Source organism: Acidocella sp. (genome assembly GCF_035535915.1).
Classification (GTDB): Bacteria; Pseudomonadota; Alphaproteobacteria; order Acetobacterales; family Acetobacteraceae; genus Acidocella.
The window spans coordinates 1-115343 of sequence record NZ_DATLPB010000123.1 but is presented as its reverse complement, the minus strand read 5'-3'; the positions used below and the strand labels follow the sequence as shown (position 1 = coordinate 115343).

At 62.9% G+C, this 115343-nt stretch carries 95 protein-coding genes and 1 tRNA gene (1 of these 96 running past the window's edge); 41 read left to right on the top strand and 55 right to left on the bottom strand.

The window, feature by feature from the left end; genetic code table 11:
* Positions 1–382 carry the final stretch of a DeoR/GlpR family DNA-binding transcription regulator gene (locus tag VNC39_RS16835; RefSeq protein WP_325400811.1) on the top strand. 395 nt of this gene lie to the left of the window's left edge, so only the last 382 of its 777 coding nucleotides appear in the window; its start codon lies beyond the left edge, outside the window; it ends in the stop codon at positions 380–382.
* A 7-nt stretch (positions 383–389) separates the two neighbouring features.
* On the opposite strand, the gene VNC39_RS16830 is transcribed toward VNC39_RS16835, so the two are convergent.
* Complete coding sequence (locus VNC39_RS16830) at positions 390–983, bottom strand: TetR/AcrR family transcriptional regulator (protein WP_325400810.1); 594 nt, start codon at positions 981–983, stop codon at positions 390–392.
* Between the two features lie 238 nt (positions 984–1221).
* On the opposite strand from VNC39_RS16830, the gene VNC39_RS16825 reads away from it, so the two are divergent.
* Positions 1222–2262, top strand: coding sequence for a sensor domain-containing diguanylate cyclase (locus VNC39_RS16825; RefSeq protein ID WP_325400809.1), 1041 nt, complete (start codon positions 1222–1224; stop codon positions 2260–2262).
* A 100-nt stretch (positions 2263–2362) separates the two neighbouring features.
* Here the strand turns inward: VNC39_RS16825 and VNC39_RS16820 are convergent, their stop codons facing one another.
* From VNC39_RS16820 to VNC39_RS16755, 14 genes are all read right to left on the bottom strand, one after another.
* On the bottom strand, positions 2363–3262 hold the full coding sequence (locus VNC39_RS16820; protein ID WP_325400808.1) for an ABC transporter ATP-binding protein: 900 nt from the start codon (positions 3260–3262) through the stop codon (positions 2363–2365).
* 21 nt (positions 3263–3283) lie between these two features.
* On the bottom strand, positions 3284–4255 hold the full coding sequence (locus tag VNC39_RS16815) for an ABC transporter permease (RefSeq protein WP_408840923.1): 972 nt from the start codon (positions 4253–4255) through the stop codon (positions 3284–3286).
* 45 nt (positions 4256–4300) lie between these two features.
* Positions 4301–5299, bottom strand: coding sequence for an ABC transporter substrate-binding protein (locus tag VNC39_RS16810; protein ID WP_325400807.1), 999 nt, complete (start codon positions 5297–5299; stop codon positions 4301–4303).
* A gap of 75 nt (positions 5300–5374) precedes the next feature.
* Complete coding sequence (locus VNC39_RS16805; RefSeq protein ID WP_325400806.1) at positions 5375–6688, bottom strand: NtaA/DmoA family FMN-dependent monooxygenase; 1314 nt, start codon at positions 6686–6688, stop codon at positions 5375–5377.
* A 540-nt stretch (positions 6689–7228) separates the two neighbouring features.
* Complete coding sequence (gene atzF, locus VNC39_RS16800; protein WP_325400805.1) at positions 7229–9010, bottom strand: allophanate hydrolase; 1782 nt, start codon at positions 9008–9010, stop codon at positions 7229–7231.
* Positions 9007–12477, bottom strand: a complete 3471-nt coding sequence (locus VNC39_RS16795) for a 5-oxoprolinase/urea amidolyase family protein (RefSeq protein WP_325400804.1) — start codon at positions 12475–12477, stop codon at positions 9007–9009. The genes atzF and VNC39_RS16795 overlap by 4 nt, the downstream gene beginning before the upstream one ends.
* Positions 12477–13094 (bottom strand): urea amidolyase associated protein UAAP2, encoded by a 618-nt coding sequence (locus VNC39_RS16790; protein WP_325400803.1) that lies wholly within the window; start codon positions 13092–13094, stop codon positions 12477–12479. Before VNC39_RS16790 ends, VNC39_RS16795 begins: the two co-directional genes overlap by 1 nt.
* Entirely contained in the window at positions 13091–13885 is a 795-nt protein-coding gene (locus VNC39_RS16785) for a DUF1989 domain-containing protein (protein WP_325400802.1), read from the bottom strand. Before VNC39_RS16785 ends, VNC39_RS16790 begins: the two co-directional genes overlap by 4 nt.
* A gap of 220 nt (positions 13886–14105) precedes the next feature.
* Positions 14106–15050: an agmatinase gene (gene speB / locus VNC39_RS16780; RefSeq protein ID WP_325400801.1), complete on the bottom strand. Its 945-nt coding sequence runs from the start codon at positions 15048–15050 to the stop codon at positions 14106–14108.
* A complete protein-coding gene (locus VNC39_RS16775) occupies positions 15047–15247 on the bottom strand; it encodes a hypothetical protein (RefSeq protein WP_325400800.1) in 201 nt (66 codons plus the stop codon). Before VNC39_RS16775 ends, speB begins: the two co-directional genes overlap by 4 nt.
* Positions 15244–16422, bottom strand: coding sequence for an aromatic ring-hydroxylating oxygenase subunit alpha (locus tag VNC39_RS16770; protein WP_325400799.1), 1179 nt, complete (start codon positions 16420–16422; stop codon positions 15244–15246). The genes VNC39_RS16775 and VNC39_RS16770 overlap by 4 nt, the downstream gene beginning before the upstream one ends.
* Positions 16419–17192, bottom strand: coding sequence for a creatininase (locus VNC39_RS16765; protein ID WP_325400798.1), 774 nt, complete (start codon positions 17190–17192; stop codon positions 16419–16421). The genes VNC39_RS16770 and VNC39_RS16765 overlap by 4 nt, the downstream gene beginning before the upstream one ends.
* Positions 17193–17202: 10 nt before the next feature.
* Positions 17203–17898, bottom strand: a complete 696-nt coding sequence (locus VNC39_RS16760) for an SDR family NAD(P)-dependent oxidoreductase (RefSeq protein ID WP_325400797.1) — start codon at positions 17896–17898, stop codon at positions 17203–17205.
* Positions 17892–18707 carry a hypothetical protein gene (locus tag VNC39_RS16755; RefSeq protein WP_325400796.1) on the bottom strand — a complete coding sequence of 272 codons (816 nt, stop codon included), beginning with the start codon at positions 18705–18707 and terminating at the stop codon, positions 17892–17894. Before VNC39_RS16755 ends, VNC39_RS16760 begins: the two co-directional genes overlap by 7 nt.
* Positions 18708–18780: 73 nt before the next feature.
* Here VNC39_RS16755 and VNC39_RS16750 point away from each other — a divergent pair, with 73 nt between their 5' ends.
* The 3 genes from VNC39_RS16750 to VNC39_RS16740 all read left to right on the top strand — a co-directional run bounded on the left by VNC39_RS16750 (position 18781) and on the right by VNC39_RS16740 (position 22366).
* Positions 18781–19728 (top strand): LysR family transcriptional regulator, encoded by a 948-nt coding sequence (locus tag VNC39_RS16750; RefSeq protein WP_325400795.1) that lies wholly within the window; start codon positions 18781–18783, stop codon positions 19726–19728.
* A gap of 191 nt (positions 19729–19919) precedes the next feature.
* Entirely contained in the window at positions 19920–21128 is a 1209-nt protein-coding gene (locus tag VNC39_RS16745; RefSeq protein WP_325400794.1) for an allantoate amidohydrolase, read from the top strand.
* 5 nt (positions 21129–21133) lie between these two features.
* Positions 21134–22366, top strand: coding sequence for an ArgE/DapE family deacylase (locus VNC39_RS16740; RefSeq protein WP_325400793.1), 1233 nt, complete (start codon positions 21134–21136; stop codon positions 22364–22366).
* 7 nt (positions 22367–22373) lie between these two features.
* Here the strand turns inward: VNC39_RS16740 and VNC39_RS16735 are convergent, their stop codons facing one another.
* Entirely contained in the window at positions 22374–23240 is an 867-nt protein-coding gene (locus VNC39_RS16735; protein WP_325400792.1) for an ABC transporter ATP-binding protein, read from the bottom strand.
* The gene (locus tag VNC39_RS16730) at positions 23237–24241 is read right to left on the bottom strand and encodes an ABC transporter ATP-binding protein (protein ID WP_325400791.1); all 1005 of its coding nucleotides are present in this window, start codon (positions 24239–24241) and stop codon (positions 23237–23239) included. Before VNC39_RS16730 ends, VNC39_RS16735 begins: the two co-directional genes overlap by 4 nt.
* 126 nt (positions 24242–24367) lie before the next feature.
* Between VNC39_RS16730 and VNC39_RS16725 the strand changes: the two genes are divergently transcribed.
* The 3 genes from VNC39_RS16725 to VNC39_RS16715 are packed head-to-tail and all read left to right on the top strand — an operon-like array spanning position 24368 to position 27712.
* Positions 24368–25897, top strand: a complete 1530-nt coding sequence (locus VNC39_RS16725; RefSeq protein ID WP_325400790.1) for an ABC transporter substrate-binding protein — start codon at positions 24368–24370, stop codon at positions 25895–25897.
* A gap of 10 nt (positions 25898–25907) precedes the next feature.
* The gene (locus VNC39_RS16720) at positions 25908–26855 is read left to right on the top strand and encodes an ABC transporter permease (RefSeq protein ID WP_325400789.1); all 948 of its coding nucleotides are present in this window, start codon (positions 25908–25910) and stop codon (positions 26853–26855) included.
* Positions 26852–27712: an ABC transporter permease gene (locus VNC39_RS16715; protein ID WP_325400788.1), complete on the top strand. Its 861-nt coding sequence runs from the start codon at positions 26852–26854 to the stop codon at positions 27710–27712. The genes VNC39_RS16720 and VNC39_RS16715 overlap by 4 nt, the downstream gene beginning before the upstream one ends.
* Positions 27713–28120: 408 nt before the next feature.
* On the opposite strand, the gene VNC39_RS16710 is transcribed toward VNC39_RS16715, so the two are convergent.
* From VNC39_RS16710 to VNC39_RS16695, 4 genes are all read right to left on the bottom strand, one after another.
* On the bottom strand, positions 28121–29593 hold the full coding sequence (locus tag VNC39_RS16710) for a sodium:solute symporter family protein (RefSeq protein WP_325400787.1): 1473 nt from the start codon (positions 29591–29593) through the stop codon (positions 28121–28123).
* A complete protein-coding gene (locus VNC39_RS16705; protein ID WP_325400786.1) occupies positions 29590–29796 on the bottom strand; it encodes a DUF3311 domain-containing protein in 207 nt (68 codons plus the stop codon). The genes VNC39_RS16710 and VNC39_RS16705 overlap by 4 nt, the downstream gene beginning before the upstream one ends.
* 194 nt (positions 29797–29990) lie before the next feature.
* Positions 29991–31529, bottom strand: a complete 1539-nt coding sequence (locus VNC39_RS16700) for an amidase (RefSeq protein WP_325400785.1) — start codon at positions 31527–31529, stop codon at positions 29991–29993.
* Between the two features lie 48 nt (positions 31530–31577).
* Positions 31578–32930: an amidase gene (locus VNC39_RS16695; RefSeq protein WP_325400784.1), complete on the bottom strand. Its 1353-nt coding sequence runs from the start codon at positions 32928–32930 to the stop codon at positions 31578–31580.
* 324 nt (positions 32931–33254) lie between these two features.
* Between VNC39_RS16695 and VNC39_RS16690 the strand changes: the two genes are divergently transcribed.
* A complete protein-coding gene (locus tag VNC39_RS16690) occupies positions 33255–34871 on the top strand; it encodes a purine-cytosine permease family protein (RefSeq protein ID WP_325400783.1) in 1617 nt (538 codons plus the stop codon).
* A 115-nt stretch (positions 34872–34986) separates the two neighbouring features.
* Here the strand turns inward: VNC39_RS16690 and VNC39_RS16685 are convergent, their stop codons facing one another.
* Positions 34987–36483 carry a PLP-dependent aminotransferase family protein gene (locus VNC39_RS16685; protein WP_325400782.1) on the bottom strand — a complete coding sequence of 499 codons (1497 nt, stop codon included), beginning with the start codon at positions 36481–36483 and terminating at the stop codon, positions 34987–34989.
* Between the two features lie 166 nt (positions 36484–36649).
* Between VNC39_RS16685 and gabT the strand changes: the two genes are divergently transcribed.
* A complete protein-coding gene (gabT, locus tag VNC39_RS16680; protein WP_325400781.1) occupies positions 36650–37972 on the top strand; it encodes a 4-aminobutyrate--2-oxoglutarate transaminase in 1323 nt (440 codons plus the stop codon).
* 238 nt (positions 37973–38210) lie between these two features.
* On the opposite strand, the gene qhpR is transcribed toward gabT, so the two are convergent.
* The 5 genes from qhpR to VNC39_RS16655 all read right to left on the bottom strand — a co-directional run bounded on the left by qhpR (position 38211) and on the right by VNC39_RS16655 (position 43108).
* Positions 38211–39221, bottom strand: coding sequence for an AraC-like transcriptional regulator QhpR (gene qhpR / locus VNC39_RS16675; RefSeq protein ID WP_325400780.1), 1011 nt, complete (start codon positions 39219–39221; stop codon positions 38211–38213).
* A gap of 71 nt (positions 39222–39292) precedes the next feature.
* Positions 39293–40078: an ABC transporter permease gene (locus VNC39_RS16670; protein ID WP_325400779.1), complete on the bottom strand. Its 786-nt coding sequence runs from the start codon at positions 40076–40078 to the stop codon at positions 39293–39295.
* Entirely contained in the window at positions 40068–40964 is an 897-nt protein-coding gene (locus VNC39_RS16665; RefSeq protein ID WP_325400778.1) for an ABC transporter permease, read from the bottom strand. The genes VNC39_RS16670 and VNC39_RS16665 overlap by 11 nt, the downstream gene beginning before the upstream one ends.
* Positions 40943–42091 carry an ABC transporter substrate-binding protein gene (locus VNC39_RS16660; RefSeq protein WP_325400777.1) on the bottom strand — a complete coding sequence of 383 codons (1149 nt, stop codon included), beginning with the start codon at positions 42089–42091 and terminating at the stop codon, positions 40943–40945. The genes VNC39_RS16665 and VNC39_RS16660 overlap by 22 nt, the downstream gene beginning before the upstream one ends.
* A 12-nt stretch (positions 42092–42103) precedes the next feature.
* Positions 42104–43108: an ABC transporter ATP-binding protein gene (locus tag VNC39_RS16655; RefSeq protein ID WP_325400776.1), complete on the bottom strand. Its 1005-nt coding sequence runs from the start codon at positions 43106–43108 to the stop codon at positions 42104–42106.
* A gap of 147 nt (positions 43109–43255) precedes the next feature.
* Between VNC39_RS16655 and VNC39_RS16650 the strand changes: the two genes are divergently transcribed.
* Positions 43256–44683 (top strand): aldehyde dehydrogenase family protein, encoded by a 1428-nt coding sequence (locus VNC39_RS16650; protein ID WP_325400775.1) that lies wholly within the window; start codon positions 43256–43258, stop codon positions 44681–44683.
* 1033 nt (positions 44684–45716) lie between these two features.
* On the opposite strand, the gene VNC39_RS16645 is transcribed toward VNC39_RS16650, so the two are convergent.
* Positions 45717–47102, bottom strand: a complete 1386-nt coding sequence (locus tag VNC39_RS16645; RefSeq protein WP_325400774.1) for an ATP-binding protein — start codon at positions 47100–47102, stop codon at positions 45717–45719.
* Positions 47103–47109: 7 nt separating this feature from the next.
* Positions 47110–47766 carry a response regulator transcription factor gene (locus VNC39_RS16640; protein WP_325400773.1) on the bottom strand — a complete coding sequence of 219 codons (657 nt, stop codon included), beginning with the start codon at positions 47764–47766 and terminating at the stop codon, positions 47110–47112.
* Between the two features lie 235 nt (positions 47767–48001).
* Between VNC39_RS16640 and VNC39_RS16635 the strand changes: the two genes are divergently transcribed.
* From VNC39_RS16635 to VNC39_RS16595, 9 genes are all read left to right on the top strand, one after another.
* Positions 48002–49249 carry an efflux RND transporter periplasmic adaptor subunit gene (locus tag VNC39_RS16635; protein ID WP_325400772.1) on the top strand — a complete coding sequence of 416 codons (1248 nt, stop codon included), beginning with the start codon at positions 48002–48004 and terminating at the stop codon, positions 49247–49249.
* A 170-nt stretch (positions 49250–49419) separates the two neighbouring features.
* On the top strand, positions 49420–52527 hold the full coding sequence (locus VNC39_RS16630; protein ID WP_325400771.1) for an efflux RND transporter permease subunit: 3108 nt from the start codon (positions 49420–49422) through the stop codon (positions 52525–52527).
* 5 nt (positions 52528–52532) lie between these two features.
* Positions 52533–54023: an efflux transporter outer membrane subunit gene (locus tag VNC39_RS16625; RefSeq protein ID WP_325400770.1), complete on the top strand. Its 1491-nt coding sequence runs from the start codon at positions 52533–52535 to the stop codon at positions 54021–54023.
* A 91-nt stretch (positions 54024–54114) separates the two neighbouring features.
* The gene (locus VNC39_RS16620; RefSeq protein WP_325400769.1) at positions 54115–54552 is read left to right on the top strand and encodes a nuclear transport factor 2 family protein; all 438 of its coding nucleotides are present in this window, start codon (positions 54115–54117) and stop codon (positions 54550–54552) included.
* A gap of 150 nt (positions 54553–54702) precedes the next feature.
* Entirely contained in the window at positions 54703–55665 is a 963-nt protein-coding gene (locus VNC39_RS16615; protein ID WP_325400768.1) for an MBL fold metallo-hydrolase, read from the top strand.
* A gap of 227 nt (positions 55666–55892) precedes the next feature.
* Complete coding sequence (locus VNC39_RS16610) at positions 55893–56813, top strand: cytochrome ubiquinol oxidase subunit II (protein ID WP_325400767.1); 921 nt, start codon at positions 55893–55895, stop codon at positions 56811–56813.
* 22 nt (positions 56814–56835) lie between these two features.
* The gene (locus VNC39_RS16605; protein ID WP_413788799.1) at positions 56836–58899 is read left to right on the top strand and encodes a cbb3-type cytochrome c oxidase subunit I; all 2064 of its coding nucleotides are present in this window, start codon (positions 56836–56838) and stop codon (positions 58897–58899) included.
* On the top strand, positions 58884–59522 hold the full coding sequence (locus VNC39_RS16600) for a cytochrome c oxidase subunit 3 (RefSeq protein ID WP_325400765.1): 639 nt from the start codon (positions 58884–58886) through the stop codon (positions 59520–59522). The genes VNC39_RS16605 and VNC39_RS16600 overlap by 16 nt, the downstream gene beginning before the upstream one ends.
* Complete coding sequence (locus tag VNC39_RS16595; protein WP_325400764.1) at positions 59519–59830, top strand: cytochrome o ubiquinol oxidase subunit IV; 312 nt, start codon at positions 59519–59521, stop codon at positions 59828–59830. The genes VNC39_RS16600 and VNC39_RS16595 overlap by 4 nt, the downstream gene beginning before the upstream one ends.
* A 24-nt stretch (positions 59831–59854) precedes the next feature.
* Here VNC39_RS16595 and VNC39_RS16590 read toward each other — a convergent pair whose 3' ends face one another.
* The 4 genes from VNC39_RS16590 to VNC39_RS16575 form a co-directional block, all read right to left on the bottom strand.
* On the bottom strand, positions 59855–62053 hold the full coding sequence (locus VNC39_RS16590; protein ID WP_325400763.1) for a xanthine dehydrogenase family protein molybdopterin-binding subunit: 2199 nt from the start codon (positions 62051–62053) through the stop codon (positions 59855–59857).
* A gap of 106 nt (positions 62054–62159) precedes the next feature.
* Complete coding sequence (locus VNC39_RS16585; protein WP_325400762.1) at positions 62160–63104, bottom strand: FAD binding domain-containing protein; 945 nt, start codon at positions 63102–63104, stop codon at positions 62160–62162.
* Positions 63101–63619, bottom strand: a complete 519-nt coding sequence (locus VNC39_RS16580) for a 2Fe-2S iron-sulfur cluster-binding protein (protein WP_325400761.1) — start codon at positions 63617–63619, stop codon at positions 63101–63103. The genes VNC39_RS16585 and VNC39_RS16580 overlap by 4 nt, the downstream gene beginning before the upstream one ends.
* A gap of 108 nt (positions 63620–63727) precedes the next feature.
* Entirely contained in the window at positions 63728–64033 is a 306-nt protein-coding gene (locus VNC39_RS16575) for a plasmid stabilization protein (protein WP_325400760.1), read from the bottom strand.
* Positions 64034–64323: 290 nt separating this feature from the next.
* Here VNC39_RS16575 and VNC39_RS16570 point away from each other — a divergent pair, with 290 nt between their 5' ends.
* On the top strand, positions 64324–64890 hold the full coding sequence (locus VNC39_RS16570) for a type 1 glutamine amidotransferase domain-containing protein (RefSeq protein ID WP_325400759.1): 567 nt from the start codon (positions 64324–64326) through the stop codon (positions 64888–64890).
* A 31-nt stretch (positions 64891–64921) separates the two neighbouring features.
* A complete protein-coding gene (locus VNC39_RS16565) occupies positions 64922–66013 on the top strand; it encodes an enolase C-terminal domain-like protein (protein ID WP_325400758.1) in 1092 nt (363 codons plus the stop codon).
* Positions 66014–66026: 13 nt separating this feature from the next.
* Here VNC39_RS16565 and VNC39_RS16560 read toward each other — a convergent pair whose 3' ends face one another.
* The 6 genes from VNC39_RS16560 to VNC39_RS16535 form a co-directional block, all read right to left on the bottom strand.
* Positions 66027–67661: a GMC family oxidoreductase gene (locus tag VNC39_RS16560; protein ID WP_325400757.1), complete on the bottom strand. Its 1635-nt coding sequence runs from the start codon at positions 67659–67661 to the stop codon at positions 66027–66029.
* The gene (locus VNC39_RS16555) at positions 67651–68292 is read right to left on the bottom strand and encodes a gluconate 2-dehydrogenase subunit 3 family protein (protein ID WP_325400756.1); all 642 of its coding nucleotides are present in this window, start codon (positions 68290–68292) and stop codon (positions 67651–67653) included. Before VNC39_RS16555 ends, VNC39_RS16560 begins: the two co-directional genes overlap by 11 nt.
* Before the next feature lie 4 nt (positions 68293–68296).
* Positions 68297–70081: a thiamine pyrophosphate-requiring protein gene (locus tag VNC39_RS16550; RefSeq protein WP_325400755.1), complete on the bottom strand. Its 1785-nt coding sequence runs from the start codon at positions 70079–70081 to the stop codon at positions 68297–68299.
* 14 nt (positions 70082–70095) lie between these two features.
* Entirely contained in the window at positions 70096–70989 is an 894-nt protein-coding gene (locus VNC39_RS16545) for a hypothetical protein (RefSeq protein WP_325400754.1), read from the bottom strand.
* Complete coding sequence (locus VNC39_RS16540) at positions 70973–73315, bottom strand: FdhF/YdeP family oxidoreductase (protein ID WP_325400753.1); 2343 nt, start codon at positions 73313–73315, stop codon at positions 70973–70975. The genes VNC39_RS16545 and VNC39_RS16540 overlap by 17 nt, the downstream gene beginning before the upstream one ends.
* A 180-nt stretch (positions 73316–73495) precedes the next feature.
* Entirely contained in the window at positions 73496–74515 is a 1020-nt protein-coding gene (locus VNC39_RS16535; RefSeq protein ID WP_325400752.1) for an SDR family oxidoreductase, read from the bottom strand.
* A gap of 213 nt (positions 74516–74728) precedes the next feature.
* Between VNC39_RS16535 and VNC39_RS16530 the strand changes: the two genes are divergently transcribed.
* Positions 74729–76507 (top strand): glycoside hydrolase family 15 protein, encoded by a 1779-nt coding sequence (locus VNC39_RS16530; protein WP_325400751.1) that lies wholly within the window; start codon positions 74729–74731, stop codon positions 76505–76507.
* 375 nt (positions 76508–76882) lie between these two features.
* Here the strand turns inward: VNC39_RS16530 and VNC39_RS16525 are convergent, their stop codons facing one another.
* Positions 76883–77269 (bottom strand): PRC-barrel domain-containing protein, encoded by a 387-nt coding sequence (locus VNC39_RS16525; RefSeq protein WP_325400750.1) that lies wholly within the window; start codon positions 77267–77269, stop codon positions 76883–76885.
* Between the two features lie 259 nt (positions 77270–77528).
* Between VNC39_RS16525 and VNC39_RS16520 the strand changes: the two genes are divergently transcribed.
* From VNC39_RS16520 to VNC39_RS16510, 3 genes are all read left to right on the top strand, one after another.
* Positions 77529–77951 carry a hypothetical protein gene (locus VNC39_RS16520; protein ID WP_325400749.1) on the top strand — a complete coding sequence of 141 codons (423 nt, stop codon included), beginning with the start codon at positions 77529–77531 and terminating at the stop codon, positions 77949–77951.
* Positions 77952–78170: 219 nt separating this feature from the next.
* Complete coding sequence (locus tag VNC39_RS16515) at positions 78171–79079, top strand: hypothetical protein (RefSeq protein ID WP_325400748.1); 909 nt, start codon at positions 78171–78173, stop codon at positions 79077–79079.
* Positions 79080–79335: 256 nt separating this feature from the next.
* Complete coding sequence (locus VNC39_RS16510) at positions 79336–81315, top strand: hybrid sensor histidine kinase/response regulator (protein ID WP_325400747.1); 1980 nt, start codon at positions 79336–79338, stop codon at positions 81313–81315.
* A 91-nt stretch (positions 81316–81406) separates the two neighbouring features.
* Here VNC39_RS16510 and VNC39_RS16505 read toward each other — a convergent pair whose 3' ends face one another.
* The gene (locus tag VNC39_RS16505; protein ID WP_325400746.1) at positions 81407–82315 is read right to left on the bottom strand and encodes a LysR family transcriptional regulator; all 909 of its coding nucleotides are present in this window, start codon (positions 82313–82315) and stop codon (positions 81407–81409) included.
* A gap of 97 nt (positions 82316–82412) precedes the next feature.
* Between VNC39_RS16505 and VNC39_RS16500 the strand changes: the two genes are divergently transcribed.
* The 4 genes from VNC39_RS16500 to VNC39_RS16485 are packed head-to-tail and all read left to right on the top strand — an operon-like array spanning position 82413 to position 86474.
* Positions 82413–83093, top strand: coding sequence for an RraA family protein (locus tag VNC39_RS16500; RefSeq protein ID WP_325400745.1), 681 nt, complete (start codon positions 82413–82415; stop codon positions 83091–83093).
* 28 nt (positions 83094–83121) lie between these two features.
* Positions 83122–84444 carry an MFS transporter gene (locus VNC39_RS16495; RefSeq protein WP_325400744.1) on the top strand — a complete coding sequence of 441 codons (1323 nt, stop codon included), beginning with the start codon at positions 83122–83124 and terminating at the stop codon, positions 84442–84444.
* 27 nt (positions 84445–84471) lie between these two features.
* Complete coding sequence (locus VNC39_RS16490) at positions 84472–85494, top strand: amidohydrolase family protein (protein WP_325400743.1); 1023 nt, start codon at positions 84472–84474, stop codon at positions 85492–85494.
* An 11-nt stretch (positions 85495–85505) separates the two neighbouring features.
* The gene (locus VNC39_RS16485) at positions 85506–86474 is read left to right on the top strand and encodes a D-2-hydroxyacid dehydrogenase family protein (protein WP_325400742.1); all 969 of its coding nucleotides are present in this window, start codon (positions 85506–85508) and stop codon (positions 86472–86474) included.
* A gap of 105 nt (positions 86475–86579) precedes the next feature.
* On the opposite strand, the gene VNC39_RS16480 is transcribed toward VNC39_RS16485, so the two are convergent.
* Both VNC39_RS16480 and VNC39_RS16475 read right to left on the bottom strand, forming a co-directional pair.
* On the bottom strand, positions 86580–88679 hold the full coding sequence (locus tag VNC39_RS16480; RefSeq protein WP_325400741.1) for a protein-disulfide reductase DsbD family protein: 2100 nt from the start codon (positions 88677–88679) through the stop codon (positions 86580–86582).
* Positions 88680–88686: 7 nt separating this feature from the next.
* Complete coding sequence (locus tag VNC39_RS16475) at positions 88687–89400, bottom strand: DUF1223 domain-containing protein (protein WP_325400740.1); 714 nt, start codon at positions 89398–89400, stop codon at positions 88687–88689.
* Positions 89401–89763: 363 nt separating this feature from the next.
* On the opposite strand from VNC39_RS16475, the gene VNC39_RS16470 reads away from it, so the two are divergent.
* Both VNC39_RS16470 and ppsA read left to right on the top strand, forming a co-directional pair.
* A complete protein-coding gene (locus tag VNC39_RS16470; RefSeq protein ID WP_325400739.1) occupies positions 89764–90729 on the top strand; it encodes a 1-phosphofructokinase family hexose kinase in 966 nt (321 codons plus the stop codon).
* A 133-nt stretch (positions 90730–90862) separates the two neighbouring features.
* Positions 90863–93289, top strand: coding sequence for a phosphoenolpyruvate synthase (gene ppsA / locus VNC39_RS16465; RefSeq protein WP_325400738.1), 2427 nt, complete (start codon positions 90863–90865; stop codon positions 93287–93289).
* Between the two features lie 76 nt (positions 93290–93365).
* Here ppsA and VNC39_RS16460 read toward each other — a convergent pair whose 3' ends face one another.
* Positions 93366–93584 carry a DUF7673 family protein gene (locus VNC39_RS16460; RefSeq protein WP_325400737.1) on the bottom strand — a complete coding sequence of 73 codons (219 nt, stop codon included), beginning with the start codon at positions 93582–93584 and terminating at the stop codon, positions 93366–93368.
* Positions 93585–93634: 50 nt separating this feature from the next.
* Here VNC39_RS16460 and VNC39_RS16455 point away from each other — a divergent pair, with 50 nt between their 5' ends.
* Positions 93635–93940, top strand: coding sequence for a hypothetical protein (locus VNC39_RS16455; protein WP_325400736.1), 306 nt, complete (start codon positions 93635–93637; stop codon positions 93938–93940).
* A 181-nt stretch (positions 93941–94121) separates the two neighbouring features.
* On the top strand, positions 94122–94745 hold the full coding sequence (locus VNC39_RS16450) for a Spy/CpxP family protein refolding chaperone (RefSeq protein WP_325400735.1): 624 nt from the start codon (positions 94122–94124) through the stop codon (positions 94743–94745).
* Positions 94746–94867: 122 nt separating this feature from the next.
* On the opposite strand, the gene VNC39_RS16445 is transcribed toward VNC39_RS16450, so the two are convergent.
* The 10 genes from VNC39_RS16445 to VNC39_RS16400 form a co-directional block, all read right to left on the bottom strand.
* Complete coding sequence (locus VNC39_RS16445) at positions 94868–95848, bottom strand: Ldh family oxidoreductase (protein ID WP_325400734.1); 981 nt, start codon at positions 95846–95848, stop codon at positions 94868–94870.
* 54 nt (positions 95849–95902) lie between these two features.
* Positions 95903–96724 carry a phosphodiesterase gene (locus tag VNC39_RS16440; RefSeq protein ID WP_325400733.1) on the bottom strand — a complete coding sequence of 274 codons (822 nt, stop codon included), beginning with the start codon at positions 96722–96724 and terminating at the stop codon, positions 95903–95905.
* Positions 96721–97758, bottom strand: a complete 1038-nt coding sequence (locus VNC39_RS16435) for an ABC transporter ATP-binding protein (RefSeq protein WP_325400732.1) — start codon at positions 97756–97758, stop codon at positions 96721–96723. Before VNC39_RS16435 ends, VNC39_RS16440 begins: the two co-directional genes overlap by 4 nt.
* The gene (locus tag VNC39_RS16430) at positions 97755–98555 is read right to left on the bottom strand and encodes an ABC transporter permease (protein WP_325400731.1); all 801 of its coding nucleotides are present in this window, start codon (positions 98553–98555) and stop codon (positions 97755–97757) included. The genes VNC39_RS16435 and VNC39_RS16430 overlap by 4 nt, the downstream gene beginning before the upstream one ends.
* A 5-nt stretch (positions 98556–98560) precedes the next feature.
* Positions 98561–99346 (bottom strand): ABC transporter permease, encoded by a 786-nt coding sequence (locus tag VNC39_RS16425; protein WP_325400730.1) that lies wholly within the window; start codon positions 99344–99346, stop codon positions 98561–98563.
* Positions 99347–99388: 42 nt separating this feature from the next.
* Entirely contained in the window at positions 99389–100402 is a 1014-nt protein-coding gene (locus VNC39_RS16420) for an extracellular solute-binding protein (protein ID WP_325400729.1), read from the bottom strand.
* Between the two features lie 16 nt (positions 100403–100418).
* A complete protein-coding gene (locus VNC39_RS16415) occupies positions 100419–101432 on the bottom strand; it encodes a LacI family DNA-binding transcriptional regulator (protein ID WP_325400728.1) in 1014 nt (337 codons plus the stop codon).
* A gap of 187 nt (positions 101433–101619) precedes the next feature.
* Positions 101620–102456, bottom strand: coding sequence for a helix-turn-helix transcriptional regulator (locus VNC39_RS16410; protein ID WP_325400727.1), 837 nt, complete (start codon positions 102454–102456; stop codon positions 101620–101622).
* An 83-nt stretch (positions 102457–102539) separates the two neighbouring features.
* Positions 102540–103085 carry a carboxymuconolactone decarboxylase family protein gene (locus VNC39_RS16405; protein ID WP_325400726.1) on the bottom strand — a complete coding sequence of 182 codons (546 nt, stop codon included), beginning with the start codon at positions 103083–103085 and terminating at the stop codon, positions 102540–102542.
* A gap of 252 nt (positions 103086–103337) precedes the next feature.
* Positions 103338–104234 carry a LysR family transcriptional regulator gene (locus tag VNC39_RS16400; RefSeq protein ID WP_325400725.1) on the bottom strand — a complete coding sequence of 299 codons (897 nt, stop codon included), beginning with the start codon at positions 104232–104234 and terminating at the stop codon, positions 103338–103340.
* A gap of 288 nt (positions 104235–104522) precedes the next feature.
* On the opposite strand from VNC39_RS16400, the gene VNC39_RS16395 reads away from it, so the two are divergent.
* The 7 genes from VNC39_RS16395 to VNC39_RS16365 all read left to right on the top strand — a co-directional run bounded on the left by VNC39_RS16395 (position 104523) and on the right by VNC39_RS16365 (position 115026).
* A complete protein-coding gene (locus VNC39_RS16395; protein WP_325400724.1) occupies positions 104523–105257 on the top strand; it encodes an SDR family NAD(P)-dependent oxidoreductase in 735 nt (244 codons plus the stop codon).
* 171 nt (positions 105258–105428) lie between these two features.
* Positions 105429–106031 (top strand): NADPH-dependent F420 reductase, encoded by a 603-nt coding sequence (locus VNC39_RS16390; protein ID WP_408840921.1) that lies wholly within the window; start codon positions 105429–105431, stop codon positions 106029–106031.
* 452 nt (positions 106032–106483) lie between these two features.
* Positions 106484–107758, top strand: a complete 1275-nt coding sequence (locus VNC39_RS16385) for an MFS transporter (protein WP_325400723.1) — start codon at positions 106484–106486, stop codon at positions 107756–107758.
* Positions 107758–109386: an NAD(P)-binding protein gene (locus VNC39_RS16380; protein ID WP_325400722.1), complete on the top strand. Its 1629-nt coding sequence runs from the start codon at positions 107758–107760 to the stop codon at positions 109384–109386. The genes VNC39_RS16385 and VNC39_RS16380 overlap by 1 nt, the downstream gene beginning before the upstream one ends.
* Positions 109387–109402: 16 nt before the next feature.
* The gene (nifJ, locus tag VNC39_RS16375) at positions 109403–112984 is read left to right on the top strand and encodes a pyruvate:ferredoxin (flavodoxin) oxidoreductase (protein ID WP_325400721.1); all 3582 of its coding nucleotides are present in this window, start codon (positions 109403–109405) and stop codon (positions 112982–112984) included.
* A 15-nt stretch (positions 112985–112999) separates the two neighbouring features.
* Positions 113000–113986 (top strand): 2-hydroxyacid dehydrogenase, encoded by a 987-nt coding sequence (locus VNC39_RS16370; protein WP_325400720.1) that lies wholly within the window; start codon positions 113000–113002, stop codon positions 113984–113986.
* 38 nt (positions 113987–114024) lie between these two features.
* A complete protein-coding gene (locus tag VNC39_RS16365) occupies positions 114025–115026 on the top strand; it encodes a dihydroorotate dehydrogenase-like protein (protein WP_325400719.1) in 1002 nt (333 codons plus the stop codon).
* 176 nt (positions 115027–115202) lie between these two features.
* Here the strand turns inward: VNC39_RS16365 and VNC39_RS16360 are convergent.
* Positions 115203–115279 (bottom strand) — tRNA-Met (locus VNC39_RS16360).
* Between the last annotated feature and the right edge of the window lie 64 nt (positions 115280–115343).

Below are 115343 nucleotides of genomic sequence, written 5' to 3'. Positions count from 1 at the left end.
CATCCTCAGCGAAAATCCGGCCATCTCCATCGTGATGGCCGGCGGCAAGGTGCGCAACCGCGACGGCGCCGTCACCGGCCAACCCACCGTGCGCATGCTCGAGCAATACCGCGCCGATATCGGCATCGTCGGCATCTCCGGCATCGATCTGGACGGCGGTCTGTTCGATTTCGACCTCGACGAGGTGCTGTGCGCCCAGGCCATCATCCGCAACTCACGCCGCGTGTTTCTCGTCACCGATCATTCGAAATTCGGCCGCCCGGCCTTGGTGAAGGTGGGCCATATCACCGACATTTCGGCCCTCTACACCGATGCGCCGCCGCCCGCGCCCATCGCTTCCATGCTGCACGCGACCGGCGTGCCCGTGGTGCTGCCGGACTGAGGAACGCCTACGCCACGACGCCCCCCAGCAAGGCGCGAAACATGTCCCGGTAGCGGTCGCGTATGGTCGTGGCCGGCTGGGGCGGCAGAGCCTGGTTCACGCCGCGCGCCGCATCCGAGAAATGCTGCGCCAGTTGCGCTGCCGTGTAATCCTCGCGCCAGCGTACCAGCCCGGCTTCCTGCAGATCCGCCAATATGTCCGCCAGCCGTTGCTGGCCGGCGCGCGCCGCGTCGATCATGATGTCGCGGCACCGCCGGAACGCCTGGTCGTTGATTTCCAACGCATGGGGCGAGGCGCTCAGCTCACGGCGTGTCTCGCCATAGCGCGCATCGGCGTAGGCGACCAGAATCTCCAGCGCGTCCGCCCCCGCTTCCTTGGCTTCGGCGGCAGCTGCCTGGCCGAACGAGATGTCGCGGGCGTTGCTCCAATGGACGCAGGCGCGGAACGCCTCTTCCTTGCTGGAGAAGTAATTGTAGAGAGACCGGCGCGATATGTCCGCCGCCTTGGCCAGGCCGATCATGGTGAGTTGCTCGTAACCATGCGCAAAGAAGGCCAGCTGCAGCTTGCGCAGCATGGCATCATGCGGATTCAGAGGGTTCATCACTACCATTCAGCAATCTTTATCCTAAATGTGCCCCTGGCCGCTTCTCATTTTCACAGAAACTGCGCAATGCCTGCTTGCACATAACAAACGAACATGCGCAAAATGGCTCACCGAGCAGACTGATTCGTGGGGTGGGATAGGGACCAGCACAGCAGGCTGTGTAAAAGAATGGGTCCTAGCGATGCAGAATGCGTGTCCTCCCTCTCGGAATGAAAGCGAGCAATGGCAGGCGGCGGTGCAGGCGACCACCAAGCTGTTGCAGATCTGTTCCTTCCCTGAATTTTTCAATGCCGCGGCGCAGACTCTGGCGGGGCTTTTGAACGCCGACGGCGCGGCCCTGATCGTCACGGACGGTCCAACCCGCCTCAGATACAGGCTGTTCTACGGGCTTGACCACGTCGACCAGACGCCCATCGTGAAATTCAGTTTTCCGGACGATCAGGGAACGGTCGGGCGAGTGCTAACCACTGGTCAATTTCTCTTCACGCCGGACTATCCGGGCAGCGCCAGCGCGATGCCGGAATTCGTCAGCGCCGGCCTGCGCGCCAATCTGGTCTTGCCCCTGCCGGGCCCCAGCGGCTTTGTGGGGGCCATCGCCATCGCCTGGCTGCGCGAAGACCCCCTGGCCCTGACCCCTGCCATGCTTGCCATTGCCGAACTCTTCGCGGCCATGATCGGCTCGGCCCTGTACCGCGAAGGACTGGAGCGCCAGCTTCATGATCATTCCCTGACCGACCCTTTGACCGAGCTGCCCAACCGCCGAATGCTCGCGCTCAGGCTGGCGGCGGCACAGGAGCAAGCATGCCGTAATCAGACGATGATGGCGCTCGCGGTGCTCGACCTCGACGGCTTCAAGACGATCAACGACCGCTTTGGCCACTCGGCCGGAGACCAATTTCTGCGTCTCACCGCCGACGCCATCCGCGGCGTGATCCGGGAAAATGATTTGGCGGCCCGGATGGGGGGCGACGAGTTCGTCATCATTCTTGAGGATTTACGGTCTACCCATGACGCCGCCAGCGTGCTCGGGCTGATCGTGGAGGCTGTCGCCAAACATGGCCGGAACGGCCCTCACGGCCAGACGGTCACGGCAAGCCTGGGCGCCACGATCTACCCGCTGGATCTTGCGGGACCAGAGGCATTACTCAAGAACGCCGACCAGGCGATGTACATTGCCAAGCGCGCCGGCGGCAACCAGTTTCATGTGCGGGCATCGACGCCGGCCGGAGACCTGGCCAGGCGCCCCTCTTCGCGGCTCATGCCACAAAATTTTTAGCGTAACCTCTTGGCGGCCAAACAGGGCGCCCCGCGCCGGGAAACACGCAACTCACCGAATGGGCGCAGCCCCGGCATGATGGTGGCGGGATGTTCGCGCTTTATTCGACCTCGTCGCGCACGTCGGTCAAAAGCGGCACCGACGGATAAGCCTCCTCATCATCGCCGTGCTGGGAAGGGGGATGGATCAAAGCTTCCAGGCGCGCTTTTGTGGCGGCGAATTCCGCGGCGGAGAAATGCTCTGCTTTGCGCGGGCGCACGATGGGCACTTCGATCAACTCCTGCATCCGGCCAGGATGGGCGGAAAGCACCAGAATCCGGTCCGCCAGGAAAATCGCTTCATCCAGATCGTGCGTGATGAACACGACCGTGATGTCCACCTTCTTCCAGATTTCCAGAAGATAGGACTGCATCCGCGCGCGCGTCTGGGCATCGAGGGCCGAGAAGGGCTCATCCATCAGCAGGATGCGCGGCCGGTTGACGAGGGCGCGGATGATGGCAACGCGCTGCTTCATGCCGCCCGAAAGCTGGTGCGGGTAAGCGTCTGCGAACTTCTCCAGGCCGATCAAGCTGAGCCATTCATCGGCCTGTTTCTTCGCCTCGGCGCGGGCAACATTGTTCATCAGCAGGCCAAACATCACGTTCCCGCGCACGGTGAGCCAGGGGAACAAAGTGTAGCCCTGAAACACCATGCCGCGCTCGCGCCCCGGCCCTTTCACGGGATGACCATCGAGCAGCACCTGCCCGCCGCTGGCCAGCTCCAACCCCGCCAGAATCCGCACCAGCGTGGATTTGCCGCAGCCCGAGGGGCCGACGATGCACAGGAATTCGCGCCGGTGGGTCTTGAAGGAGATGTTATCCAGCGCCACGACATCGCTTTTGCCGGTGCGGAATTTCTTGGTCAGACCGGCGACCTCAAGAATGACCTCGCGCGCCTTCATCCTGTCCAGGCGGTCTTTCACCGCCTGGGGCTGGTCGAGATAGGAGATGGTATCGAACATTCAGGCTGATCCTTTCGGAACTTATCGGGCGGCGCGGTCCCAAGGAAAGAGCTTACGGCCAAGTGCTGCGAGGACGAGATCGGTCCCCAACCCGAGAATGCCGATCATGGCGATGGCGGCGTAGACATTCGCGTAATGCTGATAGCGCGATTGCTGCGTGATGAAGAGCGAAATACCTGCAGTGGCGCCGACGAGCTCCGCGACGATGAGATATGTCCAGGCCCAGCCGAGCAAAATCCTCTGGTCCCGATAAAGGTCCGGCAGCACGCTGGGGATGACAACCCTCGTGAGCAGGCGGAGATTCTTCGTGCCTAGCGTGAGCGCCGCCTCCACCAATGAAAAATCGGCCTTGCGCGTGGTATTGGCGATGATGAGAATCTGCTGGAACAGCGTGCCGATGACGATGATGGCGATTTTCGGCCCGGCATAAATGCCGAGCACCGCCACGGCCAACGTGCCGAAGGCCGGCGCCGGCAGATAACGGAAGAATTCCACGATCGGCTCCACCAGCCGCGCCGCGCCGTTATGGGCTCCACACAGGATGCCGAGCGGCACGCCGATGAGCGAGGAGATCACGAAGCCCCAGAAAATGGTCTGGATGCTTTGCCACAGACTCTGATGCAGCCACAGGCCATCCTGATCGGCCGGGGGCGTGGTGAAAGAGGTATAGAAGGCGACCACAACGGCACCGGGAGACGGCAGATAGACCGGGTTGCACAGCGTACCCTGCGGTGGCGCCGTGTGGTTGACCTTGGCGTTTTCGAGCTCTTTCGCAAAGGTGGCTTTGTCGACCCGCATGCCGGGCAGGAAATAATCCACATCGCCGGGATCGGAAACCAGAATGTCGGGGTGCCAGATGGCAGGCACGTAACTGACCGCCGACCAGAGGCCGAGCGGCAGCAAAAACGAGCAAATGGCGAGGATCACGCGCAACCGGCGAGAAAGCGGCGCGCGTACCCGGAACCATTGCCCGGGTACGGCGTCTCCAGTCACGACCTCGGAGGCCAAAGATGACGTGGCTTCCGAAGCAGACGACACTCAGCTGCCTCCCTTATATGCATCGGTCAGGGACGGGTCAATATATTCGCTGACATCCTGGTGGGTTTTATAAACACCGTTGCGCACATTGAAAGCATCCGCATTCTCATCCGAGCCGTAGATCGAGGCCAACGCATCGGACTTCACGAACGCCGCCTTGGCTTCCGTGAGGCTGAGCAGATGCGTGCCCTTAACGTAGCGGCGATAGATTTGCGGCGTCACGCCATCGCGCGCGGCCATGATCTTCAGCGCGTCGGCATGCGTTTTCGGGTCGTTCACATAGGCGAGCACGCGATACCAGATCTTGATCACCTTGGCCCAATCCGCCGGGCGCTCCGCCAGGCTCTGCGGCGAGACCGCCAGACCATCGAAGATCAACCCCGGCGCCTGTGCCGAGGTGTAGATGGCACGCGATCCGGGCAGAGCGATGCGCGCCTGGTCGGCAATGGGCTGCCACGCGCCGATCGCCGCCACCGAGCCGGAGCCCATGACCTGCGGCGTATTGTTGGTGACCGTGTTCACCAAGGTGACGGAGCTGAGCGACATGCCGTTGGCCTGCAGCGCATGTTCGAGCAGCAGATGCTCGACGACCCCGACCTCGATGCCGATCTTTTGCCCTGCCAGTTGTTTGACGCTGGTAATGCCCGGTTTGGCGATGATCTGGTCGTTACCGCTGGAATAGTCGGTCAGCATGATCAGCACGTTTTTGCTGCCATTGGCGCCATTGGACAGGCCGTCGCCATTGGCGATCATGTCGCCATCCAGCTTGCCCGCCGCAAAGGCATTCAACGAGGCCGAATAGTCGAACCACTGCATGTCGACATCAACGCCGGCCTGCTTGAACCAGCCTTTGTCGATGGCGATCTGCCACGGGGTCCAACCGGGCCAGTCGGAAAAGCCGATTTTGAGCGGCGTGTCCGCCTTCGCCGCGGTCAAGGCAGAGCCGAGCATCAGGGCCGCGGCGGTGAAGAGGGTGGTAAACTTGTACGCCCGTTTCATGAAGACCTCGCAATTAAAGGCTGTTTTTAAGACGAACATTGTTTGCGGCGCCGTGGAACGGAGCCGGTAGCCACGTTAGAATTCCTGCAAATTGTCGCGCAGCAGCTTATGCTTGTATTCCGTACGCGTGAGGCCGAGCCGTTGCAGTTCCGGCACCAGCCCATCCGCCACTTCCACCAGATAGCGCCTTCCGACTCGCAGAATCGGCGTGGTGATGAGGAAACCGTCGCCGCCGACTTCCTCCATCACCTCGCCCATCCGCGCGGCGACCGTTTGCGGTGTGCCGATGAGCTCGACCGAAGACACAATGCCGCCCGCGCCGTCCACGACGAGCTGGCGCAATGTCTTACCGCTGCCCCATTGCTGGAATTTATCGAGCGTTCCCTGCTCGCCATTGGTGACAAGGCGCTCCGGCAAAGGCTCGTCGAGATCGAATTTGGCGAAATCAATGTCCGTGATCGCGGAAACGGAGGCCAGAATGTCGGCGATGAAGTGCGGCGTGTTGAGCATGCGGTCGTGCTTTTCCCGCGCTTCTGCCTCGGTCTCTCCCAAAGTGGGGGTGATGCAGAAGAGCACCTTGATCGTATCCGGATCGCGGCCGGCCGCCGCAGCGCGGCCGCGGATATCGTCACGGAAGGCTTTCATGTCGGCGACGCCGCTGGCGACGGACACGATGGAATCCGCATAGCGCGCCGCGAAGTCGCGCCCACGCGGCGAAGCGCCGGCCTGGACATAGACCGGACGCCCCTGCGGCGAGCGCACGGTATTCAGCGGCCCGCGCACCTTGAAGAACTTGCCCCGGTGATCGATGGGATGGACCTTCGTGTGATCGGCGTAAATGCCGGCCTCACGGTCCAGGCGCACCGCGCCTTCCTCCCAGCTGTCGAACAGCTTGCCGACGACGTCCATATATTCTTCGGCCATTTCGTAGCGCAATTCGCGTGGGGGAAGCTGATCCAGGCCGAAATTTTGCGCCGCGAGATTTTCCGCGCTGGTCACCACATTCCACCCGAATCGACCCTTGGTCAGGCTGTCGACCGTGGAACAGAGCCGCGCCAGCAGGAAGGGCGGATAGGCGAGCGTGGACATGGTCGCGACAACGCCGAGATGTTTCGTGGCCATGCCCATAGCGACCGCGAGCGGCACGGGGTCGTGCTTGGGCACCATCACGCCGCTGCGCAAGCCGAGTTCCCGCGAGCCGCCATAGGTCTCGGAGACCATCAGCTTGTCTTCGATCATGATGTAGTCGAAGCAGGCGCGCTCCAGCGTCTGTGCCATCTCGACATAAAACTGACCGTCCCACGGGGAGCCGCCCTGACCGAATGGCGCACGCCATTCATCAGGCGTGAAATTCATAAACCAGCCGAGATGGAACTTCTTCTGCGCCAAGTCGCTAACCCTTCGCAAAACCGGAGCTTCGCGCTCCGTCACAACGCACGATCTTCTCACGCATCCAGGAAACAAACCAGAACATCTTTATTAAACGATGGTTCATTTACGCCCGTCAAGACAACTCGATATCAAAATATTCCTGTGTTTTTCGTGAATGTTTCTAATCTGATCACGATGAGATATATTTGTGCATGATTGTGCAAATAAACTGAGCAGAGCGGAATTTCCGATTGACCGCGATGTTACGACCTCCGATCGCTACGAAACCCGTTGCGCGCATTTGGTCGAAATATTGTTACAAAATAAGAAGCGATCGCACGATGGCAAGCCAAGGCGCCGACAGGACGCTGCCATATTCAGCGATGTTGAAAGCTTGATCCCGGCAGGGACCGATTGCCCATCCGGCTGATCGGCCACGTGACGATCATCGTCCGCGCCCGGAAAGCCAAGAGGCCAGTCCGGGATTTTCCCGCGGGAGTGCGGACTCTCGCGAAGCCAAGCATGGTTGCGGCAAGCGCAGCGCTTGCCGCAACCATGCTACCCTACGGCAGCGCGGTAAGCGCGCCAGCCGCCATAAGCGGTGATATCGACGGCATTTTCCAGAACGCAAGCTTCGCACAAAAACCCCGGATGCACGCTGCCATCCGCCAAAGTTACCTTGCCGATGCCCATCGGCTCCGGCAAAGAAGCTACGAATTTGCCGAAAGCTTCTGGCGTCAACGACCAGATTTCTACATCGATACCCCCGCCGGCAAAACTCGGCGCGCGGGCGAGGCCGGGCTTGGGCGGAGTCGTGGCGAGCGCGAACAGCTTGTAGCCGGGCGCAGTTTTAGCAGCGGCGACAAACCGCGCGCCCAAAGCCGTCAACTCATGATTCAGCGCCATGCCGGAAAGATGCGCGCCGGCTACGACGAGGGTCACGTCCTCCGGCTTCGGTGCGGCCAAGCGGGTGGAGGGGATGATTTTACCGGCGCCCGAACCCGCGCCGAGCGCCACATGCAGCGCATCCGCATAGCCGCTGAGCGAAACTTCCGAGAAGGCGGGACCGATGAGTGAGACGCCGAAAGGCAAACCGCTCGGCGTGAATCCGGCCGGCAACGCAATGGCGGCGAGATCGAGAATGTTCACGAAATTCGTGTACAGCCCGAGCGTGGCATTGGCCTTGAGCGGCTCCGCCCGCAACTGCGCGACCGTGAAGATCGTGGGCGCGGTCGGCAGCAACAGCATATCCAGATTTTCTAACGCGCCCTGTGCTGCGCGGCGCAGCGCCTGGATGCGGTAGATCTCGGCGAAAAGATCGGCCGCGGTGAATTTCTGCGCGCCGGCGATGATGCTCCGCACCGTGGGATCGAAAGACTCCGGCGAGGTCTCGAAAAACGCCCGTACCGCCGCCAGGCGCTCCGCAACAAAGGGGCCACCATACAAGGCGGCGGCGATGTCCTTGAACGGCGCGTAATCGAAGGCCTGAACATGCCAGCCCAAAGATTGCGCCTTGGCGACGGCGGCATCGTACAAGGCGGCGCTGGCGGTATCACCCGCAAAATCACGCGCGGCGGGGGCAAGAACGCCCACGCGCGGCGTGGCGGGGAGTATTTTCGCTGCCGGCGGGCGGGAATAGGCATCGCCCTCATCCACCCCTTCCGCCGCCGTGAGCACGCGCATGGCATCCGCGGCGCTGTTGGCGAACACGCTGACGCAGTCGAGCGTCTTGCACGCGGGCACCACGCCGGTGGCGGGGATGCGGCCAATGGTGGGCTTCAGGCCGATGAGATTATTGAACATGGCGGGAACACGGCCGGACCCCGCGGTATCCGTGCCCAGCGAAAACACCGCCAGCCCCGCGCCGACGGCCACCGCGGAACCGGAGGAGGAACCACCTGACACATAATCCGCATTGAACACCGAGCGCGGCGCGCCATAAGGCGAGCGTGTGCCGTTCAGTCCGGTGGCGAACTGGTCGAGATTCGCCTTGCCGAGCAGAATCGCCCCGGCGGCGCGCAATCGCGCCACGATTGCCGCATCCTTGTCGGGCGTAAACGCGAAGTCCGGGCAGGCTGCCGTGGTCGGCACGCCGGCGACATCGATATTGTCCTTCACCACGAAGGGAATGCCGAACAATGGCATCCGCGCCATCGCCGCCATATCCAGCGCATCCGCCGCTTCCAGCACATCCCGCGCGGGAAGGCGCGTGATGAACACGGCCTTGTCCGGATAAGCCTCGATCCGGCGGAGCAATTCCTCCACCAGCACACGCGGCGTGAGCGTGCCGGCGCGATAGGCGGTATGGATGGTCTCGATTTCCAGCAAAACGGGGGTCATAGGGCGACGACTCCAAGGCGCTGGCCGGCGCGGACCGCTTGGCCCGGCTCGGCGGTGATGGATTGGATGGTGCCGGAGGCGGCGGCGACCACGCGCACCTCCATTTTCATGGATTCCAGCAGCATCAGCGTGTCGCCGGCTTGCACCTGGTCTCCGGGTTTCACGAGAATCTGCCACACGCTGCCGGGAACGGGTGCCCCGACGGCGCGGGCGCCGGCGCCAAGCGGCGTCTCCTCGGGCGGAGGTGCTACCTCCTTCTCCTCGAAGCTGTTCAGGCCCTTGGCCGCCCAGTCCGCCCGTTCCGCCGCGAAGGCGGCGCGCTGCACCTGCTGGAACGCGGCGATAGATTCGGCGTTCTCGGCACAAAAAGCCTTGTAGGCGCCGAGGGAGAATTCCGTCTCCTCGATCCTGATCTCATATTTGCCGTGCAGGAACTGCTCGCGCGCCAGCGCCAGCTCTTCGGTGGAAACTTCAAAGAACCTGATCTGGTCGAAATGGCGCAGCAGCCAGGGATGACCCGGCGCGAACGGCGGCGTTTCGCGATGCGTGTTCCAGACCTGGATCGTGCGCCCGAACAGCTGATAACCGCCCGGCCCCTCCATGCCGTAGATGCACATATAGGCGCCGCCGATGCCGACAGCGTTTTGCGGCGTCCAGGGCCGGGCAGGATTGTATTTGGTCGTCACCAGGCGGTGGCGCGGGTCGTAAGGTGTTGCCACCGGCGCGCCGAGATAGACATCGCCCAATCCCATAACGACATAGGAGGCATCGAAGACGATGCGCTTCACGTCATCGAGGCTTGCCAGCCCGTTAATACGGCGGATGAACTCGATATTGTCCGGGCACCAGGGCGCGTCGGGCCGCGTGGTCTCCTGATATTTCCGCATGGCAAGCTGAATCTGCGGGTCGTTCCAGGACAGAGGCAAATGCAGAATGCGGCTTTTCAGCACCATCTCGCCCGGCGCCGGCAGCGTGGGGAGGATGCGCTCCACCGCCGCCATCACCGCCGCGCGCGAGGTGTGCGCAATGTCGAAATGGATTTGCAGACTGCGAATGCCGGGCGTCAGATCGACGATTCCGGGAATGGCTTCCCGCGCCAGCGCATCGCGTAGCGCCTGGGCGCGCAGGCGCAACTCGAAATCCAGCATCATCTCACCGAATTCGATGAGAATGTCTTCATCCCCCGCCTGGCGGATGACCACATCGCCCTGCGTGGCGATGACGGCGGGAGAGACATCCGCCGCCACGAAGCGTACCTTGTCGCCGGGCTTCAACTGGCCGAGCTTCCAGAGATCTTCCTTGGTCACGACAGCGGGGCACACGAACCCGCCGAGTGAAGGTCCGTCCGGTCCCAGCAGGATCGGCATGTCGCCGGTGAAATCGATGGCGCCGACGGCATAGGCGTTGTCGTGAATGTTGGAAGGATGCAGCCCGGCTTCCCCGCCATCCGCGCGGGCCCATTTCGGCTTGGGGCCGATCAGGCGGATGCCGGTGCGAGCCGAATTGTGGTGCACCTCGTAGCTTGATGAAAACAGGGTTTCGATATCGGACGGCTTGAAGAAATCCGGCGCCTGATGCGGGCCGTTCCGCACCTGCAATTCCCATTCATGGGTCAGCACGGCAAGCTCCGGCGTGGTGGAAACCACTGCCGCATCCGGCGCCTTCAACCGCAACGTGTCACCTGCGCGCAGGGCCGCGCCCGAATGCCCGCCGAAACCGCCAAGCGTGAACGTGGCGGTGGAGCCGAGATATTCCGGCGCCGCGAAGCCACCCGCGACGGCGAGATAGGCACGCTGGCCAGGCCCGGCGATGGAACCGAGGGCAAGCACCTGCCCCGCGCGCACCTGCACCGGCCGGTTATACGGGACGGCAACATTGTCGAGCGACACTTCCATCACGGCGCCGGTCAATGCGATCGTCACGGCATGCGCGAATTTCAGCGTCGGGCCGATGAGGGTGAGTTCAAGGGCCGTCTCGCCCGGCGCGTTGCCGAGCAGCAGATTGGCGGCGACAAAACTCTTATCGTCCATCGGTCCGCTGGGCGGAATGCCGACTTCCCAAAAGCCGAGGCGCCCCGGCAGGCTCTGCAAAGACGATTGCGCGCCGCCATCGAGCACCGAGATCGTCTTCGGCACATATTCGAAGCGACTCAGCGTGCGGGTCGTCATTTCCCCCGTCGAAAATTCGGGCAAAGCCAGAATTTCGCGGCAATAATCGGCATTCGTCTCGATGCCGCTAATCTCCGCTTCCGCGAGGCCGGCCCGCAGAGCCGCAATCGCCTCCGCGCGCGTGGCGCCGGTGGCGATGAATTTGGCCAGCATCGGGTCGTAGTAAGACGAAATTTCTGTGCCGGTTTCCACCCAGCCATCCACGCGCAACCCTTGCGGCGGCGTGTACTGGATGATCGTGCCGGAGGCCGGGCGGAAATTTTCGGACGGGATTTCCGCATAAATCCGCGCTTCCACCGCGGCACCCTTTGCCACGAGGTCTTCCTGCGCCGGGAGCGCAAATTCACCCGCCGCCTGGCGCACCATCCACTCGACGAGATCGACGCCGTAAACCGCCTCGGTTACGCCATGCTCCACCTGCAGGCGCGTATTCACCTCAAGGAAGTAGAATTGCCTTGTCTCGGCATCATACACGAACTCCACCGTGCCGGCGGATTCGTAGGAAACGGATTTTGCCAGCGCCACCGCGGCGGCTTCCAACGCTTGCAGCGTCGGCAACGGAATCCCCGGTGCCGGCGTTTCCTCGATCACCTTCTGATTGCGGCGCTGAAGCGAGCAGTCCCGCGTGCCGAGGGAGACCACATTGCCCTTGCCGTCGCCGAAAATCTGCACTTCGACATGGCGCGCCCGGGCCACGTATTTTTCCAAAAACAACGCGGCATTGCCGAAATTATTGACAGCAAGGCGGGCAACGGAGGCGAATTTCGCCGCCAGTTCCGCCGCGTCGTTGCACAGCACCATGCCGATGCCGCCGCCGCCCGCGGAGCTTTTCAGCATCACCGGGTAAGTGATCCGCTCCGCCTCCCGCAGCGCTGCCGCGACATCCGGCAGCAGGCCGGAGCCGGGCAGCATCGGTACGCCGGCTTCGGCCGCCAAGGCGCGCGCCGTGTGCTTCAACCCGAAATCACGCAAATGCGCAGGCGCGGGGCCGATGAATTTGAGTCCCGCCGCCGCCAGCCGCTCTGCGAACTCGACCCGCTCGGAGAGAAACCCATAGCCCGGATGCACCGCCTGCGCACCGGTCTTCTGACAGGCGGCGATGATGGCATCGATGTTGAGATAGCTTTCCGCCGCCGGCGCGGGGCCGATGGCAACGGCCTCCGGCGCCGCCAGAACGGCGGGCGCGAATTTGTCGGCTTCCGAATAGACCGCCACGGCGGCAACGCCCATCCTGTCCAGCGTGCGGCAGACGCGCCGCAGGATCTCGCCGCGATTGGCGATCAGGACCTTCGAAAACATCAGCTTTCCGAGACGATGATGCGGATCGGGGTGGGGCGGAACCCGTTGCACGGATTGTTCACCTGCGGACAGTTGGAGATGAGCACCAGCACATCCATTTCCGCGCGCAGTTCCACATAGCCGCCGGGCTTGGAAACGCCGTCATCCACCGTCAGCTCGCCGTTTGGACGGATGGGCACGTTCATGAAGAAATTGACGTTGGAGACCAGGTCGCGCTTGCCGAGTCCGTATTTTGAAAGCTCCGTGAGGAAATTTTCCCGGCACGCATGCATGAAGCGCGTCTCATGGCCGAAGCGCACACTGTTGCTCTCGCAGGAGCACGCGCCCGCACAGCTATCGTGGAATCCGCACGTGTCGGCAATGATGCGCACCAGCGCATTGCCTTCGTTGGAGAGCAGAACGGAGCCGGTCTCCAGATAGAACTTGCCGCCCTGTGTTGCCTGGGCAGCCAGCGTATCCTGAACCGAATAACGCTCGGACAAATCATGCGCGTTGTAGAACAGCGCATCCACCGCCTGCTGGCTTTCCAGGTCGATGATCTTCATCATTTGTCCCTTTTTCAGGGTCGCCGAATAAGGCGCGCGGGCGGGAACGACCATGTCGGAGACGATATTCACCGCGCGAACTCCTGATCCGTATTCTCGAAGCCGCGCACGGCTTCCTCCGTGAAATGCCGGCACAGATCGTCCGCCGCCGGGGCCTGCCGGCCGATCTCGATCTCGATCGCCCCGGAACTCTCCTGCACCGGGCTCAAGGCATGCGGCGTGTTGGACAAGGCGATCAGCAAATTCTGCTCGGCGCGCAGTTCCACCATGGCGCCCTTCGGCGGCGGCCCGGCATAATGGAACCTTCCGTCCGCGTCCGTGGTGATCTTGGAAAACAGGCTGATCGCCGGGCCGACATCGCGGCGCGTCATCCCGAACTTCGCCGCGCCAAGGCGCAGATTGTCGCGCCCGTTGGGCGCCCCCTTGGCTTGCGCCGGGCCGTTGGGGCCGACGATGCTGTCATGCCCGGCACCTGTGTCAGCAATGATGGCGGCAAGCACGCGCCCCATGTCGGAGAACAGAACGCGCCCGGTGGTCAGCACGGTGGTCCATTGCAGCTTGACCGTATCGCCCGCGTTATAGCGCTCGGACACATCGTCAGCGTTCCACAGAAACAGCGCAGCGCCCGGCGTGCCTTCCGGGTTGCGGATGCGGATCACATCGAACCGCTTCAGCCGCTGCACAATATATTTGCCCGGCGGGATGGTTTCGGTCTTCCAGACGCAAGGCAGCGCACCCGCCGCCGCCAATGCCGCCGGCGCCGCCGCCCGGGCGCGGGCCTTGGCCTGCAGCGCCTCGTAACGGGCCCGGTATTGCTCCGGCGTCAGCCTGTCCAGGTTGGATAATTCCGGCTCAAGGCTCATGCGCGCAGCTCCTGCCCGGCGGCCAAAGCGCAAACAGAGCAGCCAAAGGCACGAAGCCCAGAGCCATCTTCAGCCGACCAGAAATGAAAAGAAAATTCCATGACGCGGCAACTCCTTACGAATAAGTTGTCGCCAGGCCGTCCCGGACTTTGAAACCCATATGGGCGAGGACGTGGCCTCTGCCCTTTTATCTTAGCAAATGGCGGACGGTGTCAATATGTTATCGGCACGCGAAAATCCGGCCGATGAGATTCAGCAGCAATTGCGCCGCCAGAATGGACGTGACGCCGGCCGGGTCATAGTCCGGCGCGGTCTCCACGAGGTCGACCCCGACGATGGCGCCGCGCGCCGCCAATCCCGCCAGCAGCTCCAGCACCTCATAATACTGGAACCCGCCATGGCTCGGCGTGCCGGTGCCGGGCGCAATGGAGGGATCGAACGCATCGATGTCGATCGACAGATAATAACGCGCATGCTCCGGCATGCGGGCGAGCACCGCCGCCGTTCCCAGGGCGCGCACCTGGCGGACAGAGAGAATATCCGAGCCGAAGGCCCGCGCCGCCTCGTAACCGTCGCGGGCCGTGGAAGAGACGTTGCGGATGCCGAGCTGCGTCAGCCCGGTCACGTGCTTTTGCTCGGCGGCGCGGCGCATCGGGTTGCCATGCCCGTGACGGACGCCATGGCGCTCGTCCACGAAATCGAGGTGTGCGTCGATCTGCACAAGGTGGATCGGCGGCTCGTGCGAGAACGCACGGATGCAGGGAATGTTGATGGAGTGATCGCCCCCCAGCACCACGGGCAGCGCACCGGCGGCCAAAATCCTGCGCACGCCGAGCTCGATATTGGCGTGGCTCAGCTCAGTGTTCGTGTGCACGATATCGGCGTCGCCGATGTCAACGATTCCGACATCGGCAAGGTATGTCGCATCATCCTCATGGTCGTAGGCGCCGGCATGGCCGAAGGCGAACAAAGTCGAGGCTTCCCGGATCGCGCGCGGCCCGAAACGCGCGCCGGCGCGCCATTGGGTGCCGCCGTCGAACGGCGCGCCGAGAATGGCGACATCGCCGGTGATTTTATCCCAATCGAGCTGGATGGGATATTTGCCGAAGCTGCAAATGCCGACAAAGGGCAGGTTCAGCCGCCCGGTTTCGTAGCCGTGCTTCATGCGCGCCGTCCCGCCGCAATGGCGCAAAACAGCTCGAACATCGGGGAAGCGCCGGTCAGGGCGGTGAGGCCGGAAGGGTCGAACGGGGGCGCGACCTCCCACAAAGACGGGTCATCCAGCCCGGGCAGGCGCATGACGCTAGGAACGCCTGCGAAGCGCAGAACTAACGCGGCGTCGGTCGGCTCAAACTGGGTCATGCTGCGCCCAGCCATGCGGCGAGCTGGCGATGGAACTGCCAGACCGGCTCCTCCAAATGGCTGAGGCGCCCGCGCACCGCGTGGGAAGACCGTAGCCCGCGCTGCACCGCCTCATTCACCGCCATGTCCTCGACATGGAAGTCGCGCAGCATCTTGGTCTCCGCCGCCAGAACCGAGTCATAATTGGGCATCGCCAAGCTCTCGCGCGAAACCAGCATGGTGGTCGTGAGCCGGCAATGGTCCGGGGAGAGAGGTTGCAGCCGGTACCAGATGGCGCGGTCCCGGGCGAGCAGCAGCATGAAACAAGGGAAACCGACAAACAAATGCCAGTCCTCCTGCTGTTGCAGGCTCAAGCCGGGCACGGGCAGAAACCCCTCGCCCACCGCGCCGTTTTCAATCGTCTCCCGGATTGGCGCCGCGTCGCGCCCGGTGAGCGGCAGATGCGCATGGATGAAGGCCGGGTTGGGCGGCTCCGACCAGGTATCCTGCGCGGGCATGAAGGGGTTCAACGTGTTCGTGTGCGGGCCGAGATGGTGGTAGCTCTCGATCCAGTTTTCCACCATCACTTTCCAGTTGAAGCGGCATTCCCATTCCAGGGACACGACAAGTTCCATCTCCTGCAGCGCCCAGGGCGCGATTGTGACGCCGAACGCCGCATAGAATTGTTCCAGCGGGGGCGCCGCGCCATCGAGATTCACGAAAATGAAGCCGTGCCAAATGGCGCTGCGGATCGGCGCCAGCCGCCAATCCTCCCGGTTGAAGCCTTCGGCCTTCTGCATCTGCGGGGTACCCCGCAGCCTGCCGTCGAGGCCGAAAGTCCAGCGGTGATAGGGGCATATGATGACGCTGCCCGCCACGTCGCAGCCCGTATGCTCACCTTCCAGCAGAACATCCGCCCCCCGGTGCGGGCAGACGCGCGAGAGGGCGCGTATGTCGCCATCCTTGTCGCGCACCAGCAGCACCGGCTCACCGAGAAGATCAATCGGCAGGAACGCGCCGGGGCCCTTGATCTGCGACACATGCCCGGCGCACAGCCAGCCGGCCTTCAGCACGCGCCGCGTCTCCAGCGCGAAATAATCCGGGTCGGTATAGGCGGCAGCCGTGAGCGTGCGGGCTTGCGCCAACGGCAGGGCAGCGGCCTCCTGAAGGTCACGCATGATGGCGACGATGCTCACAGACCGAACTCCTTCATGATCGCCGCCGTGATCAACGCCACATGGTCGTCCATCAGCCATTGGCCGATTTCGGCGCGCGCGCCGCGCGCGTCGGCCAATACGCCCGTGCCCCGCAAATAGCCGGGCGGCGCGGGGAAAATATCATAGGGCGGGAAGTTCGCACGGCCCTCCTGGGGAATCTTGTCCTGCGCCACCAGGTCCGGGCGCAGCAGCAGCATCAGCGAGGTTTCGATCAGGCTCGCATGCTCGAGCTCGGTGCCGGGAAACCCTTCGGGGAAGATCCGGTCCAGCGTTTCGCGCCGGACGAAATCCCAATATTCCAGGCGCATCGCCGTCACGTCCGTGATATTCTCCTGGCGCAACGCACGCAGGCCGAGATCCAGCCCTTCCACGGAAGGCCAGGCATTCTCGAAATGGCCATTCACCACGACGAAGCGGCGGGCGCCGTGCGCGCCCATGTCGCGGATCACGTCGCGCAGCGTATGGGCGAAGGTCTGGGCATCCAGGCTGGTGGTGCCTGGGAAGGTCTGGCCGCCACCGGACCGGGGCATGGATTTATAGCCGTATTGCAGCGTCGGCGCGACCAGCCCGCCGACCTTGCGCGCCACGCGTTCGCACACCGCGGTCGGCAGGATCACATCCACATTGAGCGGCAGATGCGGGCCGTGCTGTTCCGTCGCGCCGAGCGGAATGAAAATGATGGCGCCGTGCGCGATTTTCTCCTGCCATTCCGGCCAGGACAATTCCGCCATGAACACGCTCTCGACCATCGTTCGCTCCTTAATGCATGGCCGCGCCGCCATCGACGCTATAACACTGCCCGGTGATGAAACTTGCCGCGGGACTCGCGAGGAACAGGATCACCGAAGCCACCTCCTCCGGCTGGCCGATGCGCCCCATCGGGTTTCCTGTCTCGGCTTTTTGCAGCGCCGCGCTCATGCCTTCATAATTGAGCAAAGGCGTGTCGATGGGGCCGGGCGCCACGGCGTTCACCCGGATCTTCGGCCCCAGCTCGCGCGCCCAGGAGCGGGTGAGCGACAAGATCCCGCCTTTGGTCGCGCAATAACCGGAAGCCCCGGCGCGGCCGAGATAGGCCAGTTCTGACGCCAGATTGATGATGCACCCGCCCGGCGCGATGAAGGGCAGCGCCGCGCGCGCCACCAGGATCGGCCCGCGCAGATTGACGGCGAACATGCGATCCAGCGCCGCGACATCGAGACCAGCCAGCGGCGAATCATGTTCCACGCCGGCGCAATTCACCAGGCAATCGAGGCCGCCGAGCCGCGCGCAGGCCTGGGCGACGCCTTTGCCGACCGCATCCGTATCGGCGACATCGACGGCCAGCCCCGGAACGTCCTCCGGAAGATCCGCCACATCGAGCCCCAGCACCAGCGCGCCGGCTTTGATGAAGGCCCGCGCCGTGGCCAGGCCGATGCCGCTGGCGGCGCCCGTTACAATCACACGCTGCGCTACCACGGCTTAGCCCCCGAGATTTTGGCGGGGTCCGCCTCAAAAAAGGTCGAACCCATTCCTTCTTCTTCGGCAATCTCCCAAACGCGCTGCAGGACCCGGCCATTTTCATCCAGATCGCACAGCGCGAGGTGACTTTCCCCCGCCGGGCACACGGCAAGGAGGGCGCCAACTCTATAGGGCAGGCTCGAGCGGGCGATCTTCCAGCCTCGCACGCCGACGCGCCCGAGCGAGATTTCACAATCGACGAGCATCTGCATCCTTCGCAACGAGTCAGCACCTTGAACCAGGCGCTCCAAACTCTCCCCGGCGATCGCCTCGCGCCGCCCGCGCACATAGGCAAACCAGTCTCCCACGCGCAGCAGACAACCGGAAACGCCCTGCACGGCGTCGCGCAGCCACAAGCCGGCGACAGGCTGGTCCGAAACAGCCTCGTCCGGGTGCCAATGTTCCGTGTAGGCGCTCTCCACGCCCTCTTCGACCAGGATCCGGTCGCGCCAGAACAGGCGGCCGATGTCCCGCGTGGGCTGCGGCGGCTGATAATCAACACGCCTGACCCACTCATAGGCGCCGTCCCGCGCCTCGAAACGGCCCGAGAATCCGTGCTGAGCGGCGAGTGCCAGGCAATCCTCGGCTGTCAGTTCGTCGCGGCAGGCGGCGGCGGAGAGCCGTGCGGCGAGGTCCGGCGCCTGGCGCAGATCGGCAAACAGCCCTTCCCCCTGCAGCCAGGCAACCTGCGTGGTCACGTCACGCCTTCCGTCCGGCCAGGCGATGAGCGAGCGGGTCCACAGGCCGCGAAATTCCTCAACATGCATGATGGCGCGAAAATGCCCAATCGAAACATGGAAAGCGACTAAAATTTCTCATGGTTTACATTGAAAAACGTCGATGTATGTTTCATCCATGCGGCGCCTGGACAATATCGATCTCCGCTTGCTGCGGGTCTTCGTCGCCTTGGCGGAGGCCGGCAGTTTCAGCGGCGCGCAGATTGCGCTCAACCTTTCGCAATCCACGCTCAGCACGCACATCAAGTCGCTGGAACGGCTCCTGAACGGCGCACTCTGCCTGCGCGGGCGGCGCGGCTTCAAGCTCACCCCGTTCGGTGAGACGACCTTGCAGGCGGCGCGGGACCTGTTCCAGGACATCGACAAGTTCCAGCAGCACGTCGCCCATGCGGGAGACCGACTGGTCGGGCGCTTGAGCATCGGCATCGTCGACAGCATCATCACCAACCCGGCGCTCGCCTTGCAGGAGCCGCTCCGGCGCTTCACCGCCGCCGCGCCGGACAGTTATGTCGATCTGCGTCTCGGCACGCCACATGAGCTCGAACAATGGGTGGCGGAGGGCGCGCGCGACATCGTTATCGGCCCGTTCGCCAAGCAGGGACCGGGGGTCGCCTATGTGCCGCTGCATCAGGAGGTCCATGCACTTTATTGCGGGCGCGGACACGCGCTTTTCACGAAAAAGACCGTGACCGTCGCGGACATCGAGGCCACGCGGTTTTCCGTGCGCGCCTACCGGCAGCTCGACGATCTGTACCGGGTGAACCATCCACGCGCGAGCGCCAGCGTGGTGCAGATGGAGGCCCAGGCGATGCTGATCCTTTCCGGGCAATATATCGGCTTCCTGCCCCGCCATGTCGGCGAGTCCTACGTCGCGGCCGGGCTCATGCGGGCGCTGCGGCCCCAGACCTATCAGTTCCTGTCGTCGCATTACGCGGCCTATCGCCGGGCCGACAAGGGCCAGCCTCTCATCAGGCTCTTTCTGCAGGAGTTGCGCGCGCAGCCGCACGGCCGGGCCGATGACCGGCCGACCGGATCGGACGCCGACGCGTAGTCGTTTCCCACTCTAACCTGTCGTCTGCGGATTCCACGGCGGCCGCATCCCTCGCGAAATCGTTTTCTTCATAGGCCGGATGGCACCGCCATTGCATACAACAACTTGTATACAAGCCTGGTAGGCACATTGAATGATGGGAGCCAAATGCCACCTTCGATTGACCATGTTTCTTTGGCATATGGAGATTCATGTCTGACAGCTTGATGCAACGCCTGGCCGACCTTGCCACCGCCAGTGACTCGCCGGATGGCCTGACGCGGCTTTTCCTCTCGCCCGCGCATGGCAAAGCGATGGCCATGATTGAGCGCTGGATGCGTATGGCGGGGCTGACCACGCATCGCGATGCGATCGGCAATCTGGTCGGGCGCACCGACACTCCCGGCCCGGTCCTGATGCTGGGTTCGCATATCGATACCGTGCGGGATGCGGGGTGGTATGACGGCACGTTCGGCGTGCTCGCCGCGATCGCGGCACTTGAGCAGTTGCGGGCGGAAGGTGAGACATTGCCGTACGGCGTTGAAGTGATCGCCTTCGGCGATGAGGAAGGCGTGCGGTTTCCACAGACGCTGTCCGGCGCCAGAGCGATTGCCGGAACCTTCGACCCGGCGGCGCTTGCCGGGGTGGACGAGCACGGGATCAGCATGGCTGAGGCTCTGTCGGCGTTCGGCGGCGATCCTGCAAACATCGCCCAGGTCGCGCGCCAGCGCGGCAATGTGCTCGGCTATGTCGAGCTGCACATCGAGCAGGGGCCGGTGTTGGAAGCCCATGATCTGCCGGTCGGGATCGTCACGGCGATCAACGGCGCCAGCCGCTTCAGCGTCACGGTAACCGGCGAGGCCGGCCATGCGGGCACAGTACCCATGAAAATGCGCCACGACGCACTGGCGGCAGCCAGCGCCATGGTGCTGGCCATTGAATCGATCGGGCGCGCCACGCCCGATCTCGTCGCGACGGTCGGCGCCCTGCGCGTGCATCCCGGTGCGCCCAACAGCATTGCGGGGCGTGTCACCTTTAGCATCGACATCCGCGCGCCGGCGGATGCGTTGCGCGCCAAAGCGGTCGCCGCGGTCGTGACCGCCTTGCGCGAGATTACCGATGCGCGCGGTGTTACTGTCGAAATTCTCCAGACGCACGACGCGCCGGCGACCGAATGTGCGCTGCCTCTTCAGGCGCAGCTTGCGCGCGCCGTCGCGGCGTGCGGCATCGCGCCGCTGCATTTGCCGAGCGGCGCGGGGCATGACGCGATGGCCGTCGCCGCGCTCTGTCCGGTCGCGATGCTGTTCGTGCGCTGCAAGGGCGGAATCAGCCACGCGCCGGAGGAGTTTCTCGCCGCAGCGGACGCGCAGACCGCGGTATCCGTTCTGGTCGAATTTTTACGCAATTTTCAAACGATATGAGCATCATGACTGACAGGATTATTCGGGAAGAAATCACGCGCAGCGCCGAGGCGGCGCAGCGATTTTTAGGCGAACTGGTCCGGGTGCCGTCCGACAATCCCGCCGGGGATTGCGCGCCTCACGCCGAACATACCGCACGACTGCTGGAGGCTTTTGGCTTCAAGGTGGAACGCCACGTGGTGCCGGCGGAGACCGTGCGCGCCCATGGCATGGTCAGCGCCACCAACCTCATCGTCCGCCATCGCTTCGGGCCCGGCCCGACCATCGCATTGAACGCGCATGGAGATGTCGTGCCGCCCGGCACCGGGTGGAGCGTGGACCCGTACGGCGCCGTGATCAAAAATGGCTGGATGTATGGCCGCGGCGTCGCGGTTTCGAAATCGGACATCGCCACCTACGCCTTTGCGCTTGCCGCGTTGCGCGACAGCAAGGCGGCGCTTAACGGCACGGTCGAATTGCATATTACCTATGACGAGGAAACCGGCGGAGAAATCGGGCCGGGCTGGCTGCTGGCGCAGAACCTGACGAAGCCGGATCTGGCGATCGGCGCCGGTTTTTCCTACGCCGTCGTCAACGCGCATAATGGCTGTTTGCACCTGGAAGTGACCGTGAGCGGCAAATCCGCCCACGCCGCGATGCCCGCCACGGGCGCCGATGCGCTTGAGGCGACCAATGCGATCCTGACCGCTTTGTACCAATCCCGCGCCGCTTTGTCGCAAACCATCTCGGCGATTCCGGGCATCGGCACGCCGCAAATCACCGTGGGGCTGATCACAGGCGGCATCAACACCAATGTCGTTCCGGACCGCATCGTCTTCCGGCTGGACCGGCGGGTGATTCCGGATGAGGCCACCGGCGATGTCGAGACCAATTTGATCCGCGACATCCAACAGGCAGCGGCGCATTTCCCCGGCATCACGGTCGAGGCCAGGCGCATTCTGGCGGCTGACCCTCTGGTGCCGTCCCCGGGTGCGGCGCGCCTGACGGAACTTCTTTGCGCCCGGGCCAGCGAAATATTCGGTGAGCCCATCATTGTGAAAGGCGTGCCGCTTTACACCGATGCGCGCCATTACGCGGCCGCCGGCGTGCCCATCATCCTTTACGGCGCCGGCCCGCGCACGATCGAACTGGCCAACGCACACCGCGCGGACGAACGTTTGGAGCTTGCGGATCTGCGGCGCGCCACCGAAGTGATTGCGCTGACGATCTTCGACCTGTTGGCGCGGCAGGCGCCCTGAGAGGCTGCTAAGCTGCCTCGCTTTGTTGCGCGGGCCGCGCGGCGGCGAGCAGGTTCAGGCGGCGCCGGATGGAGGGGCCGATCGCGGTGGTCGGCATCGCCTCGATGAGGCGGCGTGTGTAGGCCTCGGCGGGAGACGTGAACAAATTCTCCGTCTCCGCGAGTTCCACGATGCGGCCTTGGCGCATGACCGCGACCCGGTCGGCGATGTGGCGCACGACCGCGAGATCGTGGGTGATGAACAGATAGGAAATGCCGAGCCGTTTCTGGAGGTCGCCGAGCAGGTTCAACACCTGCGCCTGGATCGAGACGTCGAGCGCCGAGACCGGCTCATCGCAGACAATGAGGTCCGGCTCTGCGGCCAGCGCCCGGGCGATGCCGATGCGCTGGCGCTGCCCGCCTGAGAATTCGTGCGGATAGCGCGCGGCATGCGCTTCCGTAAGGCCGACGAGGGAGAGGATCTCGGCGACGCGCTCCTTGCGTTCCGCCGCGCTGCCGGGGCGATGCAGCAGCAGCGGTTCCGCCACGATGGCGCCGACGGTCTGGCGCGGATTGAGCGAGGCGAAGGGATCCTGGAAGACGATCTGCATCCGGCGGCGGAACCGGCGGAGCGAGGCGCCGTCGAGCGTGGTGATGTCGACGCCGTCGAAGCGGATGGTGCCGGACGACGCATCGAGCAGGCGCAAGACCAGGCGCGCGGTGGTCGATTTGCCGCTGCCGGATTCGCCGACCAGGCCAAGCGTTTCGCCGCGTGCGAGCGTGAAGGAGACACCGTCGACCGCCTGGAGATGGCCGACCGTGCGGGGCATGAACAGGCCGCGCCGGATGGCAAAGCGACGGGACAGATTTTCGACCTCAAGGAGCGGTACGGTCATAGCGCGGCCTCCCGCTCGCCCAAAGAAAGCGCATCGAGCGGCGCTCGCCAGCAGGCGGCGGCATGATCTGCGCCAAAATCGCGGAAGGGTGGGCTATCGGCGACGCATCGCGCCTCGGCGAGCGCGCAACGCGGATGGAAGCGGCAGCCTTGCGGCATGGCGGCGGGGCTTGGCACGGTACCCTCGATCGCGAGCAGGCGCGCCCGGCGTGCGGTGAAACTCGGCGCGCTGCCCATCAGGCCGAGCGTATAAGGATGTTGCGCATCGGAAAATAACGTGGTTGCCGCGGCAAGTTCAACGACCCGGCCGGCATACATCACGGCCACTTTGTCCGCCATGCCGGCGACGAGGCCGAGATCGTGGCTGATGAGCAGCAGCGCCATGCCGGTTTCCGCTTGGAGTTCCCGCAGCAGGCCGAGGATTTCGTCCTGCACGGTCACGTCGAGCGCGGTGGTGGGTTCGTCCGCGATCAGGAGGTCGGGTTTGCAGGCCAATGCCATGGCGATCATCACGCGCTGGCGCTGGCCGCCGGAGAGCTGGTGCGGATAATCGTCGAACCGCCGGGCGGGATCGGGAAGCCGCACCCGCTCCAGCATGGCGACGGCTCGGGCGCGCTGGTCGCGGGCCGCCATGTGCGGCTCGTGGGCCGCCATCGCCTCGACGATTTGCGCGCCGATCGTATGCGCCGGGTTGAGGCTGGTCATCGGCTCCTGGAAGATCATGGCAATGCGCCGCCCCCGCAAGGCGCGCATCGCCGCCGGGGGGAGTTGCAGAAGATCCTGGCCGTCGAACATGATGGCGCCGCTGGCAACCCTGCCCGGCGGCGGAATGAGGCGCATGATCGAGAGGGAGAGCGCGGATTTGCCGGAGCCGGACTCTCCGACGATGGCGAGGGTGCGGCCACGCTCGATGGCGAGATCGATGCCGGCGACCGCCGCGAACTCGCCGGATGGCGTTGCAAACACAGTGCGGAGGCCTTCGATCCGGAGCAGCTCATTCATGACAACATCAGAAGGGGAAATGCAACTTTGGTCAAGCAGAGTTATTATATCGCTTGCGGTGCTATCAGCCCTCACTTACTGTGCCGTCACAGCGACAACAATTCACGTGACGGGACTGGATTCAATATGCGCCTTGCATCTCTAACGTTTGGTTTGCTTTCTGGACTTGCCGCTTCCGTCACCGCCCCCGCCGCCGCTTTCGCCGACCCGCCGAAGGTTCTGCATATCAGCTTGATCCAAGACCCCGACATTCTCGACCCCACGCTGAGCGGCAGCTATGTCGGGCGCATCGTGTTCGCCGGCATGTGCGACAAATTGTTCGATTTCGATCCCAGTCTGAACATCGTGCCGCAGCTCGCCATCGGCTATACTTATAAAGACCCAACCCACCTCATCATCAATCTACGGCCGGGCGTGCTGTTCCAGGATGGCGAGAAGCTCGATGCCAATGCGGTGAAATACACGTTGGAGCGCTATCTGACGATGCCGGGCAGCCTGCGGCGCGGCGAGATCAGCGTCGTGCAGTCCGTTGAGGTGATCGATCCGCTCACGGTCGAACTGGTACTGAAGGCGCCCGACTCGGCGCTTTTGGCGCAGCTTGCCGACCGCGCCGGCATCATCATCGCGCCGAAAGCCGCCGCGGCGGAAGGTGCGAAGTTCGGGTTGCACCCGGTCTGCGCCGGGCCGTTCAGCTTCGTTGAGCGGGTTCCCGAACAGAAGATCGTCCTGAAGAAATTTCCCGGCTACTGGGATGCGAAAGACATCCATTTCGACGAAGTCGATTATGTGCCGTTCGTCAATTCCGAAGTCGGCGTCGCCAATCTGCAGACCGGCCAGCTCGACATGCTGACCGGGATGCTGCCGAACGATGTCGCGACCATCAAGCGCGACCCGAAGCTGCGCGTGGAGAGCCAGACCTCGCTGGCCAATGTCGGCATCACCTTCAACGTGGCCAACGGGCCCGCGAGCCAATCGCCGATCGGGCAGAATGCGTCGCTGCGCCATGCCTTCGAGCTGGCGCTCGACCGCACGGCGCTGATCAATGTCGTGTATAATGGCCTCTATGCGCCGATCGCACAGGCCAATTCGCCGTCCTCACGCTTCTACGTGCCCTCGATCGTGCCGCCGGCAATGGATCTGGCGGCGGCGCAGAAACTCGTGGCGCAAAGCGGGGTCAAGACGCCGATCCCCGTGACGCTGCTGGTGCCGAACAGCCCGGACTTCCTGCAGGCCGCGCAAGTGATCCAGGCGATGGAGCAGCCCGCCGGCTTCGACGTGAAGATCCAGGCGATGGAATTCGCCTCCTCGCTCGCCACCGCGCGAGCCGGGAATTTCCAGGCCTATCTGATCCTGTGGTCCGGCCGCGCGGATGCGGACGGCAACATGTATTCCTTCCTGCATGACGGCTACGGCTTCAATTACGGACATTATGATAACCAGCAGGTGGATTCGCTGCTCGACCAGGCGCGGGTCGCGCAATCGGTCACGGACCGCACCGCGCTCTATGCCAAGGTTTGGGGCATCGAGCGCCAGGATCTCCCGATCCTGTATCTCTGGTCGCCCACCAACATCGTCGGCCTGAAGAAAACCTTGCTCGGCTTCCATCCGGTTCCGGACGGCATCGTTCGCCTCCAAGGCATGCACTTCGCCAGCTGAGACCGGCGCGATGCAAAGCTCGCTCGGAGCCAGGCTTCTGCAGATCATCCCGACGATGCTGCTGGTCAGTGTGATCGTGTTCGCCTTGCAGCATCTGCTGCCGGGCGATCCCGCCGTGATGCTCGCGGGGGATTCCGCGGGCGATCCGCATGTGGTGGCCCAGATCCGCGACCAGTTGCTGCTGAACCGCCCCATCGGAGACCAGTATCTGCATTGGCTCGTCGGCGTGCTGCACGGCAATCTCGGCTATAGCTGGGAACTCTCCGCCCCGGTGACCACGCTGCTTTTGCAAAAGCTCCCGGTCACGCTACAGCTTTCCGCGATGGCGTTCGTCATCGCGCTGGCCACCGGCATTCCGCTGGGCGTCATCTCCGCGGTCAAGAAAGGCACGCCTTTGGACTGGCTCGCCACCTCGGTGGGATTGTTCGGCCTGTCAGTGCCGAGCTTCTGGCTGGGCATCGTGCTGATCCTGCTGGTGTCGGTCGATCTCGGCTGGCTGCCGCCGTCCGGTTACGTGCCGCTGTCGCAGGACCCGCTGCAATCGCTCCGCACGACCATCATGCCGGCCTTCGTGCTCGGCAATGCGGTCGCGGCGATCATCATGCGCCATACACGAAGCGCGATGCTCGCGGCACTGCACCAGGATTATGTGCGCACCGCGCGGGCCAAGGGGCTGTCGGAAAGAGTTGTGGTATGGCGCCACGCGTTGCGCAACGCGCTGATCCCGGTGGTCACATTGGCCGGGCTGCAGCTTGGCACCTTGCTGTCCGGCGCCGTGTTGACCGAGCAGGTGTTCGATATTCCCGGCGTCGGAAAATTGGTGGTCGATGCGGTCTTCAACCGCGACTATCCGGTAATTCAGGGCGTGGTGCTCGTGACAGGCCTGCTCTATGTGCTGATCAACCTCATCACCGATATTCTCTATGCGGTGATCAACCCGAAGCTGCGCGGCGGATGACCGCGCTCGTGGCAGGCGCCAAGATGGCGCGCTTCAAATGGAAACGCCTGGCGCGGCATGGCTCCGGCCTGGCCGGCGCTGCACTGGTGGCGGCGTTTGTTCTCGCCGCGATCGGCGCACCGCTGATCGCGCCCTATGGCCCCGACATCACCAACTGGGCGGCGATCCGCAAGGCGCCTAGCATCGCGCACTGGTTCGGCACCGACGAAATCGGCCGCGACGAACTGTCGCGAATCATCTGGGGCGCGCGTGCGAGCCTGGAGGCGGGCGTGATCTCGGTGCTGATCGCCGGCGCCATCGGCGTGCCGGCGGGGCTGCTCGCGGGGTTTGCCCGCGGCTGGACCGATGCGATCTTGAGCCGGATCGTCGATGCCATGCTGGCGATCCCGTTCCTGATCCTCGCCATCGCGCTTGCCGCCTTCCTCGGCCCCAATTTGCGCGATGCGATGATCGCGATCGGCGTGAGCACGGCGCCGATGTTCATGCGCGTGGCCCGCGCTGCAACATTGGATATCATGACGCGCGACTATATCGAGGCGGCGCGGGCGGTCGGCAACCCGCCCTGGCGCATCGCGCTCCGGCACGTGGCGCCGAACATCGCGGCGCCGGTTCTGGTCCAGGCCAATCTCTCGATCGCCACCGCCATCATCGCCGAGGCCTCGCTGTCCTTTCTCGGACTCGGCGAGCAGCCGCCCACACCCTCCTGGGGCTCGATGCTGAACGCCGCGCAGCAATTTCTGACCCAGGCGCCGTGGCTCGCGATCTTTCCGGGGCTTGCGATCATCGCGGTCGTTCTCGCCTTCAACCTCACCGGCGATGCCTTGCACGACGCGCTGGATACGCGCCGCGGGAAGTAACCGTCCGGTCCAGCCTCCCCCTGCTGAGGGTTGTCGAATCTGAAGCGCAGGCCTCGCGGCAACGATTTGAACAGTGCCTTGAAAGATCGGCATTTTTTCGATCATTGCATTTTCGGCGTCTTTTCCCTGTTCCGTCAAGGGGTTTTACCCGGCTTCGCCGGCGCTTCGCGCCCTTGACGGAACAGGGAAAAGACGCAGACGCTCGGGATCGGAATAATGGCTGCGCGTATGCAGATCTCGGACTAGCGTTAATCATAGGCCAGAGCGAAAAGATCCTTCTCACACCGCGAACTCCGTGAATGTTCGACGGTACGGCCGATGATTCGAGGGTGAAAGCCCGATTCGAAACAGCTCGGCCCACGCGCATTCGCCGCGCGTGGGCCGAGCCTCGGAGCTACTCTTCCGTCGTTACTTCGTTGGCTGGCTCGCGAGCGGAAGGCGGCGTCCCGCCGTCACCGCGCTCACCACCACAAGCACCACCAAATTGACAAGCAACGCAACAATGCCGACGTTGAAATCCTTCACCACGTCCGGCAGGCCCGGCAGCAGCGTGCCGATTGTCTCATGCGTCAGCACGAGAAAAACGACGGTGCCGACGCCCGCGAGAATGCCGGCGAACGCGCCTTCCTTGGTGGCCGGATTCCGTGGCAGCAGGCTCGCGATCAGCGCCGGGAAAAGCTGCGTGACGAAATTATAGCCCATCAGCAACAAGGCGACGATGGTGCTGCTGCCCGAGATCGCGAAATAGCAGCCGATGACGGCAACCACCGGCACCAGAAATTTCGCCAGAAGCACCGTGGTCTCATCGCTCTGCCCGCCGCGCAACGGGGCGACGAAATTGCGCGCGAAGAGCGTGGCCGCGGACATCATGATCAGCGAACCCGGCACCAGAGCGGTGAGCACGCCGGCCGCACCGACAATGCCGACCACCCAGGGCGGAAACGCGGCGACGACGATCTTCAGCAGCGATATATTCGTCGCCGCCCCCTTCAGCCCCGGCACCACCAAAGCCGCGGTGAAACCGACGAAGAAGATCAGCAGCATCACCAGCTGGTAGAGCGGCAACACGATGGCGTTTTTGCGGAACACCGCTTCGTTGCGGGCAGTGTAACAGGCGCCGAACGTGTGCGGCCACATGAAGAAGCCAAGCGCCGTGAGCAAGGTGGTGGACACGAACCAAGAAAGGCTCTGCCCGTGCGCGGCAAAAGCCAGGAAACCGGGTTTCGCGACGTTCACCGCCGCAAACATGTTGCCGATGCCGCCATAGTAGTGAATCGGCAAATAAAAGCCGAGGAAGGCGGCGACGGAGATGATCATGATGTCCTTCGCCACCGCCGTCCAGGCCGAACCACGGATGCCGGAGATGACCACATAGAGTGTGACGACAACCGCGCCGATGATCATGGAGAGCGATTTCGACACCGCGCCGTAGCTCGCCGCCTGAACGATCACGCCAAGACCAGTGAACTGCAGCACGAGATAGGGCACCAGCGCGATGACGCCGACCAGCGCCACCAGCACGCCGAGCGCCGGGCTGTCATATTTACGCGCGAAAAAATCCGGCTGCGAGACCAGCTTGTGGCTGCGCGCATAGGTCCAGACTTTCGGCAGCATGAAATAGGAAATCACATAAGCGAGCGTGCCATAGGCGAGAATGTAATAAGCCGGCGCGCCAAGCCCGTACGCATAGCCGGAGGCACCGAGAAAGGTGAAGGTGGTGTAGATTTCGCCGGCGAGCAGCAGGAAGACCAGCAGCGCGCCGAAACGGCGGCCGCCCACCGTCCATTGCTCCAGGCTCATCTCGTGCCGAGAACGTGCCACGATGCCCAGCACCAGAGCGAAAACCGTCGCAATCGCGATCAGGACCAAGGCAATGTTCATCTTGCATCCTCCTTGTCGGTGAGCCGCACCGGATCGAACCAATAAAGCACAGCCATGATCGCCGAGGTGAGGAACACCCAGATCGTAATCCAGCCGAGAATGAACGGCATACCGAGAATGAACGGCGTGACGCTGTTGTGCAGGATGGGACCGGCAAACATGCCGATGAAGGGGATGATCGCGAGCCAACTGGTCGGTTTCATGACATCTCTCCGCACTGCCGGCGGTGCGCCGTGAGGACGGCACCGGCAGTCATTGCGGAAACATGGCACATCGCGTGACCGGAGCAAGCACAAAAGAGGCATTATTCTCATCGCCGCGACGTGACGAGCTTAAAAAAACGTCATACGGCGACAAATTTTTCATTTTGTGATCGCGAATAGGCCCGCCGGCGCATTTACGCCGATAAAGCGGGCGCCATACGATGATTTGTCGCCTGTTCATAGTCATAGGCCAGAGCGAGCAGATCCGCCTCGTCCCATAATTTCCCAACGAACACGAGGTTGAACGGCGCGCCGGAGGCGTAATAACCCGCTGGAACCGTCACCACCGGCACGCCGGCGATGTTGATCTCGCTCACGGTGGTTTCGTGGATGACGCCATGGCTGTTCAGCAATGGAAGCTCGTTACGCATCTGCGGGAACACCAGCCCGTCGAGCCGATGCCGGGCGAACACCGCCTCGATGATGTCGAGATACGCCTCCCGCGCGCCCAAAAACGCCGTCAGCGGCGGCGGCACGGTCGGATGCTGCCTGGAAAACGCGGTTTCCGGCAGATAGTTCATATAGGCCAGCACACCGGCAGGACCGTAGGGATCCTCGGACTTCGTGATTTCCGCAAGGGCTTTATAATCCTTGACCGCAGCGGAAGGCCCCAGGCGCCGCAGATACAGCTCCATGTCATAGGGGCAGCATTCCATGCCGCGCGCATCGTAATAATGTGTGTCGGAATACGGCTTGCTGATCGCCGCAAAATTGCTGCCCGCGAACGGGTCTTCCAGCAGCGTGGCGCCGCGCGCCGCGATCTCATTTTGCGCGCGTTCATAGAGGGCGGCGCATTCCGCGGAGAGCGCGCGGTTGCGCCAGCCCGAGCCATAAAGCCCAAGCCTCTTGCCCTGGAGCGCCGTGGCGCTGAGCTTGGCGGCATATCCACCCTTCGGACGCTTGCCGATGCCGGCCACGGTTTTCGGATCTTCCGCGCTGTAGCCGGCAAGAACATCCAGCGTCAGGGCCGCGTCGCGCACGCAACGGGCGATGGGCCCGACCACATCGCGCGTGGAGCCGGCCAAAGGCACCACGCCGGCATTGGGCACCAGGGCGAAAGTCGGCTTGATGCCGACCAGCGCCTGCGCGGAAGCGGGGTTCTGGATGGAGCCGCCCGTTTCTTCCGCCAGGCCCAGCACGGCCATGCTGGCCGCCACCGCGGTGGCGGTGCCCGCCGTGCTGCCGCCGGGCATGCGGTCCGGCGCGGCGGCGTTCAGCGTCGGCCCGGCCCAGCTATTGCTGGCATGGGTGCCGGTGGCGCTGAGGATGGGGACGTTGGTCTTGCCGAGAATGACACAGCCCGCCGCCTTCATGCGCGCCACCACGGGCGAGTCCGTCTCCGGGATCAGATCCACCCCGCCCGCCTTGGCGGACAGGAAATGCCAGCCCGCCGTGGTGGGCAGGCCCGCCATATCCATCGTGTCCTTGATCACCACCGGCACGCCGGCCAGCGGCCCCAGCGCCTCGCCGGCGGCGCGGCTTCGGTCGATCGCGCGCGCCTCGTCCAGAGCGGCCGGGTTCATGGTGATGATGGCGTTATAGCGCGGATTATAGGCGGCGATGCGCTTCAGGAAGGCTTGCGTGAGTTCCTCCGCGGTCACGCCGCGCGCGAACGCCGCTTCGGCCCCCTCCAAAGTCATTTCGACGAGATCGGACTCGGTGAGCACTGCCATGATCTGCTTGCCTTTTTCGGTGTTACGAGAGGGTCGCGCGGCGCGCGTTCAGGCGAAAATCTTTTCCACCGCGGCGCCCAGACTCATCAGATGCTGGTCGCGCCCGGGGGAGGCCGCCAGCATCAGCCCCACCGGGGCCTCGCCGCGCCGGTGGATCGGCAATGACAAACCGCACCCGTCCATCAAATTCACCACCGCGTTGTTGCGCAGCGCCAGAAGGTTGAGGCGGGTGAAATCCTCGTCGCGCGCGACCTCCGCGAGACGCGGCGCGAGGATCGGCGAAGTCGGCATCAGCAGCGCGTCGAACGCCGCCATGCGAAGCTGCATTTTTTCGATGAAGCCGGCGCGCGCCTGCAACAGGCGGATATAGTCGGCCGCGCTCTGTTCCGCGCCGCGCATGATTCGCGCCAGCACGCGCGGGTCGTAATCCTTGGCCCCCGTGGCGATGAAGCCTTCATGCCAGGCATAGGCCTCGGCGGCCGAGAAGCCGCCTTTATGCGCCAGCGCCGTCAGCGCCTCGGCGAATTCCGGCACGGCGATTTCCTGCACCCGCGCCCCGGCGGCGGAGAGGCGCGACAGCGCCGCCTCGAACGCGGCGGCCACTTGCGCCTCCATCCCGTCGCGCACCAGCCGGTCCGGCACGGCGAAATTCCGTCCGGCCACGCCCTCCGGCGCCAGGCGCGGCGGCGCACTTTGCGCCAGAACAGCATCGAGGATCGCGCAGCAGGAGACCGAGCGCGCCAGTGGGCCGATCGAATCCAAATTCGAGGAGAGCGGCACCGCCCCCTGCAGCGGCACGCGCCTTGCCGTCGGCTTGTAACCGACCAGCCCGTTGAACGCCGCCGGAATGCGGCAGGAGCCGCCGGTATCGGTGCCGATCGCGCCATGCGCCATGCCGTCCGCGACCGAGACCGCGGCGCCGGAGGACGATCCGCCCGGCACGCGGCCGCTCTCCCGGTCCCAGGCCGAGAGCGGCGTGCCGTAATGCGGGTTCAGGCCGAGACCGGAAAACGCGAACTCGCTCATATTGGTGCGGCCGATCAGCACGAAGCCCGCCCGGCGCAGCCGCGCCATCGAAGGCGCATCCGCCGCCGCCGGCGGCCTGCCCACGAAAATTTTCGAGCCGGCCGTCGTGACCTCGCCTTCGAGGTCGAACAGATCCTTCACTGAGATCGGAATGCCGGCATAGGGCGACGGCGCCGCATTGGCCTTGCGCAACCGGTCCTGCGCTTCGGCCGCCGCTAACGCCTTGTCAGGATCGACCGCGATGAACGCGCGATGCCCCTGCCCGGCCGGATCGGCGATCCGGCCTAAGCACTCTTCCGTCAACTGTCGGCTGGTCATGCGCCCGGCGGCAAGGCCGGCGGCGAGCTCATCGAGCGTGGGGAAATTCATGTCCATGGACGAGCTCCGCATCATTGCCCCGGCAACTCACCGCAATTTTCCGCGCGGCGCAATGCATGCGGCTCGGCTACCCGGCGAATTGGAAATATTTTATTCAGAACCTTCCGCGTTCCCGCAGAAAATAAGGATATTTTTTCATCATTGATTCAATTTTTGCTCTGTTATTTAGCATGTATCGTCTGATAGTGCGATATTTACCATCATTTATCGTTGATGATCCGGCACTTCGTTGGCACGCTGGCCGCCGACTGGACATCGTTGCCATCGGACCCGCCCGTTCACATCCCTCGTGGCGTCGGCCGCCAACCTGGAGCGCTCTATATGTCGCTGACAACCGCCAAACCGGAAAACTGGTATTCGCGCCTGATCAAGAACGAGCAGGTGGAAGATTATTCGCTGCGCTACGCCCCCGCCGCGTTCCGGCGCTGGTCGCCGGCCATCGTCGCCTCGGCCGGGCTTGGCGCCTCCGCGGCTTTGTTTCCCTTCGCCATCAGCGCCGTGCTCACCAACGCCTCGGGCAGCGCCAATGCTCTGATCGGCAACCTGATCGCCGTGTTTTTCTGCGTGGTCACCGGCATCCCCATTGCCCGCGACATCGCCAAATACAATCTCGACATGGACCTGCTGACGCGCGGCGCGGGGTTCGGCTATCTCGGCTCGACGATCACCTCGCTGATCTACGCCACCTTCACCTTCATCTATTTCGCCTTTGAAGGCTCGATCATGGGCCAGGGCCTGAGCGGTACGTTCGGCATTCCGCTCTGGTTCTCCTACGCCATCGTCGCCGTCGTCATCATCCCGATGGTCACGTTCGGCATGTCCTTCCTGGCAAAGTTCCAGGCCTGGAGCTGGCCGATCTGGGCGGCACTGCTGGCACTTCCCGCCGCCTATGTCGCCGGCCTTGGGCATCACAGCACTGCCGCCTGGTTCGGCTATGGCGGCCTCTCCGGCAAACCCTCCGCCGGCGGGCTGATCAACATCTCCTCCATCGGCCTGGCCGCGGCGGCACTGATGTCGCTGCTGGCGCAGATCGGCGAGCAGGCAGATTATGTTCGCTTCATGCCGGACGGCAGCGCCGCGCCGCGCGGCGCGCTGAAATTCTGGACCTTCATGTCGGGCCCTGGCTGGGCGCTGGTGTTTCTCGTCACCTTCACGCTCGGCTCCTACCTCGCCTCCTATGCTGCGCCGCATATCGGCGCCGCCAGCAACGAGCCGTTCCAGACCTTCGTGTATATCTACGATCGCTTCCTGCCGCATTGGCTCGGCCTGACCTGCGCGTTCTTCCTGGTCGTGGTGGCGCAGGCGAAGATCAACGTCACCAACGCCTATTCCGGCTCGCTCTCCTGGTCGAATTTCTTCTCGCGCATCCTGCACCGCCATTATGGGCGCTTCACCTGGCTGCTGCTGCAGATCGGCATCGGCCTGGTGCTGATGGAGGCGAGCGTGTTCAAGGAGATGGCGGCGCTGCTTGGCTTCTATTCCAATGTCGCGGTCGCCTGGATCACCGCGGTGTTCGCCGATCTCACCATCAACCGGAAACTTCTGAAAATCGGCCCGTCCTGGATCGAGTTCCGCCGCGGCTATTTGTATGATTTCAACCCGGTCGGCTTCGGCTCGATGATCATCGCCTCGGCATTGTCCATCGCCGCCTATTTCGGCGCGTTCGGGCCGCTGCTCGCCGCGTATTCCCCCTTCGTCTCGGTGCTGGTCGCGCTGATCGCCACGCCGGCCATCGCGATCCTCACCAAGGGCAAATATTATCTCAAGCGCACGCCGGAACAGAACGTCGCCAGCACCAGCCGCGGCACGCTCACCTGCAGCGTCTGCGCCAGCGACTTCGAAGCCTTCGACAGCGTGCATTGCCCCTTCCATAAAGGCAGCGTGTGCTCGCTCTGCTGCACCATCGAATCGAGTTGCGGCGACCTGTGCAAGGCCTAGCGCGCAGCGGGTTATTTTCAGGGCGGATCGACCGGTGGCGCGGCAAAGCCCGCCACCATCCGGCCAGAAAGGCCGCCTCGGGAAACGTGTGGTTACTTAACGCGCCGCGTCGGCTTCACGCGCCATGCTGCCGCAAGACCCGGGCAAGCCTGGCGAACGAAGATGCGATTTCTGCCTCCGTGACGCAGCCATAGCCCAGCAGCAGGCCGCGTTGCGGGTCCGCGTCATGGCCATAATACCGGCTGAGCGGCCGCACCACGATTCCGGCCGCCAATGCCGTGCGGGCGACGGCCATGTCGTCGATGTCCGCGGGCAGGCGCAGCACCAGATGCAGGCCCGCATTGTCGCCCAGGATTTCGAGCTGGTCGCCGAATTCTTGCGCCACCGCGCCGAGCAGACAATGCCGCCGCCGCGCGTAGAGACCGCGCATGCGCCTTATATGCGCGCTCAAATGCCCCTCGGCGATGAAGTCGGCCAGGATCGCCTGTTGCTGAAGCTGGCCCTCCCGGTAAAGCTCTGCGGACCCCCGGGCGAAGGCCTCGGCAAGCCCCGGCGGGGCCACGATGAAACCGAGCCGCAGGCCGGGAAAGAGCGTCTTGCTGAAACTGCCGACATAGACCACGAGCCCATCGCCATCGAGTCCCTGCAGGCAGGGAATGGGCCGCGTGCCGTAACGGAATTCGCTGTCGTAATCGTCCTCGATGATCCAGCTACGGTTCTGCCGGCAATATTCCAACAATGCCTGCCGACGTGCCAGGCTCATGACCATGCCCAGAGGATATTGGTGCGACGGGGTCGCGATCACCAGCTTGGGCACGGGCAAGGCGGCGCCCGCCGACCAGTTCAGGCCCTCCGTGTCTACGGGGGCGGCATGCAGCGCCAACCCCAGCGATTGCAACGAGCTGCGCAGCCCCCAATAGCAAGGCTGTTCGAGCCACACATTGTCGCCCGGGTCCGCGAGCAGGCGGGCGGTGAGATCCATGGATTGATGGGTGCCGGTGGTGACGATGATCTGCTCCGGCTCGCACCGCACGGAACGCGCCGCGCGCAAATGCGCCGCCAGCGCCACGCGCAAGGCAGGCAAACCGCCGGCCGGCGCATAACTCAGCCGCTCGGCGATCGGCCGGCGCCAATGGCGGTTGTGCAGCCGGGTCCAGATCTGCGCGGGAAATTCGGTCACGTCCGGGACGCCGGGCATGAAGGCGCCCCATTGGACCGACGAAAAGCGCGCACCGCGGACCAAGGCCTGGCCGCGCCGGGACAGTTCAGGCGCTTTGCGGCCAGGCGGCGGATGAGGGGGACGAGTGTCGTCATCGGCACCGGGCGGCTCGACCATGAGATCGACCGACAGATCGGCCACGAAGGTGCCGCTGCCATGCCGGCCTTCCAGACAGCCCTGGGCGCGTAGATTCTCGTAAACCTCGATCACGGTGTTCCGCGCGACCCCCAGCTCCTTTGCCAGCAGGCGGCTCGACGGAAGCTTAGCGCCGGCCGGCAGATGGCCCTGCAGAACCGCGCCGAGCAGAAGGCTATGAAGCTGGCGATAAAGCGGCGGCCCACGATCGCGGTCCAGACGTTCGAGCAACCAGTCAGAGAGGGCAATCGTGGTCATCGCAGCGCGTCCCAACTTGATCGGTATCGATACGCATAGTGGTACCATTATTTTTATTCAGGTGGATCTGTTTTGTTGGTCCACATTGTTCGATTCTGAGGCACCCGGACTCGCGTGACTTCATTCCCATGCACGATGTCACCGTGCGCTTGCGAAAGAGAAAAACATGCTGCCGAGCGCCACTGCCTCCCAGGCACCGTCCGACCAGGAATTCTTCAGCGGCACCAACGCGGCATGGGAGGCACGCCGACAGGCCGCCACCCCGCGCGGCGTGAGCGTGCTCGAGAGCTTCTATCCGGCCCGCGCCGCGAACGCCGAGATCTGGGACATCGAAGGACGCCGCTACATCGACTTCGCCAGCGGCATCGCGGTGCTCAATACCGGCCATTGCCACCCGCGCATCATCGCCGCCGTCACGGCACAGCTCGCGCGCTTCACCCACACCGCCTACCAGGTGGTGCCCTATGCCTCCTATGTAGCGCTTGCGGAGAAGATCAATCGCCGGTCACCGGGCGGCTGGGCCAAGAAAACAATTTTCCTCAGCACCGGCGCCGAAGCCGTGGAAAACGCCATCAAGATCGCCCGAGCGGCCACGGGGCGGCCCGGTGTGATCGCGTTCGACGGCGGCTTCCACGGACGCACTTTCTTCAGCATGGCGCTGACCGGCAAGGTCGTACCCTATAAAACGGGGTTCGGCCCCTTTCCCGGCGACGTGTTCCACGCGCCGTTCCCCAACGAGATCCATGGGGTCGGCGTCGAGGATGGCCTGAACCACATCCGCCGGCTGTTCAGGACCGATATCGATCCCAAGCGGGTCGCAGCCTTCATCTTCGAGCCGGTTCAGGGCGAAGGCGGATTCTACCCGATGCCCGAGGCGTTCGTCCGCGGGCTGCGCACGATTGCCGATGAGCATGGCATTCTGCTCATCGCCGACGAGATCCAGGCGGGGTTCGCCCGTACCGGCAAGCTGTTCGCATCTTCCCATCACGATGTCCCCATCGATCTGATGACGTTCGCCAAGAGCGTCGCCGCCGGCCTGCCGCTGGCCGGGGTGGTCGGCCGCGCCGAGATCATGGATGAAGCCGCGCCGGGCGGGCTGGGCGGCACCTATGCCGGCAATCCGCTCGCCATCGCGGCGGCTCACGCGGTTCTGGACGTCATCGACGACGAGCGGCTGGAGGCGCGCGCCATCACGCTGGGCGACCGGCTGAAGGATCGCCTCAACGCGCTGCGGGCGTGGATCCCCGTCCTTGCCGACGTGCGTGGCCCGGGCAGCATGGTCGGCGCCGAATTCATCGACCCCGCCACCGGCGAGCCGTTGCCGGCCTTCGCCAAACAGGTTCAGTCCCTGGCCCTGGAGCGCGGGCTGATTCTCCTGACCTGCGGCGTCTACGGCAATGTCATTCGCTTTCTCTATCCGCTCACCATACCGGACGCGGTTTTCGACGAGGCGCTCGGCAGTCTCGAAGAGGCCTTGCTGAAGGCGTGAGCCGCGTGGCGCGGGGCAATTTTCGAGGCTCTAGACCATGACTTTGCTCGGTTCGCCCCGACATTGATGGATCATCATTCTTTCGATCATTGCATTTTCCGCGCGTTTTCTGCGTTCAGTCAAGGGCGCGAAGCGCCGCCGAAGGCGGTAAACCCTTGACTGAACGCAGAAAACGCGAAGATGCTCAGGATCGAAACAATGACGAATTGTATGACGATCGGGGACGACCTGGCGAGGATTAAAACCCCGTGGCGCGCATCTGCTCCGGCGAGGCGCCGAACCATCTTTTGCAGGCGCGGCTGAACGGGCTGAGTTCGGCATAGCCCAGAAGCTGAGCGATGCAGGAAATGCTCAAATGCGGCTGGCGGAGATAGCTCTCGGCCAGACAACGCCGCACCTCCTGGACCGCGCCGGCATAGGTCAGCCCGGTCTCGCCCAGACGGCGTTGCAGCGTCCAGCGCGCCACCCCCAGCGATGCGGCGACATCCTCGATCGGCGGCGCGCCTTCGGGCAGGCGGGAGCGGATTTCCGCCCGCACGCGGTCGGGCAGCGGCGCCACGCCGTGCGGCGAACGGCGCAGAAACGCCTCCGCCAGCCGGCGGGAAAAGGCGGCCGCATCCGCGCCCGGCATCGGCCGGCGCAAATCGCCGGGGCGGAAGATCAGCGCGTTCGTGCGCTGGCCGAAAAACACCGGGGCATTGAAGGTGGCCGCATGCGCCGCCCGTTCGCCCGGTTCGGGATGTTCAAAATGCACTTCCTCAAGCGCAAAGCCCGGCCCGTAGGCCTGGCGCAGCAGGTTCTGGAACATCGCCAGGCTCAATTCCGCATCCTGCCGCCGGTCGAAAATCCGCCAGTCGAGAATCCGGTATTCCAGCCGCAGCAGCCCGGTTTCGGCCACCAGCCTCACCTCGCTCGCTCCCTGATGCAGCGGGAACAGATCGGCGAATTGGCGCAGCGCCATGCCGATGCTGGGGGCGGCCAGCGCGATATTCCCGACCAGCCCATGGCAGGAGGCCGGAAATTGGCGCCCATAGCGGAGGCCGAAATCGTCCTGGCCGGAAACCAAAGCGGCGCGTTGCATCATCTCGACATAGGCGGCGAGCGAAATGCTGCCCTCGGTAGCTTCATCCAGCTGCCCGGCATCGATCCCCGCCGGACCCATGATACGGTCCGCATCGGCTCCCGCTTGCGCGAGGAACGGCAATAACCCGGCGGTGGCCACCCGGGCCACCCTTGCCGTTTGGCTCATTGCTAAAAACTCCACCTCGTTTTGCGGTGTGAGTCGTTTTTCCCTGTAAATAATGTCTAGGCGGTGCCGGACTAGCGCGCAACCCTGCCGGACTCGCCGATCAGCTTCTGCGACAGCAGCACAGGGATCGCGGTGAACACGATGATCGCGAACACGACCACATTCACCTCCGGCAATTTCTGCCCCAGGCGGATGGCCCCGAAGATCCAGAGCGGCAGCGTGTTCTGCGCCCCGGCGGTGAACGTGGTCACGATCACCTCATCGAAGGAGAGGGCGAAGGCGAGCAGCGCCCCGGCGCCGATCGCGCTCGCCATCAGCGGCATCTGCACCCGACGGAAGGTGAGGAAGGCATCCGCGCCGAGGTCGGCCGAAGCCTCGGTCAGCGAGCGCGGCATGCGCCGCAGCCGGGCGATGACGTTGTTGTACACGATCACGACGCAAAAGGTCGCGTGCCCGGCCACGATCGTCCAATAAGAGAGATTCACGCCCCAGAAGGCGAAATACGCCGCCAGCGCCATGCCGGTGAGAATGCCGGGCAAGGCGATCGGCAGCACGGCGATGAAGCTCACCACCTCGCGGCTGGCCGATTTCATGCGCGCCACCGCCATTGCCGCCAGCGTGCCGAGCACGATGGCGAGGATGGTCGCCACCCCCGCAACCTCCACCGAGAGCAAAAGCGCGGCGCGCACTTCTTCGTCGTTCCAGGTATCGGCAAACCAATGTACGGCAAAGCCGGTGATCGGCCAGGACGGGATGGGGGCCGCCGAAAACGCATAGACGATGATGATCGCGACGGGGATGAACAGGAACGCCAATGTGGCCGCCACGGCGGCCCAGATCAGGGACCTAGAGTGCATCGAACGCCCCCAGTTTGCGGGCCAGCAGCAGAAACATCGCCATCACGCCCAGCGGCAGCACGGCATAAGCCGCGGCGAATGGAATGTTATTGGTCACGCCGACATTGGCGTACACGACATTGCCGATGAAATCCGAGCCTTCGCCGCCCACCAGCATCGGCGTCACATAATCGCCGAGGGTCAGCGAGAACGTGAAGATCGCCCCGGCCACCATGCCGGGCAGAGCCATGGGCAGAATCACGCGGCGGAAGGTGACCAGCCCGTGCGCGCCGAGATCGGCCGAGGCTTCGAGCAGGCTCGGCGGAATGCGCTCCACCGACGCCGCGACGGGGAGAATCATGAAAGGCAGCCATAGATACGAGAACACGATCCACATGGCCCAATTGCTGTAGCCGATATGCAGGCCGGGCAGCCCGATTTCCGTCAGCGCCCAGTTCAGCACGCCGTCATGCGCGAGAATCAGGCGCCATGCGTAAACACGGGCCAGATAGCTCGACCAGAGCGGCACCAGCACCGCCGCCATCAGCGCCGCGCGCAGCTTCGGGCCGGCCAGGCGCACCATCGCATAAGCCATCGGCCAGGCGAGCACGACATCGGTCAGCGTTACGGAAGCGGCGATGCCGATCGTTCGCAACCCGATCTTGGTATAGACGGGGGCCGACAAAAGCTGCTGGAAATTGGTGAAAGAGAAGCCCGGAATCAGATTGCCGCTGAGGCTGTCCACCGTCCAGAAGGCGGTGACGAGAAGCGCCCCGATCGCGGCCAGATACAAACACGCGAACCAGATGCCCGGCAGGCCGAGCAGGGCGGCATTCGCCGCCCCCTCATGCCGCCAGCCGAAGGCCGAGAGAAAACGCTGCATCCTCAGCCCTTGACGTTCTGCCATTCGCGCTGCCAGGCGGAATAGTCGAGGCAGTCATTCTTGCCGTTGTCGCACGTGGTGAGCGGGGTCTTCCAGAACTTGATGCGGTCGAAATACGAGGCCGGCGCATTGGCGTGATATTGCGCGCAGGCGCCGGGCTGCTGAGCGTCCATTTCCCGGCAGGCCAGGGTGTTGGCCGGCGTCTCGCCGAAATAGATCGCCTGCTGAGCCTGCACTTTCGGCGTCGTCACCCAGTTGATCCACTCATAGGCGCAGTTCACATGCTTGGCCTTCGCCGCGATCATCCAGGTATCGGCCCAGCCCGTCGCCCCCTCGGCGGGGATGGTGTCGGCCACCGCCACTTTCGCGGCCTGCAGCGTGTTGGTCTGGTACGGCCAGGCCGCGCCCACCACCGCGTCGCCGGAGGTGAAGAGCTGGATCTCATCCGAGGCCAGCGCCCAGTATTTCTTGATCAGCTTGGCCTGCGACTTCAGCAGCGTCACCACCGCATTCATCTGCGTCTGGTTCAGCTCATACGGGTCGGTGATGCCGAGCGTCGGCTGGGTCTTCGAGAGATACAAAGCCGCGTCCGCGATCTGGATCGGGTTGTCCGGCACGGTGATCGCGCCTTTGTATTGCGGGTTATAGATCACGGACCACGAGGTCGGCGCGCTGGGGAAAGTCTTGGTGCTGTAAAGCAGCGTGTTCGGGCCCCATTCATAGGAGACGCCGTAATGCACCCCGTGCACGGTGTTGAAAGCCGGGCTCTTCAACTGCGGAATGAAATTCTTCCAGGCCGGGATCAGCGCCATGTTGATGGGCTGCACGTTATGCCCGTAGATCAGGCGTAGCGTCGCGTCGCCGGAGGCCGAGACCACGTCGTACTGGCTGCCGCCGCCCGAGCGCATCAGCGCCACCATTTCGTCCGAGGAGCCGGCATATTTCGCGTTCACCTGACAACCCGTGGCGGCCTCGAACGGCTTCACCCAGTCATCCTGGGCGTAGCCCTCCCAGGCGACGACGTTGAGCACGCCTTCGCCCTTGCCGATCGCCTGCAACGGCTGGAGCGCCGCCGCGCCCTGCATGAACGGCAGCGAGATGGACAGGCCGAGGACGGCCCGCGCCAGGTTCTTTTTCAAAACATTTCTCATATTGCTCTCCCTTTATTTTTCGATATCTCTTGCCGCCGCACGCGGCCATGCCGCCAGCACGGCATCCCCCACGCCCAAGCGCAGGCGTTCGCCCACGGGCAGCCTATTGCTTTCCATCACCGACAGCACGGTCCCCGCGGCCAACGCCACATGATAACGCGTGACCGCGCCCAGATAGATGGCCTCGCGCACGATCCCGTTACGTGTCTCATACCCGTCGGGGGCTGTGGCGCCGGGGGCGAGGAGCGTGATTTTTTCCGGCCGCAGCAGCCTGTTCCCACCCAGCAAGTTGGAGCTGCCGACGAAATCCGCGACAAAGGCCGAAGCCGGGCGTTCATAAAGGTCGAACGCGGTGCCGATCTGCTCGATCTTTCCCTGCGAGAACACGGCGATGCGGTCGCTCATGGACAGCGCCTCATCCTGGTCATGCGTCACGTAGATGAAGGTGATGCCGGTGTCATGCTGCAGGCGCTTCAGTTCGGCCTGCATCTGATGGCGCAATTTGAGGTCCAGCGCGCCGAGCGGCTCATCGAGCAGCAGCACGCGCGGCTTGTTCACCATCGCCCGCGCCAGAGCCACGCGCTGGCGCTGGCCGCCGGAAAGCTGGGCCGGCTTGCGCCCGCCGAATTCCGCCAACCGCACGGCGGCCAGGGCCTTCTCCGCCTCGCCATGGGCGGCGGCTTTGGCCATTTTCTTGGCGCGCAGTCCGTAGGCGACATTCTCGATCAACGTGAGGTGCGGGAACAGCGCGTAATCCTGGAACACGGTGTTCACGGCGCGGGCGAAAGGCGGAAGAGCCGCCACATCCGCGCCATCCAGGAGAATCCGCCCCTGGTCCGGCCGCTCGAAGCCTGCGATCAGGCGCAACGTCGTCGTCTTGCCCGAGCCGGACGGCCCAAGCAGGGTAAAAAACTCCCCCGCATTCACGGTCAGGTCGAGCTGCGCCAGGGCGACAGCGCCGCCATAGGATTTCGCGACGCTCTCAAGCTGCACGATGGGCTGATTACCGGTAGCCAAGCCAATCCCCCTCCAATGTCTCCGATTACGCTGGCACGGTTTGGCACGATGCTGGTTGACCGTGGAACACAAGCCGCGTTGTGTTCCACGGTCAACCGCGCCGTACAGCAAAAAGCGGATAACCATGCCTCATCCGGAGGAGTGACCATGTTGAACAACCTGAAATTCTATATTGACGGTGCCTGGGTGGATCCGGTGGTGCCGAACACGATCCAAGTCATCGACCCGTCCACCGAGGAAGCTTTCACGGAAATCTCCGGCGGGTCGGCCGCCGATGTCGACAAGGCCGTGGCCGCCGCCAAGGCGGCCTTCAAGACCTTCTCAAAAACCAGCAAGCAATACCGGCTGGAGCTGCTGAAGCGGTGCCTGGAAATCTATAACCGCCGTTACGACTACATCGCCGAGGCCTGCACCCGCGAAATGGGTGCCCCCATCGGCTTCTCCAAGGAGGTCCAGGTGTTCGTCGGCCAGGGGCATTTCCAGGCGCTGATCGACAAGCTGGAAACCTTCGAATTCTTCGAAACCCGCGGGACCACCCGCGTCGTTCTGGAGCCGATCGGCGTTTGCGGCCTCATCACCCCCTGGAACTGGCCGCTGAACCAGATCGTCTGCAAGGTCGCCCCGGCGCTCGCCGCCGGTTGCACGATGGTCCTGAAGCCGTCCGAGATCGCGCCACTGAATGCGCTCATCTTCGCCGAGATCATGCATGAGGCCGGGGTGCCGAAAGGCGTGTTCAACCTGGTCAACGGCACCGGCCCGGAGGTCGGGCAAAAGCTGGCCGAGCACCGCGACATCGACATGATGTCCTTCACCGGTTCAACACGCGCCGGCATCATCGTCGCCAAGGCGGCGGCGGATACCGTGAAGCGCGTGGCACAGGAGCTGGGCGGAAAATCCGCGAACATCCTGCTTCCCGATGTCGACCTGGACGAGGCGGTGCGCAAAGGCATCGGCGCCTGCTTCATCAATTCCGGCCAGTCTTGCGACGCCGCGACCCGCATGCTGGTGCCGCGCGATCTGCACGACCAGGCCGTGGCGATCGCCGCCGACGAAGCCGCCGCCCAAGTCACCGGCGATCCCTGGGCCGAAGGCACGAATCTCGGCCCGCTGGTCAGCCAGATGCAATGGGACAAGGTGCAGCGCCTGATCAAGGCGGGCATCGACGAAGGCGCCACGCTGGCCTGCGGCGGGCTCGGCCGGCCCGCCGGGCTGAACAAGGGCTATTATGCCCAGCCGACCGTGTTCGGGAACGTGAAGCCGGGCATGACCATCGAGCGCGAGGAAATCTTCGGGCCGGTGCTCTCGATCATCCCCTATGACAGCGTGGCGCAGGCGATCGAGATCGCCAACGATACGGTCTACGGCCTCGCCGCCTATGTTCAGAGCCGGGATCTACTCCAGGCCCGCGCGGTGGCGGCCGAGATGCGCGCGGGCAGCGTGTACGTGAACTACCCGGATATCGACTTCACCGCCCCGTTCGGCGGCTACAAGCAATCCGGCAACGGGCGCGAATATGCCGATTTCGCGCTGCACGATTTCTTGGAGATCAAGGGCATCGTCGGCTACGGCAACTGAATCGTCCGCCGAAAGGAAACCGCGCCGGGGAAACCCCGGCGCGTCTCCTGACTGCCAGCCCATGGCCTGGGCGCGCAAAGCAGTTAGCTGATTTGCGAGCACAGTGCTGAGAATTTTAAAATCGAGAAAATCTGTCGCATAGGCCGAGGCGCGCCCCGAAAAACGGGCAAGCATGGCCGTGTGTCAACGACCACTCCGTTAGGGGGTGTTATTTAAGGCTGTCACGGTGCGCCTCTTGGCACGGCCATGTGCCCGGCCTGTGATGCGGCATCGTTGTGCACCGCGCATCGTTTCACCTGATTTCGACGCGAGCACGCCTCTCATGACGAGGTTTTTCCAACCTGTCGCTTTGTCAGTTTCACGTCAGCCTACCCGGCTATGTATCGCGGAGATTTAAATTGTTTCTCCGGAGTTAAAGTGCCCATCATCGATCGATGTCGTGAAATCACTCCCCTGTTCCCGGGTCAAAGCGTGGAGTTTGGGAACAATCGGAAATGTTAGCCTCAAAAATTCGTATGATCTTTGGATTGGCGCCTGTCGTTTCGCTTCTCAGTGGCTGCGCGGCACCGGGTCCGGCTGGCGTCAGCGCAACAGCCCCAAGCCGCAGTGCTGCCGTCGTCGTCACAGGTTCCATGCCGGGATATACAGATCGAGACCTGGCGCGGATGGTAAGTTCGTGCGTCGCTTCACCGACCTTATCGAGAACCACGGACAAGCAGGATCGCCCAAACTGGCAAATCCGGATTCACTTCGAAAGTGTCTACACGCCCTATGCCAACATACTGGTGACGGCCGAATTGCTTAATGGCCGCCGATTCGACGCTGTCCGGTGGAACCAAACGCGCGGCCTCGCTTCTGCGCCGCCGGTTGAAACTTGCCAGATCGTGTCTAACCTGACGCAACAACTGTGGAAAGATTCGTCAAGAAGTTCTTAGGCGAAATCAACGACAATTTCAATTCCGACGGCGCTGTACCACGGGCGTCCGCACCCGGTTGCGGGGCCGAAAATGGCCCTGCAATCCGTTGCAAACATCTATCCGGCGTTAGCCGGCACCGTTGCGCCTGCGGCGCCAATGATCTGTGTGGCGCGTGCCGAAAAAACCAGCCGCACCTCAAACCCGTCGACGCGCCCTGCGGCGGGCGACGCCAGTTCCAGCGTGCCGCCCAACTGCATCATGATCTTCTCCACGATCGCCAAGCCCAGCCCGCCGCCCGCGCCTTGCATGGTGCCCCGTTGAAATGGCTGTTTCAGCGTGAGCAGCACATCGCGAGGCACCACCTCGCTCCCGTTGCTGACTCGCAAACAATTGTGCTCATCGTCAAGACAGACCTCGATCGGCGCATCCGCGGCGCCGTAGCGCACCGCATTCTCCAGCAAGTTGCGCACAGCGATGCCCAGCATGTCGAGATCCGCCAGCACCATGAAGGATCCCTGCCCGGGCCAGCTGAGTGCCAGCCGCTTGTCGACCCCCTCCAGGCGGCGGAAATCGTCCATCAGAATGTCCAGCAGCTGCACGACGTCGACGCGCTCGCGGCTTAGCGCCAGCCCAGCCTCGGCGCGGGAAAATTGCAGCAGCTTTTCCGCCAGATTGCTGAGCGCCTTGATCTGGGCGACGATGCGCTGCGCCCGATCGGCATGGGCGGTCGAGGATAGTTGCGCCGCCAGCACCTGCATCTGCGCCTGCACCGCGGCGAGCGGGGTGCGCAATTCGTGCGCGCTGTTGGCCGCGAACTGCCGCTCATTCACCAAAGCCCGCTGCAGCCGGTCCAACAAACGGTTCACCGCGGTATGGATCGGCACCAGCTCCGAGGGCATCGGCAATTCGGGAATACAGGTCAGGTTGGAACCATCGCGCTGGCCAATCTCCCTCTGCAGACGGATCAAAGAGCGCATGCTGCGTTTCACTGCCCAGCGGATCATCAGCCAGGAAAGCGGCAGAAACAGCAGCAACGGCAACACGGCCAGGCCGATCGCCCGGCGCAATGCTTCGCTCCGGTGCATCTGCGGCTCCGCCACCTCAATGAGATAGCCGCCCGCTGCCGCCGGCTGCGTGTAGACGCGCCAGTGCCGCACGTCCCTGAATCCCCTCTGCAACACCGGCGGCGTGAACGGCACCGCGGGGGCGTTGCTCGAGCGCAGCGCGACCCACCCGTTCGGGGCCATGATCTGATAAGCCAGGGCCTTCGGATTCAGGGTCGCGACCAGTTGCTGCGCCCTGGCATCCATCACTTGCGGCGCGGACAGCGCATCCTCGGTGGCCGGCAGCAAGCGCTGCGCGACCTCGACCAGCGCATTGTCGAGCCGCTCGTTCACCTCAAACACGGTCAACATGCCGGCGGTTACACTGCCCAGCAGCCACAACACCGCCATGGCCGAAGCCAATAGCCAGATCAGCCGCGAAACCAGGCTATAACCCATGATCGTCTCAACTCCTGATCCGGTATCCGAGGCCGCGCGCAGTGCGCACGAAGTCGCGCCCGAGCTTGCGCCGGATCCGGCTGATATACACCTCGATCGCGTTGCTCTCGATCTCCTGTTCAAAGGCGTAAAGGGCGTCCTCGATCTGTTCACGCGACACGATGGCGTTGGGCCGCCGCGCCAGCACCTCCAGAACCGCCCATTCGCGCGCCGTCAACTCCACTTCGGCCCCATCCAACCGCGCCAGCCGCGCCTCGAGCTCGATTTCCACCGGCCCGAACTGCTGCGCCGTGGAGGTGGTGCCGAAATAGCGGCGCGCCACGGCATTCAGCCGGGCAATCAACTCATCGAGATCGAACGGCTTCACCAGGTAATCATCGGCCCCGGCGCTCAAGCCCGCGATCCGGTCGCTGATCTGGTCGCGCGCGGTGAGGATCACCACCGGAATGGCATCCCGCCGCGCCCGCAGGCCGCGCAAAAAATCCAGGCCCCTGCCATCCGGCAGGAGCAGGTCCAACAGCAGCGCGTCATAGGAAATGGTGCTCATCGCGGCATCGGCCAGCTTCAAGCGCTGGAACCAATCCACCGCGTGCCCCGCCTGACGCACATGCTCCTCCACGGCGGCGCCGAGGTCAGGTTCGTCCTCAACCAGCAGAATTCTCATGAGTTAAGCCTGGAATCTAAAAACATGAAACCTCGTATCCACGATCGTCCTGACGCCAAGCTGACGCTGAATGCTGGTGCGCGGGCCGGAGTCAGTTTCGCGTCAGTTAACGCCGTTATATCGCCAGTTACATATCTACCCGCCGGAGTTTGCCCATGCGTTTTTTTCTGAGGTCCGCCATGAAGCCGGCGGAGGGGGCGTTTGCGACCGCCTCGATCGGCCTGGGAGCAAAGCTATGACCCAGCGCCAACTGCTGCTCTCCGGCGGCGCGCTGATCGCCGCCGCCCTGATCGGCTTTTATGCCGGCCACGGCGCCCATGCCAAGGCTGGCACGGCCGCCGACCAGTCCGCCGACGCGGACGCCAATCCGGCGCTGCCGTCCACTTTCACCGTCTCTGCCGGCGCGCTGCCGAACATGCAGTTGCACTACGCCGATGCGGCGCTGCGCCCGCTGATCCGCGACGTGCCGGCCACCGGCATCGTCACCTATGACGCGCTGCGCCTGGCGCGCATCGTGCCGCCCGCACGCGGCCGCGTCGAGTCCATCGACGCCGTCGTCGGCGAGCAGGTGCAGGCCGGGCAGCGCCTGGCCGTGCTCGATAATTTCGAGCTCAGCGCCGCCCGCAGCACTGTCGCCAGCGCTAAAGCCGCCGTGACACAGGCACAATCGCAGCTCGCCGCTGCCACGGCTGCCCTGCGGCGCGCCGAGGACCTGGTCCGTTCCGGCGGCATGGCGCAGAGCGAGTTGGACACGCGCCGCGCCGCCGCCGCCGCCGCCGAGGCGAACCTGCGCACGCAGCAGGCCACGCTGCAGCAAGGTCAGGACCAACTGGCGCAATTGATGCCGATTGAGCCGGGCAGCGCTCCTGCCACGCCCGGCCTCCCCGATCCGCGCGATTCCGCCGGCGCGATCATCGCCCCGTTCGCCGGCGTTGTCGATTCCGTCGCCCTTTCCGCCGGGCAACTGGTCGACCCGTCCCAGCCCGCCTTCACCGTCGCCGATCTCTCCAGCGTCTGGGTGCCGCTGCAAGTGCCGGAAGATCAGATCGGCGCGGTGCATATCGGCGACCCGGTCGCCATCACCACCGACGCCTATCCCGGCCGCGTCTTCACAGGCAAGGTCTCTTATATTGCCGACAGCGTCGACCCGAACACCGGCACCATCATGGTCCGCTGCATCGTGCCGAACCAGGATGGCGCGCTGCGCGTCGACATGTTCGCAAACGGCACCATCGAATCCGCCCTCGGCCGTCAGGGCGTGCTGGTGCCATCCTCCGCGCTGCAGGACATCAATGGCCAGAAATTGGTGTTTTCGCCGGCCGGCAACGGGCGGTTCACCTGGCATGCAGTGCAGCCCGGCCTCAGCACCGGCGGCGATACGCAGATTTTAAGCGGTGTCGCTGCCGGCACGCCTGTCGTCACCGATGGCAGCTACTGGCTGAAAGCGACATTGATGCAGTCTACGATTCCTGATGAAGGGTAGGAAGGAAGTGGCCGCTTTTTTGAAAAAAAGCGGCGCAAAAAACTTTTGTTATGCTGGGCCGGCGGCGTTGAAACCAGCACGGCCCAAAGTTAGCAAAGTTTTTTTGCTACTTTTTGTTCACAAAAAGTAGCGCTTCCTTTCCTCCCTGCGCCAACCTGAAAGGTTCCTCCGTGATTACGAAGATCATTGACGCGGCGCTCGGCAACCGGGCGGTTGTGATGATGCTGGTCGCCGTGCTGATCGGCCTCGGCGTGATGAGCATGAACCTGCTGCCCTTCGATGCCGACCCCGACATCTCGCCGGTGCAGGTGCTCATCACCACCCAGGCGCCGGGCCTCGCCCCGCTGGACGTGGAACGCCAGATCACCAAGCCGGTGGAACTCGCGTTGCAGGGCCTGCCCGGCATGCAAAGCCTGCGCTCAGTGTCGCGCTACGGCGTTTCGGTGCTGTATGTCCGTTTCGCCGACGGCAGCAACATCCTCACCGACCGCGACATGATCAGCCAGCGCCTCGCCACATTGGCGCTGCCGCCCGGCACCAGCACGCCGCAAATGGGTCCGCTTTCCGACGGGCTGAGCGAAATCTATCAATTCCAGGTCGTGGGCAAAGCCCAGTCTCTGATGCAACTGCGCACGTTGCTCGACTGGCAGATCGCGCCGCAGCTCAAGCAGGTGCCCGGCGTCGTGGACGTCAATGTCAATGGCGGTGAGCTGAAAACCTATACGGTGCAGGTTTCCGACGCGGCGCTGACCCGCTTCGGCCTTTCTGTCGCCGATGTCGAATCCGCCATCACGGCCAATAACGGCGATGTCGGCGGCGCCACGCTCGACAATAATGACCAGGAGGCGATCATCCGCGGCGAAGGCCTGCTGCAGAGCCGCGCGGATATCGGCAATATCGTGCTGCGCACGTCGGCCGGCGGGGCGCCGCTTTATGTGCGCGATGTCGCGAAAGTGGTGCTGGCGCCAATGCCCCGGCTCGGCGGCGTGACCGTTGACGGTAAAGGCGAGGGCGTGATCGGCGTGGTGCTGATGGGCCTGCACCAGAACTCCCGCGTAGTGGCCGGCCGTGTCACCGCGGCGGTGGCCGCGATCAACAAAACCTTGCCACCCGGCGTGAAAATCGTGCCCTATTACATCCGCGCCAATCTGATCGACCGCGTGCTCGGCACAATCGCCCATAACCTCGCCGAAGGCGCGATCCTGGTCATCCTGATTTTGTTCCTGCTGCTGGGCAATCTGCGCGCCGGCCTCATCGTCGCCTGCGCCATCCCGCTCTCCATGCTCGCCGCCGCCATTGCCATGTATTGCGCCGGCCTCTCGGGCAATTTGATGAGCCTCGGCGCCATCGATTTCGGCCTGCTGGTCGACGGCGCTGTGGTGATGATCGAGAATGTGGTGCGCCGCCGCGCCGAGGCTCCCGACCGGCCGGCGCCGCAGGTGGTGCGCGAGGCAGCGCTCGAGGTCGCCCGCCCCGTCACCTTTGCGGTAATCATCATCACCGCCGTTTACATGCCGATCCTCAGCCTGCAGAGCCTGGAAGGCAAAATGTTCAGGCCGATGGCACTGACCGTGATTTTCGCGCTGCTCGCCTCGCTGGTGCTCAGCCTGACGCTGATGCCGGTGCTCGCCAGCTTCCTGCTCAAAGGCAAGACCGCCGATCGCGAGAGCAAAATCGTGCACGGCGCGCGGCGCCTCTACGGCCCGGCGCTGGCCAAGACCCAGGCGCATCCCGCCCTCACCATCGGCGCCGCGCTGGCTTTGCTCGTGGTCGCCATTCTCGCCGGCTCCAATCTCGGCACCGAATTCCTGCCCAGGCTGGATGAAGGCGCGCTCACCGTCACCACCACCAAACTGCCCGGCATCTCGCTGCCGGCAGCGTTGCAGACGCAGGAAATGGTCGAGCGCACGCTGATGCGCTTCCCCGAGGTACAAACCGCCGTATCGCTTGGCGGCACCTCGGAAATTCCCACCGACCCGATGGGCGTCGAACAAAGCGACACGTTCATCATCCTGAAGCCGCATTCGCAGTGGAAGACGGCGCAGACGCAGGCCGGGCTGGTCGCCGCCTATTCCGCCGCGCTGGCCGCTGACGTGCCGGGCATCACGCAGGACTGGGCACAGCCGATCGAAATGCGCATGGACGACATGCTGCAGGGCGTGCAGGCCGATGTCGCGATCATGATCCACGGCAGCGACCTGAACACGCTGCACGATACCGCCGAACAGGTGGCGCGCGTCGTCGCCGCCGTGCCGGGTGCGGCGGATGTCGAGGCCGAACAGACCATCGGCCAGCCTTATCTGCACATCGAAGTCGACCGCGCCGCGGTGGCCCGCTACGGGCTGAACGCGCGCGACGTGCTGGACGTGGTGCAGGCCCTGGGCGGCACCAATGTCGGCGAAATCGAGGACGGCGTTGGTACTTTCGACATCCGCGTCCGCTTCACGCCGGACGAGCGGGACAATATCCCCGCGCTCAGCCAACTTCGCGTTAGCAATGGCGCGGGCATTTCCGTGCCGCTCAGCGAGGTCGCGAAAATCACCTGGGCGCCTGGCCCGTCGGAGATCAGCCATGAGGACGGGCAGCGCGTGATCATGGTGCAGGCGAATGTACGCGGCCGCGCTTTGGGCAGCTTCGTGGCCGCCGCGCAACAGGCGGTGGCTACCCAGGTGCATCTGCCCCCCGGCTACAGCATTAGCTGGGCCGGCAGCTTCCAGAACATGCAGGAGGCGATGGCACGGCTCTCCCTTGTCGTGCCGGTTTCGCTCGCGGTAATTTTCGCGCTGCTCTATGTCATGTTCAACAACGCGCGGCTGGCGGCGCTGATTTTCTGCAACGTGCCGTTTGCAGCGGTCGGCGGCGTGTTTGCCCTCACCGCGCGCGGGCTACCTTTCAGCATCTCCGCGGCAATCGGCTTCATCGCGCTGTTCGGCATCGCCATCCTCAACGGCGTGGTGATGGTCAGCTATATCGAGGACCGGCGCAAATCCGGCTTAGGCGCGCATGCCGCGGCACGCGAGGCGGCCATGACAAGGCTGCGCCCCGTGCTCACCACCGCCACGGTGGCAAGCCTCGGCTTCCTGCCGATGGCGCTCTCCACCAGCTCCGGCGCCGAGGTGCAACGGCCGCTCGCCACCGTCGTCATTGGCGGGCTGATCACCGCCACGGCCCTGACCCTGCTGGTGATCCCCGCAATCTACCCCTGGTTCGCCGGACAGCGCGCGACCGCGCGCCAGCCCCTGCGCGCCCATTCCCAACACACCCAGCCGGCGGAGTGAATTTCATGCCTCGCCTTTCGATGAAGCCTCTGCTCAAACACGCGACCCTCCCGGCCCTGGTGCTGCTCACCGGCTGCGCCGTCGGGCCCAATTTCCACCAGCCTGCGGCCCCCGCCGGCGCCGGCTACACGCCGACGCGGCTCACCGGTACGCACAAAGCCGCCGGCCCGCTCGGGGCAGCGCAAACATTCGTGCCGGCGCAAGACATTCCCGGCCAGTGGTGGACGCTGTTCCACTCGCCGGACTTGAATCAGCTGATCAAACAAGCCCTGCAGGCGAACCCCTCGATCGCCGCTGCCCAGGCCGCGCTCCGGGTCTCCCAGGAAGATTTGCTGGCGCAGGATGGCAGCTTCTTCCCGCAAATCGGCGCGAGCATCGGTGCCAGCAAGAACCTGACCTCAACCGCCAGCCTCGCCCCCGTTGGCGCTTTTAACAAAGCGTTTTATTCGCTCTACACGGCGCAGCTCTCCATCTCCTATTCCCCGGATGTCTTCGGCCTGAACCGGCGCATGGTGGAATCGCTGGCCGCACAGGCCGAGAATAAGCGGGACGAGTTGGAGGCCGCCGATCTCAGCCTCAGCGCCAATGTGGTGACGGCGGCGTTCCAGGAAGCGGGCCTGCGCGCCGCGATCGCCGCGCAGCAGCAGACGATCAAAGCCGACCAGGACCTCGAGACCATCATCGCCCGGCAATATGCCGACGGCGAGGTCGCGCAATCCGTGCTATTGCAGCAGCAGACGGCGCTGGCCCAGGCGCAGCAATTGCTCCCGCCGCTGCAACGCCAGTTGGACATGCAGGAAAATGCGCTGATTGCCCTCTCCGGCGGCTATCCGAACGAAATGCTGCCGGAAACCTTCGATCTCTCCCAGTTGCACTTGCCGCAGACCCTTCCGGTCAGCCTGCCCTCGCAGTTGGTGGCGCAGCGGCCGGACATTCTGGCGGCGGCCGCGAACATGCATGCGGCGAGTGCGGAGATCGGCGTGGCCATCGCCAACCGCCTGCCGCAACTCCCGCTGACGGCGCAACTCGGCACCTCCCCTGCAGCCATCGCCAATGCCTTCACGCCCTACAACCAGTTCTATACGCTGGCCGCCGGGCTGACCGGTCCATTGTTCAATGGCGGCGCGCTGGTACACAAGCAGCGCGCCGCTGTGGCCCAGTTCGACGAGGCCGCCGCGATGTACAAGCAGACCGTGATCAACGCGTTCCAGAATGTCTCCGACACGCTGCGCGCGTTGCAGACCGATGCCGACCAGTTGCAGGCGGCGCAGACCGCGGACAATGACGCGCGGCAGAGCCTGGCGATCGCCCGTACCCAGTTCCAGGACGGCACCATCGCCTATGTCACGGTGCTGAACGCCGAGCAGATGTACCAGGCAGCGCAGCTCGCTCTGGTGCAGGCGGAAGTGATGCGCCTCACCGACACCGCGGCTCTGTTCCAGGCACTCGGCGGCGGCTGGTGGAATCGCGACGGCCCGGCCGCCGCAAACATCTAATTGCCATTCCTGTCTTCTTCCTTGAAGAAAGCTTCCAATCTATATTCGGCTTTCCTTTATAAGCATTTGCGCAATGCATGGAGAGCCGAGGATGCCGGATCCGACATACGCTGCCTACGAGGCCGCCACCCCTTACTTCGACCTGGTTCGCGGCGCGCTGGGCGGCCTCGTTGATGGCGCGCATTTCTTCGACATTGTCGCCGACGAAATCGTCTATGAAGTGCTCTACGACTTCCCCGGCTGGCCTCGCATGATCCAAGGGCGCGCCGGCCTGATGGCGCAGTTCAAGGGTTACGTCGACAACATCAGGCTTCACTCCGCTGATCAATTGATCAACCACAAGATCGACAACGGCCGGGGGGCCGTTATCGAATATGAAGTCCACGGGACCATCCTTGCGACCGGTGCGAAATACCACAATCGGTTTTGTTCGATTATCAGGGTCGAAAACCGAAAAATTGCGCATTGGCGAGACTACATGGACTCGCTCGCGGCCTGGAACGCATTGACGGCACAGAGCGAGAGGTGACGACTCCTGGCGTTTGACGTGAGTCCGGGAGAGGCGGACTCGGCGCCCCAATCGCGTCACCCGCCTCCGGCTTCCCTTTGTCGCGGCGTTGGGAAGGACAATAAGTGACCGATGTGTTAGCGTCAGCCATGCCCACTTAACGAGGAACCCATGACCCAAATGACCCGTCGCGCTTTGTTGGCCGGTTCCGCGGCCCTCGCCGCAAGCCCGGCGCTGGCGAGCGCACCGATCGTCGACACGCAAGCCCCGGGATTCTATCGCTACAAAGTCGGCGATTATGAGCTGACCCAGCTCTCGGACGGCGCGGCGACGTTCCCGATGCCCGACAATTTCGTCACCAATGTCAGCGAGGACCGCGCGATCGCCGAGGCGGCGCGGTTATATCTGGCCCCACGCGGCGAGGTCACCGTGCCGTTCAATCCGGTGCTGATCAATACCGGCAACAAGCTGATCCTCATTGACACCGGCTATGGCCCGAATGTCAGCCCGTTCGTCGGCCATCTGCCCGCAAGCCTCGCGGCGGCGGGGATGTCGCCCGAGCAAATCGACACGGTGATCATCTCCCACATCCACCCCGACCACACCAACGGCCTGCACACCAAGGAGGGCGCTTTGGCGTTCCCGAACGCCGAGATCCTCATGCCGGAGAAGGATTGGGCCTTCTGGATGAGCGCAGAGAACGCCGCGAAGGCCGACGACCCGGTCTCCAAAGCCTATTTCGCCAACGCGCGGAAGACGCTGACGGACCTGGTCGACCATGTCGGCACCTATGGCTGGGACAAGGAGGTCGCCCCGGGTGTGATGTCGATCGCAACTCCGGGCCACACGCCAGGGCACACGTCATTCGCCGTGGCATCGGGCAAGGACCGCATCTTCGTGCAGTCAGACGTCACCAACATCCCCGCCTTCTTCCTGCGCCACCCCGATTGGCACGTGATGTACGACCACGACCCCGAATTGGCGCAGCGCACGCGCCACCGCTTCTATGATATGGCGGCGGTCGAGAAGGCGCTGGTGGTGGGCTACCATTTTCCGTTCCCCAGCCTTGGCCATGTGGAGAAGAATAACACGGGCTACCGGCTCGTGCCGGCGAACTGGAGCACGACGGTTTAACCGCCGCCGGTTAAACATACGCGAGACGCGCGCCGGACGTTCCGGGCAGACACCATAGTGGGCTCTCGCTTGGGTATGGCGCTAACGCTCCCGCTCCTGCCCCACAACAAGGTCTCGCCGCCGGCAGCATAACTCTGCCCGCCGCCCTGGAATGTTGCGGACCAAATCCCCAAATGGCGCTTCGGTTCGACCAGAATCCTTGAACGCTCTTCCAGGGGAGACGTGCCATGCCTGAGGTATCGGCGCGCGTATGGAACAAGCGAAGGTTGCGGCGATGGTTGGCATTTGGCGCGCCGCTGGCTTCAGCCGCTTCGCTCTTCGGCTGTTCAACTTTGTCCCGCGGCTTCCTCGCGCCCGCCGGGCCGATCGCCGCTGCGGAACGCCATGAATTGTTCGTGGTCAGTGCCATCATGCTCCTGGTGATCGGGCCGGTGTTCCTGCTGACACCGCTGATCGCCTGGCGTTATCGGCTGTCGAACACCAAGAGCACGTATCGGCCCCAATGGGGATTTTCCTGGATTCTTGAGGGGTTGATCTGGATCCCCCCCACCATCATCGTCATCGTTCTCGCGGTCTTCCTGTGGGAAAACAGCGAACAGCTCGATCCCTACCGGCCGCTTTCCTCACCGTTCCAACCCCTGCAGATCCAGGCCGTCTCCTTGGATTGGAAGTGGCTGTTCATCTATCCGGACCAGCACATCGCCATCGTCGACCAATTGATCCTGCCGGTCGGCCGCCCCGTGCATTTCAGCCTCACCAGCGGCACGGTGATGCAGTCCCTCCTGTTGCCAAGATTGGCCGGACAGATCTTTACCATGGCGGGGATGACGACGCAGCTCAACATCGCCGTGTCTGCGCCCGGGACCTATTGGGGGGAGAACGCGCAATTCAACGGAACGGGCTTCCAAAAGCAGAAATTCCGGATCATTGGCGTGAGCCCAGAAGATTTCCGCCAATGGGTGACAACTCTGCAAAAGAAACCGAATCTTTTGGATAACAAAGCTTACCAGATCCTGTCGCGCCAATCGCTTTTGCCGCATCCAATCATTTTCGGAAACGTCCAGCCCAATTTGTTTTCCGAAATCGTCAATCAGGCAATCACACCCGGCTATGTCCTTCAGCATGAGGGCACCAGTTCGCATGAATAATGCAATGGGTTTCTGGCACATCCTGTTCGGACGGCTGACCTGGGAGTCGCTGCCCTTTGTCAAGGCTTGGCTCGACCCGACGGTCAGCGAAATCATCGCCGCCGGCGCGGGGGGGATCGTTGTGCTCGGCGCGATCGCAACCTTCGGGCTGATCACTCTTTTCGGCAAATGGCGTTATATTTGGACGGAATGGATGACGAGCCTCGATCATAAAAAGATCGGGATCATGTACATGATCCTGGCCGTCATCATGCTGAGCCGCGCGCTCATCGAAGCGGTGCTGATGCGGGTACAGCAGGCGGTTGCCATCAACAACCCGGGCCTGCTCTCGCCCGACCATTTTGGGCAGCTGTTTACGACCCACGGCACGATCATGATCTTCTTTGTCGGCATGCCGCTGCTCACGGGCCTCATCAACTTCGCGATGCCGCTGCAGATCGGCGCGCGCGACGTCGCCTTCCCGTACATGAACTCGATCAGCCTCTGGATGACCGTCGGCGGCGGCATCCTCTTAATGGCCTCTCTGGTCTTCGGAGAATTCTCGACGGGCGGCTGGAGCGGCTATCCCCCCTATACGGAGCTTGCCTTCAATGGCGGCGTCGGCCCGGATTATTGGATCTGGGCGGTCACGCTCAGTTCGCTCGGCGCGATGATGACAGGCATCAACTTTGCCGTGACGGTCTATAAACTCCGGTCCCCGGGCATGCGGTGGATGCGCCTGCCGCTATTTACCTGGACCGCATTCTGTACCGCAATTCTCATGATTTTCGCGGTGCCGCCTCTGACAATTGCGACTCTACTCCTGGCCGCAGACCGATATCTTGGGATGCATTTTTTCACGAATGCGCTCGGCGGTAATATGATGAACTTCGTCAATTTGTTCTGGCTCTTCGGCCACCCCGAAGTGTACATCCTGATCCTTCCCGCCTTCGGCATATTTTCCGAGGTCGTGTCGACCTTCTCGGCCAAGGTGCTGTACGGGTATACATCGCTGGTGATCGCCACCATGGCGATCGCCCTCCTCTCCTTCACGGTCTGGCTGCACCATTTCTTCACCATGGGGCAAAGCGCGCCCGTTAACGCGGTCTTCGGCATCGCGACAATGGCGATCGGCATTCCCACCGGCGTCAAGATCTATAATTGGATTTGGACAATGTTCCGGGGCGAGGTGCGGTTTACCACGCCGATGCTCTTTTCGCTCGCCTTCATGGTCACTTTCGTAATCGGCGGGATGAGCGGCATCATCCTGGCCACGCCGCCGGTCGATTTCATGGTGCATAATACGCTTTTCCTCGTTGCGCATTTCCACAACATGTTGATTCCGGGGATGTTGTACGGGATGATCGCCGGATATTATTATTGGTTTCCAAAGGCATTTGGTTTTCGGCTGTCGGAGACCTGGGGGCGCATCGCCTTCGTCTGCTGGGTTGTCGGCTTCTACCTTGCGTTCACGCCACTTTATGTGCTCGGCTTGGCAGGGGCACCGCGCCGCACGCAGGAATTTTTCGACCCGTCGTTCCGGCCGTGGCTGATCATCGCGCTTCTCGGCGCTCTCCTGATCGCCGCCGGTCTGGCGGCCCTTTTCATCCAACTCTGGGTCAGCATCAAGCAGCGCGACACCACCCGCGTTCCGGTCGGCGACCCGTGGGACGCGCGGGGGCTCGAATGGTCCATTCCCGCGCCGCCGCCCGACTATAATTTCGCGGTCCTGCCCCAGGTCGGCCGCCGTGACGCGTTTTATTGGCGCAAGCAGAACAATGGCGCCTACAAGCCCGCCGACCATTACCGTGACATAGAGGTGCCGAAGAACAGCATGTGCGGCGTACTGGTTGGCCTTGCCGCCGCAGCGTGCTTCTTCGGCCTGGTCTGGCATATCTGGTGGCTGGCTTTTTGCGGCTCCGCTCTGACCATCGGGACGATCATCACGCGCAGCTTCATGCGGGACGTGGTCCGGACCATCCCCGCCGCCGAGGTGGAGGCCCTTGACCGGCGCTGGCTCGAGACAGCCGCGGCCGCCCTGCCCGTGCCACGGCAGCTGGAATTGACGCCTGAGAATGAAGGGCTCGCCAGATGTCAGCCGAAATAACCGACCCGGAACTGCTGCAGGCGGGCCTGAACGTTGCCGCCGAACCGCGCGAGGTCCGTGAGCATGCCGAAAGCGACGTGCTCGGCTTCTGGGTTTTCCTGATGAGCGATGCCGTGATCTTCGCATTGCTCTTCTCGATCTACGGCACGATGGGCAATGCAACCGCCGGCGGACCGGTCCCTCAACATGAGTTCAAATTCCATTCGGCCTTTTGGGAAACGGCGCTGCTCCTCACCAGCAGCTTCTCCTATGGCATGGTGTCGCTCTCCTTGAAGCATACGCGCCACCGCATCTGGCCCGCCTTGTGGCTGGGCGTGACGTTCTGCCTTGGCGCCGGCTTCCTGATCATGGAAGTCCGCGATTTTTTGACCCTGTTCCATGACGGTGCAACCCCGGAGCGAAGCGGCTATTTCTCATCCTTCTTCGTCCTGGTCGGAACACACGGGTGCCATGTGTTCAGCGGCCTGATCTGGATCGTGCTGATGGGCATTCAGATCGCTATGTTCGGTCTAGACCAGCGCACCCGGCTTAATCTCATCCGCCTCGGATTATTCTGGCATTTTCTCGATATCATTTGGGTCGTGATCTTCTCGGTCGTCTATCTCGGGGCCCTCATCAAATGAAAATATCCTCACCCCTGACGCGCGATTTCGCGCCCTACTTCATCGGCTACCTGCTCGCCATCGTTCTAACGGGCTGTGCTTTTTCCTGTGTCTATTTCCGCCTTCTGCCGCCGGGTCTGACCTTCACGATCGTCCTGGGCCTCGCTCTCATTCAGGTCATCGTTCATATGCTCTGCTTCCTGCACGTCTCGCTGCAACGCTCGGCACGGGCCAATTTGCAACTGCTCATTTTCTCCGCGGTGATCATCATGCTGATGGTCGGCGGTACCCTGGTGATTCTGTTCAATGAGCGTGCGCGTATGATGTGATATCCGCGCGGGCGAGGGACGATTTTATCCACCGTCCAGCCCCGCCATAATTTTATCCAAGGTCAGCGGATAATCGCGGATGCGCACGCCGCAGGCATTATAGACGGCGTTGGCCACCGCCGCACCGGCGCCGGAAATGCCGAGTTCGCCCACGCCCTTGGCCTTGAGCGGATTCGCTTTATCGTCGAGTTCCGGCAAATAGACGGCGTCAATGTCCGGCACGTCGGCATGCACGGGTACATGATATTCCGCCAGATCATGGTTGACGAAGTAACCGTAGCGCGTATCGACGACGAGATCCTCGGTCAATGCTGCACCGATCCCGAACACCATGCCGCCGATCGCCTGGCTGCGCGCGGTTTTCGCGTTGAGGATTCGGCCTGCCGCGAACACGCCGAGCATGCGGCGGACCCGGGTCTCGCCGGTGTCGGCGTCCACGGCCACCTCGCAGAAATGCGCCCCGTATCCGGCTTGAGTATAAGCCTTCTCGGTTTTTCCGGGCTTTATCTCGCCTGTGGCGGACAGGCCTGAGGCGCCCACCAGGTCAGCCAGGCTCTTTGAGCGATTGCCGCTGCGGATCAATCCCTCCTCGAAGCGTGCATCCGCCCCCATGCCGGCCAGCGCTGCCAGTTTCTGGCGCAAGGCTTCACAAGCATAATACACGGACGACCCGCTGCTGGCCGCGCCCCAGGAGCCTCCCGACCCCGGCCCTGCAGGGAAATCCGTGTCGCCGAGTTGAATGTCGATCTGCTCCGGGTTCAGGCCGAGCATTTCGGCTGCGATTTGCGTGAGGATCGTATAGGTGCCGGTGCCGATATCGGTCATCGAGCTCTTCACCACGAGCCGCCCCTCTGGGGTGAGCATGATTTCGCTTTTCGCCGGCATCAGCAAATTGCCGCGCGCCGCCGCCGCCATGCCATGGCCGATCAGCAGCCGGCCCTCGCGGCGCTGGCCGGGCTTCTTGTTGCGTTTCTCCCACCCGAACAAGGCCGCCCCGTGGCGCAGGCACTCGGCCAGCTTGCGGGCGGAAAACGGCGTGTCGTCCTCCGGATTTTGCGCCGGCTCGTTGATAATGCGCAGCTCCACCGGGTCCGTCCCAAGCTTCTCCGCCAGCTCATCCATCGCACATTCCAGCGCCAGCATGCCCACGGCCTCGCCGGGCGCCCGCATGGAAGCGCTTTCCGGCAAATCCAACTCCACCATGTGGTGCGTGGTCCGCCGATGGGCGCCGCCATAAAGGAACGTGGTCGCCAGCGCCACCGGCTCGAAAAAATGATGTCCCGGCAGGTTGGCCACCACATTCTCATGCGCGATCGCGAGCAGTTTTCCATCCTTCCGGGCGCCGAGGCGGACCCGCTGGATCGTCGGGCTGCGATGCGTGGTATGATTGAATATCTGCGACCGCGTGAGCTCGATCTTCACCGGTCGGCGCAGCGCCTGCGCTGCCAGCGCCGCCAGGATCGCGTCCCCAAACACATGCAGTTTCGAGCCGAACCCGCCGCCGATATAATGCGCGACGACACGGACATTTTCCGGCGCGATCTGCAGCGTCGCGGCGATGGTGTTCTGCGTCCAGTTCGCCATTTGCGTTGCGGTGTACACCGTCAGCCGATCGTCCTCCCATACTGCCAGAGTCGCTTGCGGCTCCATCATGGCATGGCTCTGATTGGGCGTGGTGTAAGTGACATCGAGCTGCACCGGGGCGGTTGGAAAATGCGCCTCGAAATCTCCCGCCTGGGTCTCAGGTTTGAACATGCCTTCCGGCGGAACAATGCCCGTGCCTTTCAGGGCAGAGAAATTATAGGCGCCGTCGGCAGTTTCATATTGGATGGCGATGGCCAGCGCCGCCGCCCGCGCTTGCTCGAAACTTTCCGCGACGACCAGCGCGACGGCTTCACCGTTATGCATGACATCCATGCTGTGCAGTTGCGGCACAGTATTGGGCATCGTCGGATCGGCCTGTTTCGGCGCGTTCTTCCAGGTCCAGACCAGCAGCACGCCCGGCATCGCCTCGGCTGAAGCGGTTTCGATAAACGCCGCTTTGCCTTTGCCGCTACCGGCGGTGACGATGAAGCCGTAAGCGGTCCGGTCGCCGACATGATGCTCGTAGGCATAAGTGGCTTTGCCGTGGACCTTGAGCGGGCCATCCACACGGTCCAGCGGCTTGCCGACGAGGCGCTCCTGGTCGATCAATGTTTGAGCGATGGGGGTGTCATATTCCATGGTGCGTTCTTTCCCAACCAAGCAAGGAAGCGGCATAAAAACCGTTGTTTACGCCGAGCCTGAGACGGCGAAACCGGCACGGGCCAAAGTGACCGAAGTCCCTTCCCTATCCTTTGATATCGCGCAGCACCGCTCTGATGACCCGGCGCGCAAGCGGAATTTTGAAATCATTGGCACCGTAGCCAGCCGCGCCCTGCAGCACATGATCGGCAATCGCGTCCGGATCCGTCTGTTGGTCGGCTGCTTCAACGCGCCAGGGCTTGGGTGCCAGCCCGCCAAAGGCCATGCGCGACCGGCCGGATTGATCGATAATGGCCGCCACAGAAACCAGCGCAAAGGCATAGGAGGCCCGATCGCGGACCTTGCGATAGATTTGCCGCCCCGGAGGGGGAGGCGGCAATGTAACGGAGGTAATCAGTTCGTCCCGCGCCAGCACCGTCTCCTGGTCCGGCGTATCGCCGGGCAATTTGTGCAGCGTGGCGATGGGAATCGTCCGCGTGCTGCCGTCTGCCTTTACGGTTTCCACGGTCGCATCCAAAAGCCGCATCGCCACCGCCATATCCGACGGATGCGTCGCGATACAGTGCTCGCTGGCGCCCAATATCGCATGGATGCGGTTGAAGCCGCCCAGCGCCGCACAGCCGGACCCCGGGCTGCGCTTGTTGCAGGGTTTTGTCGTATCGTAAAAATAATAGCATCGCGTGCGTTGCAGCAAATTTCCACCCGTCGTTGCCTTGTTGCGCAGCTGCGCGGAGGCGCCGGACAGAAGCGCACGGCTCAGCGCCTCGTATCTTGTCCGGACGCGCAAATCCGTTGCGAGGGCGGCGTTGCGTACCATTGCACCGATTTTCAATCCTCCTTCCGGCGTCTCCTCGATTTTATCGAGGCCGATCCGATTGATATCCACCAGTTGCTCCGGCATCTCCACCTGCAATTTCATCAGATCCAGGAGGTTGGTGCCTCCGGCGATGAATTTTGTCGTCTTGCCATCGGCTGCGGCATTGGTTGCCTGCGCGCTGTCGCGGGCGCGGGTGTAAATGAACGCTTTCACGGCACGGCTCCCGCGGCCTGCATGATGGCGCGCACGATGTTGGGATAGGCCGCGCAACGGCAGATATTGCCACTCATCCGTTCGCGAACTTCCGCGTCGGTGATCTGGATGGTCTCTTCGCCGAGCAATTTCGTGACGTGGCTCGGAACGCCGCGCCTGATCTCATCGAGCATGCCGGCTGCCGAGCAAATCTGCCCGGGGGTACAATAGCCGCATTGAAATCCGTCATGCTCGATAAACGCGTCCTGTAACGCGGCAATGATGGCGCTGTCCTCCGTCTCGATCGTGGCGATGTCATCCCCCTCATGCATCACCGCCAGGCTGAGGCAGGAATTGATGCGTTGCCCGTTCACCAAAACCGTGCAGGCGCCGCACTGGCCATGATCGCATCCCTTCTTCACACCGGTGAGGCGCAGATGCTCACGCAGCGCGTCGAGCAACGTCGTCCGCGGGTCGAGATCGAGCTCCGGGTGCTGCCCATTCGCGGAAAAACGAACCTTGATGATTTGTTCCATTGGCCTGTCTCGCTCTTGAGGTCGCTGTGGCTTTTAAGCTGCGGATTTCATCCCTTGAGAAGGGATGAAATCGACTCCATTCTAGATGCCCCCCTTCCAACCCGGTCTCTAGGATGGATGTCTCGACCGCGTATCGGTGGCTTTTTTGGGCGAGGCAGAGCGGCTCGCGGCCGGGCGGGCCGCTGAGGCTTCGCCGCCTAATTTTCCGCCTTTATGAGCGGCCGGATGGCCTGTGCGTTTATCCCGTCCGGATCCGCCGGGCCGCTTTCCACCTCCATCATCCTTGTTCACGGTAGCCCAAGCGCGTCGTTCGGCCTCCTGTTCCGGGACACCGCGGTTTTCATAGCTTTCCTCAATATGTTCAGCCTTGCGCTGCTGCTTGTCTGTATATTTTCTTTTGTCACCTCTGGGCATATTTTCCTCCCACCCGGGACGAAGGGCAGCCTATCATCAGCGGGCCGTTTCAACCTTCGTTTTATATTTGACCAAAATCTCCTGACCATGTGTCATTATTATTCATGACAATTTAGAAAATTATTTTTATCATTAAAATATCCAAGTCAGCCTCATCCGATCGTCTTGATTGCGAACGACGTCTTATAAATCCGCGCGTGACATCGGCATGATGATATGTTCACAAAGGTTGCGACGCCTCCGAGGCTTACCAAGCTCTCGCACATACGTCGTTGTAAACGGAGGGTGCAATGTCCGGTACGAAATCATGCAAAGTGGCTGTCCTTGCAACCGATGGGTTTGAACTCGCGGAACTCATTGAACCCGTCAAAGCATTGCGCGCCGCGGGCGCAACGGTGAAAGTCGTCTCACCGCATGGCGGTGAAATCCAAGGCATGAACCATCATCAAAAAGGCGAAAAAATCGCGGTTGATCTCGAATTATCTCGAGCCGATCCGAAAGATTTTGACGCGCTTGTCCTGCCCGGCGGCGTCGTCAATCCGGATGAGCTGCGAACCGATCATCACGCCATTTCGTTCGTCAAAGATTTCGCCGACGCGAACAAGCCAATCGCGGCCATCTGCCATGGTCCATGGACATTGATTGAAGCCGGGGCCGTGCGCGGCAAGATGATGACGTCATGGCCATCTCTCCAGACCGATCTGCGCAATGCCGGCGCCATCTGGGTCGACCAGGAGGTGGTGATCGATGGGCAACTCGTTACCTCGCGTAAGCCGGGCGATCTATACGCCTTCAACCATGAATTCCTAAAACTTTTAATGGGAATAGGGCAGGCCTCATCGCTCAGGGCCTCATAGAACGCAGGCCCATGGCACCGGGAGACAACCCGTGAATGCGAGGATCACGAGCGTCGGTGCTCAGGCGTTCGTCATCCCCACCGCCGGACCGGAAGCCGACGGCACGCTGTCATGGGACAAAACCGGCCTCGTGACGGCGCAGATTTTTTCCGGGTCTCAGACCGGTTTTGGATATAGCTACAGCGACGGCTCCGCGGCGATCCTCATCAAAGACAAACTCGCGGAAATTCTTGTCGGAAGAGACGCGTTTGACATTCAGGGCCTGAACAGGCGCCTGTGGCAAAGCGTCCGGAATATCGGCCGCGCCGGCATTTCCGCTTGCGCGATTTCCGCACTCGATCTCGCTCTTTGGGATTTAAAGGCCCGGCTCCTCGGCATTTCATTGGGCGCCTTGCTCGGCCGCCAGCGTGACAACGTGGAGATCTACGGCAGCGGCGGCTTTACCAATTACGATGACGGCTTGCTTGCGCGCCAACTCGCCGGCTGGGTCGAGCAAGCCGATTGCCGCGCGGTAAAAATGAAAATCGGCTCGGAGCCGGCCCGCGACGTCTCCCGTGTTCTGGCAGCGCGCGCGGCAATCGGACCGGATGTAAAATTGTTTGTCGATGCGAATGGCGCCTTTTCCCCGCGGGACGCTTTGACGATGATGCGGAAATTTTCCGAATATCGCATCTCCTGGTTCGAAGAACCCGTCTCATCGGACGACCTGCCCGGCCTTGTCATGGTTCGCGAACATACCGGCGCGGAAATCGATATTGCCGCCGGCGAGTATTGTTTTACCTTGGACGACGTCCGGATCATGCTGGCGGCGAATGCCGTCGATGTCCAGCAATGCGACATCACGCGCTGTGGCGGCATCACGGGATTCATGCAGGCGGCGACTCTGTGCGAGGCGTTTCACAAACCCCTCTCCGCCCATTGCGCGCCCAGCGCGCACCTCCACGCCGCCTGTGCCGTCCCCCGCTTGCGCCATGTCGAATGGTTTCACGACCATGTCCGCATTGAACAATTGCTGTTCGATGGTGCGCCGTCAGCGATGAATGGCCGGATCGCACCGGACGATTCGCGACCCGGCAATGGTCTCAACCTGAAGACGCAGGATGCCGCGCGTTACGCCGTCTGACCCACGCGCCGTTTCACAGCTCGCCCCGAAGCGCCATCTGCTTGATTCGGTCGGCCGTTCGTAGGGCGATGGCCTGGATCGTGAGTGACGGGTTGACGCCGCCGGTGGTCGGAAACACCGAACCATCGCAAATCCACAGATTGGGAATATCCCAGCTTCGGCAATCGGCGTTCACCACGCTGCTTGTGCGGTTGAACCCCATGCGCGCAGTCCCGGCCAGATGATTGGCGTCTTCCTCCTGGGGAAAGATATCCTGAGCATTGACGGCCTGCAGGCTACGCGTCATCTGTCCGATCGCATGCCGGATCAGGCGCTTGTCGTTCTCCCCCCAGGAAAACGTGATGCGGGGAATGCGCAGGCCATATTGGTCCTTCTCATCGGCCAACGTGACGGTGTTGCGTTCGTCCGGCAGAGTCTCGCCCACCATTTTCAAGCCGACCTGATGGTTGTAGTTCATCATATCCAGACGCAACTGCTCGCCCCAAAGGCCCCGCGCGCCGGTCTGAATGAACGCCCATTCGATCGGCAAGGGCCCTTGTGCCATCCAGCAATAGCCACCGTAATGGCTCTTTCTGTCATCGTAATTCCAATGTTCCGTGATGGTCAGGGAGGGGGGGCCTTTATACCAGCGCACCTCCTCCGCCATACGGCCGAAGACCGCCTGATTGCTCTGCGTCATGAAGTATTTTCCGACAAGGCCGGAACCGTTGGCAAGCCCGTGAGGATGACGGCTGGTCGCCGAATTCAGCAGCAGGCGCGGCGTTTCCACGGCGTAACCGGCCACGACGACATTACGGGCACGTTGAAAGTGCCAGCCATTTTGCCTGTGGAAATACACGCCGATCGCGCGGTCATGCTGATCGACCTCAATGTTGCCCACCATCGCCAAGTCGCGGATTTCCGCACCTGCCGCAATCGCCCTCGGGACCCATATTGTCAGTGTGCTTTGCTTGGCGTTTGTCGAGCATCCGAAACGGCAAAAGCCGCGATACACGCAAGGCGGGGATTTTCCGCGGGGCGCGGAGACCGTCGCCAGAGGTGTCTCCGACCATTTCAACCCGATTGCCTCAGCCCCCTTAGCCAACAGCCGCCCGGCAGCATTCACCTCGTGCGCACGATACGGATAACGCGGCCGCTTCGGCCCCCAGGGATAGGTAACCGGCCCCGAGATGCTGAGCGCAAGTTCCACCTGCCGGTAATAGTGCCACATCTCTCGCCAATCCAATGGCCAATCCGCACCATAGCCCAACTGGGACCGGCTTTTGAACCATTCCGGGCGGAACCGTAAAGAGACCATCGCAAAATGGACCATGCTGCCGCCCACCGCCTTGCCGCTGTTTTTTCCTCCCATCTGAAGCGGATCGGCGCCGTCGCAAACCCGCTTGTCCAGCCAATAGAGTTTGCTTTGTTCCGTCTCGTCGGAGGCAAACTCCTCGAGCGGGCGAAAATAGGCGCCAGCATCCATGGCGACGACGCTAAAACCATATTCGGCCAGTTTCGCCGCAAGCGTGCCTCCACCGGCGCCGGTGCCCACCACCACAAAATCTACGGCCTCGTCGAGCGGATATTCGCGCATCGGGATCCAGCCGCCCGGCGTAAACACATCCGGCGCACGGCCCGCGATGGCGCGCGGCACGTCAGCGGACATTGCGATTCTCACGCATCGCTTGCGCCCACTTGCCCGGCTTTGCCTCCTGGGCTTCCCATGAATCGCGCCGGTTGGCATCCATGCGGACATAGCCGCGCGGGCTCGCCGGACCGCCAAAGCCGATTTCGCTCCAGGCGGTCGGGTGGCTGTAATAGGCTTCCGGAATGTCCATCAAAACGCGTTTGGCAAAGAATAGTTTCGGCGGCACGTCGGCCCAGGCCATGTCGTGCAACTCGCCCGCCTGCATGCGCTGCAAAAGCGCATCCGCGTCAGCATCGACGAGCCGGTGAAACACCGTGCCGTAAGCGCCTTGCGCTTCGATGTCCAAGGCATCCAACGCGCGCTGCCATGCTTCACCATCCCATGGCATCGGTTCGATCCGCGTACCGGCCGCGCCGAACTTCTGCATTTTTTGATCGACATAGGCCGCCACCGGTACCGGCGGCCGGTCATGCGGTTGTGGAATGATACGGTCGCACAGCCTCTGCAGCGTTTTCCACTGCGGCCCCGTAAAGAACGCCGGCTCACGCGGCGCGGCGAGGCGCGCATCGACGACACGGCGGGTGACCTCGTTCCACGACAGGCCAAGGCGCTTCGACAGCACATCGTAGCCGGGATATCGCGAATTCATGGACCTATGCCTTGTGCGGCAGGACGGCAGCAAAGACCTCCTTGAGGCTGTTCTTCAAGACACTGCCCACCTCCGGTTCCTTGGGCAACATGGACATGAAGTTTTTGGCGTCCTTCAGCGTGATGTGCGGGGGCAGCGGCGGGACGTTGGGATCTGTGCACACCTCAAGGATCACCGGACGGCTGGCGCGAAGCGCATCATCCCATGCCGGCCCCAACTGCTCCGGTTTATCAACATAGATGCCTCGCAATCCAAGAAGATCCGCGTAGCGCGTGTAGGGGAAATTCGGAATCTCCTGGGTCGATACAGTTTTGCCTTCGCCCAGTTGCACGCGCTCTTCCCAGGTGACCTGATTAAGGTCTCTGTTGTTCAGGACCAGCACGATGAAATGCGGCGTCGTCCAGCTTCGCCAGTATTTTTTTACGGTGATCATCACGTTAAGGCCGTTCATCTGCATGGCGCCATCGCCCATGAAGGCGATGACCGTGCGCTCGGGAAACGCGAATTTTGCCGCCACGGCATAGGGGGTGCCGGCTCCCAGCGAAGCCAGGCCGCCGGAGAGCGACCCTTTCATTCCCCGGCGCATTTTTATGTCGCGGGCATACCAGTTTGCCACGGAACCGGAATCGCCGGTCATGATCGCGTTTTCCGGCAGGCGCGGTGACAGCTCCCAGAAAACACGCTGCGGGTTGACCGGTTTCGCCGATTGCATGGCGCGCTCCTCGAGAAGCTTCCACCATTCGGCGACATTCTTTTCAACTCTCTGACGCCACGACACATTGGTGTTCTGCTTCAGGAGAGGCAGGAGTTCGCGCAATGTCGCAGCGCTATCACCCACCATGTTCACCTCCATGGGATAGCGGAGGGACAGGTTGGCGCCGTCAATATCAATCTGCACGCCGCGCGCGCGGCCGGGCTCAGGCAGGAATTCCGAATAAGGAAACGCCGACCCGATCATGAAAAACGTATCGCATTCTTTCATCAGATCCCAGCTCGGTTTGGTTCCGAGCAAGCCGATGCTCCCGGTAACGAAGGCCAGATCATCCGGCAAGGCGGCCTTGCCGAGGAGCGCTTTTGCGACCCCTGCATTCAGCCTGGTTGCCACGGCAATGACCTCGTCTGTCGCCTGGAGCGCGCCGGCGCCGACCAGCAGGGCGATTTTTGTCCCGGCATTCAGCACATCGGCGGCCCGCCGCAGCGTTACCGCGTCGGGCGTCAGCGCCGGGCCGGCATAGCCGATGCCCGTATGCGTACTGCCATGCGCCATCGGCGGCTCTTCATAGGGCAGCTCCTGGAGATCATTCGGCAGAATCACGCAGGTAACGGTACGTTTCGTGTGAGCGATGCGCACCGCACGATCGATCAACTGGCGCACCTGGCTTGGCAAGATCGCCATCGCCACATATTCGGAAGCGACGTCCTTGAACAGATTTTGTAAATCGACTTCCTGCTGATAGTTGGCGCCAAGCGCGGTGCGGGCTTGCTGTCCAACGATGGCGACCACCGGCGTATGATCCATTTTGGCGTCATAAAGCCCGTTCAGCAGATGGATCGCTCCGGGGCCGGATGTGGCATAGCAAAGTCCAACTTCGCCGGTGAACTTGGCATGGCCCGAGGCCATGAAGGCCGCCATCTCCTCATGCCTCACCTGGACGTAATGCATGTAATCCTTGGCCCGCTCCAGCGCGACATCGAGGCCGCCGACCCCATCGCCGGGATAACCATACACACGCGACAACCCCCATTGCGCGAGCCGGCGCCAAACAAATTCAGAGACGTTCTGTGCCATGCCAGCTCCTTTGCTCATTCATTTGGGAACGCGCGCATCAGCGCCAGGGCTGCCAAACCCGCGAGCGACAGCCCGATAAAACTCAGCGGCGCCGGAATGGGTGGCCCGTCGACCATGTTTTGCCGCCAGTTGCGCCAGCCGCCCATGGCGCGGGAGACGCCAAATACATGAAAGCCCATCCCCGCCACCCCCATAAGGGCGGTGAGGCCGAGCCATGCCCGTGTGAAGAGCCGCTGTTCTCCCGAGGCGCCCAGCGCCGCTCTTGTCAACAAGGCAGCGCCAACCGGCGGCATGGTCACGGGCAAATACATTCCCGGATTATGAAAGGCACCCCGAAAATGCAGGAGCCAGGCCTCGCCTGACGTGGCAAGGAGACTGACGGCCGCCGCCAGGCTGAGCACGCGCCCGGCCGGGTGGCCGAGCAGTTCAGGGCCTCGCGGCGCCGGCGTATCACGTACCCGTTCTGCCAACAGCCCGAACAGACCCGCAAGCCCGATGGCCGCCGGCGCCCCGATCGGACCTGAGTAAAACAGATTCTGCCAGCGCAGTCCGCCCGGCTTCTTCAAAATGTTGTATAGATGGAACCCGGTGCCGATGACGCCGGTAGCGGCTGTCAGCCCGAACACCGCGTCACGGTGACGATGGCGTTTTTGCACGGTGTCGCCCACCCCGTGCAGGCTTGCGACTAAGGCGACAAGCGAGCTGGCAAGCGGCGTCACCATTGCCGGGTTATAGAAACCACCGCGATAATGCTCGACCGCACTGTCTAACAGCACCGCAGCGGCAAGAACCGCCGAGCCGTGGTTCAGGCGCTGTGCGACTCTGACTTGCGTCCGCGATCTGTCTCGATCAACGCGCAGGGCGGTCGACTGGCCCAGCCGGTTCCGGAGATCAAAACCGTGCGGCATCGCTGAGCCCTCCGACAATTGCCGCCTGGTTCCGCCCAGGCGCCCCATCATCGACGGGTATGATGCGTACCGGGACCGATTTCCCCGCCGGGGTTTTTGATTTCTGGTCGCAATGGGCCAGCGCCACCAGCGGATTCATCTCCGGGTAATAGGCGCCAAGGCAACCGTCCGGCAGGGCGAATGGCGTCACCTTCAAACCGGACACTTCGCGATGCACACCATCTTCCGCATCGCTCACGAGGCGGACCGTCTGCCCTTCATGCAGACCAGCCCGGCGCATCTCCTCCGGGTTGATCAGCAGCACGTCGCGCCTGCCTTCAATGCCGCGCAACCGATCGCTGTAGCCGTATATCGTCGTGTTGAACTGATCATTGCTGCGCATGGTTATCAACCGGTAGCGCCCGGGCTTATCGGCAAAACCAACCGCTGATGTTTCCTGCGGCGTCGTAAACTGGGCCTTGCCGCTCCTTGTCTTCCAAATCCGCTCGCGCGCTGTATTGCCGCGGTAAAACCCTCCCGGTGTCCACATCCGGGCATTGAAATCATGGAACTGCTCCGGATAGGTTTCAGCGATGAGATCGCGGATGAGCGCATAATTGCCGACCCATTCATCCCAATGGAGTTTGGGATTTGGTGGCAAAGTGGCTTTGGCGATGCCGGCAACAATGGCTGTTTCGGACAGCAGATGCGGGCTTGCGGGGGGGCGGCGCCCGAGTGAGCCGTGGATACAGCTGAATGTGTCCTCTACGGTAACGGCCTGGGGGCCGCTGGCCTGGCGATCCTGCTCGGTGCGTCCCAGGCATGGCAGCAAATACGCCGTGCGGCCATTCACCAAATGGCTGCGGTTCAGCTTGGTCGCGACCTGGACCGTCAGCGCCATGCTGGTCCAGGCACGCTCCATCCGCTCTCGCTCCGGAATGGCGCGGACAAAATTGCCCCCGAGACCGAAGAACGCCTTGACCTTGCCGGATAGAATGCCTTCACAGGCTGCGACGGTGTTCATGCCGTCATCGCGCGGCGGCGTGAAGCCGAATTGTTCGGCATAACGGTCCAGAGGTGCGAGCGCCGCCTTTTCCGTGATACCCACCGTGCGCTGACCTTGCACGTTGGAATGCCCCCTTACCGGCGAAATCCCGGTGCCGTCACGGCCGATATTGCCTTTCAGCAGCAGCATGTTGAGCAGCATCGCGACGTTATCGAAGCCATGGACATGTTGCGTCAGCCCCATGCCGTAAATGCCGATGACACGATCGGAATCGACATAAATCTGCGCCGCACTTTCGATGGCAGCACGGCTGAGGCCGGATTGCTGTTCAATTTCCGCCCATGATGTTGCCTCCGCCTTGGCTCTGAACGCCTCCATGCCAATGGTGTGTTGTTCGATGAAATCAACGTCCAGCACACGTCTTCCTCGCGGCTTCGCCGCGTCGTCCTGCGCGAAGACATGTTTGCAAATTCCGAGAATAACGGCGATGTCCCCGCCTGGCCGCGTCTGGTGGTATTGCGTACTGATTCGCGTTTCGTGGCCCGTCAGCATTTCCGTGAGGTTTTGCGGGTTGACGAAAACTTCGAGCCCCTTCTCCCGGACCGGGTTGAAGGTCACGATCTTCACCCCACGCTTCGCCGCATCCTGCAGCGGATGTAAAAAGCGCGGGCTGTTCGAACCGGTGTTTTGGCCGAAAATGAAAAACGCATCGCAATTGGTGAGGTCCTGATAGACAACCGTGCCGACGCCGGCGCCGATCAATTCTTTAAGGGCCACAGAGGTCGTCTCGTGACACATGTTGGAGCTGTCGGGGAGATTGTTATTGCCATAAAGCCGGGCGAGCAGCGCGTAGAGATACGAGGTTTCAAGGCTCGCTCTCCCGGAGGCATAGAAAATGACTGATTTTGGATCGAGCCGCTTCAGCTCTGCGCCGATCGCCTGAAACGCTTCCTCCCAACTGCACGGCACGTAATGGTCGGTGTCCGGATCGTAGCGCAAGGGATGCGTCAGGCGGCCCTGATGTTCCAGATCATGGTCATTCCAACCGCGCAACTCGCTCACACTGTGCTTGGCAAAGAACTCCGGCGTGCAGCGGTTGGCGGTGAGCTCCCAGATGGTCGCCTTCGCGCCATTCTCGCAAAACTCGAACATGTGGTAGTCTGCCGGCTTCGCCCATGAGCAGGAAGCGCACATCACCCCCCGCGTCTTGTTCTGGCGCATCAGCGTATCGATGACGCCAACCGTATTCCATTCTTGCCCAAAAACATGGGCAATGCCGTGCAGAGATCCCCACCCCCCGGCTGGACCTTTATAGGAATTCGTTTCGTTGGTGTCGGGCATTGAGCGTTTCCTTGTCGGGATCGGCGCGCTTCTGGCGTCGTTCGGAGAGTTTCGGACGTGACGCTATGCCTGGAAACAATCCATGGCGGCGGTGATCAGTCGTCGAAGCATCCCACTCTTCATAGATATGGCCGAAACAGTACGATCATCAGAGTCCAGGCATAAGCGTTTCATTGATATTCATTTAGAAAGAGAATGGCGAACGGATGGCAATTTCCGCCCACCGAGACAACCCCACAAAACGCCCGCACCAAGGATCAGCAGCGTCGCGATGGCGACACCTTTATGGGCACTAAAAAACATCTCGCCACTTTTGCCGTGTTCGCTGCCCGTGAAACGCCCGCGCATGCCATAGTCACCGGGCACCGGGCGAAAGAGATTTGCCGGCGCGTCAGCGGGCGAAACCTCATGCAGTAATTGCGACGAATAGCCCGCCTCGGCGAGGTACCAATCGGCGACACCTGCCGCGATCCGGTTCGCCATGATGGCAACCACGGTGGGAAACCCAACCCAAACCTCTCGGCGCGGATGAAACGCGGCAAAGACGATGGCACGGGCGGCGACTTCCGGAGCGTAGATCGGCGGGACGGGCCGCGCGCGGCGACCCGTTTTGTTGAGCGCCCAAGTGAATTGCGGTGTGTTGATGGCCGGCAGGTGAACCATCGAGAGGCGAATATCGCTGCGGTCGTGAATCAGTTCGCTCCTCAGGCTGTCCGTGAAACCGCGAATTGCCGATTTTGCCCCGCAATAGGCTGACTGCAACGGCACGGACCGATAGGCGAGCGCCGAACCCACATTTACGATCGTGCCCACGCCGCGCCGCTTCATGCATTTGAGCGCCGTCATGGTGCCATGCACGGTTCCTAAATACGTCACTTCCGTCGCGCGCCGGAATTCTTCTGCCGTGACCGCGCTGACGGGCGCGAAAATCGTCGCCATGGCATTGTTTACCCAGATGTCGATTGGCCCCAACTCAGCCTCGATTGTCTCCGCTGCCGCTTCCACAGCCTGGGCATCCGCGACATCCGCCTGTGCATAACAAGCATGTGCGCCAAGCCGCTGAAGCTCGGAAACCGCTGCCTTCAGCCGCGGCAAATCGCGTCCGATCACGCCGACATCGCAGCCTTGCCGGGCGAACTCCGCCGCTGTCGCGCGACCGACCCCAGCGCCTCCGCCCGTCACGACCACCACTTTGCGCATCACCGCATCTCCGATCGTTTCTGCTCCATAAACTGGTAACCCGACGCAACAAATCACCGCCAATCGGGAGAATGGACAAATCTTCATTGTAAAGATAATGATCCGCCGCCGCGAAGGCGGCATAACCAATTTGTTATTGCACCTATCCGAGCATTTAAGACACTGCGCCTGTGATTCCCGGTCCGGACGCATCAAGATTGTCGGGCAAATCAGATGCCTTTGAAAATTGAGGATTACGCCATGATCGGCGATGGCCAAAGCGCGGCGCTGGTCGGGCGTAACGGCTCGATCGATTGGCTGTGCTGGCCCCGTTTCGACAGCGACGCGTGCTTTGCGGCTTTGCTTGGTCGCGAAGAACATGGTTGCTGGATGATCGCGCCTGAGGGCCGCGTATCGGCATCGACACGCGCCTATCTAGGCAACACGCTTGTGCTGGCGACGGAATTCACCACCCCGGCCGGTACGGTGCGCATGGTCGACTTCATGCCGATCCGCCGCGGAGAAAGCTCCGCCATTATCCGCATTGTCAGTGGTCTGGCAGGAACCGTCGCGATGCGCTCCGAGCTCAAGCTGCGATTCAATTATGGCAGCATCGCCCCATGGCTGAGCGAAAAAGATGGCGCGATCGTCGGCACGGTCGGCCCCGATCTCGTGGCGATACGGAGTGACATCGCCCTCACATGCAACAAAGAAACCATTAGCACCTGCTTCGATGTCCATGCCGGCGAAAGAATTTCTTTTACGCTGCAATACGGGCCGTCCAATGGGCCCTTGCCACCGCCTCTCGACGTCGACCGATTGCTGACGGATACGAAGGCCTGGTGGCTGTCCTGGATTTCCCAGTTCGACCGGACCACTGAGTGGCCCGAATTCGTGAAGCGGTCATTGATCATCCTCAAGGCGCTTACCTACTTTCCCACCGGCGGCATTGTCGCCGCACCCACGGCCAGCCTTCCAGAACGGCCCGGTGGGAGCTGGAACTGGGATTACCGCTATTGCTGGCTACGGGATGCCACCTTCATGATGTCCGCCTTTTTGAATGCTGGATTTACGAACGAGGCCCGTGACTGGTTGCAATGGTTGTTCCGCGCCGTCGCCGGCACGCCCGACAGAATCCGCATCGCCTACCGTATCGATGGCGGACGCCGCCTGGAGGAGTGGCAAGCCGATTGGCTACCGGGCTATGGCGGCGCGCGGCCGGTCCGAATTGGCAATCGCGCCGCAAGCCAGAGGCAGCTCGACATATTCGGAGAACTTCTCGATTCCTCGCATCTTGCCGAGCATTCCGGGTTGAAACCCGATGAATGGGAGCTCGAAATCGAGCAACGTCTCGTTCTCCATGTCATGAAGATCTGGCGGCAACCTGACCAGGGCCTCTGGGAATCACGCAGCGCTGCCAAGCACTATGTCTACTCCAAGGTAATGGCATGGGTTGCGGTCGACCGGTTTCTCACTCTGGCGAACGCAAAATCAAACTGTCCTGCAGAGCTCAAGAAAAAACTACACAAGCTGCGGGATGAAATGCATCGCGAGATTTGTCGGAGGGGATTTAGCCAAAAACGCAACAGCTTCGTCAAGCACTACCACTCCTGCCAACTCGATGCGAGCCTTCTTCTGTTGCCGCTGGTTGGCTTCCTGCCTGTTGACGACCCACGGATGGCGGGGACGATCGCGGCGATTGAGGCCGAGCTTACGGAAGGTGGACTGGTTCGGCGCTATAAAGCTTCCCGTTTCGGGCGCGAAGAAGGCGTTTTCATTGCCTGTTCCTGCTGGCTTGCCGACTGCCTGGTGCTGCAAGGGCGACACGACGACGCACGTCGCCTCATATCGCGCATCATTGCGCTGGCCAACGATGTCGGTCTTTTGTCCGAGGAGTATCACCTTCGCCAAGGGCAGCTCCTTGGCAATATGCCACAGGCGCTTTCTCATTTAGCGCTGGTGAACAGCATTCTCGGCCTCTCGGGTCCCGTCTTGCAACGCGGCGCCCCCTAGCCGGCGGCCTCGCCCGCCGACTCTCTGGCTTCTGCATTACGGTCCTGGCGTCACAGCGGGCGGCCTCGGGTCGCCCGCTGGCGGGTCATTTCGACCGCTCCCTGTGGCCGGGATTGGCGGCTTTCTCACGCGTTAGGAGAATGACCATGGTTTTGATTTTGTGTCTGTCGGTCGTGTCATTTCGGTTTCTTATTATCCGCCAATTGCAATGGCTGACTCGGAAGATCGCGCCCTCCCGGATCCCCTCTCCCTCGTACCCATTTTCCGTACCTGCAACATAAATGACGGAAGATGCGATCTGATAAGAGAGACAGACGGAAAGAGACGGCGAGCCCCCTTAAGCGTCAGGATCGTCTTCGCTCCTGCGGCCTCGGCCTACATCAGCGGCGGTTTCGTGGAACCATAATATTCGTCGATGTTATGTCGATTCGCTGACCAGTCGAAGATTTCCGAGGTCCCGTAAGAGGGGGCGTCCTCCAATATGCGCTTGTCCAGATTCACCACGTAAGCATCATAAGCTTCGTTGTATGTCAGTTTATGCCAGGGCAGCGGATGGTATTTTTCGCCGATACCAAGAAAGCCACCGAACGACATGACCGCGTAGGTCACGTGCCCGCTTTGTTTGTCCAGCATCACGTCATGGATCGACCCCAAGGCCTCGCCCGCTGCGTTACAGACCCGGCTGCCATTGACTTTGCTGGCGGCGATCATCGTGGGAGTCTCTTTCTGGTTGCCTGCTCCAGAAGGCGTTGCGTAGCTCATGCTATGTCCTCCGAATTTCGTTCGATGGCGATCCAGCCTCGGATCGCTGACCTCAGATGGGACAGAAGCAACAAAGATAAATCACCGGCGCGATTAAACCTTCCATACTTTGCCGTCACGGAATTTTTCCACCGCAATCCTGCCGACGACCAAAACCGCTTGGCGTGGAATAACACCGTCATGCACCAGTGCATGACGCGTTCTTACGGAAAGCGTAATTTGGTCGCGGTCCGTCGCCGCGCCATGTGATCCGGAGGTAATGGAGGACGCAATGATCTTATCGAAAAAAAATGAAGCCACGCACTGGCTCGCATTGGCGGCGATGCCCGGTCTGATGCTGGTTTGGTCACTGGCCCACGCGCCCCCGGCAGCGGCGGATAGCCAATGCACGCAAGGTGCGATGCAGCAAAACCATGTCAACGCGCGCGATGGCGCCGCGAATGGCACCGCCCAACCGATGAGCCGCCAGACCGGCAATCAGCCGACCAGCGGCCCCTGCCATTCATCCGGACAAAGCACGATGCAGCACTCCACGGGCAATCAAATGTCGAATCCGGGGAGTGATGAAAAACACACCAAGGCCGCAGCGCGCGTCAACCAAAGGACCGGCGCGGTCGAAGGTCCGCCCGCCCCGCTGAGCAACCAGAAGGGCAACCAACCGACGAGCCCGGTCGTTCATTAGCGAGCGCCAGCCACGCGAAGGGACCACGCCGCAACCGCGTCATGGCGACCACGCTGCGAATTGCAGTCTTGAAACGCTTGTTGGCGGCGCAGATCTTTGATGCCGCCGCCACGAAAACAGGAGATAGAAAATGCCTGCCATACTGCTCTGGCTTCTCGGCGTGCCGATTCCCATCATCATTCTTTTGTTGCTGCTATGGCATTGACCGGGGAGGAACAGATGATGCCGAATGAGGTTGCTCCCCCGAGCCAATCGCTCCCCGGCGCACTGCCGGAGCCCATCGCTTCGGCGCAATCGGCGGTGTCCTGGGCGGCGGTGATCGCCGGCGGCGTCACCGCCGCTTCCGTCGCGATGACTTTATTGCTGTTCGGCGCCGGGCTCGGCCTGGCCTCCCTTTCTCCCTGGGCCGGCCGGGGCGTGAACGCCGGCACCTTTACGGTATTCGCGGCAATCTGGTTGATCATCGTGCAGTGGGTGGCATCCGCCCTGGGCGGCTATATGGCCGGGCGGCTGCGGACCAAATGGGTGGCGGTGCACACGGACGAGGTATTCTTCCGCGACACGGCGCACGGGTTTTTATCCTGGGCGCTGGGCGTGCTGATCACCGCCGTGGTGCTGACCGGGGCCGCCGGCTCGGTCACCGGCAGAGGGACAGACCTGGTGGCGCAGGCGGCATCCAACGCCAACGTTGCCAACCGCTATTTCGTTGATTCATTGTTCCGGCAGAACGCCAACCCCGCCCTTGCCACTGGAAGTAGCGTGCTCGGCACCGCGCCGCCCCTCGCCACCCCCGGCGTGTCCGCCCTCGCCGATCAACAGATGCGTGCCGACGCCACGGACATTCTGGCGGAAGGCGCCCTTGCCGGCGGCGTGTCCCAGGCCGACAGCCTTTATCTGGCACAGCTGGTCGCACAGCGAACCGGACTGCCGCCGGCCGACGCCCAAGAGCGGGTGACGGACGTGCTGAACCGCGAACGGGCGATGATCCGCAGCGCCAGGCAGACCCTCGATGCCAGCCGCAAGGCGGCCTCGGGCGCGGCGGTCTATGGCTTCGTGGCACTGCTGATCGGCGCATTCATTGCCAGCGTTTCCGGCGCGCTCGGCGGCAGGCGGCGCGATACGTACTGAGCCCGCGGCGCAGCGCTCTCGACCGGCTGCGATCATACGACGGCCAGCCCTCGGTCCGAAGGCGGCAATCATAAAAAGCGTGCCAATAATCGGAAAATGCGGTATGAAAAGTTAGAGGTTCGAGGGCGAAACATCAGGGTCCGGAAGATGGGTTGGCATCGGCACATATCGGTCTTTGAGGACCATATTGGTCGCTCCAAAAACGGTTTGCATGATCCATAAGGATTGAAGCGGCCATGACAGAATTGGAGCGGCCATGACGGAGGTCAATCATGTTGGGGCATCGTTGACGGACGATGCCCGCTACCGGCTCCTGGTGGACGCCGTATCGGATTATGCCATTTTTATGCTCGATCCGGACGGGATCGTGGCCAGTTGGAACCCCGGCGCCGAGCGCTTTCACGGCTATCGCGCCGTGGACATTATCGGGCGGCATTTTTCGCTGTTTTACACGCCCGAGGATCAAAGAACGGGCCTGCCGGCGCGAGTCCTCAACACCGCCGCCACAGAAGGACGCTTTGAAACCGAGGACTGGCGTGTCCGCAAAGATGGCACCCGGTTCTGGGCGCATGTGGTCATTGATCCGATCAGGACATCGGCCGACGAGATTGCCGGATATGTAAAAATCACGCGAGACCTGACCGAAAAAAGACGCGCGGAACAGGCGCTCCGGCGCGACGAAGAACAGTTCAGAATTCTCGTGCAAGGGGTAACGGACTATTCGATCTACACGCTTTCCCCCGCGGGCACGGTCGCCAATTGGAATCTCGGGGCGCAGAGGATCTACGGGTATCGTCCGGAAGAGATCATCGGCAAGAATTTTGCCCTTTTTTATACGGATGAAGATCTGGAAGCGGGGCGGCCTGACATCGCCCTGAACACCGCCATTCGCGACGGACGTTCTGAAATGGAAGGATGGCGCATCCGCAAGGATGGGACACGATTTTTGGCGAATTCGATCATTACGCCGATCCGAAGCAGCATGGACGAGATCATCGGTTTCGCCAAAATCACGCGGGATATCACAGAACAACGGGAAACCGAACGCGAGTTGGAGCAGGCGCGCGAGGCGCTTTTTCAAGCCCAGAAAATGGAAGCCATCGGCCATCTCACCGGCGGAATCGCGCATGACTTTAACAATCTCCTGACCGCCATTTTAGGTAGCCTGGAACTCATCGAGACCCGTCTGACCCAAAGCCGGTTCCGGGAAATCGATCGTTATGTCGGCCTGGCACAAGGCGCGGCAAAGAGAGCAACGGCCCTGACGAGCCGGCTTCTCGCTCTTGCACGTCGCCAGACGTTGGCCCCCGAACCGATCGATGTTGTTCGTCTCGTTTCAGGGCTCGATGAACTCATCCGCCGGACCATCGGCTCCACCATCGATCTTACCTTCGACATCGCTGACGATGTCTGGGATATTCTGGTCGATCCGAACCAACTTGAGAATGCCCTTCTCAATCTTTGCATCAATGCCCGCGACGCGATGCCCGACGGCGGCAGACTCGAAATCAGGGCCAAAAACGCGCATCTGGAATTTCCCGGCACGGCGGAGCCCAAACTCCCCGCAGGAGACTATGTCGACATCTCCGTCAGCGACACCGGAACCGGCATGTCAAAAGACGTTCTTGAACACGCTTTTGAGCCGCTTTTTACCACCAAACCCGTCGGTGAAGGCACGGGGTTGGGCTTGAGCATGATCTACAGCTTCACCCGCCAATCCGGTGGCAAAGCCTGGATCGAGTCCGAACTCGGGCGCGGCACCCAGGTCCATTTGTGCCTGCCGCGCCATTGCGGCGGTCGCGACCTGGCGGGCTCAGATCCAAGCTTCGACAGCCGGCGCGCTGGTACCGGTGGCGCGGTCCTGGTGGTCGACGATGAGGCCGTCATACGCCTGTTAGTCGCAGAAGTTCTGGAGGATCTCGGCTGCCGTTATGTCGAAGCACAAGACGGCCTCTCCGGACTAAGGCTCCTTGAGAGCGAACGACAACTCGATTTGCTGATCACTGACGTTGGCTTGCCCGGCGGCCTCAACGGCAGACAACTCGCCGAAGCCGGGCTGCTTTTGAGGCCAAATCTGAAAATCCTGTTCATCACCGGTCAGGCCGAAGGCTCGGTTTCCGGCGAAGATGGGCTGCCGGCGAACATGCATGTCCTCACCAAGCCATTCAGCCTGGAACAGCTGAGAAAATGCATCACGTCGATCTTCAGCCGGCAGACATTATCGACGCAGGCATAACAAGCTGCACGATGCCGTTGCGCGCCATCCGCCGGGCCAGTTCAGCGACGTGATCGTCTGCTGGCCGTAGCCCGTCGCGCTCCACCGCGGCTTACGCGGGCAGCATTGGCGCCTCATCACGCGCAATATCGACGAAACGCTGGATTCGGGGCGCGATAGAATTCGCCTTCACCGTGAGCAGAAGCTCGCTCACCGCTCCGGGGTCCGCAAGAGGACGGCTGACCACATCGGAAATGCCCATCCGCGCATAGCATTGGGGGAGAATGGCAATGCCGATGCCCGCGGCAACAAGGCCGAGAACGGAGCCAAGCTCGCGCGCATGCTGGGCAACTTTCGGCGCCAGGCCGGCCTGGCTGCACAGGGTCATGAAATGGTCGTACATGCCGCAGCCTATGTCGGGTGCGACGCTGACGAAAATTTGCCCATCGAGCTGGCCCAGGCCGAGCGCGCCACGCGTCGCGGCAAGCGGGTGGTTCGGCGGGAGGAAGACGGCCAGCTCGTCCCGCCAGACCCGGTGCGCGATCAGGCCGGGACCCGCCTGGAAATAGTAAGGCGGCCGCAAGATGCCGATGTCGAGTTCGCCGTTGAGCAGGGCCTGGAGTTGCTGCGCCGTCGACATGTGCCGGAGTTCGATCCCGATCTCGGGGTAGCGGTCCCGAAAGGCGCGCATCAGCCGTGGGAACATGTCGAGCATCGGCACGGAGCCGGTGAAACCGAGCCGGATGAGCCCGGCCTCACCCTTCGCCGACAGGGCGACCACTTCGGCGGTCCGGCGCAGTTCCCCAAGGACTTTCCGGGCGGAATCGAGGAGCAGCACGCCGGCATGGGTGATCTCCACCTTGCGTCGTGTCCGGTTGAACAGCGTCGCGCCGAGCTCCTCCTCCAGGGCTTTGATCTGCATGCTGAGGGGCGGCTGGCTGACGTGAAGCCGTTCGGCGGCGCGGCTGAAGCTGAGTTCCTCGGCAACGGCAACAAAGTAGCGCAACTGGCGGAGTTCCATGGCTTATATAAAAACCAAATAAATCGCCGATCAAGATCATATTAGACTTTATAAGTGCTCTTGTGTCCTATCCACGAAACTTTGGGGGAACGGCAAAATGCTCGGATTCAGGATCAATCGCCGCGCTCGGCAGGTGCCGGCGGCACTCGTCGACCGCTTCCGCACATTGCCGGCCGCCACTGTCAGCGACGTCATGGCGCGCATGGTGGCCGGCGGCCCGCGGCTCCGGCCGATGCATGGCGGCGGGGTCATGGCCGGCGTGGCGCTGACGGTGAAGACGCGCCCAGGCGACAATCTGATGGTCCACAAGGCGATCGATATCGCGGCCCCGGGTGACGTCATCGTCGTCGACGCCGGCGGCGACCTGACCAACGCGCTCATCGGCGAGATCATGTCGAGCCATGCGGCGGCGCGCGGTGTCGCCGGCTTCGTGATCGACGGGGCGATCCGCGACGCCGCTTCGATCCGTGCCGGGCGCTTTCCCGTCTTCGCCGCGGGCGTCACGCATCGCGGCCCCTACAAAAACGGCCCGGGCGAGATCAACGTTCCCGTTGCGCTGGACGGAATGGTCATCGAGCCGGGCGATCTGGTGCTCGGCGACGATGACGGGGTGGTCGCCGTTCCGTTCGAACATGCCGAGGCCGTGTTTGCCGCGGCATCTGCGAAACATGCCGCGGAGGAAAAGATTCTTGCCGGCATTCGCGCCGGCATTCCGCAAGACCGCGCCTGGGTGGACGAGACGCTGAAACGCCTGGGCTGCGCGCTCGACGCCGGCTGACAATTTAGAAAAAAATAGGGAGGAAATAATGTCTTCGAGCGAAAGCCTCGAGAAGGCGACGATGCGTCGCGTCTATTGGCGGCTGATCCCGCTGCTCTTCATGGGAATGCTGCTGAGCTACCTGGATAGAATCAATATCGGATTTGCGGCGCTGCGGATGAACCACGATCTCGGGCTCACGCCGTCGGTGTTCGGTTTCGGCGCCAGCATCTTCTTCCTCGGCTACATGTTGCTCGGCATGCCGAGCAACCTTGTGCTCGACCGCGTGGGCGCCCGCATCTGGATCCCGGTCATTCTGATCTTCTGGGGCCTGGTCGCGGCGGCCACGGCCTTTGTCCGGGGACCGGCAAGCTTCGATGCGGTCCGTTTCCTGCTCGGCATCGCGGAGGCCGGCGCGCTTCCCGGCTTCGCGCTCTACGTGACGCTCTGGTTCCCGTCTGCCTACCGGGCTCGCGCCATCGCCGGCTACATTATCGCGGGCCAGATTGCGGCGATTGTCGGCAGTCCGCTGGCGGCGATCCTGGTCTCCTCGACCGATCATCTGTTGGGCCTGCATGGCTGGCAATGGATGTTCATCCTGGAAGGATTGCCCACCGTTCTGCTCGGGATCGCCTTCTTCACCTTCCTCACCGAACGCCCCGCCGACGCACACTGGCTGGATGCCGAACAACGCACCTGGCTGCAGCAGACGCTCAAGGCGGAACGCGCCGCCGCGGAAGGCGTGCGGCGTTTCCGGCTCACTGACGTGGTTTCCGACGGGCGCGTCTGGAGCCTTTCGATCCTCTTCGGCTGTGCGCTGGTCGGCGTCTACGGGCTGCTGATCTGGATCCCCCAGATCATCAACGCGATGGGGCACATGAGTCTTCTTGACGTTGGATTTCTTTCGGCGATCCCGCCGCTGGCCGGCGTCATCGGTCAGCTTGCCGTGAGTCACAGTTCGGACCGCACCGGCGATCGCAAGAAACATCTCGGCGCCGTGTACCTCCTCGGCAGCATCGCGCTCGCGGCCAGCGCCGTCTGCCCGAACGTGGTCGTCGCCTATTTTCTGCTCTGCCTCGCGAGTTTCGGAATCTTCGCCGGCAATCCGCTGTTCTGGAGTCTCTCATCGGCAATGATGACGGGCACTGCCGGCGCCGCGGCCATCGGGTTCGTCAACAGCGTGGCGCAATTCGGCGGCCTGATCGGGCCCTGGATGATCGGGCGGGTGAAGGAGGCGACCGGCAGCTTCGAGGCGGCTTTGCTCGCCCTCGCAGCCTTCCTGCTCTTCGCCGCGATCATCGCATTCCTGATGCGGGTGGCGCCCCGGCCCGCCCACGGCGACGCCGCGGATGCGGCCGCGCGCCGGGCGTAACCATCAACGAAAGGGTCAATTTCGATCATGATCATTGACTGTCACGGTCATTACACGACATCGCCGCCGGCGCATGAGGCGTGGCGGCGCCGGCAGGTGGCGGCAGGCCGCAGCACCTCTCCCGGCCCCGCCCCGCAAATTACGGACGACGAAATCAGGGAGACCATCATCAACGGCCAGCTTCGCGTGCAGGGTGAGCGCGGCGTCGACATGACGATCTTTTCGCCGCGCGCCGCCGGCATGGCGCATCACGACTCCGACGCCGCCGGCAATGCGGCGTGGTCGGATCTATGCAACACGCTGATCCATCGCGTCTGCCGTCTGTTTCCGCGCAGCTTCGCCGGAGTCTGCCAGCTGCCGCAGGCGCCTGGCGTCCCGCCGGCGAACTGCATCGCCGAACTGGAGCGCTGCGTGACGGAGTACGGCTTCGTCGGCTGCAACCTGAATCCCGATCCGTCGGGCGGCTACTGGACGGATCCGCCGCTGACCGATCGCTGGTGGTATCCGCTCTACGAGAAGATGGTCGAGCTCGACGTGCCGGCGATGATCCATGTCAGTTCCTCCTGCAACCCGAATTTCCACGCCACCGGCGCGCATTATCTCAACGGTGACACCACCGCCTTCATGCAGTTCCTCGCCTCGGATCTGTTCCGCGATTTTCCGACGCTGAAATTCATCATCCCCCATGGCGGCGGCGCGGTTCCCTACCATTGGGGGCGCTTCCGAGGCCTCGCGCAGGACATGGGGCGGCCGCCGCTGACGGAGCTTCTCCTCGGGAATGTGTTCTTCGATACCTGCGTGTACCACCAGCCAGGCACCGAACTGCTGGCGCGGGTGATTCCGACCACGAACATCCTGTTCGCCTCCGAGACGCTCGGCGCGGTGCGCGGGATCGATCCTGAAACCGGCCACGCTTATGACGACACGCGCCGTTATATCGACGGCGTTCCATGGCTGACCCCGGCCGACCGGGCGGCGATCTTCGAGGGCAATGCGCGCCTTGTCTATGGCCGGCTCTCCGCGCAGTTGGAACGGCAATCATCATGGTAACAGGCGGCAGAATGATGCGCATCGCGGTATTGGACGACTGGCAAGGCCTCGCGCGGCAGGCAGCGGATTGGTCCGCGCTCGAGCGGCGGGCAGAACTCGTGTTTTTCACGGCACCGTTCGCCGGCGAGGATGCGGCGGCAACGGCCCTCGCTGATTTCGATGTGCTCATGGTCATGCGGGAACGGACAGCGTTTCCGCATGCCCTGATCGAGCGGTTGCCGCGCCTGAAGCTGTTCGCCATGACCGGCCGGCGCGGAAGCTCGCTCGATCTTGTGGCGCTTGCAAAACGCGGCGTGACGATCTGCTACGCCGACCACGATATGACCGCGGCGACGGCGGAACTGACCCTCGGCCTGATCATCGCCGCGGCGCGGGCGATCCCGGCGGGCGACGCGGCGATCCGTGCGGGCGGCTTCCAGGGCGGCGTGCCGGCCGGCTTTCAACTCGCGGGGAAGACGCTCGGCATTATCGGACTCGGCAAGCTCGGTTCGCGGCTCGCGCGCTATGCGGCGGCGCTCGACATGAAACTGCTCGCCTGGAGCCAGAACCTGACCGAGGCAACCGCCACGGCGGCCGGCGCGCATTATGTGACCAAGGAGCGGCTGCTCGCCGAATCCGACGTGGTCAGCCTGCATCTCGTGCTTTCCGGCCGCACGCGCGGGCTGATCGGCGCCGCGGAACTCGCGGCGATGAAGCCGGGCGCGCTGCTGGTGAACACCGCCCGCGGACCTTTGGTCGACGAGGCCGCCTTGGTCGCGGCGCTGCGCGCCGGCCGGATCGCCGCCGCGCTCGACGTCTATGACAGCGAACCGCTGCCGCCCGGCCATCCGTTCCGTACCCTGCCCAACGTCGTGCTGACGCCGCATCTCGGCTACGCGACGGCTGAGGCATTTCGCGCGTTCTACCAGCAGGGGATCGAGAACGTGCTCGCCTTCATGGACGGCAACCCCATCCGCCGTCTCGATCCCACGGCAGTGTGATTTTACAGCGGTTCACACCGCACGCTCCGGTTTACAGACGAAGACTGGTATACGCTTCGACCCCAGACGGAAAATCCCTGCTGACCCACAGTTACCCTGAACATTTCAGCCTACACCATTGCGCAAGACCCGCTGCACAAGGGACGGCGTCAGCACTTGAGGTAATATAACCGGCATCGCATGATGGGGCGGGTAATAGACATAGAGCGGCACGCCATCACGGTGCTCTGCTTCAAGATATGAAGTTATGACAGGATCGCGATTGGTCCAGTCGCCTGTCATGACGATGGCATGGTGAGCATGGAGCGCTGCTCGCACCTGGTCATTATCCAAAACAACCCGTTCATTCACGAGGCAGGTTATGCACCAGGCAGCCGACATGTCGATGAGAACCGGCGTACCTGCCGCGCGGAGAGCCGCGAGCCGCGCGGGAGCGTAAGGGACCGCATTTGATAAGGCCGCCATTCCGGCCGATTGCGCTGGCGTGGCGAACGGCAAGAGCCCAAGCGTTCCCGCCGCAATGGCAAATCTGGCGACCCGAAATGGCAGGCTTTGGAACCTCAGAAGCCAGACAGCAAAGCCCAGGAGCATCATGCCTGTCAGGGCGATGAAAACACCTGTCGCACCGGCCTGCCGGGCCACGACCCAAAGAAGCCAGATCGTCGTCGCGAACATGGGAAAAGCGAGCAACTGCCGCAGGGTTTCCATCCATTTTCCGGGCCGGGGAAGCAACGCGCCGAATTCAGGGAAAAAACCGAGCAGCAGAAAAGGCAAGGACAGTCCTATTCCGAGAAGAAAGAAGATACCCAATCCGAACACAGATGGTGCGGCGAGCGCAGATGCGATCGCCGCGCCCATGAAGGGCGCCGTACAAGGCGTTGCCACGGCCACGGCGACAAGCCCCGTCACAAAGCTCCCCATGAGACTCCTGCGCCCCGCGAGCGATGAGCCGACATTGGCAAAGCGGGAGGTAAACTCAAAGGCACCGATAAGGTTCAGCCCGATCGCAAAGACAAGCCAGGCCATGAACGCAACGAAGGCCGGAGACTGCAGCTGAAAGCCCCACCCGAGCTTCGCCCCGGCGGCACGCAAGCTTTCGAGGGCGCCGCCGATGATCAGCATCGTCACGACAACGCCGGCGGTGTAGGCCAATGACTGGGCTCGGACAGCGCGTCGGGATTCACCGCCGAGTTGCACCACGCTCATCGCCTTGATGGCGAGCACGGGAAACACGCAAGGCATCAGGTTGAGCAGCACCCCGCCCAAGAGCGCGCCGATTGCCGACCAAAAAAGAGTGGAAACCGATAATACGGGCTTCGTCGCACCGAACGTCGGGATGATCTGCAGGCTTTGCTTGTTTCCGGCCCCATCGGTGATTTCGAGAACACCGGTGAGCGGCGCGTTTGGCGACCATTTGAATGGCTTCAATGCCAACGAAAAGCTTCCGGACCGGACACCCAACTTCTGCGGCGCGGCATTGACGATCGCGTCCGGGAGATCCGGGAAAAAATGTGCATTCCGGACATTCATGGCGCTGAGTCCCGACCCGGTGACGGTCAAAATACCACGAGCCGAGATCGACGACGTGAAAGGCGACGGCCCCGGTTCCGCCTCATGCGCTGCGGCGAATAATCCCGCCTGCATTGATGGAGCCGGACTCCCTTCGGCCAGATGGAGCGTGAAATTCGCGTGCTGCGGCACGCAAATCTCGGCACTGCATACCAGCCATTGCGCGTTGCCGTGCAGATCGATGCCCTGCGCTGACGGCGCGTCCGGGAGAGATGCTGCGAATGGCAGCAGAACGGTTCCGCTGAGCACATAATCACCGAGGGAATTGGTGATAAGCCATTCAGGCGCAGGCCAAGCGAAAGCCCCGATACTGACTCTCGCGGGTTGGGTCAGTGTAAGCTGGGGCGGCGAACCTGCATCTCCGGCATTCTTCCAATAAATGTGCCACCCTTTCGACAACCGAAACAACAGGCCAAACTGAAGGGCCGTGCCATTGGCCGCATCATTCTTCGAAACCAGCGACACGGTATCCTCGGCACTCACGAACCGGTCGCTTTCCGCTGCCGATGCCCCTCTGGGCGTTACAAGGGCGGCCGTGAGGGTCACGGCGATGAAAAGCAGGAGCAACGCCGTCCGCATCGCCACCCGGCGGAAGAGCCATATGTTCCAGCCCCTTAAAGAGAAACCTGCGCGCATGGCTCGATCAGTCTTCGGCCGCGCCGAGGATCGTTCCGTCGGGGCGCTGGATCACGACCGCGAATTTCGTGCCGGCAGGAACAGCAATTTGGCGCTGCGCCGGCTGTCCATTCCAGTCCTCGATCTTGGTGACGCTGCGCACGACATTGACTTCGGCCAGTGTTGCGCCGCCGTTCTCGCCTCCTTGAACACTCGTCGTGCGTTCAGGATCGAAACCAAAGAGCCACACCGTACCCGCTCCCTGTCCCGGCCCGACATCGATGGAGACCTGCCCGTCGGATGCCGCCACAGCAACGGGGATGGCGGCGGTCTTCGCAATCACTGTTTTCGCCTCCGATATGGCGGCGGTCATTTTGCTCTGATCCGACCCCACGAATTGCGACGTGCCGTCAACAACCGCTTCAGGCGTGTACACCTCGGTGCTGTCTCTGAGCGCCGCGTAATGATCCTGTAGATCGGTCGCTTCCTGGAGGGAGAAAGGATCTTTCCAGGCGGCGTTATCCCAATAAGTCACATGCAAGTCGAGCACGAGGACACCCGGATCCGTCGCCTTGACGTGACGCAACAAGGCGTCAGCAGGTGGGCAGTCCGAGCAGCCCTGTGACGTAAATAGTTCCACGACGACAGGCCGGGGCGCCGCGGCGGCCACGCCCGACATCGACCCGAAGAGAGCCGTTGCAAGCGGGAGAGCGGTGGCGAGCGTCGAAACGCGGTTAAACATACGAAACTCCTCATCGTAACAGACACACGACCGCATTGCGCGTCTTGCCCTATTATCCGGCTGGGCACCCTCTGAAGTTACAGCGATCAAAAAGATTTTTTCGAGCACGGCTCCTGGCCACAAGCAGGCATTGACCCCGCGGCAGCGCACCCACTTCCTGCCCCCGGCTTCCGATTTGATCAGAATCAATGGCTGGGCTCCATGCCGGCGCTAATGGCAATTCATGCCCCGCAGTTCGGACCACGCGCGAGGAGTCGCATTCCATTTTGAAGCCTCTGCCGTCAATGTCGTCTGCAACGGCTTCGTTGCGACGTGGTTTCCTGCCGAGCTCGGCCAAAACGCAGGCGGGCGAGGAACTGGCGCGTGCCCGGCTCTGACAGCCATCCGCGCGTCGTTACGCTGACACTCAATCCGGCGCTTGATGTTGCCTGCACGGCGCCTGCCGTCCGGCCGACACACAAGATCCGGACATCCGACGAGCGCCTCGACCCGGGCGGCGGCGGCATCAACGTCGCGCGCGTCTTGCGCGCCCTGGGCGCCGATCCCCTCGCCCTGATCATGACCGGCGGCGCAACCGGCCAAATCGTCGAAGAGCTGCTCGATCAAGAAGGCGTTCGCTGGCGATCGCTGCCGATCAACGGGCGGACGCGCATAAGCCTGAGCGTCCATGATCGGCAGAGCGGCTTCGAATACCGGTTTGTCGCCCGGGGGCCCGAGCTCGACGCAGCCGAGTGGCGTTCCGCGCTCGATCTCCTGAACCAAATGGAGGCGGATTGGATCGTCGCCAGCGGGAGCCTTCCACCCGGCGTTCCGGCGGACTTTTACGCGCAAGCCGCTTCCATTGCTGCGCAGCGCGGGCAGAAATTCGTTCTCGATACTTCAGGCGACGCCCTGCAGGCGACCGTCGGTCGAGGGATCGAACTGCTCAAACTGAGCCTCGGCGAACTTGAATTCCTCACTGGCGCCGTGGCAAGCCGGCCCGAGCAGCAGGAAAAGGAGGTCATGGCGTTGCACGCGCGCGGCGCGGCGCGGCTGATCGCGGTCAGCCTTGGAAGTGATGGCGCGCTGCTTGGCACCGAAAACGGCGTGACACGGCTTTCCGTTCCACCGGTGAAACAGCAGAGCACCGTGGGTGCCGGAGACAGTTTCCTGGCTGGCATGGTGCTCGGCTTGTCGCGCGGCATGTCCGGCCCCGACGCCCTGGCACTGGCGGTGGCGGCCGGCTCCGCGGCCGTGGCCAGTTACGGAACCGCGCTGGTGCGGCGCCGTGACGTGGAAGCATTGTTCCGGCAGCTCCGCCCGGCATCCGTCACACCGGCGCTGCCATAATACCCAAATGCCGGGCCGGTTTTGCCGGGCGGCCGTCCTCCAGGGTTCCGGATCATGATCTGGATCAATGCGCCGACCGGCTGAACGCGCTGAAATTTCAAGCAACCATCACGAGGGAACGGGAGAAAGAGCAATGTCGGACTCCACCGCGCCGGTTCGCTGGTTTTCTGATCTTGGCATCGCCGACATTCCCGCCGTGGGCGGCAAGAACGCATCGCTCGGGGAACTGACAAGCCAACTTGCCGGCGCCGGCGTGCTGGTTCCGAACGGCTTCGCGCTCACCGCCGGTGTGTACCGCGACGCGCTCGCGGCTGCCAATGCGGAGCCCAGGCTGCACGCGCTGCTCGACCGGCTCGATATTTCCGACGTCACCGCCCTGGCCCGCGCTGCTGACGAAGCGCGCACGATCGTCTATGCGGCCACCGGCACGACCGCGATGAAGAGTTTGATCGCTGAGGCCTACGCGAAGCTCGAGGCCGAATACGGCCCCGGTGCGGCGGTTGCCGTGCGCAGTTCGGCGACCGCCGAGGATCTGCCGACGGCCAGCTTTGCCGGCCAGCATGAGAGCTACCTTAACGTGAGCGGACCGGAAGATGTTTTCGAGGCCTGCCGCCGCTGCTTCGCGTCCTTGTTCACCGACCGCGCCATCGTCTATCGCATCAATAACGGGTTCGACCATTTCAAGGTCGCGTTGTCAGTCGGCGTGATGAAGATGGTGCGCTCCGACAAGGCGTCGAGCGGCGTGATCTTCACGCTCGACACCGAGTCCGGCTTTCGTGACGTGATCTTCATCACCGGCTCCTACGGCCTCGGTGAAAATGTCGTGCAGGGCACCGTCGATCCGGACGAGTTCTATGTGCACAAGCCGACCTTTCGCGCCGGCCATCGTGCTGTGCTGCAACGCACGCTCGGCGGCAAGCAGCGCACCATGGGTCTGGCGCCCGGCCATGTCGGCGCCAGCACCGCCAACTGCGATACCCCGCTGGAGCTGCGCGACCGTTTCTGCATCTCCGATTCCGAAATCCTGACTCTCGCGGATTACGCGATCCGCATCGAAGACCATTATTCCGCCACCGCAGGCCGTTCCGAGCCGATGGACATCGAGTGGGCCAAGGACGCCGTGGACGGCAAGCTCTATATTGTCCAGGCGCGTCCGGAGACCGTGACCTCACGCAAGCAGACTGGCATGCTCGAGACCTACACGCTGCGCAACGCGCCGCAACCCGTGGTCACCGGCAAGTCCGTCGGCGAGAAGATCGCAACCGGAGCCGCGCGGGTCATCCGCGATGTCTCCGATCTTGCGGCGTTCCGGCGCGGTGAGGTGCTGGTCGCGCCGGAGACGCGCCCGGATTGGGAGCCGGTGGTCAAGACAGCGGCGGCGATCGTCACCGACCATGGTGGCCGGACCTGCCATGCCGCCATCGTCGCGCGCGAACTCGGCGTGCCGGCGGTGGTCGGCGCGGGCGACGCCACCACCCGGCTAAAAACCGGGGAGATTGTCACCGTCTCCTGTGCCGGCGGGGAGGTGGGTGCGGTTTACGAAGGCGCGCTGCCCTTCGACATTGCACGCGTCGATGCCGGCAGCCTCGCGATCCCGAACATCGCGATCATGGTCAATCTCGGAGACCCGGATCTTGCCTTCCGCACCGCCATGATGCCGAATTCGGGCGTCGGCCTTGCGCGCATGGAATTCATCATCGCCGAGCATATCGGCGTACATCCGATGGCGCTCGTGCATCCCGAGCGGGTCGCGGCCGCCGATCGGGCGCGTATTGCCGCGCTCGCCGCGGCTGACAGCTCGCCGACGGAGTTTTTCGTCCGCACGCTGGCCGAGGGCGTCGGCACAATCGCCGCGGCCTTCTGGCCCAAACCCGTGGTCGTCCGGCTTTCGGACTTCAAGACAAACGAATACGCGCAACTCATCGGGGGCGCCGCCTTCGAGCCGCGCGAAGCGAACCCGATGCTCGGTTTCCGCGGCGCAGCGCGCTATGCCCACCCGGCCTACGCGGAAGGCTTCGCCCTTGAATGCGCCGCCCTCCGCCGGGTACGGGAGACGATGGGCCTCACCAACGTCGTGGTGATGGTGCCATTCTGCCGACGGGTTGAAGAAGCCAACAAGGTCGCTGCCGAACTTGCCAAGCATGGGCTGCGGCGCGGCGAAGACGGGTTTCAGCTTTACGTGATGTGCGAAATTCCGAACAATGTGATCCTGGTCGATGAATTTTCCAAAGTCTTCGACGGGTTCTCAATCGGGTCGAATGACCTGACCCAGCTTACGCTCGGCGTCGACCGCGATTCCGACATCGTGGCCTTCGATTTTGACGAGCGTGATCCCGGCATGCTGGAGATGCTCCGACTGGCTGTTGTCGGCGCCAAGCGGAATCACCGCAAGGTCGGCATCTGTGGCGAGGCACCCGCCAACTACCCTGAAATCGCCCGCTTCCTCGCCGGCATCGGCATCGATTCGATCAGTGTCAACCCGTCCAGCCTGCTGCGTACCATCGAAGTGGTCGGGAGGCTGGAGCAAGGAGCGGCGCCCGTGGACGGGTCGAGGCCATAAACGAACCAGGAAGGAAATCGCCCCCCCTAACGGCGAAACCGGATCGGACGTGGATGATCTGTTCGGCGCCGAACCCTCACGGCCCTTCCTCAAATAATTGCGGTCGCCAGCGCCCGGCAAGGCGGTCAAATTCCGCTCTCATCCCAATATCAGCAGGATATTCGTGCCAGTGTGCGATCAGATCAATGACGGCGACAATGTCTTCTGCGGTCGACGTGTCGAGCGTCCAGAGATCCGTAAAGTCAAAGCCGCCACAATCGGCGGCATTCCACCAAGCGAGCAGAAAATTGGCCACGCGACGAGCTTGCTCCGTATCACCTTGGGCAATTCGCACCAAGCGTCGCAGTGCAGCATTGCCTCGGCTATGACTTTCTGACATTGATCAACCTCTCCCGGCTGCAAACTGATATATGTCGCATCATTCCGGCTGGCACGCAGGCCGCGCCAATTCAAGCTGATCGGCATTATAAGAAGGCGCAGTTCAAGCGTTTTGATCTGGATCAAGTCAGCGTCGCGGCGTGCACCGCATGCCGTCTCACCGTTGAAATGGAGGGCTTGTTCGGCGGCGCTTCCCCTGCTGCCTTTCAAGACGGCGGATTCGCCACCTCGCGGCAAGCGCCAAACCCCATACTCATTGCTGTTTTATTATGAAATTGCAGCGCGACGTTCAAAGGAAAGCGCTGAATACCCAAGGTCGACCTTCGCAAACCAGAAGCCGAGTTTTGAGCGAAATCAAGGTGGGGTCGTCGTGCCTATGTTTGGGTCAGGTTCCGCGATGGCGTGTTGCTGGTTTTCGTGGCGCGTCGTCCTGGCAATTGCAGGAGATGATTCCATGAACAAGACACCGCATAGGCTTGGCGGCTTTGCCGTAACTCTCTTAGGGGTTGCCGGTATTGCCACGGTCGCCCTGGCGCAGACGCCGAACGCCGCGGCTCCCGACTCCGCAGGTCAGGTGGGCCAAACGACAGGCCCCGGCATGATGGGTGGCTACTATGGCATGGGGCCCGGCATGATGGGGGGTATAGGGACCGGCATGATGGGCGGGCCAGGCGGCCCGGACGGCCGGTGGGGAGGTCCGAAAGTCTCGATCGCCGACCAGCTTGCCACACTGAAGGACGATCTGAAAATCACGGCTGACGAAACCGATGCCTGGAACACCTATGCCGCCGCGGTAACGGCGGCGGAGCAGGGGCGCGTGGCCGGGATGAGGTCATTGTGGCAGCCAACTGCCAACAGGAAAATGACACCCGATGAGCGTTTTGACGCCATGAGCAAGATGGTTGTGTTGATGAAGCAGAATTATGAACAGAAGAAGGCCGCGGCGGACGCGCTGCTGACGCATCTGACGCCGTATCAGCAGGGGCAGGCCAGCGAGATTCTACCCGGCCTCGCAACCAGGCGCGGTGGCCGCGGCTGGATGATGGGCCCCGGCATGATGGGGCCAGGCGGCTGGTGAGCGAAGACATCACAACCCAACCGCTCGATCGGCCCTCAGCCGCCGCCTGCGGCTGAGGGCCGCGAGAGGAATGAAAGCCCCCGCTTACGCCGGTTAGACCGGCCGTAGTTCGGGTTCCCGGCCTAACCAGTGAACCAGCCCGGCTCGACCGCGATGCCGTTTCGTTCCGCGCTCCGCCGGATTGAAAACCGTCTGGCGCCCGGCAGCCTTGCGCCGGGCTCGGCTTCGATGGCGGCAAAAAGTTCAGCCAGATGTGCCGTACTGCCGCCCACCGCGTCCGGAACCAGCGCGATCAGCAATTGTCCCGTTGCCGGCGCCGGACCTTTGTCGTCGAGAAACGAAGAGGCGTTGAAGGCGAAATGGGCACCTGTCACGCCCGCCGCCAGCGCCTCGACCATCAGCGCCAGAGACGCCCCCTTGGCCCCGCCCGCCGGCAACATGGTGCCGGCCAGCGCCGCCAGCGCATCGGTGGTCGGGTTGCCTTGCGCGTCGAGCGCCCAGTCATCGGGAATCGCCGCCTTTTTCTGGCTGGCCGCCACCACGTGACCGCGCGCGACTTTGGAGAGCGAGAGATCGATCAGGAGCGGGTCCTCCCGATACGGAAACGCGCAGGCGATCGGGTTGGTGCCGAACAAGGCCCGCCGTCCACCCCAGGGCGCCATGGCGGCGGGCGTGTTGGCGACCATCAGCGCCACCAGGCCGGCGCGCGCCAGCGTTTCGACGAACAACCCCATGGCGCCGCAATGGCTTGACCGGCGCACACCCGCAAACGCGATGCCTTGGCGGCGCGCGGCGTCGATCAGGCGGTCCACCGCCAGGTCAAGCGCCGGATAGGCGAAGCCGTTCGCGGCGTCGACGGCGATCGCACCCGGCAGAGAGGCTGATAATTGCGGCCGCGCGTTGCCGTCGATTTTGCCGGCGCGCACCTGCGCAGCATAGGAGGCCAAGCGCATCAAACCGTGCCCGCCCATGCCATCAGCCTGCGCCAGCACGAGCGCGCGGGCCACCGAGGCAGCCGCTACCGCGCCGGCGCCGCTCGCCGTCAGCGTGGCCGCCGCGCGTGTGCGTGCTTCATCCAAGCTCATCGTCATAATATCGCTCATGCTGACTCCAATACTTCGACGATCATTTTCGCGATATAGGATGAGACGCGGACGCTACTCGATCAGCCGCCCCTCTTCATCGAAGAACGGGAACGGTCCCGCCCAATCCCCCACAATGGCGGTGTGCGAGGTGAGCGCGGCGCCGGGCGTGAAATGGTGAAGCTGATAGCCTGCGGGCTCCAGAACGAAGGCGGAGGGCGCGTCCGGCCGGAGATCGAGCGCCACCTGATGCGCGGTCGAGGGCGCGATGGAGGCGATGGTGCCGGCCCAGCGCGCATGGATGGGGCGGTGGACATGGCCCGAGAGCACGCGTTCGACCTGGGGATGGCGCGCGATGATTTCGGCGAAAGCGGCGCTGTCCGCAAGGCCGATCTGGTCCATATGGCCGATGCCCGTGGCGAAGGGCGGGTGGTGCAGCGCCACCAGCGTGGGGCGGTCCGGCTGTTCGGCCAGGCGCGCGGCGAGCCAGTCCAACTGCCCTTCCCCCAGCGCGCCGCCGCCCTGGCCGGGCACCAGGCTATCCAGCGCGATGATGCGCAGCGGGAGGTGCTCGATGATGTAGCAGATGCGATCGCCTTCCCGGCCGAGATAGGCATGGTCCAGAAAGGCCGCGCGCAGGGCGGCGCGGTCGTCATGGTTCCCCGGCATCAGGAAGAACGGGATGTCGAGGCCCGCCAGATGGGTGCGCAGCCGCGCATATTCCTCAGGCCGCCCGGTATCCACGAGGTCGCCCGTGAACAGCACGAGGTCGGGCCGCGTGGTCTGGGTGCGCAGATGCGCAAAGGCCGCCTCCAGGGCGGCGGAGGTGTCGATTTTCCGGTAGGCGAGCCGGCCTTCTTCCTTGATGTGAAGATCGGTGAGCTGGGCGAGAATCATGGGGTCTGGCTTTCAGGCAAAACGATGAGGGCGGCGGGATCGAGGGCCGCATGCAGGATGTCGCCGGGGACAGCGATGATGCTGGCGCTGGCATCGAGGGAGACGAGGGTCCGGTCCGGCAGGGCGACGGTGAGGCGCGTGCGCTCGCCGATGAATTGCGCAGCGCAGACTTCAACGCCGGTTCCGTCATGCGCGCCGGCCAGGCGCAGCGCGTGGGGGCGCAGCATCACCCGCACCGGGCCATCCGGCGCCGCCCAGGGCACGCTGAGGCCGGAGAGGCGGAGCATGCCGTTCTCAACCCTGCCGGAAAGCGATGCGGCGGCGCCGATGAATTCCGCCACGTACCGGTCAGCCGGGTTGAACCAGATCTCGCGCGGCGTGCCGATCTGCGCGATCCGGCCTTTCTGCATCACCACCAGCCGGTCCGCCAGCGCCATGGCCTCAGCCTGGTCGTGCGTGACGTAGATCGTGGTGATGCCGAGCTTGCGCAGCAGCGTGTCGATTTCCACGCGCAATGTTTCGCGCAGCTTGGCATCCAGGGCGGTCAGCGGCTCGTCCAGCAGCAGCACATCCGGCGCCGCCGCCACGGCGCGGGCCAGGGCCACGCGCTGGCGCTGCCCGCCGGAAAGCTGGCTGATCAGGCGATGCCGCAGATCCGGAATGCGCATCATCTCCAGCATCTGCGCCACGCGGGCCTCGCGCTCCGGTTTCGGCACACCGCGAATCTTCAAGCCATAGCCGACATTCTCCGCAACATTCATGTTCGGAAACAAGGCATAGCTCTGGAACACCATGCCGACATTGCGCTTCTCGATGGGCAGCCGCGTCACGTCGCGCGCGTCGAAGATCACGCGCCCGCCCGCATCGGGCGTTTCCAGCCCGGCGATCAGGCGCAGCAGCGTGGTTTTGCCGCAGCCCGAGGGGCCGAGCAACACCAGGGTTTCGCCGGCATTGACGGTGAGGTTCACCGGCTCCAGCACGCGCGTCTGCGCAAAGCTCTTGCCGCATTGTTCGAGTTTGATGGTGGTGGTCATGGGCGTTTCCTGGCCGTCTGCGGGCGGGTGGCGCGTTGCAGGCAGAGAAGTAAAGGCACGATCAGCACGAAAAACACCAGCGTGTAGGCGCTGCCGATTTCAAGGCGCATGGAGGCATAGGCATCGGCCAGCGCCACCGGCAGGGTCTGGGTCACAGGCGTGTGCAAAATCCAGGTGAGGTTGAATTCACCCATCGAGAGGGTGATGACGGTGAGCGCGCCCGCAAGAATGCCGGTGCGGCAATTGGGCAGCACGACATCGAAAAAGCGCCGTATGAAGCTGGCCCCCAGGCTGGCCGCCCCTTCTTCGAGGATCCGCAGATCGGCGCTGGACATCACGGCCAGCACGGCGCGCAACATGAAGGGCAGCGTGAACAGCACATGCCCGGCCAGGATGAACCAGATGCTTTGCCGAAAGCCGCCCCAGCCATCATAGGCCACCACCAAAGCGAGGCCGGTGGCCAGGCCCGGCACCGCCACCGGCAATACCAGGGCCTCCTCCGCCAGCCGCGCCAGCCGCCCCGGGGCGCGGGCCAGCGCATAGGCGGCGGGTATGCCGATCAGCAGCGTCGCCACCAGGCAGAGCAAAGCGATTTCCACGGACAGCAGGATCGTTGGCCAATAAAGCTGCAGAACCTGGCCGACCCATTCGAGGGTGAGGCCGCTTCTCAGCCCGATAAAGGCGTTGCGCATCAACCCGGCCAACACGGAATAACCCATCGGCACCGCGATGAAGGCGCAGACGAGCAGCGTGAGGCCAAGCTGCAGCCAGAAGCCGGAACGGCGATGGGTGGACATCACGCTCACCCCGCCGCCGCGCCGCTGCCCGTGGCGCCGCGCGCCAGGCTCAGCACCACCCAGCTCACCAACCCCAGCAGCAGGCTAAGGGCGGCGACGGCGGAGAGATCGGTGGTGAGGGTGAAATCCGTGTAGATCATCATCGGCAGCACATTGATGCGCGTGGCCAGCGTGAAGGCGGTGCCGAACGCGCCCATGGAGGTGGCGAAGGTGAGCGCGCCGGCGGAAATCAGCGCGGGTTTCAAAGCCGGCAGCGTCACGTCGAGAAACACGCGCGCGGGCTTCGCGCCCAGGCTGCGCGCCGCTTCTTCAAAACTGGCCTCGAGCATCGCGGCCGCAGCCATCACCGTCAGCACCACGCGGGGAATGGAGAAATAGAGATAGCCGAGAAACAGCCCCCAGACCGAATAGGCGAACACGATCCGTCCGCCATGCAAGGCGAGGCTGATTTCGCTCACCAGCCCCTGGCGCCCGGCCAGCATGATGATCATGAACCCCACCACAACGCCCGGAAACGCCAGTGGCAGCGTGAGGATCGAGACGAGCAGCGCATGGCCGGGAAAATGATGCCGGCCCAGAAACAGCCCGCACACGCCGCCGAGGATCAGCGTCGCGATTGTCACCACCGCCGAGAGGATGAGTGTCGCCACCAAGCTTTCCAGATGCCTCGGGTCCGTCAGCGCCAACCAAAAGCCGCCGATGCCGTTGGCGCCTTGCGCGCCGACATGCAGCAAGGCGCCGAACGGCACGATGAAGAAGGCAAGAAATACCAGCGCGGCTGGCAGGAGCATCCCTGCCAGCCTTGCTGTTTCGCCAGGACGGCGCTCAGACATTCAGGACAGTTCAGCCACGTAGCGGGCGGCGAACCCCTTCTGCGCCGCCGCCAGTGCCGCCAGATCAACCGGCTTGGCGCGGGCGTAATCGCTCGCGGGCAGGAAGCGCGCTTCGATCTCGGCCGGCAGCGGGACCGGGCGGGCGGGACGCAGATAGGCCGCGGCCCACAATTTCTGGCCTTCGTCGGAGAGCGTGAAATCCAGCAGCTTCTTGCCATTCGCCAGATGCGGCGCGTTGGCCAACAGCGTCATCACGTAAGGAAAGCTCACGCTTCCTTCCTGCGGAATCACGAATTCCACCGGCGCCTTGTCGGTATATTTGGCGCGGTAGGCATCGAAATCATAATCCAGCAGGATGGGGATCTCGCCGGAGAGCACGCGCGCATAAGCGGTCTGCTTCGGCACGATCGGCTGGTTGGCGCGCAGTTTCTTGAAGTAATTGATCGCCGGGGTGAAATCCGTATAGCTCCCGCCGAAAGCGAGATTGATCGCCACGGCGCCGACATACCCCACGGCGGCGCTGGAGGGATCGAGATAGCCGATCATGCCGCTATAGGTGGGGTTCAGGAGATCGTTCCAGCTTTGCGGCACGGGCTTGCCGCCCAGCGCGGCGGTGTTCACGAAGAAGCCCAGCGTGCCGCTATGGATCGCGAACCAGTAGCCCTCCGGGTCCTTCTGCCCGGCCGGAACCTGGTCGAAGCCCGCCGGCTTGTAGGGCTGGGTCAACTTCGCCGCTTTCGCCTGGATGCCGACCTGCCCGCCCAGATACATCGCATCCGCCACCGGGTGCGCGCGTTCGGCCAGCGCGGCAGCCATGGCCTGGCCGCTATTCTTGTCGTCGAACGGCACGGTGATGCCGGTGGCTTTCTTGAAGGCTTTCAGCTGCCCTGCCCAATCCGCCCATTCCGGCGGGCAATTGTAGCAGATGGCGATTTCATCGGCGAGAGCAGCACGCGCCGTCATGGCGGAGGCCGCGGCCGCGCCGGAAAGCGTCAACATGGTACGTCTGAACATGAAGCGATCACTCCTGTTAGTGGGCAGTCGAAAGTGACTGACCGGGACGGTAGAGATGAGGAAGGCGGATCTGTTGGGGCGGCGCTTCGCCCGCGATGCGCGCCAGAAGATGCTCGAACGCCCGCCGCCCCATGTCGCGCGCGGGCTGAACGATGGAGGCGAGGCTCGGCGCAATGAGCTGGCCGACATTGATGCCGTCCATGCCGATGACGGACACATCGTCCGGCACGCCCAGCCCGAGTTCGCGCAACCGGGCGATGGTGCGCAGCGCCAGCAGATCATTCGAGCAGAAAATGCCCGTCGGACGCTGGGGGTTTAGAAAAGCGGCGCGGAGCGCGTCGCAGGTGAGATCATTGTTGAAGTCGATCTCGATCAGCGCCGGGTCGGGCAATCCGGCGGCACGCACGGCGGCGATGAAACCTCCATGGCGCAGGCGGGACCGGTCGGAGGCGATGAAGCGCCCGGCCACCATGCCAAGACGCTGGTGCCCCCGCGCGATCAGCGCCGTGGCCGCATCGTGCCCGGCCAGGGCGTTATCGACCGCCACGCTGGAGCGTTCCGGGCGGGGCGATTCGTTGTGGAAGAGCACATAGGGCGTGTGCTCCTCATCCAACCCATCCAGGGTCGGGCAATGGGCCGCATCGGTCACGGTGATGATCAGCCCGGCCACGCGTTCTGCCAGCAGCCCGTCGACAGCGGCTTGTTCGTGGTGCGTGTCATAATCGCTGGAGGTGATCAGCACCGTCCAGCCCGCGTCGCGCGCGGCCTCCTGGATGCCGGCCACGCTGTCGGCAAATACCGGGTTGGCGAGCGTGGGCAGCAGCACGCCGATGCTGCGGCTTTGTCCCATGCGCAGATCCCGCCCCATGCGGTTGGGGCGGAAGCCGAGTTGGCGCACAGCCTCGCGCACCCGCGCCGCGGTTTCCGGGCGGATGATGCCGGTGCCGTTCAGGACCCGCGAGACGGTGGCGATGGAAACCCCCGCGCAGGCGGCGACATCATGCAAGGTAGGACGCGGCGGACCATTCATGGCCGCTCCTTAGCCGGCGAACCATGACGGTTTGGCGACAAAAAGAAAACGTTTACATGAAGCCTGCCGCCAAGCTCCAGCGCGGGCGGGCCGCGTTGTTTGTCCAGATCGGCCCCAGCGAGCCAAGCCGTGCACTATTTCCGCTCGTAAACCGATGTTTGGAGATGAATATCGTCCCGCATCTCGATCACTCCTGAGAATTTTCGAAGTCGCCGTCACCGAGCAGTGCTCTGTGTAATATCTCGGTTTCCTCGTCGGCAGGAAACATGGTTTCGATACGCAGTTCCTGGGCCGCGACTGTTTGCGGCGTTCCCACGCTCGTCACCATGGAAAAATAATTCAGCCGCCTGCCGCCCTTGATAAAGCTGAGCGGGATGACCGGCATGGCGGATGGTGCCCCAGCTTCGGCATGCGGCGGCGGGATATCGGGAAAGGCGCGCAGCGTTGTTAGCAATGCCTTGGTCCTGTCATCGACGATCCGCCCGACCGATTCACGATGAACACGCTGAATGAGGCTTGCCGCCATAGTGGCAAAATCGGCAATGAAAGGACGCATCGCCGCTGGATCGAACATCAACTCCAGCATGTTGCGGGGATGCCGGCGCGCCGAAAGATCGCAGAACTGGCCGAAGAAGCGTGGGGCTGCCTGATTGGTCATCAGCACATTCCAGTAGCGGTCCATCACCAGCGCTGGAAACGGCTCATGCTGGAGCAGCATGCGAGAGAGCGCACGGTTTATGGCAGCCATCTCAGGGCCGTCCCAGGCAATATCGGGATAGATCGGTGCATAGCCGCCGGCGAGCAGCAAGCTGTTGCGGTCGCGCAGGGGCATGTCGAGTACCGTGGCAATGTCGATGAGCATCTGCCGGCTGGGTATGCTGCGCCCAACCTCGATGAAACTGATATGGCGTTGCGACACGCCGGCATCGAGCGAGAGGTCGAGCTGGCTCTTGCCGCGCAGCTCGCGCCACTGGCGCAGCAATATGCCGGTTTGCGGCCTGTCTGCCATGGTTTGCGTTGCCATTCACGCCCTCCTGTGGTCAGCTTGATCCCATGATAACGGCACCGCCAGCATCATGCCTCGGCATGAGGCTGACGGCCAGCTCATCATCCCCGCCAAGCATGCGGGACCAAAAAATCCTCCAACGGCGGCTGCGTGATGGTGCCGCCATAGTTTGTGATGGTCGAGGCCGCCGTAACGGCTAGAATTTCCATGCTCTGCGCCCGGGTGAAACCGGCGGCGATGAAGCCTCCTAGATCCTGTTGCGTGACATGGCCACGTGTCTCAATCAGGCGGCGCGCCAGATGCGACAAGGCGGCGAGGCGCGCATGGGCAGGCAGCTTGCCGGCGCGGATGGCCTCCACATCCGCTTCAGTCAAACCTTCCCTCAGCGCCAGAATGGTGTGGAACGCCACGGCCCAGCAGCAGCCATTGGTGACGGCATTGGTCAGCAGCAGAGCCTGGATCTCGGCTTCGGTAAAGGTACCGGAATGGACTTGCTGGAACAAGCCCCAAAACCCCTTGAGCAGCTCTGGCGAGCTGGCCATGGCGCCGGCGATGTTGGGAATGAGCCCGAAAGCCTGCTGCAAGTTCGCAAGGATCGGCTGTGACGCTGCCGGGGCCGAATTCAGTGTGTGAATCGGATAAGTCATGATCGTTCCTTTAGGGATGTGCCACGGACAAATTCTGTCCGAACAGCGAGGATCAAATCGGAAGCGCTGTGGCTCGCCAACTACCTGAGAGGTAATCGGTGAACAGATATGCTATTGGGCTATCCGATTCCGACTACCGACATGGGGGAAAGCGGACTGTCAGGTCTTGGGTGAAAAGATAGAAAACCCGTCACTCCCTTGGTGACCCTATCGGATCATTCTTTTGCCCTCGGCGCATCGGCCTGCCGGGCCTCAGTTACGCGATATGGACAGCCCCGCGAGAAGCGGAGCGTACGCGGCGAGCCTGCGGGATATGAACTCAGTGAAGAGCCGCACGCGCTTCGTCTTGCGTGTTTCCCCCTGCGTAAGAAGCCAGAGCGTTCCATGCATGTGCAAATCGGTGCCGGGCACCCGCACCAGCAGGGGGGCGGCATCTCCGACGAAACACGGCAGTTTCGTCATCCCGATCCCTTGCTGTGCGGCGGCGATCTGCGCTTCGGCGTCCGGGGTCCTGAACGGAACTTTCGTGGTTTGAATTTCACTCTGCCGCGCCCAGTCCGGGATTCCGTGATTGTTGATGACGATCCAACGAAGGGCATCTTGCGCACCTGCACGCCACGCTTCCAGCCTGTCGCGAGACATATAGATGCCGCCGGACAATTCCGGCCCCTTCAGGCCGTGGAGATTGAGCGGCAAGGTCTTGCTGTCGACGACCACGCGGATCGCGACATCGGCGTCCCGGTTGGTCAGATTGACGACCTCGCCGGTCGATAGGACTTCCATCTCGATATCCGGGTGCAGACGTGCGAAATCGGCGAAATCCGGCATGAGCAGATGTGTCGCGAGGAAGGGTGGCAGCGTCACCCGCAAAAGCCCGCGCGCGCTCTGATCGCGCCCAAAGATCCGTGTTTCCAGCAAGTGCGACGACGCTTCCATCTGGTCCGCGAATTCCAGCACCTCCTCGCCCGCTTCCGTCATGCGGTAGCCCGAAGGCCGCTTTTCAAAAATCTGCACCCCAAGGCGTGCCTCGAGCTGGGCGATGCGCCGCAGCACGGTCGCGTGGTTCACCGCGAGGCGCTCGGCCGCGGCCCGCACCGAACCTCCACGCGCGACGGCAAGAAAATAGCGAACGTCATCCCAATCGATCATGGTGCAATCCCGCACCGCACGGCGCGCCTTCCAGAGCCGGCCTCCAACACCATCGGAGCCCCTTTCGAATAATGGTGCATGGGTGATGATTATGGCCCATGTCAGTCGGAAGGGCAAAATTACGATGGCAAGCACTGATGGCAGCGCCCGGCGTCAGCCGCCCAACCGGATAAATTTCGCACCACCGATGTGCGGGTTTGCGCACTCAACGCCCTGCTCTGGCGGACCTATGTCGGGGTTCCGGGGATAGCCCCGTACGACCGAAAGCGGAATCCGAAGGGAGACATCATGGGAAAGCTCAAGGGTAAGGTTGCCGTCATCACGGGTGGATCGAGCGGCATGGCGCTGGCGAGCGCCAAGCGGTTCGTTGAGGAAGGTGCTTATGTCTTCATCACAGGCCGGAGGCAGGAGGCGCTCGACGAGGCTGTGAAGCTGATTGGCCGGAACGTGACCGGCGTGCGCGGCGACGCGTCCAATCTCGACGACCTCGATCGTCTGTTCGACACGGTCAAGCGGGAAAAGGGCAAGATCGACATCCTGTACGCGAGCGCGGGTATCGGCGAAGCCGTCCCACTGGGCGAGATTACCGAGCAGCATTTCGATGCGACCTTCAACCTGAATGCACGCGGCACGCTGTTCACGGTCCAGAAGGCGTTGCCGCTGTTCAACGACGGCGGGTCGATCTTCATGACCGGGTCCGTTGCTTCCATCAAAGGGTTTCCCGGTTACAGCGTCTATGCCGCGAGCAAGGCGACGTTGCACGCCTTCGCACGCGGGTGGCTCAACGAACTGAAGGGTAGGAACATCCGGGTGAACGTGCTGCACCCAGGGCCGATCGCCACGCCGATGCAGGACCAGGTTCTCACCGAGGAGGCGAAACAGATGTTCGAATCCCTGATCCCACGGGGAAAGATGGGTCGTCCCGAAGAAATCGCGACGGCCGCGCTGTTTCTTGCCTCGGACGATTCGAGCTTCGTGAATGGGGTGGAATTGTCTGTCGACGGCGGCTTCTCGGCCATCTGAATTCGCGTCGGATCGCCGGAGTCCATGGTGGAACGACATCGCGCTGAACGGTCGGGCCGGCCACGCGGATGTCGTTCACAACACCACCGCGACAATTTCCACATGACGGAACGGAAAATCCGGTGCTCCTGAACACGAAACATCAACATCGAGACGGATCGGACAAGTATCATGAGCTATGCGATTATAGGATTCGGCAAGATCGGTCAGGCCCTGGCCCACGCCTTCGCCCGTAGGAATATCCACGTCACCGTGGCGAGCCGCCGGCTGCCCGAGGCACTGGCACAGCAGGCTCGGGCGATCGGCCCCACGGTCGTCGCCAAGTCGCTGCACGACGCGCTTGAGGCCGACACAATCATTCTGGCGGTCCCGTTCGGAGAGCATCGCGAGGTTGCGAAGGCCCTGCCGAACTGGAAGGGCAAGACGATCATCGACGCGATGAACACGTTTGGTGTTCCCCCTGAAGAGCTGGACGGCCTCCCGTCCTCCGCCTTCGTCGCGAAGGCGTTCACCGGCGCCAGGCTTGTGAAAGCTTTCAATCACCTGGTTGCGGCCATCCTGGCTACCGATCCAATCGTCGAAGGCGGGTACCGGGTCGTCTTTCTGTCGAGCGACGACGAGGACGCGACCGCTCCCGTGGCGGCCCTTGCCAGACAACTCGGGTTCGCACCCGTTAAGCTGGGAAAGCTCAATGAGGGTGGCGCACTGGTCCACGCACGCGACCGCATCTGGGGCCCCCTGATATTCCAGGATCTGCTCAAGAAGGAGCAGTAGCGACCGACGGCCGTCTGATCCGACCCGAGAGGCACGCCCCCAAAACGTCGGCTACTCATACGTTCCAAGATACCAACGTAAAAGCGCTTTCTCAGGTGGTATAGAGGCGGTTGGTCGCTGCCATGTTCGAGGAAAGTCAGCGTCCGATACCGAACTCGACTCATCACCCTCTGACGGCGCTAACAGCAGGTTTAAATCTCTTATGAACGCCATCACCCATTGAAAAATCATAATTTATTTTCATCGCTCCAGCTCATGACGGCAAGCCGGCTTGGCCCTTGAAGGCATCGCCTACCCGATCTGCTGCATAAGTGACGTTAGAAAATTGATGCATTGCTAAAATAATAACAGCCTGCCGAGCGGTCCCGACAATCGGTGGATTTGATCCGCATCAAAGCGCACCCCGGGGGCGGGGGCTACCTTCCGCTCACAACAAGCAGGTGCCCACCGCAATGTCAGCCAATGTCTTGACCGCAAATTCAGAACGCAGCGCGCGCTTCGGCTTCATCGTGGCCTGGGGCTTTTGCCTCCTCTTTTATTTCGGGCAGTATGCCCTACGCTCGGCGCCGGGGGTAATGATTCCGGAACTAACCAGCGCCTTCGGGCTTACCACGCTCGGTGTTAGTGCGCTCGTCGGACTCTATTATTACACTTACTCGACCTTCTCGATTGTGGCGGGCGCGACGCTTGACGGGCTGGGCGCCAAATACGTCATTCCGGCCGGCATTCTGCTGACAGCTGCGGGCGCCGTCCTGTTTGGCCTCGGCGTCGTCGGCGACGCCGAGGTCGGCCGGTTGCTCCAGGGCGCGGGGTCGGCCTTCGCATTCACGGGCGCTGTGTATCTCGCCGCGCATGGGTTTCCCCCGCGTTACCTTGCGACGGCGGTCGGATTTACCCAATGCTTTGGCATGCTCGGCGGCTCCGCCGGGCAGTTTGTGGTCGGGCGGCTCATTCATGGCACGGTCTTTTGGGAGCAGTTCTGGGTTCTGTCGGGTCTCGCCCTTGCGGTGATCGCAGCGCTGGTGTGGGTGGCGGCCCCACGCGGGCACGACGCACGGCCGGCCGGGTCCGGCTCGCTCCTGTCGATGCTTAAGCCTTACAAAACCGTTCTCTCGAATCCGCAATCTTATCTTTGTGGCTTCACGGCCGGGCTGCTGTTCCTGCCCACGACCATCGGCGACATGATCTGGGGCGTGCCTTATCTGCATCAGGGCCTCGGTGTCGGTTTCGCCGAGGCCGTTGACCGCGCGTCGATGGTGCCGCTTGGTTGGGTCATCGGTTGTCCGCTGCTCGGATATATCGCGGACCGGATTGGGCGCCGCAAACCGGTGCTGATCGGCGGCGCGCTGGTGATGTTGGTCGCCTCCGGCACGGTTGTCTATCTGCCGCATCTGATGCCGCCTTATGTGCTGGGGCTCTTACTGGGCATCGGCTCGGGCGCGGCGATGATCCCCTATACGGTCATCAAGGAGGTGAATCCGGACAATGTGAAGGGGAGTGCCACGGGCGCGATCAATTTCCTGGTCTTTACGTTCAGCGCGCTGCTGGCGCCGGTCTATGGCTGGTTGCTCAAGGATCTTTCCATCGGCGGATCGCTGACGCTCCTCGTCTTCCAGAAGGCCAGCGTCGTGGGCCTTATCGGGATTGTCCTCGCCATGGTGCTGGCCTGTTTCATCCGTGAGACCGGCCGCGCGGTCCAACCAACTGACATTGTGGGAACAAAATGATGAGTGACCATCATAAAGATATGAGCCCGGTCGTCGACATGACGAAGCGTCAGGCCACCGGGCCGGCCCGCAGCAGCCATCCCGCCTATGTCGACCTGTTGCCGCCTTGCAATCATGCGTGCCCAGCGGGCGAGGATATTCAGGGCTGGCTGAGCCTGGCGCAGGCGGGCAAATTCCGCGCAGCCTGGGAACATCTGGTGCGGGACAATCCGCTGCCCGCAATCCATGGCCGGGTCTGCTATCACCCGTGCGAAGGCGGCTGCAATCGCGCGGCGTTGGACAGCAGTGTGAGCATCCATGCGGTTGAGCGCTTCCTCGGCGATAAGGCGGCGGCCGAGGGGTGGCCGTTGCCGCGCGATGCGGCCCCCAGCGGCAAGCGTGTCCTCGTCATCGGCGGCGGGCCGAGCGGATTGTCGGCCGCGTATCACCTTGCGCGCCTGGGCCACGCGGTTGAGATCCATGAAGCCGGGCCACTCGCCGGCGGCATGATGCATTTCGGCATCCCGGCCTACCGGCTGCCGCGTGAGGATCTGATGCGCGAGATAAGGCGCATCGAGGCGATGGGGGTGAAGATCATCACCAACCGTAAAGTGACGGATGTTCTTGCCGAACAGGCGGCGGGGCAATTCGACGCCGTGTTCGTCGCGATCGGCGCCGGCGTGGGCAAACGTGTCGATATTCCGGCGCGTGACGCCGCGCGGGTGCTGGATGCGGTTTCGCTTCTGCATCATGTCGGCGCCGGCGAGACGCCGCGGCTCGGCCGCCGGGTCGTGGTCTATGGCGGCGGCAATACCGCGATGGATGCCGCGCGAACGGCCAAACGGCTCGGCGCCGAGGAAACGCTCATCGTCTACCGGCGCGACCGCGCGCATATGCCCGCGCATGCCTTCGAGGCGGATGAGGCCATCGAAGAAGGCATCAAGATCAAGTGGCTGACGACGATCAAGCAGGTCATCGGCCCGGAACTGACCGTCGAGATGATGGCGCTGGATGCCAACGGCAAGCCGCAGCCGACCGGGCAATTCGAAACGCTCGGTGCCGATGCCGTCGTGCTGGCGCTCGGCCAGGAAACCGAAAGCGGTTTCCTCCGGCAGGTGCCGGGACTCGTGTTTGCGGCTGACGGGGCCGTCATTGTCGGCCCTGACATGATGACCGGCCATGCGGGGATCTTCGCGGGCGGCGATATGGTTCCGGGCGAGCAATCCGTGACCATTGCGGTTGGGCAAGGCAAGCGCGCGGCGCGGCATATCGATGCCTGGCTGCGCGGGGCGCAGTATCAGCCGCCGGCCAAGCATCGGGTCGTCGGCTTCGCCGATCTTCATCTGCCGATCTACAGCGACGCGCTTCCGGCCCGTCAGCCGGAGCTTGCCCAGGCATTGCGGGAAGGGTTCGCCGAAGTGGTCGGCGGCCTCTCGGAGCGGCAGGCGCTGCATGAGGCCGCGCGCTGCCTGTCCTGCGGCAATTGCTATGAATGCGACAATTGCTTCGCCGCCTGCCCGGAAGCCGCAATCATAAAGCTCGGGCCCAAGCGCGGTTACAAGGTCGATCTCGCGCTTTGTACCGGATGCGCCGTTTGTTTCGAACAATGCCCGTGCCATGCGATCGACATGGTCGCCGAGCACATCTGAGCCAAGGACGACGATCATGAGCACAAGAACGACCATGGATGGCAATACGGCTGTGGCCGACGTCGCCTATCGCGTGAACGAGGTCTGCGCGATCTACCCGATTACCCCATCTTCCACGATGGCGGAACTCGCCGATCAGTGGGTGGCCGAGGGGCGGATGAACATCTGGGGGAATTCCCCGTTCGTGCAGGAGATGCAGAGCGAGGGCGGCGCCGCGGGCGCGGTGCATGGCGCGCTGCAATCCGGTGCACTGACCACCACCTTCACGGCATCGCAGGGCCTGTTGCTGATGCTGCCGAACATGCTGAAGATCGCCGGCGAGCTGACGTCGACGGTGTTCCACGTGGCGTCGCGCTCGGTTGCGACCTCCGCGCTTTCGATCTTCGGCGATCACTCCGACGTCATGATGGCGCGGACCACGGGCTTCGCGCTGCTCTCGTCCGCGTCGGTGCAGGAAGCGCACGATTCCGCTCTGATTGCGCAGATGGCGACGCTGGAATCGCGTGTCCCGTTTCTGCATTTCTTCGATGGATTCCGGACCTCGCATGAGCTGAACACGCTCGAACTGCTCAGCGACGCCGAGATCCGCGCGATGATCGACGACGATCTCGTCCGGGCTCATCGCGCCCGCGCCCTCAACCCGGAGCATCCTTTCGTGCGGGGCACGGCACATAACCCCGACACCTATTTCCAGGCGCGCGAGGCCGCGAATCCATTCTATGAGCGGGTGCCTGGCATCGTCGAGACCGCCATGGACCGTTTTGGCGCTCTCACGGGGCGGCATTACCGGTTGTTTGAATATGATGGCGACCCGGAGGCCGAACAGGTTCTGGTGCTGATGGGTTCAGGCGCGGAGACGGCGCGCGCGACGGTGGCCGCGATGCGGCGGGCCGGCGAGAAGATCGGTGTGCTGCAGGTGCGCCTCTTCCGGCCTTTTTCCACGCGCCATCTCCTGGCCGAGCTGCCGGCCTCCGTGCGCCGCATCGCCGTGCTGGAACAGACGAAGGAAAGCGGCGCCATCGGCGAGCCGCTGTTCCAGGACATCGTCACCAGCCTGGCCGGTGCGGTCTCGCGCGGCGAGCGTGCGCATCTGCCCTTGGTCATCGGTGGCCGCTACGGCATTTCCTCGAAGGATTTTACGCCGGCGATGGTCAAAGCCACGTTCGACGAACTGAAAGTGGAGCGGCCGCGCTCCAGCTTCACGGTCGGAATCGATGACGATGTCAGCCATACGAGCCTCACGGTCGATCCCGAGTTCAGCATCGAGGTGCCGGATGTCACGCGTGCCATGTTCTTCGGGCTTGGCGCTGATGGAACCGTCGGCGCCAACAAGAACAGCGTCAAGATTCTCGCCGAGGATGCCGGCCTCTTCGCGCAAGGCTATTTCGTCTACGATTCCCACAAATCCGGCGCGCAGACCGTATCGCATCTGCGCTTCGGCGCGACGCCGATCCACGCGCCCTATCTCATCGCGGCGGCGAATTTCGTCGCCTGTCACCAGTTCGTTTTCCTGGAACGGCAGGATGTGCTGCGGGTAGCGGCGCCGGGCGCAACCGTCTTGCTCAACGCGCCCTACCCGGCGGATCAGGTCTGGGCCCATCTGCCGCGCCCCGTCCAGCGCGCCATCATCGACAAGAGGTTGCAGCTTTTTGTCATCGACGCGTCCGCCGTCGCCCGGCAAGTCGGCCTGGGACAGCGCACAAACACCGTGCTGCAGACTTGCTTTTTCGCCATCTCCGGCGTGCTGCCGCGCGAGAAAGCCATCGCCCATATCAAGGAATCCATACGCAAGACCTATGGCCGCAAGGGGCAGGCGGTCGTCGACAAGAATTTTGCCGCCGTCGACGATACATTGCTGCACCTTCATGAAGTTCCGGTCCCGGCGATGGTCACCAACGCGCAGGAATTGCCGCCGCTCGTCCCGGCCGACGCGCCGTCTTTCGTGAAGGAAGTTACCGCGCGGATGTTCGCCGGAGAAGGCGACCGGATCCCCGTCAGCCTGATGCCGGTCGACGGGACGTTTCCCTCAGGTACCAGCGCCTATGAGAAGCGGAACGTGTCCGACATTGTGCCGGAATGGCGCGACGATCTCTGCATCCAGTGCGGGCAATGCAGTTTCGTTTGCCCCCACAGCGTCATCCGGGCGCGCTACTATAACGAGGATCAGCTCGCCACCGCACCGGAAGGCTTCAAGTCCGCGCCCGTCAATGCGCGCGGTTATCCGGAAGCACGCTTCACTCTGCAATTTTATGTCGAGGATTGCACGGGATGCGGGCTTTGCGTGGAAGCCTGCCCGGCCACCAGCCCGCGCGAACCGGATGTCAAAGCGATCAACATGACCGAGAAATTGCCGATCCTGGAGAGGGAGCAGGCCAATATCAAATTCTTCGAAACGCTCCCGGTCAACGACCGCGCCCGGGTCGACTTCGCCAATGTCCGTGGCGTGCAGTTTCTCGAGCCGCTGTTCCAGTTCCCCGGCGCCTGTGCGGGCTGTGGTGAGACGCCCTATCTCAAACTGCTGAGTCAGCTCTTTGGCGATCGCGCGCAAATCGCCAATGCCACGGGCTGTTCCTCGATCTATGGCGGCAACCTCCCGGTCACTCCCTGGAGCAAAAACCATGAGGGCCGCGGCCCCGCCTGGTCGAATTCCCTGTTCGAGGACAATGCCGAGTTCGGCCTTGGCTTCCGGCTTGCGGCCGACCAGCACCTGGCGCTCGCACAGACCCTGCTGGCCGGCCTCGCCGAGAAAATTGGCCCGGAGCTTGCCGATGCCATCGCCAAGGCGCCGCAGGTTCAGGAATCGGAGATCCGGGCGCAACGCCTGCGGGTGGCCGAACTAAAGGTCCGCCTTCTGGCACTGCCCGATGATCCGGCCGCGCGTGACCTGCTCTCCGTCATCGACCATCTTGTCCGGCGCAGCATCTGGATCGTGGGAGGTGACGGCTGGGCCTACGATATCGGCTATGGCGGCCTGGACCACGTGCTGGCCTCGGGCCGCAACGTAAACGTCCTGGTGCTGGATACCGAGGTCTATTCGAATACGGGCGGTCAGGCGTCGAAGGCGACGCCGCTCGGCGCCGTCGCGAAATTCGCCGCCGCCGGCAAGCGGACCGCCCGCAAGGATCTGGCGTTGCAGGCCATTGCCTATGGCAATGTCTATGTCGCGCAAGTTGCGATGGGCGCCAATCCGCAGCAGACGCTGCAGGCGTTCCGCGAGGCGGAGGCTTATCAGGGCCCGTCGCTGATCCTCGCTTACAGTCATTGCATCGCGCACGGCATCGATATGCGGCTCGGCCTGAAGCAGCAGGATCTTGCAACGGCCAGCGGATATTGGCCGCTGTTCCGGTTCAACCCCGAGATGCGAGCGGTCGGCGAATCTCCCTTCCGGCTGGACTCGCCGCGGCCGCACATTCCGTTCAAGGACTATGCCTATAATGAGATCCGTTATCGTACCCTGGCGCAGTCGCGCCCGGCCGAGGCGGTATCTCTGATGTCGGCAGCGCAGCGCGCGGTCAATGAAAAATACCGGCAATATGAGGACCTCGCGATGCGCGACGGCAGCCGCTTCAACCCCGACGCGCCCGGCGCATCCGAATAGCAAGGACATGATAGCGTGAAGGTAATTGTTTTCGATACACACGGTTATGACCGGGCCGCGCTCGATAAGGCCAACGCCATGCACGGCCACGAATTGTGTTTTCTGAATATGCGGTTGGATCCCACGACCGTACACCGGGCCGAGGGGCACGATGCGGTTATCGGCTTCGTCAACGACCAATTCGATGACGAGACGTTAACGAAATTAGCGGTCGGCGGTGTACGCCTGATCGCGTTGCGTTGCGCCGGGCATAACAATGTCGACATGGATGCGGCGCGGCGGCTCGGCCTGAGCGTCGTGAATGTGCCGTCCTATGCGCCGCATCCGGTCGCTGAGTATGTCTTAGCGCTGGTGCTCTCGCTGGTCCGCCGTCTGCCCCAGGCTCATGATCGCGTGCGCGGTGGAAATTTCAGCATTGAAGGTCTCGTCGGCTTTAATCTGTACGGCAAGACCTTCGGGATCGTCGGGCTCGGCCAGATCGGTATGGCCGTGGCAACGATCGCGCAGGGGATGGGATGCCAGCTGCTGGCCTACGACCCGGCCCCGCCACCAACGGATCTGCCGATCACCTTCGTGGAACTGGAACAGCTGCTCGCCGCCAGCCAGATCGTCTCCTTGCATGCCCCTCTCACGCCGGAGACGCGTCATATGCTCGATCGGCGCCGTCTTGGCCTGATGCAGCCAGGGTCCGTGCTGATCAACACCAGCCGTGGCGGCCTGATCGACACGGACGCGCTGATCGATACGGTGAAGGAAGGGCGTTTCTGTGGCGTCGGCCTCGATGTCTACGAAAAGGAGGAGGCCATGTTCTATCGGGATCTCTCCAATGAAATCCTGACCGATGATGACATGGCAAGGCTCATGACGTTCAAAAATGTCATCGTGACTTCGCATATGGGCTTTCTGACACAAGAGGCCTTGCAGGAGATCGCGAACACGACACTTGCCAGCCTGTCCGCCTATGCGGCCGGGCTCCCGCTCGCACACGCGATTGCAGCCTGAATCGCGATCGCCGACGATTGCCTCAAAAGGAGCACCCTATGTCTCTTGCCACACAATATCTTGGTCTGTCGTTGAAAAACCCATTGATCGCGTCGGCCGCGCCGGCCAATGCGGAACTCGACCATTTGCGCCGCGTGGAAGATGCCGGCGCCGCCGCGGTCGTGTTGCCATCGCTGTTCCAGGAGCAGATCGAGGCCGAGGCCGCCCTTCACGATTCCCTGCGCGGTTGGGGCAGCTATAACTCGCCCGAGGTATCGAGTTATTTTCCTGAGCTGATCAGCGGTCCTTATGGCGTGGGACCGGACGCGTATCTCGGTCTCGTCCGGCGCGCCAAAGCGGCCCTTTCCATTCCGGTCATCGCGAGCTTGAATGGGACTACGAAGGAAGGCTGGATCGAATACGCGACGTTGCTGCAGCAGGCAGGCGCCGACGCCATCGAGCTGAACATGTATATGGTTCCGGTCGACATGTCGATGAGCGGTCAGGCGATCGAAGATCGTTATGTGGCCATTGTCGACGCCACCCGTCGCGCCGTCGATATTCCTCTGGCCGTGAAACTCTCCCCTTATGCCAGCGCACTCGGTAATCTCGCCCGGCGGCTCCAGGAAAACGGTGCAGACGGTCTGGTTCTGTTCAACCGCTTGCTGCAACCGGAAATCGACCTCGCGACATTGCGCGTGACGGAAGGCATCCATCTCAGCACGAATGCCGAGATGGCGCTGCCGCTATCATGGATCGCCCTTCTGGCTGCCCAGACTGAGGCGTCTCTGGCCGCATCGGGCGGTGTCGAAGGCGCTGATGATGTGGTGAAATTCCTTCTCGCTGGCGCGGATGTCGTGATGACAACGTCCGCCTTGATACGCCATGGCGCTGGCCATCTCACTGTGCTTCTGGGTGGCCTGCGAGGCTGGATGGAAACGCGTCATTTCGACTCCGTCTCGGATCTTCGCGGCCTGATGAGTAGGGCGAAATCAACCCGGAAGGACGTCTATGGCCGGCCAAGCTACATCAAGATGCTGAATGCGGGTGTCGCGAGCTAGAGCGCGATGACCTTAAGTCGAACCATGAATGATCGGATCGCCGCGCGATTCGATCTAAAATCATCCGGCTCTCGGTTTTGTTCCTCAGATCGTCACCCCATTGCACCGGGGGTAACGGACATCGCCAGGAGAGCATTAGCTGTGTCTGGTCACGATTTATATGTGTATTTGGTGATTGGTTGCGGGGGCACGATTTGAACGTGCGGCCTTCAGGTTATGAGCCTGACGAGCTACCGGGCTGCTCCACCCCGCGTTGTGTGGTTTGTTGTTTTGATAGGTTGGAGGACCTGGCGGCGACCTACTCTCCCGTGCCTTAA

Bases quoted from the DNA above. Each gene is read 5' to 3' on its own strand.
- VNC39_RS16830 (WP_325400810.1), bottom strand. From the start codon at position 983: ATGAACCCTCTGAATCCGCATGATGCCATGCTGCGCAAGCTGCAGCTG.
- VNC39_RS16820 (WP_325400808.1), bottom strand. From the start codon at position 3,262: ATGTTCGATACCATCTCCTATCTCGACCAGCCCCAGGCGGTGAAAGAC.
- VNC39_RS16810 (WP_325400807.1), bottom strand. From the start codon at position 5,299: ATGAAACGGGCGTACAAGTTTACCACCCTCTTCACCGCCGCGGCCCTG.
- atzF (WP_325400805.1), bottom strand. From the start codon at position 9,010: ATGACCCCCGTTTTGCTGGAAATCGAGACCATCCATACCGCCTATCGC.
- VNC39_RS16795 (WP_325400804.1), bottom strand. From the start codon at position 12,477: ATGTTTTCGAAGGTCCTGATCGCCAATCGCGGCGAGATCCTGCGGCGC.
- VNC39_RS16785 (WP_325400802.1), bottom strand. From the start codon at position 13,885: ATGAGCCTTGAGCCGGAATTATCCAACCTGGACAGGCTGACGCCGGAG.
- speB (WP_325400801.1), bottom strand. From the start codon at position 15,050: ATGAAGCACGGCTACGAAACCGGGCGGCTGAACCTGCCCTTTGTCGGC.
- VNC39_RS16775 (WP_325400800.1), bottom strand. From the start codon at position 15,247: ATGACCCAGTTTGAGCCGACCGACGCCGCGTTAGTTCTGCGCTTCGCA.
- VNC39_RS16765 (WP_325400798.1), bottom strand. From the start codon at position 17,192: ATGGTCGAGAGCGTGTTCATGGCGGAATTGTCCTGGCCGGAATGGCAG.
- VNC39_RS16755 (WP_325400796.1), bottom strand. From the start codon at position 18,707: ATGCATGTTGAGGAATTTCGCGGCCTGTGGACCCGCTCGCTCATCGCC.
- VNC39_RS16750 (WP_325400795.1), top strand. From the start codon at position 18,781: ATGTATGTTTCATCCATGCGGCGCCTGGACAATATCGATCTCCGCTTG.
- VNC39_RS16745 (WP_325400794.1), top strand. From the start codon at position 19,920: ATGTCTGACAGCTTGATGCAACGCCTGGCCGACCTTGCCACCGCCAGT.
- VNC39_RS16740 (WP_325400793.1), top strand. From the start codon at position 21,134: ATGACTGACAGGATTATTCGGGAAGAAATCACGCGCAGCGCCGAGGCG.
- VNC39_RS16735 (WP_325400792.1), bottom strand. From the start codon at position 23,240: ATGACCGTACCGCTCCTTGAGGTCGAAAATCTGTCCCGTCGCTTTGCC.
- VNC39_RS16730 (WP_325400791.1), bottom strand. From the start codon at position 24,241: ATGAATGAGCTGCTCCGGATCGAAGGCCTCCGCACTGTGTTTGCAACG.
- VNC39_RS16725 (WP_325400790.1), top strand. From the start codon at position 24,368: ATGCGCCTTGCATCTCTAACGTTTGGTTTGCTTTCTGGACTTGCCGCT.
- VNC39_RS16720 (WP_325400789.1), top strand. From the start codon at position 25,908: ATGCAAAGCTCGCTCGGAGCCAGGCTTCTGCAGATCATCCCGACGATG.
- VNC39_RS16715 (WP_325400788.1), top strand. From the start codon at position 26,852: ATGACCGCGCTCGTGGCAGGCGCCAAGATGGCGCGCTTCAAATGGAAA.
- VNC39_RS16710 (WP_325400787.1), bottom strand. From the start codon at position 29,593: ATGAACATTGCCTTGGTCCTGATCGCGATTGCGACGGTTTTCGCTCTG.
- VNC39_RS16705 (WP_325400786.1), bottom strand. From the start codon at position 29,796: ATGAAACCGACCAGTTGGCTCGCGATCATCCCCTTCATCGGCATGTTT.
- VNC39_RS16700 (WP_325400785.1), bottom strand. From the start codon at position 31,529: ATGGCAGTGCTCACCGAGTCCGATCTCGTCGAAATGACTTTGGAGGGG.
- VNC39_RS16695 (WP_325400784.1), bottom strand. From the start codon at position 32,930: ATGGACATGAATTTCCCCACGCTCGATGAGCTCGCCGCCGGCCTTGCC.
- VNC39_RS16690 (WP_325400783.1), top strand. From the start codon at position 33,255: ATGTCGCTGACAACCGCCAAACCGGAAAACTGGTATTCGCGCCTGATC.
- VNC39_RS16685 (WP_325400782.1), bottom strand. From the start codon at position 36,483: ATGACCACGATTGCCCTCTCTGACTGGTTGCTCGAACGTCTGGACCGC.
- gabT (WP_325400781.1), top strand. From the start codon at position 36,650: ATGCTGCCGAGCGCCACTGCCTCCCAGGCACCGTCCGACCAGGAATTC.
- qhpR (WP_325400780.1), bottom strand. From the start codon at position 39,221: ATGAGCCAAACGGCAAGGGTGGCCCGGGTGGCCACCGCCGGGTTATTG.
- VNC39_RS16670 (WP_325400779.1), bottom strand. From the start codon at position 40,078: ATGCACTCTAGGTCCCTGATCTGGGCCGCCGTGGCGGCCACATTGGCG.
- VNC39_RS16665 (WP_325400778.1), bottom strand. From the start codon at position 40,964: ATGGCAGAACGTCAAGGGCTGAGGATGCAGCGTTTTCTCTCGGCCTTC.
- VNC39_RS16660 (WP_325400777.1), bottom strand. From the start codon at position 42,091: ATGAGAAATGTTTTGAAAAAGAACCTGGCGCGGGCCGTCCTCGGCCTG.
- VNC39_RS16650 (WP_325400775.1), top strand. From the start codon at position 43,256: ATGTTGAACAACCTGAAATTCTATATTGACGGTGCCTGGGTGGATCCG.
- VNC39_RS16645 (WP_325400774.1), bottom strand. From the start codon at position 47,102: ATGGGTTATAGCCTGGTTTCGCGGCTGATCTGGCTATTGGCTTCGGCC.
- VNC39_RS16640 (WP_325400773.1), bottom strand. From the start codon at position 47,766: ATGAGAATTCTGCTGGTTGAGGACGAACCTGACCTCGGCGCCGCCGTG.
- VNC39_RS16635 (WP_325400772.1), top strand. From the start codon at position 48,002: ATGACCCAGCGCCAACTGCTGCTCTCCGGCGGCGCGCTGATCGCCGCC.
- VNC39_RS16625 (WP_325400770.1), top strand. From the start codon at position 52,533: ATGCCTCGCCTTTCGATGAAGCCTCTGCTCAAACACGCGACCCTCCCG.
- VNC39_RS16620 (WP_325400769.1), top strand. From the start codon at position 54,115: ATGCCGGATCCGACATACGCTGCCTACGAGGCCGCCACCCCTTACTTC.
- VNC39_RS16615 (WP_325400768.1), top strand. From the start codon at position 54,703: ATGACCCAAATGACCCGTCGCGCTTTGTTGGCCGGTTCCGCGGCCCTC.
- VNC39_RS16610 (WP_325400767.1), top strand. From the start codon at position 55,893: ATGCCTGAGGTATCGGCGCGCGTATGGAACAAGCGAAGGTTGCGGCGA.
- VNC39_RS16600 (WP_325400765.1), top strand. From the start codon at position 58,884: ATGTCAGCCGAAATAACCGACCCGGAACTGCTGCAGGCGGGCCTGAAC.
- VNC39_RS16595 (WP_325400764.1), top strand. From the start codon at position 59,519: ATGAAAATATCCTCACCCCTGACGCGCGATTTCGCGCCCTACTTCATC.
- VNC39_RS16590 (WP_325400763.1), bottom strand. From the start codon at position 62,053: ATGGAATATGACACCCCCATCGCTCAAACATTGATCGACCAGGAGCGC.
- VNC39_RS16580 (WP_325400761.1), bottom strand. From the start codon at position 63,619: ATGGAACAAATCATCAAGGTTCGTTTTTCCGCGAATGGGCAGCACCCG.
- VNC39_RS16575 (WP_325400760.1), bottom strand. From the start codon at position 64,033: ATGCCCAGAGGTGACAAAAGAAAATATACAGACAAGCAGCAGCGCAAG.
- VNC39_RS16570 (WP_325400759.1), top strand. From the start codon at position 64,324: ATGTCCGGTACGAAATCATGCAAAGTGGCTGTCCTTGCAACCGATGGG.
- VNC39_RS16560 (WP_325400757.1), bottom strand. From the start codon at position 67,661: ATGTCCGCTGACGTGCCGCGCGCCATCGCGGGCCGTGCGCCGGATGTG.
- VNC39_RS16555 (WP_325400756.1), bottom strand. From the start codon at position 68,292: ATGAATTCGCGATATCCCGGCTACGATGTGCTGTCGAAGCGCCTTGGC.
- VNC39_RS16550 (WP_325400755.1), bottom strand. From the start codon at position 70,081: ATGGCACAGAACGTCTCTGAATTTGTTTGGCGCCGGCTCGCGCAATGG.
- VNC39_RS16545 (WP_325400754.1), bottom strand. From the start codon at position 70,989: ATGCCGCACGGTTTTGATCTCCGGAACCGGCTGGGCCAGTCGACCGCC.
- VNC39_RS16540 (WP_325400753.1), bottom strand. From the start codon at position 73,315: ATGCCCGACACCAACGAAACGAATTCCTATAAAGGTCCAGCCGGGGGG.
- VNC39_RS16535 (WP_325400752.1), bottom strand. From the start codon at position 74,515: ATGCGCAAAGTGGTGGTCGTGACGGGCGGAGGCGCTGGGGTCGGTCGC.
- VNC39_RS16530 (WP_325400751.1), top strand. From the start codon at position 74,729: ATGCCTTTGAAAATTGAGGATTACGCCATGATCGGCGATGGCCAAAGC.
- VNC39_RS16525 (WP_325400750.1), bottom strand. From the start codon at position 77,269: ATGAGCTACGCAACGCCTTCTGGAGCAGGCAACCAGAAAGAGACTCCC.
- VNC39_RS16520 (WP_325400749.1), top strand. From the start codon at position 77,529: ATGGAGGACGCAATGATCTTATCGAAAAAAAATGAAGCCACGCACTGG.
- VNC39_RS16515 (WP_325400748.1), top strand. From the start codon at position 78,171: ATGATGCCGAATGAGGTTGCTCCCCCGAGCCAATCGCTCCCCGGCGCA.
- VNC39_RS16510 (WP_325400747.1), top strand. From the start codon at position 79,336: ATGACGGAGGTCAATCATGTTGGGGCATCGTTGACGGACGATGCCCGC.
- VNC39_RS16505 (WP_325400746.1), bottom strand. From the start codon at position 82,315: ATGGAACTCCGCCAGTTGCGCTACTTTGTTGCCGTTGCCGAGGAACTC.
- VNC39_RS16500 (WP_325400745.1), top strand. From the start codon at position 82,413: ATGCTCGGATTCAGGATCAATCGCCGCGCTCGGCAGGTGCCGGCGGCA.
- VNC39_RS16495 (WP_325400744.1), top strand. From the start codon at position 83,122: ATGTCTTCGAGCGAAAGCCTCGAGAAGGCGACGATGCGTCGCGTCTAT.
- VNC39_RS16490 (WP_325400743.1), top strand. From the start codon at position 84,472: ATGATCATTGACTGTCACGGTCATTACACGACATCGCCGCCGGCGCAT.
- VNC39_RS16485 (WP_325400742.1), top strand. From the start codon at position 85,506: ATGATGCGCATCGCGGTATTGGACGACTGGCAAGGCCTCGCGCGGCAG.
- VNC39_RS16480 (WP_325400741.1), bottom strand. From the start codon at position 88,679: ATGCGCGCAGGTTTCTCTTTAAGGGGCTGGAACATATGGCTCTTCCGC.
- VNC39_RS16475 (WP_325400740.1), bottom strand. From the start codon at position 89,400: ATGTTTAACCGCGTTTCGACGCTCGCCACCGCTCTCCCGCTTGCAACG.
- ppsA (WP_325400738.1), top strand. From the start codon at position 90,863: ATGTCGGACTCCACCGCGCCGGTTCGCTGGTTTTCTGATCTTGGCATC.
- VNC39_RS16450 (WP_325400735.1), top strand. From the start codon at position 94,122: ATGAACAAGACACCGCATAGGCTTGGCGGCTTTGCCGTAACTCTCTTA.
- VNC39_RS16445 (WP_325400734.1), bottom strand. From the start codon at position 95,848: ATGAGCGATATTATGACGATGAGCTTGGATGAAGCACGCACACGCGCG.
- VNC39_RS16440 (WP_325400733.1), bottom strand. From the start codon at position 96,724: ATGATTCTCGCCCAGCTCACCGATCTTCACATCAAGGAAGAAGGCCGG.
- VNC39_RS16435 (WP_325400732.1), bottom strand. From the start codon at position 97,758: ATGACCACCACCATCAAACTCGAACAATGCGGCAAGAGCTTTGCGCAG.
- VNC39_RS16430 (WP_325400731.1), bottom strand. From the start codon at position 98,555: ATGTCCACCCATCGCCGTTCCGGCTTCTGGCTGCAGCTTGGCCTCACG.
- VNC39_RS16425 (WP_325400730.1), bottom strand. From the start codon at position 99,346: ATGCTCCTGCCAGCCGCGCTGGTATTTCTTGCCTTCTTCATCGTGCCG.
- VNC39_RS16420 (WP_325400729.1), bottom strand. From the start codon at position 100,402: ATGTTCAGACGTACCATGTTGACGCTTTCCGGCGCGGCCGCGGCCTCC.
- VNC39_RS16415 (WP_325400728.1), bottom strand. From the start codon at position 101,432: ATGAATGGTCCGCCGCGTCCTACCTTGCATGATGTCGCCGCCTGCGCG.
- VNC39_RS16410 (WP_325400727.1), bottom strand. From the start codon at position 102,456: ATGGCAACGCAAACCATGGCAGACAGGCCGCAAACCGGCATATTGCTG.
- VNC39_RS16405 (WP_325400726.1), bottom strand. From the start codon at position 103,085: ATGACTTATCCGATTCACACACTGAATTCGGCCCCGGCAGCGTCACAG.
- VNC39_RS16400 (WP_325400725.1), bottom strand. From the start codon at position 104,234: ATGATCGATTGGGATGACGTTCGCTATTTTCTTGCCGTCGCGCGTGGA.
- VNC39_RS16395 (WP_325400724.1), top strand. From the start codon at position 104,523: ATGGGAAAGCTCAAGGGTAAGGTTGCCGTCATCACGGGTGGATCGAGC.
- VNC39_RS16390 (WP_408840921.1), top strand. From the start codon at position 105,429: ATGAGCTATGCGATTATAGGATTCGGCAAGATCGGTCAGGCCCTGGCC.
- VNC39_RS16385 (WP_325400723.1), top strand. From the start codon at position 106,484: ATGTCAGCCAATGTCTTGACCGCAAATTCAGAACGCAGCGCGCGCTTC.
- VNC39_RS16380 (WP_325400722.1), top strand. From the start codon at position 107,758: ATGAGTGACCATCATAAAGATATGAGCCCGGTCGTCGACATGACGAAG.
- nifJ (WP_325400721.1), top strand. From the start codon at position 109,403: ATGAGCACAAGAACGACCATGGATGGCAATACGGCTGTGGCCGACGTC.
- VNC39_RS16365 (WP_325400719.1), top strand. From the start codon at position 114,025: ATGTCTCTTGCCACACAATATCTTGGTCTGTCGTTGAAAAACCCATTG.